The sequence below is a fragment of the Streptomyces sp. NPDC043812 genome, from assembly GCF_056436245.1.
Genome location: NZ_JBWKCY010000010.1, coordinates 175971 through 275226 on the forward strand (window position 1 = coordinate 175971; position 99256 = coordinate 275226).

At 70.5% G+C, this 99256-nt stretch carries 89 protein-coding genes, 4 pseudogenes and 1 riboswitch (1 of these 94 running past the window's edge); of the genes and pseudogenes, 60 read left to right on the plus strand and 33 right to left on the minus strand.

What is annotated here, in order from left to right:
* The 5 genes from AC067Z_RS17165 to sbnA all read left to right on the plus strand — a co-directional run.
* Positions 1–2504 carry the 3' portion of a Pls/PosA family non-ribosomal peptide synthetase gene (locus AC067Z_RS17165; RefSeq protein ID WP_478790335.1) on the plus strand. It extends 25 nt beyond the left edge of the window, so the window shows 2504 of its 2529 coding nt (coding positions 26–2529); its start codon lies off the left edge, out of view; its stop codon occupies positions 2502–2504.
* Positions 2504–5479: a non-ribosomal peptide synthetase gene (locus AC067Z_RS17170; protein ID WP_478790336.1), complete on the plus strand. Its 2976-nt coding sequence runs from the start codon at positions 2504–2506 to the stop codon at positions 5477–5479. The genes AC067Z_RS17165 and AC067Z_RS17170 overlap by 1 nt, the downstream gene beginning before the upstream one ends.
* 21 nt (positions 5480–5500) lie before the next feature.
* Positions 5501–6493, plus strand: coding sequence for a TauD/TfdA family dioxygenase (locus AC067Z_RS17175; protein ID WP_478790337.1), 993 nt, complete (start codon positions 5501–5503; stop codon positions 6491–6493).
* A complete protein-coding gene (sbnB, locus tag AC067Z_RS17180; RefSeq protein ID WP_478790338.1) occupies positions 6490–7560 on the plus strand; it encodes a 2,3-diaminopropionate biosynthesis protein SbnB in 1071 nt (356 codons plus the stop codon). The genes AC067Z_RS17175 and sbnB overlap by 4 nt, the downstream gene beginning before the upstream one ends.
* 61 nt (positions 7561–7621) lie before the next feature.
* Entirely contained in the window at positions 7622–8629 is a 1008-nt protein-coding gene (sbnA, locus tag AC067Z_RS17185; protein WP_478790339.1) for a 2,3-diaminopropionate biosynthesis protein SbnA, read from the plus strand.
* A gap of 106 nt (positions 8630–8735) precedes the next feature.
* On the opposite strand, the gene AC067Z_RS17190 is transcribed toward sbnA, so the two are convergent.
* Complete coding sequence (locus AC067Z_RS17190) at positions 8736–8996, minus strand: hypothetical protein (protein ID WP_478790340.1); 261 nt, start codon at positions 8994–8996, stop codon at positions 8736–8738.
* Between the two features lie 275 nt (positions 8997–9271).
* Positions 9272–9682 (minus strand): Fur family transcriptional regulator, encoded by a 411-nt coding sequence (locus AC067Z_RS17195; protein ID WP_478790341.1) that lies wholly within the window; start codon positions 9680–9682, stop codon positions 9272–9274.
* Between the two features lie 195 nt (positions 9683–9877).
* On the opposite strand from AC067Z_RS17195, the pseudogene AC067Z_RS17200 reads away from it, so the two are divergent.
* The 12 genes and pseudogenes from AC067Z_RS17200 to AC067Z_RS17255 all read left to right on the plus strand — a co-directional run bounded on the left by AC067Z_RS17200 (position 9878) and on the right by AC067Z_RS17255 (position 23852).
* Positions 9878–10126: pseudogene (locus tag AC067Z_RS17200) on the plus strand (hypothetical protein).
* A gap of 33 nt (positions 10127–10159) precedes the next feature.
* Complete coding sequence (katG, locus tag AC067Z_RS17205; RefSeq protein ID WP_478790342.1) at positions 10160–12391, plus strand: catalase/peroxidase HPI; 2232 nt, start codon at positions 10160–10162, stop codon at positions 12389–12391.
* 337 nt (positions 12392–12728) lie between these two features.
* Positions 12729–14174 (plus strand): glyceraldehyde-3-phosphate dehydrogenase, encoded by a 1446-nt coding sequence (locus AC067Z_RS17210; RefSeq protein WP_478790343.1) that lies wholly within the window; start codon positions 12729–12731, stop codon positions 14172–14174.
* Positions 14175–14355: 181 nt separating this feature from the next.
* Entirely contained in the window at positions 14356–14922 is a 567-nt protein-coding gene (locus AC067Z_RS17215) for a PadR family transcriptional regulator (protein ID WP_478790344.1), read from the plus strand.
* A gap of 68 nt (positions 14923–14990) precedes the next feature.
* Positions 14991–16709 carry an acyl-CoA dehydrogenase family protein gene (locus AC067Z_RS17220; protein ID WP_478790345.1) on the plus strand — a complete coding sequence of 573 codons (1719 nt, stop codon included), beginning with the start codon at positions 14991–14993 and terminating at the stop codon, positions 16707–16709.
* 262 nt (positions 16710–16971) lie between these two features.
* A complete protein-coding gene (gene ltnD / locus AC067Z_RS17225) occupies positions 16972–17889 on the plus strand; it encodes an L-threonate dehydrogenase (protein WP_478790346.1) in 918 nt (305 codons plus the stop codon).
* Position 17890: 1 nt separating this feature from the next.
* On the plus strand, positions 17891–19171 hold the full coding sequence (gene otnK / locus AC067Z_RS17230; RefSeq protein WP_478790347.1) for a 3-oxo-tetronate kinase: 1281 nt from the start codon (positions 17891–17893) through the stop codon (positions 19169–19171).
* Positions 19168–19842, plus strand: coding sequence for a class II aldolase/adducin family protein (locus AC067Z_RS17235; RefSeq protein WP_478790348.1), 675 nt, complete (start codon positions 19168–19170; stop codon positions 19840–19842). The genes otnK and AC067Z_RS17235 overlap by 4 nt, the downstream gene beginning before the upstream one ends.
* Positions 19843–19893: 51 nt before the next feature.
* A complete protein-coding gene (locus AC067Z_RS17240) occupies positions 19894–21201 on the plus strand; it encodes an MFS transporter (RefSeq protein ID WP_478790349.1) in 1308 nt (435 codons plus the stop codon).
* A 47-nt stretch (positions 21202–21248) separates the two neighbouring features.
* Positions 21249–22052 carry a 2-oxo-tetronate isomerase gene (gene otnI / locus AC067Z_RS17245; protein WP_478790350.1) on the plus strand — a complete coding sequence of 268 codons (804 nt, stop codon included), beginning with the start codon at positions 21249–21251 and terminating at the stop codon, positions 22050–22052.
* Positions 22049–23095 carry a D-erythronate dehydrogenase gene (denD, locus tag AC067Z_RS17250; protein WP_478790351.1) on the plus strand — a complete coding sequence of 349 codons (1047 nt, stop codon included), beginning with the start codon at positions 22049–22051 and terminating at the stop codon, positions 23093–23095. The genes otnI and denD overlap by 4 nt, the downstream gene beginning before the upstream one ends.
* Positions 23096–23105: 10 nt before the next feature.
* Entirely contained in the window at positions 23106–23852 is a 747-nt protein-coding gene (locus AC067Z_RS17255; RefSeq protein ID WP_478790352.1) for a FadR/GntR family transcriptional regulator, read from the plus strand.
* Positions 23853–23974: 122 nt separating this feature from the next.
* Here AC067Z_RS17255 and AC067Z_RS17260 read toward each other — a convergent pair whose 3' ends face one another.
* Positions 23975–24388 carry a DUF7144 family membrane protein gene (locus tag AC067Z_RS17260; RefSeq protein ID WP_478790353.1) on the minus strand — a complete coding sequence of 138 codons (414 nt, stop codon included), beginning with the start codon at positions 24386–24388 and terminating at the stop codon, positions 23975–23977.
* 299 nt (positions 24389–24687) lie between these two features.
* On the opposite strand from AC067Z_RS17260, the gene AC067Z_RS17265 reads away from it, so the two are divergent.
* Positions 24688–26043 (plus strand): diacylglycerol/lipid kinase family protein, encoded by a 1356-nt coding sequence (locus tag AC067Z_RS17265; protein ID WP_478790354.1) that lies wholly within the window; start codon positions 24688–24690, stop codon positions 26041–26043.
* A 169-nt stretch (positions 26044–26212) separates the two neighbouring features.
* Entirely contained in the window at positions 26213–27430 is a 1218-nt protein-coding gene (locus AC067Z_RS17270) for a DUF4032 domain-containing protein (RefSeq protein WP_478790355.1), read from the plus strand.
* Positions 27431–27480: 50 nt separating this feature from the next.
* On the opposite strand, the gene AC067Z_RS17275 is transcribed toward AC067Z_RS17270, so the two are convergent.
* Positions 27481–28398, minus strand: coding sequence for an NUDIX hydrolase (locus tag AC067Z_RS17275; protein WP_478790356.1), 918 nt, complete (start codon positions 28396–28398; stop codon positions 27481–27483).
* A 313-nt stretch (positions 28399–28711) separates the two neighbouring features.
* Between AC067Z_RS17275 and AC067Z_RS17280 the strand changes: the two genes are divergently transcribed.
* The 3 genes from AC067Z_RS17280 (at position 28712) to AC067Z_RS17290 (ending at position 32341) form a co-directional block, all read left to right on the plus strand.
* A complete protein-coding gene (locus AC067Z_RS17280) occupies positions 28712–29920 on the plus strand; it encodes a T4 RnlA family RNA ligase (protein ID WP_478790357.1) in 1209 nt (402 codons plus the stop codon).
* Positions 29921–29923: 3 nt separating this feature from the next.
* The gene (locus AC067Z_RS17285) at positions 29924–30847 is read left to right on the plus strand and encodes a phosphatase domain-containing protein (RefSeq protein ID WP_478790358.1); all 924 of its coding nucleotides are present in this window, start codon (positions 29924–29926) and stop codon (positions 30845–30847) included.
* A 162-nt stretch (positions 30848–31009) separates the two neighbouring features.
* Entirely contained in the window at positions 31010–32341 is a 1332-nt protein-coding gene (locus AC067Z_RS17290) for a S28 family serine protease (protein WP_478790359.1), read from the plus strand.
* On the opposite strand, the gene AC067Z_RS17295 is transcribed toward AC067Z_RS17290, so the two are convergent.
* From AC067Z_RS17295 to AC067Z_RS17325, 7 genes are all read right to left on the minus strand, one after another.
* A complete protein-coding gene (locus tag AC067Z_RS17295; protein WP_478790360.1) occupies positions 32319–32927 on the minus strand; it encodes a GNAT family N-acetyltransferase in 609 nt (202 codons plus the stop codon). The two genes, AC067Z_RS17290 and AC067Z_RS17295, sit on opposite strands and share 23 nt — an antisense overlap.
* Positions 32928–33043: 116 nt before the next feature.
* Positions 33044–34765: an L-arabinonate dehydratase gene (gene araD / locus AC067Z_RS17300; protein ID WP_478790361.1), complete on the minus strand. Its 1722-nt coding sequence runs from the start codon at positions 34763–34765 to the stop codon at positions 33044–33046.
* Positions 34758–35663: a dihydrodipicolinate synthase family protein gene (locus tag AC067Z_RS17305; RefSeq protein ID WP_478790362.1), complete on the minus strand. Its 906-nt coding sequence runs from the start codon at positions 35661–35663 to the stop codon at positions 34758–34760. Before AC067Z_RS17305 ends, araD begins: the two co-directional genes overlap by 8 nt.
* 28 nt (positions 35664–35691) lie before the next feature.
* Positions 35692–36339, minus strand: coding sequence for a GntR family transcriptional regulator (locus AC067Z_RS17310; RefSeq protein ID WP_478790363.1), 648 nt, complete (start codon positions 36337–36339; stop codon positions 35692–35694).
* A gap of 136 nt (positions 36340–36475) precedes the next feature.
* On the minus strand, positions 36476–37558 hold the full coding sequence (locus tag AC067Z_RS17315) for an acyl-CoA dehydrogenase family protein (RefSeq protein WP_478790364.1): 1083 nt from the start codon (positions 37556–37558) through the stop codon (positions 36476–36478).
* A 27-nt stretch (positions 37559–37585) separates the two neighbouring features.
* Positions 37586–38578 (minus strand): acyl-CoA dehydrogenase family protein, encoded by a 993-nt coding sequence (locus AC067Z_RS17320; RefSeq protein ID WP_478790365.1) that lies wholly within the window; start codon positions 38576–38578, stop codon positions 37586–37588.
* Entirely contained in the window at positions 38578–39747 is a 1170-nt protein-coding gene (locus AC067Z_RS17325; RefSeq protein ID WP_478790366.1) for an acyl-CoA dehydrogenase family protein, read from the minus strand. The genes AC067Z_RS17320 and AC067Z_RS17325 overlap by 1 nt, the downstream gene beginning before the upstream one ends.
* 162 nt (positions 39748–39909) lie before the next feature.
* On the opposite strand from AC067Z_RS17325, the gene AC067Z_RS17330 reads away from it, so the two are divergent.
* From AC067Z_RS17330 to AC067Z_RS17345, 4 genes are read left to right on the plus strand one after another with little or no spacing between them, the layout of a single operon-like run.
* Positions 39910–41070 (plus strand): acyl-CoA dehydrogenase family protein, encoded by a 1161-nt coding sequence (locus tag AC067Z_RS17330; RefSeq protein ID WP_478790367.1) that lies wholly within the window; start codon positions 39910–39912, stop codon positions 41068–41070.
* Positions 41067–41852, plus strand: coding sequence for an SDR family oxidoreductase (locus AC067Z_RS17335; RefSeq protein WP_478790368.1), 786 nt, complete (start codon positions 41067–41069; stop codon positions 41850–41852). The genes AC067Z_RS17330 and AC067Z_RS17335 overlap by 4 nt, the downstream gene beginning before the upstream one ends.
* A gap of 45 nt (positions 41853–41897) precedes the next feature.
* Entirely contained in the window at positions 41898–42485 is a 588-nt protein-coding gene (locus tag AC067Z_RS17340; protein ID WP_478790430.1) for a TetR/AcrR family transcriptional regulator, read from the plus strand.
* A 30-nt stretch (positions 42486–42515) separates the two neighbouring features.
* Positions 42516–43673, plus strand: a complete 1158-nt coding sequence (locus AC067Z_RS17345) for an acetyl-CoA C-acetyltransferase (RefSeq protein WP_478790369.1) — start codon at positions 42516–42518, stop codon at positions 43671–43673.
* A gap of 34 nt (positions 43674–43707) precedes the next feature.
* Here the strand turns inward: AC067Z_RS17345 and AC067Z_RS17350 are convergent, their stop codons facing one another.
* Genes AC067Z_RS17350 through AC067Z_RS17365 form a run of 4 tightly spaced genes read right to left on the minus strand, consistent with a single transcriptional unit; the run spans position 43708 to position 47214 of the window.
* Entirely contained in the window at positions 43708–44796 is a 1089-nt protein-coding gene (locus AC067Z_RS17350; RefSeq protein WP_478790370.1) for an NAD(P)H-dependent flavin oxidoreductase, read from the minus strand.
* Entirely contained in the window at positions 44793–45560 is a 768-nt protein-coding gene (locus tag AC067Z_RS17355; protein WP_478790371.1) for a CoA-transferase subunit beta, read from the minus strand. The genes AC067Z_RS17350 and AC067Z_RS17355 overlap by 4 nt, the downstream gene beginning before the upstream one ends.
* Complete coding sequence (locus AC067Z_RS17360; protein ID WP_478790372.1) at positions 45557–46426, minus strand: CoA transferase subunit A; 870 nt, start codon at positions 46424–46426, stop codon at positions 45557–45559. Before AC067Z_RS17360 ends, AC067Z_RS17355 begins: the two co-directional genes overlap by 4 nt.
* The gene (locus AC067Z_RS17365; protein WP_478790373.1) at positions 46423–47214 is read right to left on the minus strand and encodes an enoyl-CoA hydratase family protein; all 792 of its coding nucleotides are present in this window, start codon (positions 47212–47214) and stop codon (positions 46423–46425) included. Before AC067Z_RS17365 ends, AC067Z_RS17360 begins: the two co-directional genes overlap by 4 nt.
* A gap of 79 nt (positions 47215–47293) precedes the next feature.
* On the opposite strand from AC067Z_RS17365, the gene AC067Z_RS17370 reads away from it, so the two are divergent.
* The 3 genes from AC067Z_RS17370 (at position 47294) to AC067Z_RS17380 (ending at position 49924) form a co-directional block, all read left to right on the plus strand.
* Entirely contained in the window at positions 47294–48106 is an 813-nt protein-coding gene (locus AC067Z_RS17370) for an SDR family oxidoreductase (protein ID WP_478790374.1), read from the plus strand.
* The gene (locus AC067Z_RS17375; protein ID WP_478790375.1) at positions 48103–49014 is read left to right on the plus strand and encodes an SDR family oxidoreductase; all 912 of its coding nucleotides are present in this window, start codon (positions 48103–48105) and stop codon (positions 49012–49014) included. Before AC067Z_RS17370 ends, AC067Z_RS17375 begins: the two co-directional genes overlap by 4 nt.
* A gap of 187 nt (positions 49015–49201) precedes the next feature.
* A complete protein-coding gene (locus AC067Z_RS17380) occupies positions 49202–49924 on the plus strand; it encodes a hypothetical protein (protein ID WP_478790376.1) in 723 nt (240 codons plus the stop codon).
* Positions 49925–49946: 22 nt separating this feature from the next.
* Here AC067Z_RS17380 and pgm read toward each other — a convergent pair whose 3' ends face one another.
* Positions 49947–51587, minus strand: a complete 1641-nt coding sequence (gene pgm / locus AC067Z_RS17385) for a phosphoglucomutase (alpha-D-glucose-1,6-bisphosphate-dependent) (protein WP_478790377.1) — start codon at positions 51585–51587, stop codon at positions 49947–49949.
* Positions 51588–51753: 166 nt separating this feature from the next.
* Between pgm and AC067Z_RS17390 the strand changes: the two genes are divergently transcribed.
* On the plus strand, positions 51754–52305 hold the full coding sequence (locus tag AC067Z_RS17390; RefSeq protein WP_478790378.1) for a tellurite resistance TerB family protein: 552 nt from the start codon (positions 51754–51756) through the stop codon (positions 52303–52305).
* Here AC067Z_RS17390 and AC067Z_RS17395 read toward each other — a convergent pair.
* Positions 52295–52519, minus strand: a complete 225-nt coding sequence (locus AC067Z_RS17395; RefSeq protein ID WP_478790379.1) for a hypothetical protein — start codon at positions 52517–52519, stop codon at positions 52295–52297. The genes AC067Z_RS17390 and AC067Z_RS17395 overlap by 11 nt on opposite strands.
* A gap of 39 nt (positions 52520–52558) precedes the next feature.
* The gene (locus AC067Z_RS17400; protein ID WP_478790380.1) at positions 52559–53374 is read right to left on the minus strand and encodes a DUF899 domain-containing protein; all 816 of its coding nucleotides are present in this window, start codon (positions 53372–53374) and stop codon (positions 52559–52561) included.
* Between the two features lie 221 nt (positions 53375–53595).
* On the opposite strand from AC067Z_RS17400, the gene AC067Z_RS17405 reads away from it, so the two are divergent.
* On the plus strand, positions 53596–53826 hold the full coding sequence (locus AC067Z_RS17405; protein ID WP_478790381.1) for a DUF6296 family protein: 231 nt from the start codon (positions 53596–53598) through the stop codon (positions 53824–53826).
* 83 nt (positions 53827–53909) lie between these two features.
* On the opposite strand, the gene AC067Z_RS17410 is transcribed toward AC067Z_RS17405, so the two are convergent.
* Positions 53910–54731 (minus strand): transglutaminase-like domain-containing protein, encoded by an 822-nt coding sequence (locus tag AC067Z_RS17410; RefSeq protein ID WP_478790382.1) that lies wholly within the window; start codon positions 54729–54731, stop codon positions 53910–53912.
* Between the two features lie 159 nt (positions 54732–54890).
* Here AC067Z_RS17410 and AC067Z_RS17415 point away from each other — a divergent pair, with 159 nt between their 5' ends.
* The gene (locus AC067Z_RS17415; RefSeq protein ID WP_478790383.1) at positions 54891–55496 is read left to right on the plus strand and encodes a hypothetical protein; all 606 of its coding nucleotides are present in this window, start codon (positions 54891–54893) and stop codon (positions 55494–55496) included.
* Between the two features lies 1 nt (position 55497).
* On the opposite strand, the gene AC067Z_RS17420 is transcribed toward AC067Z_RS17415, so the two are convergent.
* The 5 genes from AC067Z_RS17420 to AC067Z_RS17440 form a co-directional block, all read right to left on the minus strand.
* Positions 55498–56652 carry an LLM class flavin-dependent oxidoreductase gene (locus tag AC067Z_RS17420; RefSeq protein WP_478790384.1) on the minus strand — a complete coding sequence of 385 codons (1155 nt, stop codon included), beginning with the start codon at positions 56650–56652 and terminating at the stop codon, positions 55498–55500.
* Positions 56653–56702: 50 nt separating this feature from the next.
* Positions 56703–57923 carry an SfnB family sulfur acquisition oxidoreductase gene (locus AC067Z_RS17425; protein WP_478790385.1) on the minus strand — a complete coding sequence of 407 codons (1221 nt, stop codon included), beginning with the start codon at positions 57921–57923 and terminating at the stop codon, positions 56703–56705.
* A gap of 17 nt (positions 57924–57940) precedes the next feature.
* A complete protein-coding gene (ssuE, locus tag AC067Z_RS17430) occupies positions 57941–58495 on the minus strand; it encodes an NADPH-dependent FMN reductase (RefSeq protein ID WP_478790386.1) in 555 nt (184 codons plus the stop codon).
* A 142-nt stretch (positions 58496–58637) separates the two neighbouring features.
* Positions 58638–59768: a dimethylsulfone monooxygenase SfnG gene (gene sfnG, locus AC067Z_RS17435; RefSeq protein WP_478790387.1), complete on the minus strand. Its 1131-nt coding sequence runs from the start codon at positions 59766–59768 to the stop codon at positions 58638–58640.
* 170 nt (positions 59769–59938) lie between these two features.
* Complete coding sequence (locus tag AC067Z_RS17440) at positions 59939–60028, minus strand: putative leader peptide (RefSeq protein WP_478790388.1); 90 nt, start codon at positions 60026–60028, stop codon at positions 59939–59941.
* Between the two features lie 214 nt (positions 60029–60242).
* On the opposite strand from AC067Z_RS17440, the pseudogene AC067Z_RS17445 reads away from it, so the two are divergent.
* Together AC067Z_RS17445 and AC067Z_RS17450 are read left to right on the plus strand one after the other, a co-directional pair.
* Positions 60243–61219, plus strand: a pseudogene (locus AC067Z_RS17445) (LysR family transcriptional regulator).
* Positions 61216–61512, plus strand: a complete 297-nt coding sequence (locus AC067Z_RS17450; RefSeq protein WP_478790389.1) for a DUF1876 domain-containing protein — start codon at positions 61216–61218, stop codon at positions 61510–61512. Before AC067Z_RS17445 ends, AC067Z_RS17450 begins: the two are co-directional and overlap by 4 nt.
* Before the next feature lie 75 nt (positions 61513–61587).
* Here AC067Z_RS17450 and AC067Z_RS17455 read toward each other — a convergent pair whose 3' ends face one another.
* Positions 61588–62466 (minus strand): universal stress protein, encoded by an 879-nt coding sequence (locus tag AC067Z_RS17455; protein ID WP_478790390.1) that lies wholly within the window; start codon positions 62464–62466, stop codon positions 61588–61590.
* A 227-nt stretch (positions 62467–62693) separates the two neighbouring features.
* Between AC067Z_RS17455 and AC067Z_RS17460 the strand changes: the two genes are divergently transcribed.
* The gene (locus AC067Z_RS17460; RefSeq protein ID WP_478790391.1) at positions 62694–63572 is read left to right on the plus strand and encodes an HAD family hydrolase; all 879 of its coding nucleotides are present in this window, start codon (positions 62694–62696) and stop codon (positions 63570–63572) included.
* Positions 63573–63574: 2 nt separating this feature from the next.
* Positions 63575–65974 (plus strand): glycoside hydrolase family 65 protein, encoded by a 2400-nt coding sequence (locus AC067Z_RS17465; RefSeq protein WP_478790392.1) that lies wholly within the window; start codon positions 63575–63577, stop codon positions 65972–65974.
* 51 nt (positions 65975–66025) lie between these two features.
* Here AC067Z_RS17465 and AC067Z_RS17470 read toward each other — a convergent pair whose 3' ends face one another.
* On the minus strand, positions 66026–66628 hold the full coding sequence (locus AC067Z_RS17470; protein WP_478790393.1) for a CBS domain-containing protein: 603 nt from the start codon (positions 66626–66628) through the stop codon (positions 66026–66028).
* A gap of 244 nt (positions 66629–66872) precedes the next feature.
* Here AC067Z_RS17470 and AC067Z_RS17475 point away from each other — a divergent pair, with 244 nt between their 5' ends.
* Positions 66873–67586, plus strand: coding sequence for a helix-turn-helix domain-containing protein (locus AC067Z_RS17475; protein WP_478790394.1), 714 nt, complete (start codon positions 66873–66875; stop codon positions 67584–67586).
* A gap of 390 nt (positions 67587–67976) precedes the next feature.
* Positions 67977–68127: riboswitch (cyclic di-AMP (ydaO/yuaA leader) on the plus strand.
* A 4-nt stretch (positions 68128–68131) separates the two neighbouring features.
* The gene (locus tag AC067Z_RS17480; RefSeq protein ID WP_478790395.1) at positions 68132–68920 is read left to right on the plus strand and encodes a transglycosylase SLT domain-containing protein; all 789 of its coding nucleotides are present in this window, start codon (positions 68132–68134) and stop codon (positions 68918–68920) included.
* Positions 68921–69040: 120 nt separating this feature from the next.
* On the opposite strand, the gene AC067Z_RS17485 is transcribed toward AC067Z_RS17480, so the two are convergent.
* The gene (locus AC067Z_RS17485) at positions 69041–69670 is read right to left on the minus strand and encodes a Rossmann-fold NAD(P)-binding domain-containing protein (RefSeq protein WP_478790396.1); all 630 of its coding nucleotides are present in this window, start codon (positions 69668–69670) and stop codon (positions 69041–69043) included.
* Between the two features lie 13 nt (positions 69671–69683).
* Between AC067Z_RS17485 and AC067Z_RS17490 the strand changes: the two genes are divergently transcribed.
* The 5 genes and pseudogenes from AC067Z_RS17490 (at position 69684) to AC067Z_RS17510 (ending at position 73395) form a co-directional block, all read left to right on the plus strand.
* A complete protein-coding gene (locus AC067Z_RS17490; protein ID WP_478790397.1) occupies positions 69684–69803 on the plus strand; it encodes a hypothetical protein in 120 nt (39 codons plus the stop codon).
* 57 nt (positions 69804–69860) lie between these two features.
* Positions 69861–70751: an ATP-grasp domain-containing protein gene (locus tag AC067Z_RS17495; RefSeq protein ID WP_478790398.1), complete on the plus strand. Its 891-nt coding sequence runs from the start codon at positions 69861–69863 to the stop codon at positions 70749–70751.
* A 335-nt stretch (positions 70752–71086) separates the two neighbouring features.
* Positions 71087–71764 carry an ABC transporter permease gene (locus AC067Z_RS17500; protein ID WP_478790399.1) on the plus strand — a complete coding sequence of 226 codons (678 nt, stop codon included), beginning with the start codon at positions 71087–71089 and terminating at the stop codon, positions 71762–71764.
* Entirely contained in the window at positions 71761–72435 is a 675-nt protein-coding gene (locus tag AC067Z_RS17505) for an ABC transporter permease (RefSeq protein ID WP_478790400.1), read from the plus strand. Before AC067Z_RS17500 ends, AC067Z_RS17505 begins: the two co-directional genes overlap by 4 nt.
* Positions 72432–73395, plus strand: a pseudogene (locus AC067Z_RS17510) (ABC transporter substrate-binding protein). Before AC067Z_RS17505 ends, AC067Z_RS17510 begins: the two are co-directional and overlap by 4 nt.
* Positions 73396–73419: 24 nt before the next feature.
* On the opposite strand, the gene AC067Z_RS17515 reads toward AC067Z_RS17510, so the two are convergent.
* From AC067Z_RS17515 to AC067Z_RS17525, 3 genes are all read right to left on the minus strand, one after another.
* Positions 73420–74145, minus strand: a complete 726-nt coding sequence (locus tag AC067Z_RS17515) for a cupin domain-containing protein (protein ID WP_478790401.1) — start codon at positions 74143–74145, stop codon at positions 73420–73422.
* 126 nt (positions 74146–74271) lie between these two features.
* Positions 74272–74673 carry an acetylxylan esterase gene (locus AC067Z_RS17520; RefSeq protein WP_478790402.1) on the minus strand — a complete coding sequence of 134 codons (402 nt, stop codon included), beginning with the start codon at positions 74671–74673 and terminating at the stop codon, positions 74272–74274.
* Between the two features lie 103 nt (positions 74674–74776).
* Entirely contained in the window at positions 74777–75943 is a 1167-nt protein-coding gene (locus AC067Z_RS17525; protein ID WP_478790403.1) for an ABC transporter ATP-binding protein, read from the minus strand.
* A 224-nt stretch (positions 75944–76167) separates the two neighbouring features.
* On the opposite strand from AC067Z_RS17525, the gene AC067Z_RS17530 reads away from it, so the two are divergent.
* From AC067Z_RS17530 to AC067Z_RS17570, 9 genes are all read left to right on the plus strand, one after another.
* Positions 76168–77640 carry a cellulase family glycosylhydrolase gene (locus tag AC067Z_RS17530; RefSeq protein ID WP_478790404.1) on the plus strand — a complete coding sequence of 491 codons (1473 nt, stop codon included), beginning with the start codon at positions 76168–76170 and terminating at the stop codon, positions 77638–77640.
* Between the two features lie 119 nt (positions 77641–77759).
* The gene (locus tag AC067Z_RS17535) at positions 77760–79058 is read left to right on the plus strand and encodes an alpha/beta fold hydrolase (protein ID WP_478790405.1); all 1299 of its coding nucleotides are present in this window, start codon (positions 77760–77762) and stop codon (positions 79056–79058) included.
* A gap of 45 nt (positions 79059–79103) precedes the next feature.
* A complete protein-coding gene (locus tag AC067Z_RS17540) occupies positions 79104–79850 on the plus strand; it encodes a PIG-L deacetylase family protein (RefSeq protein ID WP_478790406.1) in 747 nt (248 codons plus the stop codon).
* A gap of 144 nt (positions 79851–79994) precedes the next feature.
* A complete protein-coding gene (locus tag AC067Z_RS17545) occupies positions 79995–80588 on the plus strand; it encodes a helix-turn-helix domain-containing protein (protein WP_478790407.1) in 594 nt (197 codons plus the stop codon).
* A gap of 107 nt (positions 80589–80695) precedes the next feature.
* Positions 80696–81664: an NADPH:quinone oxidoreductase family protein gene (locus AC067Z_RS17550; RefSeq protein WP_478790408.1), complete on the plus strand. Its 969-nt coding sequence runs from the start codon at positions 80696–80698 to the stop codon at positions 81662–81664.
* Positions 81661–82842, plus strand: coding sequence for an acyl-CoA dehydrogenase family protein (locus AC067Z_RS17555; protein ID WP_478790409.1), 1182 nt, complete (start codon positions 81661–81663; stop codon positions 82840–82842). Before AC067Z_RS17550 ends, AC067Z_RS17555 begins: the two co-directional genes overlap by 4 nt.
* Entirely contained in the window at positions 82839–83918 is a 1080-nt protein-coding gene (locus AC067Z_RS17560; protein WP_478790410.1) for an acyl-CoA dehydrogenase family protein, read from the plus strand. The genes AC067Z_RS17555 and AC067Z_RS17560 overlap by 4 nt, the downstream gene beginning before the upstream one ends.
* Before the next feature lie 338 nt (positions 83919–84256).
* Positions 84257–85126 (plus strand): phosphatidylinositol-specific phospholipase C/glycerophosphodiester phosphodiesterase family protein, encoded by an 870-nt coding sequence (locus AC067Z_RS17565; protein ID WP_478790411.1) that lies wholly within the window; start codon positions 84257–84259, stop codon positions 85124–85126.
* 118 nt (positions 85127–85244) lie between these two features.
* Positions 85245–85439, plus strand: coding sequence for a hypothetical protein (locus AC067Z_RS17570; protein ID WP_478790412.1), 195 nt, complete (start codon positions 85245–85247; stop codon positions 85437–85439).
* On the opposite strand, the gene AC067Z_RS17575 is transcribed toward AC067Z_RS17570, so the two are convergent.
* Entirely contained in the window at positions 85429–85779 is a 351-nt protein-coding gene (locus tag AC067Z_RS17575) for a DUF779 domain-containing protein (protein ID WP_478790413.1), read from the minus strand. The two genes, AC067Z_RS17570 and AC067Z_RS17575, sit on opposite strands and share 11 nt — an antisense overlap.
* Before the next feature lie 156 nt (positions 85780–85935).
* Between AC067Z_RS17575 and AC067Z_RS17580 the strand changes: the two genes are divergently transcribed.
* From AC067Z_RS17580 to AC067Z_RS17610, 7 genes are all read left to right on the plus strand, one after another.
* The gene (locus AC067Z_RS17580; protein ID WP_478790414.1) at positions 85936–86715 is read left to right on the plus strand and encodes an alpha/beta fold hydrolase; all 780 of its coding nucleotides are present in this window, start codon (positions 85936–85938) and stop codon (positions 86713–86715) included.
* A gap of 623 nt (positions 86716–87338) precedes the next feature.
* Positions 87339–88751, plus strand: a complete 1413-nt coding sequence (locus tag AC067Z_RS17585) for a family 2B encapsulin nanocompartment shell protein (RefSeq protein ID WP_478790415.1) — start codon at positions 87339–87341, stop codon at positions 88749–88751.
* Positions 88752–89128: 377 nt separating this feature from the next.
* Positions 89129–90475, plus strand: coding sequence for a family 2 encapsulin nanocompartment cargo protein terpene cyclase (locus AC067Z_RS17590; RefSeq protein ID WP_478790416.1), 1347 nt, complete (start codon positions 89129–89131; stop codon positions 90473–90475).
* 15 nt (positions 90476–90490) lie between these two features.
* Entirely contained in the window at positions 90491–91372 is an 882-nt protein-coding gene (locus AC067Z_RS17595) for a geranyl diphosphate 2-C-methyltransferase (RefSeq protein ID WP_478790417.1), read from the plus strand.
* A gap of 173 nt (positions 91373–91545) precedes the next feature.
* A complete protein-coding gene (locus tag AC067Z_RS17600; RefSeq protein ID WP_478790418.1) occupies positions 91546–93948 on the plus strand; it encodes a glycosyltransferase in 2403 nt (800 codons plus the stop codon).
* 148 nt (positions 93949–94096) lie between these two features.
* Entirely contained in the window at positions 94097–94525 is a 429-nt protein-coding gene (locus AC067Z_RS17605; RefSeq protein WP_478790419.1) for a hypothetical protein, read from the plus strand.
* A 130-nt stretch (positions 94526–94655) separates the two neighbouring features.
* Positions 94656–95624, plus strand: a complete 969-nt coding sequence (locus tag AC067Z_RS17610; protein WP_478790420.1) for a glycosyltransferase family 2 protein — start codon at positions 94656–94658, stop codon at positions 95622–95624.
* Between the two features lie 791 nt (positions 95625–96415).
* Here AC067Z_RS17610 and AC067Z_RS17615 read toward each other — a convergent pair.
* Positions 96416–97465, minus strand: a complete 1050-nt coding sequence (locus AC067Z_RS17615) for an NAD(P)-dependent oxidoreductase (RefSeq protein WP_478790431.1) — start codon at positions 97463–97465, stop codon at positions 96416–96418.
* Between the two features lie 162 nt (positions 97466–97627).
* Positions 97628–98533 carry a LysR family transcriptional regulator gene (locus tag AC067Z_RS17620; protein ID WP_478790421.1) on the minus strand — a complete coding sequence of 302 codons (906 nt, stop codon included), beginning with the start codon at positions 98531–98533 and terminating at the stop codon, positions 97628–97630.
* A gap of 181 nt (positions 98534–98714) precedes the next feature.
* Between AC067Z_RS17620 and AC067Z_RS17625 the strand changes: the two are divergent.
* Positions 98715–99161, plus strand: a pseudogene (locus AC067Z_RS17625) (DUF6817 domain-containing protein); the annotation flags it as partial.
* Between the last annotated feature and the right edge of the window lie 95 nt (positions 99162–99256).

Below are 99256 nucleotides of genomic sequence, written 5' to 3' on the forward strand. Positions count from 1 at the left end.
GACCGAACACGGAGGCCGTAGGGCCTCGCGCAGCCGGCTCGCAGCCGGGGCTCGGCGCTCCGCCCGCAGGTGTCGAGGAGGTCTTCGCCGAGTTGCTGGCCGACGTCGCGTGCGTCGGTGAGGTATCGCCCGACAGTCACTTCTTCGATGAACTCGGTGCAGACTCGCTGGTCATGGCGCATTTCTGTGCGCGGGTGAGGAAGCGGTCCGATCTGCCGTCAGTGTCGATGAAGGACGTCTACCGGTACCCCACGATCAGAGCGTTGTCGACGGCACTCGCCGATTCTGCTCCCGCTGCTCCCGCCGAGCCCGAAATCCAGGAGCCGGCCGTCCGAACGGGCCGGCCTCGCTATGTTCTGTGCGGCGCATTGCAGCTCCTGTGCTTCGTCGGGTACGCCTACCTCCTTGCGGTCGTTGCTGCACAGGGTTACGAATGGATTACCGCCGGGACGGGCCTGCTCGACGCCTATCTGCGAACCGTGATGTTCGGTGCCGCGGCCTTCGTGGTCCTGTCCGGCGTGCCGATCCTCGCGAAGTGGGTGCTCGTCGGGCGGTGGAAGCCCGTTCAGATCGACGTCTGGAGTCTGGCGTATGTCCGATTCTGGCTCGTCAAGACACTGATCCGGTCGGACCCACTGGTTCTCTTCGCCGGTTCGCCGCTCTATTCGCTCTATCTCAAAGCCCTGGGCGCGAAAATAGGCCGAGGCGTCACGATCTTCGCCCGGAGCGCGCCGGTGTGCACCGATCTTCTGACGGTCGGTGACGGCACAGTCATCCGCAAGGACGCCTTCCTCAGCGGCTACCGGGCTCACCGCGGTCGGATTCAGACGGGTGCCGTCACTCTCGGCAAGAACGTCGTCATCAGCGAGGCGACCGTGCTCGACATCAACACCTCGCTGGGCGACGGCTCCCGCCTGGGCCACGCATCCTCGCTGCACAGCGGCCAAGCGGTGCCCAGCGGTGAGTACTGGCACGGCTCGCCGGCGCAGCCGGCCGAGGGGGATTTCCCGGCCGTTGCCCCCGCCGGCTGCGGCACCCTGAGAAGGGCTGCGTACGGCATCATGCAGCTGGCGACCGCGCTGCTCCTCTACGTGCCGCTCGTGTTCGGCGGTGTGGACATCCTGCTCGCCGAGGTGCCGCAGTTCGCCGCGGTGCTCGATGCCGGGACCGCGGCTCTCAGCAGCTGGGTGTTCTACGTCGACGTCCTGGCCATCTCCGCCGTGGTGTACTTCGGCGCCGTGCCGCTCGCCCTGCTGGTGGCAGTTGCGCCTCGGTTGCTCAGCCGTGCCGGGACGCCCGGCAGGGTGTATCCCCTGTACGGATTTCACTACGGGGTGCACCGGGCGACCGTCTTCATGACCAACAGGCGCTTTCTCATGCGTCTGTTCGGGGACAGCTCGAGCGTGGTCCACTATCTGCGCTGGATCGGCTACGACCTCTCACGCGTCGAGCAGACCGGGTCGAACTTCGGCACCCAGGTGAAGCACGAAAGCCCGTACCTGAGTTCCGTCGGCACCGGAACCATGGTCGCCGACGGGCTGTCCATGATGAACGCAGAGTATTCGAACACGTCCTTTCGCGTGTCCCGGACCTCGATCGGAGCGCAGAACTTCCTCGGGAACAGGATCGCGTACCCCCCGCGGGGAAGGACCGGTGACAACTGCCTGCTCGCGACGAAGGTCATGGTGCCGATCGACGGAAAGATCCGCGAGGGGGTCGGCCTTCTCGGCTCGCCGAGTTTCGAGATTCCCCGTTCGGTCCAGCGGGACAGCATGTTCGACGGTCTGAAGAGCGGGGAGGAGCTGCGCAGCCGCCTGAGGGCCAAGAACCGGCACAACGTCCTCACCATGGCGCTGTACCTGTCGGCGGGATGGATCTACCTGTTCTGCATCACCGTGCTCTACTCGGCCGCCGGAGACTTCTACGCGCACATCGGTGTGCCGGCGATCGCCTTGGCGAACGTTCTCCTGCTCCTGCTCACCTTTGTGTACTTCGTTCTCGTGGAGCGTGCCGTCACGGCGTTCCACCCGCTGGGGCCACTGTTCTGTTCGATCTACGACCGCCGTTTCTGGCGACGAGAGCGCTACTGGAAGGTGCCGACGGAAACACACATGCGGATCTTGGACGGGACGCCGTTCAAGAGCCTCGTCTGGCGACTGCTGGGCGTCCGCGTCGGCAGCATGCTCTTCGACGACGGCTGCAGTCTCACCGAACGGTCGATGGTTTCCATCGGCGACCACTGCACGCTCAACTTCGGAAGCGTCGTCCAGTGCCACTCCCAGGAGGACGGCACCTTCAAGTCCGACCGCAGCACGATCGGCTCCGACTGCACCCTCGCTGTCGGTGCCTTTGTCCACTACGGAGTGACGATCGGCGACGGCGCCCTGCTGGAGGCGGACTCCTTCCTCATGAAGGGCGAGGCCGTTCCGGCGGGCGCTCGGTGGGGCGGGAATCCGGCCCGACCGATCCGCCGGGACGGGGACCGAAGCGGAGGTAGGTTCTGATGGCCACGCCTTTCACCACACCCACGGAGTTCTGGCGTGGGGTGCTCGCCGGCGGTTTCACGCCGCTGCCCCGCATGGCAGGCGCTCCGGTGCCCGGCAGCGCCGTGTATGAGAGGGCGATCCCCGACGGCCTGGTGGCGGGCCTGCACCGGCTGGCCGACGACGTGGGTGTGTCGTTGAGTTCCGCGCTGCTGGCCGCGCACGCAAAGGTGCTCGCCGCGCTGTGCGGTGACAAGGTTGTCATCACCGGCTACACGGCCGGGGCGGACCGCCGGCCTCTGCCCTGTCGGCTGACGACCGGGTCCACCACATGGCGCGCCCTGCTGACCGACACCCATCGCAGCGCGTCGGCACTGCTCGCCCACAGGGACTCCCTCACGGCCGATCTCCTTCGCGAACTGGATGCGGCCGCAGGGCCGGAGACGGTGCTCGATCCGGCCGGTGACGGCCACGGTCCGGCCGAAGGCACCGTGCTGTGGGTGGAGTTCCCGGACAGGGACGGCAGGCGCAGCCTCCGGCTGCGGTACCGGACCGACGCCCTCGACAGCGACGCCGCCGCGAGAATCGCGGGCTATCACCTCACTGCGCTGGAACTGATCGCGGACGATCCGGACGCCGTCCACGCGCGCCAGAGCCTCGTGTCCGCCGAGGAGGTCCGCTTCCAGATCGACCGGCTCGCCGGGCCGTACCGCGAACTCCCCGACCGCCGCTTCCACGAACTCTTCGAGCAGCGGGTACGGGCGCACCCGGACGCCGTCGCCGCGGAACATGCCGGTCGGCGGTGGACGTACCAGGAGCTCAACGTGCGCGCCAACCACCTCGGCCGCGCCCTGCTGGCGGAGGGCTTGAAACCCGAGGACGTCGTCGCCGTCGTGACCGAACGCAACCTGGACTGGATGGCCGCCGTCCTCGCGGTCTTCAAGGCCGGGGGCGCCTATATGCCCGTCGAGCCGCACTTCCCGGCCGAGCGCATCGCCACCATGCTCTCCCGCGCCGGGTGCAACCTCGTCCTGACCGAGGAAGGCAGCACGGCCGAGCTGGACCGCGCTCTCGGCACACTGCCGTGGTCCCGCCGGCTTCTCATCGACGAGGCCGCCCGCCAGGGTTGGGCCGATGGCGACCTCGGCGTCCCTGTCGCCCCCGACCAACTGGCCTATGTCTACTTCACCTCCGGCTCCACCGGCACCCCCAAGGGCGCGATGTGCGAGCACGCGGGCATGCTCAATCACCTGTACGCCAAGATCGACGATCTGGGGATCGACGAGGGCCGGGTCGTCGCGCAGACGGCACCGCAGTGTTTCGACATCTCGCTGTGGCAGATGATGGCGCCGCTCCTCGTCGGCGGACGGACCCTGCTGGTGGAGCAGGAGGCGGTCCTCGATGTCCGGCGGTTCCTCGACACGATCGTCGACGGCCGGGTGTGCGTGCTCCAGGTGGTCCCCTCGTATCTGGACGTCGTGCTGTCCGACCTGGAGCGCCACCCTCGCGATCTGCCGGACCTGCGATGTGTGTCGGTCACCGGCGAGGCGCTGAAGAAGGAACTCGCTCAGCGTTGGTTCGCTGCCGAGCCCGGGATCCCTCTCGTCAACGCCTACGGACTGACCGAGACGTCGGACGACACCAATCACGAGGTGATGCACCGGGCGCCGGACACGGAACGGGTGCCACTCGGCCGCCCCGTCAACAATGTGCACGTCTACGTCGTCGACGACAGCCTGTCCCTGGTCCCGCTGGGCGCTCCCGGTGCGATCGTCTTCTCCGGGGTGTGTGTCGGTCGCGGATACGTCCACGACCCGGATCGCACCCGGCTGTCCTTCATGCCGGATCCGCACCGACCCGGACAACGGCTCTACCGGGGCGGGGACTTCGGACGGTGGCTGCCCGACGGGAAGCTGGAGTACCTCGGCCGCCAGGACGCCCAGGTCAAGATCCGCGGCTTCCGTATCGAGCTCGGCGAGATCGAGAACACTCTCCTGAAGGTGCCCGGTGTCGGCGACGGCGCAGTGGTGGTCGTCGAACGGGCGGGTCGCAAGGACCTGGTGGGGTTCTACTCGGCCCGGTCCCCGCTGAGGACCGATGCCATACGGGACCGGCTGGCCGAAGCCTTGCCCGCGTACATGGTCCCCACGACCTTCCACTGGCGGGACAGCCTGCCGCTGACGGCGAACGGGAAGATCGACAAGAAGGCACTGCGGGCACTTGCCGCGGAACCCGACGCGGCCGACGACAACCACGACGCGCCCGGCACGCCGACGGAACAGCGGGTGGCGGCAGCATGGGCCGTGGTCCTCGGCATTCCACGGGACCGGGTCGGGCGGGGGGACCACTTCTTCGACCGTGGAGGCACCTCACTGTCGGCGGTGAAGCTCGCGATCGCACTGGACCGTACGGTCTCCCTCGCCGACCTGAACAGCCACCCCGTCCTCGCCGACCTCGCCGCCCTGATCGACGGCCGGACGGAGCCGCGTCGCGCGCTGCTCCGGGCGCTGACGGAATCCGACGATGCCCGGCCCGATGCCCTGGTCTGCTTCCCCGGTGCCGACGGCGACGCGGCGGATTTCCAGCCGCTGGCCGACGCACTGCAGGTCCGCGGCCTCGCGGTCTATGCGGCCGCACCGTCCGTTCCCGGCGCCGCCGACGACGGAAGCGGATCGTTTGCGTCCATGCCACTCGTGGTCGAGCAGGTGGTCTCCGAGATCGTCCGGCTCGGTCACCCGAACGTTCTGCTGTGGGGTCAGGCCTCAGGCACGACATTCGCCCTGGAGACGGCCAAGAGGCTGCAGGACCACGGTGTGCACGTCCCGCGGGTGTTCGTCGGCAGACAGGTCCCGGGCGACGCCGTCAGTCGACGCACCGACCTCGAACACGTCGCACTGCACGAACTCCCCGACGGGGGCCACCACTTCCTTCGCGCGCGAGCGGAAGAGGCGGCAGAAGCCGTGCTTCACGCACTGACATCACCGGCTCTCTCCTGAGCTGCGACGAAAGGAAAAGTGATGCCGTCCGCACTCCTCCAGGTGGAGACACAACCCGGCGCACCCGCGGCCCTGCGGGCCGAAACCCCCTCCGACCCTGCGCGCTGGGCAGCCGAACAGCGGGACACACTGCGCGCTCTCGTCATCGAGCACGGCTCGCTCATGATCCACGGTCTGAATCTGCGCGATCCGAGCGAGGTCGCCACCGTTGTCCAGCAGCTCACCACCGGTCCTGTGACCGAGAAGGAGGCCTTCGCCACGCGACAGGCCTACTCGGAAGGCATCTACTCGTCGGTGAAATGGCCGCCGAACCAGCCGATGTGCATGCACCACGAACTGAGCTACACCACAGAGTTCCCCGGCCTGATGCTCTTCGCGTGCCTCGAACCGCCCACCGAGGGCGGGGCAACCGCAGTGGCCGACTCGGCCGCCGTGCTCGAAGCCCTGCCGACCGCGCTCACGGACCGATTCGAGAGGGAAGGCTGGCTCCTCACCCGCAGCTACAACGACGAGATCGGGGCCACTGTGGCCCAGGCATTCGGCACGGACGACCGGGGTGCGGTCGAAAGCTACTGCCGCACCCACGCGATCGACTTCGCCTGGCAAGCCGACGGCGGACTGCGCACCCGGCAGCGCCGCAGCGCCGTCGTGCACCACCCGCTCACCGGCGTGCGCTGCTGGTTCAACCAGATCGCGTTCCTCAACGAGTGGACGATGGCCCCCGAGGTCCGCGAATACCTGATCGACGAGTACGGCGCCGACGGTCTCCCCTTCAACACCTGCTACGGCAACGGCGATCCCCTTGCCGAGGACGTCGTCCACCTGCTCAACGACGTCTACGACGCGAACACCGCACGCCTTCCATGGCAGCGCGGCGATCTTCTGCTGGTCGACAACATCCGTACCGCGCACAGCAGGGAGCCCTTCCAGGGCCCGCGGAACATCGTCGTGGCGATGGCGGACCCCATCCATCCGGACGACTGCTCACCGACCTCCGGGAGGGCTGCCGCATGACCACTGTCCGATCCACCCCGACCAGCCCCGGCACGGACGACCCGCTCGCGGTGCCCCCGTTCGCGGTCATCTCGGGCGCCCAGGTCAAGAACGTGCTCGAGGGCCGCGCGAAGGAGGTCGTGGATCTGGTCGAGGCGACGTACCGGTTGCACGGCGCCGGACGATCCGTGAATCCGCCGTCGTCCTTCCTGCGATTCGCCGACAGGCCGTCGTCGCGCATCATCGCGCTCCCTGCCTCGTTGGGCGGAGACGCGCGCGTGGACGGCCTGAAGTGGATCTCCAGCTTCCCGAGGAACGTGGCATCCGGCATTCCCCGGGCGTCGGCCGTGCTCATCCTCAATGACCACGACACCGGCTACCCCTTCGCCTGCATGGAGAGTTCGATCATCAGCGCCGCCAGAACGGCCGCGTCCGCCGCGGCGGCAGCCGACTGGCTCAGCCGCGACCGGCCGCGCCCCACCCGCGTCGGATTCTTCGGCGCAGGCCTGATCGCCCGCTACGTGCACACGTACCTGGAGGGCACCGGCTGGTCGTTCGACGAGATCGGTGTGCACGACCTTTCCGTCGACAGTGCAGCCGGGTTCCGCCTCTACCTGGAGCAGTCGGGAACCACGGGGCGGGTCAGCGTGCACAGCAGCGCACAGGAACTGGTGCAACAGAGCGACATGGTCGTGTTCGCCACCGTTGCCCGTGAGCCGCACGTCGACGACCTCTCGTGGTTCGCCCACAACCCTGTGGTGCTGCATGTGTCACTGCGTGACCTCGCCCCCCAGATCCTGCTCTCGTCCACGAACATCGTCGACGACATCGATCACTGTCTGAGGGCAGGCACGTCACCGCATCTGACCGAGCAGCTCACGGGCAACCGGGACTTCGTGCACGGCACGTTGGACGACGTGATGGCCGGACGCGTATCCGTGCCGGCAGACCGGCCCGCAGTGTTCTCGCCCTTCGGCCTCGGAGTGCTCGACCTCGCCCTCGGCAAATACGTCTACGACGAAGTGGCCCGTGCGGGAGAACTGCAGATCATCGACGAATTCTTCGAAGAACTGCGCCGGTACGGATGAGAGGTCGCAGGACGCCCGGCGGCGACATGCGCGTACTTCTGCCGCAGACGAGGAGGACATCGTGCCAGTCATATCAGTCCCCCAAGCTTTCAATGAGGAGGAGCTCTACGTCGACCTCAAGCCGATCTTCGGGCACTCCCTGTTCCTGAAGTGCGAGGGATTCAACTTCGCCGGCTCCATCAAGCTGAAGGCCGCGACCGAGATGGTGGAGGCCGCCGAGCGGAGCGGGACTCTGAGGCCGGATTCGGTTCTGGTCGAGTCCTCGTCCGGGAACCTCGGCGTGGCGCTCAGCATGATCGCGGCAAGCAAGGGCTACCGATTCGTCTGCGTGACGGACTCTCGCTGCAATCTGGCGACCAGGCTCATGATGGAAGCACTGGGCAGTCAGGTGCACGTCGTCTCGTCGGAGGGCGCCGCCGGCGGACTCCTGGGTGCACGGCTGGCCTATGTGCGCACGCTCTGCGCCTCGGACGACCGATTCGTGTGGCTCAGCCAGTACACCAACGCGGACAACTGGAAGGCCCACTACTTCCGGACCGCCCCGGCGATCGCGCGATGCTTCCCGCAACTGGACGTGCTGTTCATCGGTGTCGGCACCACCGGGACCCTGATGGGCTGCGCGCGCTATTTCCGGACGTGGCACCGCCCCGTGCGGATCGTGGCCGTGGACAGCGTCGGTTCGGCCATCTTCGGCGGCACACCGGGTCGTAGGCTGATTCCCGGCCTGGGGATGAGCATCCGCCCACCGCTGCTCGACGAGTCGTACGTGGACGAGGCGGTGCACGTGGAGGAAGCCGACACCATCCGTGTCTGCCGTCGTATGGCCAGAAGGGGATTTCTCTTCGGTGGCTCCACCGGCACCGTGGTCAGCGGCGCCATGGGCTGGCTGGCGGGTCATGACACTCGCGGGCTCACGTCGGTAGCCATCGCCCCGGATCTCGGTGAGCGCTATCTCGACACCATCTACCAGGCGAACTGGGTGCAGGCTCTCTACGGCGACGATGCGCTCGACCTCGAAACGTCGGACAGCGCGGATGCGATAGCACGCGGCTCCCACACCTCACGCTGAGCCGCTACGAAGCTGCCTGAACGCTCGTCCCGCAATGACGTCCGAGCCCTGCCCCTGCTCACATCCACCAACGTGAGCCCCTGCCGCCGGATCGTCGGTCACATGGTCACCACCCCTGCGGGCAGGACCGGGAGTGCTCCCAATAGGCGCGTACCTGCTCGCTCTCTTCGTCGCCGCCGTCCGGCGCACCGCACGTGCACTGCCCCGCACGGGGGTCGATGAGGTTGGCGGCCTCGCGATGCCCGGCCTCCCGCAGCTGGACGGCCAGCTGGTGGGCGTAATCCTCGACGAGGCGTGCGGCATCCGAACCGGTGTGGCCTGCGCCGTCGCGACGCAGCTCCTGAATCAGCTTGGCACGCGCCATCATGCGGTCTGCTCCGTCCCGACTGCCCGGATGCGGATATGGCGGGGCGGCGTGTTCGGCTGGTTCGGCGACATGGGCGGACTGTATGCGGGTGCGGCTGCCTGCGTCACCTCTGGCCGCGGGCATCCCGGCCCTCGCACATTCGCACCTCGGTGAGACGGGACGGCGGGTGGTCTCGCCGAGCTGGTGCGATCACGGCCTGCGAGCGACGGTCGTCGTGGCGGTGGCAGGTCCCTGCCCAACCGCAACACCTGCAAAGATCAATTACAGGCCAACCCTCAGGCGCAGGACGGGCACAGTCCGCGGTAGGTGACCTCGACATCGGACACCGTGAAGCCGAACCTTTCCTCCGCCGGGAGGTCGTCCAGTGGACTGCCGGTCGGGTGGACGTCGCGGATGGTGCCGCAGCCCGCGCACACCAGGTGGTGGTGCGGGCGGTGCGCGTTGGGGTCGTAGCGCTTGGCACGGCCGTCCGTGGAGACCTCGATGACCTCACCGAGGGAGACCAGCTCGCCCAGGGCGTTGTAGACCGTCGCCCGGGAGATCTCGGGCAGCCGCTGCGCCGCGCGCGCGTGCACCTCGTCGGCCGTGAGATGCACGTGGTCACCGTCGAGGACCTCCGCAACGACACGCCGCTGGGAGGTCATCCGCCAGCCACGCCCTCGCAGTCGTTCCAGCAGGTCACTCATATTGGTTCACCCATTCAGGTTCGGTGGGACGCTGGAAGTTTACCGGTGGACATCCGGGTTCCGATTGAATACGGGCTTGGCGCACTTATTGACTTGGACACTGTCCATCGTAGGATCGGTTCCGGCGATAGCCAAGGGACAGGAAGACCCCAGCACGGCAGGAGAAAGAGACGCGACGGGACCACCGCCGAGGAGCTGCGCGGTCTTGGCCTGAGGACGAGGCCGCCCGCGTCGCGCTGCTCCAGACGGTCCGGGACGGCGACCACCTCGGCGTCGAGGCGATCGCCTCCGGGGTGTGCCGTCGTGCGGGCCTCGTCTCCGTTCACGTCGTACGTGAGGCCCGTCGTCCGAACGCGTCCGACCGCCACGGCTTCCCGATCGAGGAGGCCGAGGTCATCTCTTGGGGCGTCGTGCCCCGGCTGTTCCACCGCCCGCAGTTCCTGAGCACAGTGATCCGCCCAGCCCGGAAGGATTCCCATGTCCGAGAACCATGATGCAATCGTCACCGACGCGAAGACGGAGGGCGGAGGTGGCTGCCCGGTCGCGCACGGGCGCGCCCCGCACCCGACGCAGGGCGGCGGAAACCGTCAGTGGTGGCCGGAGCGGCTCAACCTGAAGATCCTTGCCAAGAACCCCGCCGTGGCCAACCCGCTCGGTGAGGAGTTCGACTACGCCGAGGCGTTCAAGACCCTCGATCTCCCGGCGGTGAAGCAGGACATCGCCGAGGTCCTGACGACCTCGCAGGACTGGTGGCCCGCCGACTTCGGCCACTACGGCCCGTTCATGATCCGGATGGCGTGGCACAGCGCGGGCACGTACCGGATCAGCGACGGCCGCGGCGGTGCCGGGGCCGGCCAGCAGCGCTTCGCCCCCCTCAACAGCTGGCCGGACAACGGCAACCTCGACAAGGCCCGCCGCCTGCTGTGGCCGGTCAAGAAGAAGTACGGCCAGAGCCTCTCGTGGGCCGACCTCATGGTCCTCACCGGCAACGTCGCCCTGGAGCAGATGGGCTTCGAGACCTTCGGCTTCGCCGGCGGCCGCGCGGACGTCTGGGAGCCCGACGAGGACGTCTACTGGGGTCCCGAGACCACCTGGCTCGACGACGAGCGCTACACCGGCGACCGTGAGCTGGAGAACCCCCTCGGCGCGGTCCAGATGGGCCTCATCTACGTCAACCCCGAGGGCCCGAACGGCAACCCGGACCCGATCGCCGCGGCCCGCGACATCCGTGAGACGTTCCGCCGGATGGCGATGAACGACGAGGAGACGGTCGCCCTGATCGCGGGCGGCCACACCTTCGGCAAGACCCACGGCGCGGGCCCGGCGGAGAGCGTGGGCGCCGACCCCGAGGCGGCCGCGATCGAGGAGCAGGGCCTCGGCTGGAAGAACGCCTTCGGCACCGGCAAGGGTGGCGACACGATCACCAGCGGTCTCGAGGGCATCTGGACGAACACGCCGATCACCTGGGACAACAGCTTCTTCGAGATCCTGTTCGGCTACGAGTGGGAGCTGTTCAAGAGCCCCGCCGGCGCGCACCAGTGGCGGCCGAAGGACGGCGCCGGAGCCGGCACCGTTCCCGACGCCCACGACGCGTCGAAGAGCCACGCCCCGACGATGCTGACGACCGACCTCTCGCTCCGGTTCGACCCGGCCTACGAGCAGATCTCGCGGCGCTTCCGGGACAACCCCGCCGAGTTCGCGGACGCCTTCGCCCGCGCGTGGTTCAAGCTGACCCACCGCGACATGGGCCCCATCGCGCGCTACCTCGGCCCGGAGGTCCCGAGCGAGACGCTGCTGTGGCAGGACCCCATCCCCGCGGTGACGCACGAACTCGTCGACGCCGAGGACATCGCCGCACTCAAGGGCCGGATCCTGGCCTCGGACCTGTCGGTGTCCCAGCTCGTGTCCACCGCGTGGGCTTCCGCCTCGTCCTTCCGGGGCAGCGACAAGCGCGGCGGCGCCAACGGTGCGCGTATCCGCCTCGAACCGCAGAGCGGCTGGGAGGTCAACGAGCCCGACGAGCTGGCGACGGTGCTGCGCACCCTGGAGGGGATCCAGCAGGCGTTCAACGCCGACCGGACGGGCGGCAAGCAGATCTCGCTCGCCGACCTGATCGTGCTCGCCGGCGCCGCGGGCGTCGAGCAGGCCGCCAAGGACGCCGGCTTCGACGTCGAGGTGCCCTTCACACCGGGCCGCGCGGACGCCTCGCAGGACCAGACGGACGTGGAGTCGTTCGCCGCGCTCGAGCCGACCGCCGACGGTTTCCGCAACTACCTCGGGAAGGGCAACCGGCTGCCGGCCGAGTACCTGCTGCTCGACCGGGCGAACCTGCTGACCCTGAGCGCTCCCGAGCTGACGGTCCTCGTCGGCGGCCTGCGGGTCCTGGGTGCGAACTACCAGCAGTCGTCGCTCGGCGCCTTCACCACGACGCCCGGTTCGCTGACCAACGACTTCTTCGTCAACCTGCTCGACCTCGGCACGACGTGGAAGGCGACGTCCGAAGACGCGAACACGTTCGAGGGTCGCGACGCCGCCACGGGCGAGGTCAAGTGGACCGGCAGCCGTGCCGACCTCGTCTTCGGGTCCAACTCCGAGCTGCGCGCGCTCGCCGAGGTCTACGCGAGCGATGACGCGAAGGGGAAGTTCGTGAACGACTTCGTCGCCGCATGGAACAAGGTGATGGACCTCGACCGGTACGACCTCGTCTGATGCATGACGTCCAGGTCGGCCCGAGGCGGCCGACCCGGACGTCTTCGGTGCAGACCCCGCGGCACGCGGCGCCCGGCGCCGCGTGCCGCTTGCGGTCCTGCGGTGCCGGGCGCGCTGTGGTGCACGACCTCCCCGCACTGTGGAGTGCCTCCGCGCGACGCGGGGGCCGGTTCGCAGCCGGTCGCGGGGAGCCGTCGCCCGCGCCGGCGAAATCCCTGCAACTGGCGGCCGTCCCGGTTGCCGTCACCGGGCTGGGCCGGGCCCGGAGGTACCGGGTGAGTGAACAAAATATGGAGGGGTTAGCATATGAGCGCCGCCTAGCTCGAAAGATAAACCTGTGACTGTCAATGACGACTCGTTCACCAACTGGAAGAACCGCGAGGAGATCGCGGAGTCGATGATCCCGATCATCGGGAAGCTGCACCGGGAGCGGGACGTGACCGTCCTCCTTCACAGCCGCTCCTTGGTGAACAAGTCGGTGGTCAGCCTCCTCAAGACCCACCGATTCGCCCGGCAGATCGCCGGTGAGGAACTCTCCGTCACCGAGACGCTGCCGTTCCTGCGGGCTCTCACCACGCTGGATCTCGGCCCTTCCCAGATCGACATCGGCATGCTCGCCGCGACATACAAGGCCGACGACCGCGGTCTCTCGGTGGAGCAGTTCACCGCCGAGGCCGTCGCCGGCGCCACGGGTGCCGACAAGATCGAGCGCCGTGAGCCGCGCGACGTCGTCCTCTACGGGTTCGGCCGGATCGGCCGCCTCGTCGCCCGCCTGCTCATCGAGAAGGCCGGCTCCGGCAACGGCCTGCGGCTGCGCGCCATCGTCGTCCGTCAGGGCGGCGAGCAGGACATCGTCAAGCGCGCCTCGCTGCTGCGCCGCGACTCCATCCACGGCCAGTTCCAGGGCACGATCACCGTCGACGAGGCGAACAGCACGATCGTCGCCAACGGCAACGAGATCAAGGTGATCTACGCCGGCGACCCGTCGGAGGTCGACTACACGGCGTACGGCATCAAGAACGCCATCCTCATCGACAACACCGGCAAGTGGCGCGACCGCGAGGGCCTGTCGAAGCACCTGCGCCCCGGCATCGACAAGGTCGTCCTGACCGCGCCGGGCAAGGGTGACGTCCCCAACATCGTGCACGGCGTCAACCACGACACGATCAAGCCCGACGAGCAGATCCTGTCCTGTGCGTCCTGCACCACCAACGCGATCGTTCCGCCGCTGAAGGCGATGGCGGACGAGTACGGCGTGCTGCGCGGCCACGTGGAGACCGTCCACTCGTTCACCAACGACCAGAACCTGCTGGACAACTACCACAGCTCCGACCGACGCGGCCGCTCGGCGCCGCTCAACATGGTCATCACCGAGACGGGCGCCGCCTCCGCCGTAGCCAAGGCGCTGCCCGACCTCAAGGCGCCGATCACCGGCAGTTCGATCCGCGTCCCGGTGCCGGACGTCTCGATCGCGATCCTCAGCCTGAGGCTCGGGCGCGAGACCACCCGTGAGGAGGTCCTCGACTACCTCCGCAACGTGTCGTTGACCTCCCCGCTCAAGCGCCAGATCGACTTCACTACCGCCCCCGACGCGGTCTCGAGCGACTTCATCGGCTCGCGCCACGCGTCGATCGTCGACGCCGGCCCCACCAAGGTCGAGGGCGACAACGCCATCCTCTACCTGTGGTACGACAACGAGTTCGGCTACTCCTGCCAGGTCATCCGCGTCGTCCAGCACGTCTCCGGGGTGGAGTACCCGACCTACCCGGCCCCGGTGGTCTGACCCATTCCTGTTCGGGCCGTTCCGCTGCCGGTGGCAGCGGGACGGCCCGACGGCTTTTCGGCGGTGCACCGCTGCCGTGGCCGGTGTGGTCCCTTGCCTCCGGTCGCGCCCACGGGTGAGCCGTGTCTCACCGGGCCGCCGCCCCTTGTCTATGCAACGAGTTGCATAGAACGATCTGCGTATGGCGCTCGAACACGCGATCCTCGTCTCTCTGCTGGAGCAGCCGGGCTCCGGCTATGAGCTGGCCCGGAGGTTCGACCGGTCCATCGGATACTTCTGGACCGCCACGCATCAGCAGATCTACCGCGTTCTCAAACGCATGGAGAGCGACGGCCTGCTCGATCTCCGCGAGGTGCCGCAACAGGGCCGGCCGGACAAGAAGGAGTACTCCGTCGTCGGCCCCGGCCGCGCTGCCCTCTCCCAGTGGCTGCACGAGCCGATCGAACCCGAGAGCATCCGCCACGACCTCGCCGTGAAGATCCGCGGCGCGGCCTTCGACGACCCCGCCGCGCTGGTCCGTGAGGTCGAGCGGCATCGCCAGGTGCACGGCGACCGCCTCGCGCACTATCTCGCCGGAGAACGGCGTGACTTCACCGGCCCGGATGCCCCCGCACAGCTCGACGCCGGTCAGGAACTCCAGCATGTCGTGCTGCGCGGCGGCATCGCGTACGAGCGGATGACGATCGCCTGGCTCGACGACGTGCTCGCCACCCTCCACCGGCTCGGCGCGCCCCGTCCGCCTGCCTGAACCGCCTGCTCCCGCCCCACCGCACCTTCGCAACCGTCACCCTCCCAACCCTCGGAAGGCGAACCTCCATGGCCGACTCGTTGCTGTTCAATCCGCGCACCTATGACCCGTCGCACTTCGACCCCGAGACGCGCAGGCTCCTGCGCGCCACCGTCGACTGGTTCGAGGAGCGCGGCAAGCGCAGGCTGATCGAGGACTACCGCTCCCGTGCCTGGCTGGCGGACTTCCTCGCGTTCTCCGCCAAGGAAGGGCTGTTCGCCACCTTCCTCACTCCGTCGTCGGCCGCCGAACAGGAGGACCGGCGCTGGGACACCGCCCGGATCGCGGCGCTCAACGAGATCTTCGGGTTCTACGGCCTGGACTACTGGTACGCGTGGCAGGTGACCATCCTCGGTCTCGGCCCGGTCTGGCAGAGCGACAACGCCGCTGCCCGCAGCCGCGCGGCCGAACTCCTCTCCCAGGGCGAGGTGTTCGCCTTCGGCCTGTCCGAGAAGACCCACGGCGCCGACATCTACTCCACGGACATGCTGCTGGAGCCGGACGGCAACGGCGGTTTCCGGGCCAGTGGTTCCAAGTACTACATCGGCAACGGCAACGCCGCCGGACTCGTCTCCGTGTTCGGCCGCCGCACCGACATCGACGGCCCGGACGGTTACGTCTTCTTCGCCGCCGACAGCCGCCACCCGGCGTACCACCTCGTGAAGAACGTCGTCGACTCCTCCAAGTATGTCAGCGAATTCCGCCTCGACGCCTACCCGGTGGCTCCCGACGACGTCCTGCACACCGGCCGCGCCGCCTTCGACGCCGCCCTCAACACCGTCAACGTCGGCAAGTTCAACCTCTGCACGGCCTCCATCGGCATCTGCGAGCACGCGATGTACGAGGCCGTCACCCATGCGCACAACCGCATCCTCTACGGCCGCCCCGTCACCGCCTTCCCGCATGTGCGCCGCGAGTTGGCCGATGCGTACGTGCGACTCGTCGGGATGAAGCTGTTCAGCGACCGTGCCGTCGACTACTTCCGTTCCGCCGGCCCCGACGACCGCCGCTACCTGCTGTTCAACCCGATGACGAAGATGAAGGTGACCACGGAGGGCGAGAAGGTCATCGACCTCATGTGGGACGTCATCGCGGCCAAGGGCTTCGAGAAGGACACCTACTTCGCCCAGGCCGCCGTCGAGATCCGGGGGCTGCCCAAGCTCGAGGGCACGGTCCACGTGAACCTCGCGCTGATCCTCAAGTTCATGCGCAACCACCTGCTGGACCCGGCCGAGTACGCGCCCGTGCCGACCCGCCTCGACGCGGCCGACGACGCGTTCCTCTTCCGGCAGGGACCGGCCCGCGGCCTGGGCTCCGTGCGCTTCCACGACTGGCGCCCCGCCTACGACGCGTACGCGGAAGTGCCCAATGTCGCCCGGTTCCGGGAACAGGCCGACGCTCTGTGCGACTTCGTCGCCACCGCCGCTCCCGACGAGGAGCAGAGCCGCGACCTCGACTTCCTTCTCTCCGTCGGCCAGTTGTTCGCGCTGGTGGTGCACGGTCAGTTGATCCTGGAGCAGGCCCGTCTGACCGGTCTGGACGAGGACGTGCTCGACGAGCTGTTCTCCGTCCTCGTACGCGACTTCTCGGCGTACGCGGTCGAGCTGCACGGCAAGGACTCCGCCACCGAGGAGCAGCAGCGCTGGGCACTCGACGCGGTCCGGCGCCCCGTGGTCGACGAAGCGCGTGCCGCGCGCGTCTGGGAGCGTGTCGAGGCGCTGTCCGGGGCGTACGAGATGGCGCCGTAACGACGCCGCCCCCGGCGCCGCCGACACGTCGGAAACGGCGGCCCAGGGGAGCGATCCCCAACTGCCCAAGGCCCACCGCGCGTTGGATGCGCGGTGGGCCTTGCTGTGTCCACGGGATCTTCTGCACGAGGCCGCCTCCTGGTGAATGTGACGAGCAACACAGTGGTCGGCGACCCATTCCTCAGGTCATCATATGACCCGACCGCCGCACGGATCATGAGCCGGGCCACGCCCCGGACGGCACAGCGAGACGAGGATGGGCATGAACGAGCAGGACACGCCGGCACGACCACGCGTGGGCGTGGTGGGACTCGGGGCCATGGGTCTCGGCATGGCCCGCAGCCTGCGGAACGCGGGCCACGACGTGGGCGTCCACGATCTGCGGCCGGAGGTGGCCACCGACTTCGCCCGCGACGGTGGGACGGCGTTCGCCTCTCTCGGCGACCTCGCGGCCTCGGTGGACGTCCTGGTCGGCGTGGTGGTCAACGCGGCGCAGGTCGAGTCCGTGCTCTTCGGCGCCGACGGGGCGGCCGGACGGCTGCGCCCGGGCGCGGTCTTCGTGATGTGCTCCACGGCCGACCCCGGCTGGTCCGCCGAACTGGAGACGCGCCTGGCCGCGAAGGGCGTGCTCTACCTGGACGCCCCCATCTCCGGCGGCGCCGCGCGTGCCGCTTCCGGGGAACTCACGATGATGACGTCGGGCTCCGCCGCTGCGTACGCGGTCGCCGACCCGGTGCTCGAAGCCATGAGCAGCACCGTCTACCGTCTGGGAGACCGTGCCGGACTCGGTTCCAAGGTCAAGATCGTGAACCAGCTGCTCGCGGGCGTGCACATCGCCGCGGCAGCCGAGGCGATGGCGCTCGGTATCAAGGCCGGCGTCCCGGCCGAGGCGCTCTACGAGGTCATCACACACAGCGCCGGCAACTCATGGATGTTCGAGAACCGCATGGCGCACGTCCTCGCCGGTGACTACACCCCGCTGTCGGCGGTCGACATCTTCGTCAAGGACCTGGGCCTCGTGCTCGACTCCGCCCGTCCGGAGAAGTTCCCGCTCCCGCTCGCCGCCACCGCACACCAGATGTTCCTGCATGCATCGGCGTCGGGCCTGGGAGCCGAGGACGACAGCGCGGTCATCAAGATCTTCCCGGGCGTCGACCTGCCCGGACAGGCGGAGGTCTGACATGGGAATCCGACTCGGATGCATCGCCGACGACTTCACCGGAGCCACGGACCTGGCCAACAACCTGGTGCGCGCGGGCATGCGCGTGGTCCAGCTGATCGACGTGCCGTCGGCCGGCACCGACCTGCCGGCCGACACGGACGCCGTGGTCATCGCGCTCAAGTCGCGGACCACCCCGGCGGCCGACGCCGTCGACGCGTCGCTGCGGGCACTCGCCTGGCTACGGTCCGCGGGCGCCGAGCAGATCTACTTCAAGTACTGCTCCACCTTCGACTCGACGCCGGCCGGCAACATCGGCCCGGTCACCGAGGCCCTGATGGACGCCCTCGGCACCGAATTCTCCATCGCGACGCCCGCGTTCCCCGACAACGGACGCACGGTCTTCAAAGGCCACCTCTTCGTCGGCGACGTCCTGCTCAGCAACAGCGGCATGCGCCACCACCCGCTCACACCCATGACCGACTCCGACCTGGTCTCCGTCCTCGGCGCGCAGACCACCCGCACGGTCGGGCTCATCGACCACACCGTCGTGGCCGACGGCGCCGAGGCGATCCGGGCCCGCATCGAGAACCTGCGCAAGGAAGGCATCGGCATTGCCATCGTCGACGCCGTCTCCAACGACGACCTCGTGCGCCTCGGCACCGCGGTCCAGGGACTGCCCCTGGTGACCGCCGGCTCGGGCCTGGCGATCGGCCTGCCCCCGAACTGGGGCTTCGAGCCGTCCCGCGCAGCCGCGCAGCTGCCGCCGTCCGGCGGTCACTCGGCCGTCGTCTCCGGATCGGTCTCCGTCGCCACGAACCGCCAGGTCCTGGAGTTCCTGCGCAGTGGCCGGCCCGCGTTCAGCGTGGACCCGTTGCGCATCGCGGCCGGCGAGGACGTGGCCGGCCATGCCCTGGCCTTCGCCGAGTCGCACCTGGCCGACGGACCGGTCCTCGTCTACTCCACGGAAGCACCCGACACGGTCCGGAGCGTCCAGGGACGACTCGGTGCCGCCGAAGCCGGTGAGCTCGTGGAACAGACTCTGGCCCGCGTCGCACAAGGACTCGTGGAGCGCGGTGTCCGACGGCTCGTCGTCGCCGGCGGCGAGACCTCGGGAGCGGTCGTCCAGGCACTCGGCGTCACCGGACTCCGGATCGGACCGCAGATCGACCCCGGTGTGCCGTGGTGCGCGGCACTCCTGCCCGGCGGGGACACGCTGCACATCACCCTCAAGTCCGGCAACTTCGGCGGCCCCGACTTCTTCACCACGGCGTTCGACCTGCTGGAACGGGAGGCGTCGTGACCCGGCCCGAGGCCAGTGCCGTGGACGGGGCACGGGGGGAGATCGTCCGGATGGGCACGAGCCTGTTCGCCCGCGGCTATGTCCACGCCAGCGCCGGCAACATCAGCGCCAGGGTCGGCGACGGCCATCTCATCACGCCCACCGACGCCGTCCTGGGCTTCCTCGAACCCCACCGCCTCGCGCTCGTCGACGCCGGTGGCGAGCAGATCGCCGGCGACCGCGCCAGCAAGACCCTGACGCTCCACCGACGCATCTACGAGGCCGACCCGACGGCCCGCTTCGTCGTCCACACCCACTCCACGCACCTGGTCGCGCTCACCCTGGCCGGAGTGTGGAGCCGGGACGACGTGCTCCCGCCCCTGACGCCCTACTACGTGATGAAGGTCGGGCACGTCCCGCTCATTCCCTACCACCGGCCCGGCGACCCGCGCGTGGCCGACCTGGTGACCACCCGGATCGCCGCCGGTGCAGCGAGCCGCACGCCGATCAGGGCCGTCCTGCTCGACCGGCTGGGCCCCGTGGTCTGGGGCCCCGACGCGGCCACCGCCCTCGCCGTCCTCGAAGAACTCGAGGAGACGGCACGTCTGTGGCTCCTGACCGAACGTCGCCCCGAGCCGCTCCCCGCCCATGCCGTCGACGAACTCGGGTCCGTGTTCGGCGCCGCTTGGTAATCGTCCCGTTCCCTGTCAGAGAATCCCCTGAGCCGCAAGAAGGATTCCCTCATGTCCCTCCCCGTATCAACGGCCGAGGCTCCCGACCTCGCCCGCGAGAACGCCGTCTTCCGCAAGGTCGTGCGACGCATCGTTCCCTTCCTCATCCTCTGTTACGTCTTCTCCTACCTGGACCGGGTCAACGTCGGCTTCGCGAAGCTGCAGATGTCCGACGATCTCGGGCTCAGCGAGGCGGCGTACGGCCTCGGTGCCGGCCTGTTCTTCATCGGCTACTTCCTCTTCGAGGTCCCCTCGAACCTGATGCTGCAACGCATCGGCGCCCGCACCTGGATCGCCCGGATCATGATCACCTGGGGACTGGTCTCGGCGTCGTTCATGTTCGTCACCAATGAGGCGACGTTCTATGTGCTCAGGTTCCTCCTGGGTGCCGCGGAGGCCGGGTTCTACCCGGGCGTGATCCTGTACTGCACCTACTGGTTCCCCTCGCACCGCCGTGCCCGGGTGATCGCGATGTTCATGTCGGCCATCCCGGTCGCCGGTATCTTCGGCAACCCGCTCTCCGGCTGGATCATGGACCGGTTCCAGGGCGTGAACGGCTGGCAGGGCTGGCAGTGGATGTTCCTGCTCGAGGCGATTCCCGCCCTCGCCATCGGTGTCGCCACGCTGTTCTACCTCGACAACGGCGTGCGCAGCGCGAAGTGGCTCACCGACGAGGAGAAGGCCGTCGTCGAACGGGCGATCGCCGAAGACGCTGCGCACCAGACGGTGCACGGCCGGGTCTGGGACGCCTTCCGCGACCCCAAGGTGTGGCTGATGTGCCTCATCTACTTCTGCTTCGTGATGGGCCAGTACGCGCTGACCTTCTGGATGCCCACGTTCGTCGAGTCCACCGGGATCGAGGGCAACCTCGCGATCGGCGTGCTCAGCGCCGTGCCGTTCCTGGTCGCACTGGTCGCGATGAACCTGTTCGGCCGCTCCGCCGACAAGCGCCGCGAGCGCCGCTGGCACCTGGTCGTCCCGAGCCTCATGGGCGCCGTCGGATTCTCGCTCGCCGCCGTCTCCACCGGGTCGACCGTGCTGTCCCTCGCTGCGCTGTCCTTCGCCGCGGCCGGTGTGCTGACCTGCGCACCGCTGTTCTGGTCGCTCCCCACTGCGTTCCTCGGCGGCGCCGCCGCCGCGGCCGGCCTCGCAGCGATCAACTCGATCGGCAACCTCGCCGGCTTCGTCAGCCCCTACATGATCGGCGCGCTCAAGGACGCCACCGGCTCTACGTCGATCCCGATGTACGTCCTGGCGCTCAGCCTGATCGTCGGCGCCGCCGCGGTGCTCACCACCAAGAAGCAGGTCGTCAACCGCTGACCGGACCCGGCACCGCCTCCGGTGCCGGTCCGCACACAGGAGCAAACATGCCGAGGTTCGCCGCGAACCTGTCCATGATGTACACCGAGCACGACTTCCTCGACCGCTTCGCCGCCGCGGCGGCGGACGGCTTCCAGGCCGTCGAGTACCTCTTCCCCTACGCGTACGACGCCACCGAGCTGCGCCGCCGGCTCGACGACCACGGCCTGCAGCAGGTGCTCTTCAACGCACCTCCCGGCGCGTGGGAGTCCGGCGAGCGCGGCATCGCCGCACTGCCCGGACGCGAGGCGGAGGTGCAGTCCGGCATCGGTCGGGCCCTCGAGTACGCCGCGGCGCTCGGCTGCCCCCGGGTGCATGTGATGGCCGGACTGGTGCCGCCGGACGCGACACCGGCAAAGACGGCCGAACACCGCGACACCTACCTGGCCAACCTCGCCCGGGCCGCGGAGCGAGCCGCCGCGATGGGCGTCGACATCCTGGTCGAGCCGATCAACGGCCGCGACATGCCGGGCTACTTCCTGCGCAGGCAGGCCGAGGCCCACGCCGTGGTGCAGGAAGTGGGCGCCGCGAATCTCAAGGTGCAGCTCGACCTCTACCACTGCCAGATCGTCGAGGGCGACCTCACCACGACCCTGCGCCGCGACCTGCCGACCGGCCGCGTCGGCCATCTGCAGATCGCGGGCGTGCCCGACCGCCACGAGCCCGACCGGGGCGAACTCGACACCCGCCACGTGTTCGACGTCATCGACGACCTGGGCTTCGAGGGATGGATCGGCTGCGAGTACCACCCCCGGGCCGGCACGAGCGAGGGTCTCGGCTGGCTCGACAACTACCGAGGAGACAACGCATGAGGATCGTCATCACGGGTGGCTTCGGCTTCCTGGGGCGGCAGGTGGCCGACACGCTGCTCACGACACGGACGTTCCGTGGCGCACCGATCGACCGGCTGGTCCTCGCCGACCGCTATGTGCAGGCCGATGCGAAGGCGGCGACCGACCCGCTGGTGGACATCGTGCAGGGCGACCTGGCCGACAGCCTCGACGAGGTGTTCGCGGAGCCGGTGGACGTGCTGATCCACCTCGCCTCCGCGGTCTCGGCCGAGTGCGAGGCCGACTTCGACCTCGGCATGAGCGCCAACGTGGACACGACCCGCGCGCTGCTCGAAGCGGCTCGGACGCAGTCGGCCGGCGGCGGGCCGACGCCGCGGGTGGTGTTCTCCAGCAGCGTCGCCGTCTACGGATCCGACCCCGCGCTGCCGCTGCCCCAGGTGGTCGCCGAGTCGACCCTGCCCACGCCGCGGTCGAGCTACGGAACCCAGAAGCTCGTCTGCGAACAGCTCGTCGCGGACTACACCCGCCGCGGCTTCGTCGACGGACGCGTCGCGCGCCTGATGACCGTGTCGGTGCGGCCGGGCAAGCCGAACGCCGCCGCCTCCGGCTTCCTGTCAGGCATCGTGCGCGAGCCGCTCGCCGGCCTCCCGGCAACTTGCCCGGTGCGTCCCGACCTGCGGGTGGCACTCGCCTCGCCGCGTCGCACGGTCGAGGGGATCCTCCGCATCGCCGAGGCAGAGCGCGGCGACGGGCCGGGCATGCTCGACGGCAGGCTGCCCGTCAACCTTCCGGCGCTCACGGTCACGGTCGCCGAGATGCTGGCCACGCTGCGCCAGGTGGCAGGCGATGCCGTGGCCGGCCTGGTGACGATCGCGCCCGACCCCGACGTCGAGGCCATCGTGGGCTCGTGGCCCGCGGTCTTCGACAACGCGCGCGCCACCGCCCTCGGACTGGAGCCCGACCCGAGCTTCGCCTCGGTCGTGCGGGACTACCTCGACGACCATCCCGAAGCAGTCGTGGACGGTGCGCTCCTCGCCCCCGGGGCGAGCGGGCCGCGCCGATAGACTGACGAGCATGTTTTCCAAGGTGAGCGGTCCTGTCCGGCTCGCGGATCAGGTCGCCGCGATCCTCGCGGAGGAGATCGAGTCCGGGCGGCTGGCCGAGGGCGACAAGCTGCCGACCGAAGTGGAGCTGGTCAAGCAGCTGGGCGTCAGTCGCACGGTCGTGCGCGAGGCCGTGTCGAGGCTCCGCAACGCGGGCCTGGTCGAACCGCGTCAGGGGCGTGGCGTGTTCGTCATGCCTCGGCGCACCCGGCCGCTCGACCTGGAGGCCGCCGACACCAGGGCCAAGGTCCTGCAGATCGTGGAGGTACGCCGCGCCATGGAGGGCGAGGCCGCTCACCTCGCAGCCGCCCGCGCCACACCGGCCGCCATCGACCGGATGCGTCAGGCCCTGGCCGCGATCGACTCGGCGGTCGCGGCCGGCGGTGACGGCACGGACGAGGATCTCGCCTTCCACCGGTCCATCGCGGAGTCGACCGGTAACTCGGTGATGGTCTCGACGGTGCGCTACCTCGGCGAGGTGCTGCGCAGCGGCATCCGTGTCACGCGTGCGAACGAGGCGCGGCGGGGCGACTTCTTCGAAGCGGTCCGGCAGGAGCACCACGCCATCCTGGCCGCCATCGAGGCCGGTGACGCCGAGGGGGCGCGCACTGCCGCGCGCCGCCATCTGAAGCACGCCGCCTCGCGCCTCCAGGACGCGGACGACGGGTTCTGGACCGAGGCCGAGGACCTCGAGGTGGATCTCGACGCCGCTCCCTGACACGCGGAGCCAGGGCGCACACAGGCCATGAGAGCCCCCGCAACGGCACCCGCGCGCGGGTGCCGTTGCGGGGGCTTCGCCTCGTGCCCCGACAGCCCGCCGCCTGCGGCGTGTCAGGTGCGTCAGGCGGTGGCTGAGGGACGGTCCGAGCACAGGGCCCAGATGATGAACACGTCGATGGCGATGGAGACCAACGCCCATACGGGCACGTACGGCAGCCACATGAAGTTGAGGATGAGGCTGAGCGCGGCCAGGCCCACGCCCAGCCCACGGGCCCAGCCCATTTCCTTGAGGATCCCTGCACCGGTGATCACGAGGATCACGCCGAGAACCAGCAGGATCCAGCCCCAGGCGGTCACATCGAACTTGAAGATGTAGTCCCCGACACGGGCGTAGACGTCGTCCTTCGCGATTCCCGAGATGCCCTTGAAGATGCTGATCACACCGTCGATGAGCAGCAGAATTCCGGCGAACATGGTGCCGCCCGCCGCCCATGGATTGCGGTGGGCGGTGGTGTGCGAGGTGGTCTGGGCCATCAGTGGCCTCCTTCGGCTTCGGAGGCTCCGTCGAGAGCATCCGTCGGACAGGGCGATCGTGCGCCGTTCGGGTGCGGGAGACCACGCGAGTGGGCCGATCGGGTGAATCGCGCTGTGTTGTCGTGCGGGCGCTCTTCGTGATGCCGTGGACCTGGCCGCAGCGCGGGCCCCGCTGCGACGTCGCCGTGGCGACGTGCGGCGAAGGGGTGTGGTCCGGGGCTGCCGGAAGGGGCGCTTCCAAGGCCGGGTGCCACGACGAGAGGACAATGGGCCTCGGGGGCGAACCTCCGGGAGGTGGCATGGCAGGGGACTCTCACGGTCGTTCCGCCGGCCGCAAGCGCTGGTACGCCCGGCTCGCCCTGCTGTCCGGCGCCGCCGCCCTGGTGCTGCTGGTCGTTTTCGCGGGCCTGAAGAGTCTTGTGCTGCTGGGGGTGGCCGCAGCCGGAATCGGCCTGGCGGCAGCGGCGCTCTGGTGGTTCCTCACCCGACGCGGTGTTCTGCGGATGCTCGCAGGCCTGCTGCTCGCAGCCGTGCCGGCGGTGGTCATCGCTGTCCTTCTGAGCGCGGGCCTGCTGTGGGTGGCGTTCACCTGCGTCGCACTGTGGGCAGTGGCCGGGAGCGCCGGGAAAGCGGCGCTCGCCGACGACACAGGAACCACCGAGCCCGAGAGCGTGGGCGCAGCGCCCGTACACCGCCCCTTCTTCGTCATGAATCCGCGATCCGGAGGCGGCAAGGTGGGGCGCTTCCGGCTCAAGGAGGAGGCGGAGGCCCTGGGCGCGGAGGTGCTCCTCCTCGACCCCGACCGACCCGTGGATGTGACGGAAGTGGCGCGGCAGGCCGTGATCGGCGGTGCCGATCTGCTGGGGGTCGCCGGAGGGGACGGCACGCAGGCCCTTGTCGCCGCGGTCGCCGCGCACCACGACGTGCCGTTCACGGTCATCCCGGCCGGTACCCGCAACCACTTCGCCCTCGACCTCGGCCTGGACCGTGACAACCCCGCCGCAGGTCTGGGGGCGCTTACGGACGGCGTGGAGCTGCGTGTCGATCTCGGCTTCGTCGGGGAGCGGGTGTTCGTCAACAACGCGTCGTTCGGGACCTACGCGACAGTGGTGCAGAGCCCCGCGTACAGGGACGACAAGATCCGCACCATCCTGGCCACACTGCCGGACCTGCTCACCCGTCACACCGGGCCTCGTCTGCTGGCACACGCCGGCGCCACCACGATCGACGGCCCGCAGGCACTGCTGGTCAGCAACAATCCCTACCGTACGGACGACCTGGCAGGCCTCGGTCGCCGGGATCGTCTCGACACCGGCCTGCTGGGCGTGCTGGGCATCAGTGTCGACAACGCCGCCCAGGCCGCGGCCCTGGTCGGCGGCAGCCGGGCGCAGGGTCTGACCTCTCTCGCCGCCCGCGACGTCGTCATCGACGCGGACACGCCCACCGTCGAGGTCGGCATCGACGGCGAGGCGCTGACGGTGCCCGTCCCCGTCCACTGCCGCGTCGCGCCGGGAGCGCTGCGCGTCCGGGTACCGCGCGACCGGCCGGGAACCGCGCCCGCCGAACGGCCGGTGGACTGGCGCAAGGTCCGGCAACTGGCGCTGACGATGGGCCGCACCGCCGCAGGGCGTCCTCCCACCCCCGCCTCACGGTGAGCGACCCGGGCCGGGACGATCCGGCTCCCCGACCTGGATCACGCGAGGGAGCGGGGGCTACGCTGGCCGCGGACGGACGGCGTACCACCGCACGCGTCACGAGCATGTGCGGCCGCACGTCGTCCGCGTCTTCCCGGACCCGTCGCGCGCCACAGGAGCCGGACCGCAAATGGCCTTGCAGATCAGCGCCACGAACCCGGAACACCCCGCCCTGCTCCTCGAACTGCCCTGGCACACCCCCGTGGAGGCGTGGCCCGACACCGTGCTCGTGCCCTTGCCACGCGGTATCTCCCGGCACGTCGTGCGCCACGCCCGCGCGGGCGACGAGGTCGTCGTCGTGAAGGAGATCGCCGAGCGGCCCGCGCTGCGCGAGTACGAACTGCTGCGCACACTCGACCGGGTGGGGATCCCCGCCGTCGATCCGCTCGCGGTCGTCACCGGCCGCACGGCGGCGAACGGCACACCGCTCGAACCCGTCCTCATCACCCGCCACCTGGACGGTTCACTTCCCTACCGGTCCATGTTCGAGACGACCGTCCGGCCGGGCACCGTGCACCGGCTGATGGACGCGCTCGCCGTGCTCCTCGTGCGACTTCACCTCGCGGGGTTCGCGTGGGGCGACTGTTCCCTGTCCAACACCCTGTTCCGGCGGGACGCGGGAGCGTACGCGGCCTATCTGGTGGATGCCGAGACCGGCGAACTGCACCCACGCCTGAGTGACGGGCAGCGGGCGTACGACATCGATCTCACGCGGGTCAACATCAGCGGCGAAATGCTCGACCTGGAGGCCGCCGGCGCGCTGCATCCGGCCATCGACCCGGTCGCGTTCGGCACCGAGATCGGACAGCGCTACGACACCCTGTGGTCGGAACTGACCCGCACCTCCGTCTACCCGGTCGGCAAATACCACTACATGGAGCGCCGCATCCGGCGCCTCAACGACCTCGGCTTCGACGTCGCGGAGATGCAGATCGAGCACGCGGACCACGGCGACACCGTCACGTTCGTCCCCAAGGTCGTCGACGCCGGCCACCACCAGCGCCAACTCCTGCGGCTGACCGGCCTGGACACCGAGGAGAACCAGGCGAGACGGCTCCTGAACGACCTGGAGAGCTGGATGGCCACGCAGGAGGACCACGCCCCCGGCGATCCGCTCGGCACCCGCACCGAGGTCCTTGCGCACCGCTGGGTCCGCGAGGTCTTCCGCCCGGCGGTGCGCGCGGTGCGCGACCGTGTGACACCGCGCATGGACCCGGCGGAGCTGTACCACGAACTCCTCGAACACCGCTGGTACTTGTCCGAGCGCGCCCAGCGCGAGATCGGCCTCGACGAGGCCGCGGACGACTACGTCACGAACATCGCCAACCGCTCCCGCACCGGCCCCTGACATCCGGCCGGGGACGGCGAACCCCGAGGGCGGGTGCGCGTGCGTGGAGCTCAGGTCCAGCCCAGCTCCGTGTACCGGCGCCCCTGCCTGATGCCGTCGATCGCGCTCCGGGTGTAGGGCACCATGCGCTCCGGGAGTTCGTCCACGCCCCACCATGCCCAGACGGTGCACTTGTCGGGCTCCAGCACCCGCGGTCGACCGGTCCACCGTGCGGCTTCGAAGAACAGCTGGATACGGGGGACGGCGCCGTCGGAGTCGAGCAGGTGCACGGTATGAACGAGCGCGAGATCCTCCTCGGCGATGACGAGACCGGCTCCCTCGCGGGCCTCGCGCACCACGCAGGCCCGCACCGATTCGCGTTCGACGTGTCCGGCGAGCGCATGCCACTCCTCGGCGGCGAACGAGACCCCGGGGCTGCGCAGGCCCAGGAGGGTCTTTCCGTCGCGCTCGAGGTAGAGATGGGCGCCGATCATGTTCCCGACCGCTCCCACCCCGCCGCGAGCGGGCCCGGACGGCTGGTCGGGGACGGGCGCCGTGCCTGTTCCGGCATGTTCGGCGTGGTGGGCGAGAATTGCCTCGTACGCCCATGGACACATGGTCAGGTGCTCCATCACGGCCACGGTGAACCAGCGGAACATGATCCCCTCGGTGACCGGCAGGCTGTCGGCGTCGCCGTCCCACCGTCCCGCGTAGACGCGGATGCTGCCTTCCGCTCCGTGCGGGCCGCTGGTGCGGGCGGTCATGCAGGGCGCGAGGCCGGGGACGACCAACCCTGTCTCCTCGAGTATCTCGCGCGCGATCGCCTCGTCGAGTGTCTCCTCGCCCTCGGGGCCGCCTCCCACCAGGGACCATGTGCCGGGGTCGCAGATGGGTTTGTTGGCGTCGCGCAGGTGCAGCAGATACTCGCCGCGGCTGTTGACGAGCAGGGCTGCCGTGCTGGTCGGCTCGGGGGAGTGGTGGGTGTTCACGGAGTCACCGCCTGGGTGAGAGGGGCCGGTTGGTGTCGCTGGGCATCTGCCACAGTGTGCGGAGAGCGCCGTGGTGAGCGGTACAGGTGACCGGAAGTCGTCCATCGTGTCCAGGCAGCACATGGAACGGCGGCGAGCGGTCTCCACCCGCACAGACGTGAGGCGGCGACATCGCCGCCGACATCGGGCGGCGTCCGGCGCTGCGAGCGGCTTCCCGCTGTGACCTGCGCCTCCTGCTGTCGGCGCCGTTCTTAATCGCTGTCGTTCGGGGTTTCCGGCGGGCGAGAATGCAGCATCTCGAACGGAGGAACCCATGAGCCGGGCCCACCTGACTCTTCATGAACTGCTGCCGCCCACGGAGCTGGCGACGGCCATCGAGGCCGGACACGTCACCCGCAAGGCGCACCCCGAACTTCCGCTGTCCCTCTACACGTACACACGGGCTTGCCAGTACGAGCGGATCTGGAACCGCGTCACGACGCGCTGCCGTGGTCTCGTTGCGGACGACGTCACCGGCGAGGTCGTCGCGTTGCCTCTGCCGAAGTTCTTCAACGTCGGTGAGCACGAGACGGGTCAGCCGTACGCCCCTGCCCTGCCGGACGAACCGTTCGAGGTGTACGACAAGGTCGACGGCAGCCTCGCGGTGGTCTTCCACTACGCCGGCCGGTGGCAGGTCGCGTCCAAGGGGTCGTTCACCAGCACGCAGGCCACCTGGGCGCAGCGCCGGCTCGACGGGAAGGACACCTCGGCCCTGACGTCTGGTGTGACCTACCTCGCGGAGATCCTCTACCCGCAGAACCGGATCGTCGTCGACTACGGCGACCGCCGGGACCTGGTGCTGCTCGCCGCCATCGCAAAGGACGGCACGGAGATACCGGTGGCCGACGCCGCTTCCGCGTGGGAGCCGGTCGGCTCCGTCGTCACGGTCCGGCCCGCCATGCCGCTCGCGGAACTGGTGGCCCTGACCGAGTCGAACAGGCTTCCCGGAGGCGGGAGCGCCACCGGGACCGACGCCGAGGGCTTCGTACTGCGTTTCGCGTCCGGGCTGCGGGCGAAGGCCAAACTGGCCGAGTACGTACGGCTGCACAAGGTACTGACGGGCGTCACCGAGCGGGACATCTGGCGCAGCCACGGCATCCAGCGCTTCGCGGGCCTGCCCGCCAAGCAGGTCGCCCAGGCGCTGGGCTGCTCGCCGGCGGACGTCACCGCGTCGGGCGGCAGGCCGCTGGACGCCCTGCTGGAGCAGGTGCCCGACGAGTTCGACACCTGGGTGCGCGAGGTGATCGCGCGGATCGAGCAGGAGGTCGCGGACCGGGAGCACGCCATCGACGAGGCGTTCCGCTCGCTCACCCATCTCGCCGACGACCGTGGGGCGTTCGCGCGCGCTGTCACAACCCTGCCCGACGCCGCCGTCCGCCCCGCGATGTTCCTGCGCCTGGACGGGCGTACCACGCGGTTCGCGACGTACCGGTCCGTGCGGCCGCAGGCGTCGGACCCGTTCAAGAACGACGAGGAGAACTGACCAGTGCCCGTAGTACATGTGATGACGGGGCTTCCCGCGTCGGGGAAGACGACCGCGGCGCGCAGACTGCAGGCGGAGTCCGACGGGCGGATGCGCCGGGTCAACCTCGACGACCTGCGCGTCATGCTCGACATCCCGGCGCCCGGGCGCGGCCGGTCGCACGCGCACGAGCAGACCGTGCTGGCGATCCAGGACGCGGCGGTACGGGCCGCCGTCGACGACGGCTTCGACGTCGTCGTCGACAACACCCACCTGACGCCCCACATCCCGCGGAGGCTGAAGGCGGCCGTGGCCGGCTCGGCCGCGTTCGTCGTGCACGACTTCACCGACGTTCCGGTGGAGGAGTGCATACGGCGTGACGGCGGACGGGAGAGGCAGGTCGGCGAGGAGATCATCCGGTTGCTGGCCGACAAGCACACGCAGGTCAGAAGGGGTGGCTGGCAGCTCACCGGCGAGTGGCTCAACGACAGGCCGGCCGAGATGCCCGTGGCTCCCTACGTCGCGGACCCGGCGCTGCCCTCGGCGGTGATGTGCGACATCGACGGCACCCTCGCCCTCAGAGGGGACCGGGGTCCGTACGACTTCACCCGCTGCGGCGAGGATCTGCTCAACGTCTCGGTGCGCCACGCGCTCGACTCGTTCCGGCGCGCGGACGACGACGTGATCGTGCTGCTGTCGGGACGGGGCGAGGAGCACCGGGTCAGGACCGAGGAATGGCTGCGGCGCCACGAGGTGCCGTACGACGAGCTCTGGATGCGGGCCGCCGGCGACGGCAGGCGGGACGATGTCGTGAAGGCCGAACTCTTCGACCGGCACGTCCGCCACCGCTTCGCGGTCCGGGTCTCCCTGGACGACCGCGACCGTGTCGTCGCCGTCTGGCGCCGCATGGGTCTGCCCACGTGGCAGGTCAACTACGGCGCCTTCTGAGCGGATTCGCGGGGGTGTGCGTCCACGGCCGCGAATTCGGGCGCACACCGAAGCGACGAACAGGCTTCGGCTGAAGAGTGGTTCGAGGTGATCACACGGGGACGGAAAGCGCATACCATGCCGCTGGCCATGTGACGCATCATCTCGACCAAGGGGTTCAGTGTGCGCAAAAACGTCCTGCCTTCCCTGCTCTGTGCCGGCCTCATAGCCACCGGTCTGCTGGCCGGTTCACCGGCGGCGGCCGCGGAGTCGCCCCGCGCGGACGACTCCGCGTCCGCGGCCGACATAGGCGAAAAGCTGGAGCGGATCCCCGGACTGACGATCGTCTCGGTGGCCGACAAGGGCGGATTCCCCTTCTACACCCTGACGCTGACCCAGCCCGTCGACCATCGCGACCCCGACCGCGGCACCTTCGAGCAGAGATTCACGCTCTGGCACAAGGCCGAGACCGCGCCGACGGTCCACTACACCGGTGGGTACGGGCTCTCCTCCAGTACTCGCGAGATCACCACCCTCCTCGGGGCCAACCAGGTCAGCGTGGAGCACCGTTACTTCAACACCTCCCGCCCCGACCGGGTCGACTGGGACGACCTGAACGTCTGGCAGCAGGCGAGCGACGAGCACGCGATCGTCGAGGCCCTCAAGACCGTCTACCGGGCCAAGTGGCTGGGGACCGGGGCCAGCAAGGGCGGAATGACGCAGGTCTACCACGAGCGCTACTACCCAGAGGACCTCGACGCCGTGGTGGCGTACGTCGCCCCGAACGACGCCGACAACCGGGACGACAGCGTCTACGAGCGGTTCTTCAGGACGGTCGGCACGGCCGAGTGCCGGGCCGCGCTGGACGCCGTGCAGCGCGAGATGCTGGTACGGCGAGACGCGATGCTGCCGCGCTTCGAGGCCACCTCCGAGGAACAGGGGCTCACGTTCGCCTACCTCGGCTCGACCGACCGGGCCTTCGAGTTCTCGGTGCTCGACCAGGTCTGGAACTTCTGGCAGAGCGGTACCTACACCGACTGCCCGGCCGTTCCCGACGCGAAGAAGGCCACGGACGACGAGCTGTACACGTGGTCGCTGGGACACGGTCTGAGCATCTACTCCGACCAGGGGCAGGGCGCGGAGGGCAGCGGACCGTACTACCGGCAGGCGGCGGCCCAACTGGGCTGGGCCGACCTGAAGTTCAAGCATCTGCGTGACGTCCGCAACCACCCGGACATCTACCAGCCCAACTCGGTGCTGCCTGCCGATATGCGCACCTCGTACAACGGCCGCACCATGAAGGACGTCGACCGCTGGGTGTCCACCCGGGGCGAGCAGATGATGTTCGTGTACGGGCAGAACGACCCGTGGAGTGCCGAGCGGTTCAAGCCGAGCAAGCGCGACTCTCACCTCTATGTGGCACCGAACACCAACCACGGCGCGCTCATCTCCAAGCTGACGCCCGAGGCGCGGGCGGAGGCCGAGGCCACGGTCAAGCGGTGGGCGGGCCAGTAGGACTCCCCGCTCCGGGTGCCGGACCGGTCCCCACCGGCCCGGCACCCGCCCTTTGCGCAGCCCGGACCCGGTCGGGCGGCCCGCTTCCGTCCCCGGCCTGCGGTTCGTCCAGGTTCCGCACGAACCGCAGGCCGGGGCGGCCGTCCAGCCGGATGTCGCCGGTGGGCGTGAATCCCGTACGGGCGAGCACCGTTCGCGAGCCGGTGTTGTCGAGTGTCGTGACCGCCCGCAGGGTGGTCAGGCCGTACTCGGTGCCGGCCAGGGCGCACGCCTCGCGAACGGCGGACGTGGCCAGTCCCCGGCCCGCGGCGTGCTCGGCGATCCGGTATCCGAGTTCGGCCGAACCGTTCGCGACATCCACCAGGTTGACCCGCCCGAGCACCTCGCCCTCGCCGTCCACCAGCAGATGGAAGAAGCACAGCCCCGCGGCCTGTTCGGCCAGCCGGTCGTGGTGGCGTGCGTCGAAGTGGGCGAAGTACTGGTCGCCGCGGTCGGGAATGGATGCGGCGAAATAGGCCCGGTTCTCCTGCTCGAACCGGAGAAGCGCCGGGGCGTGGTCGAGGCGCAGTCGTTGGAGACGGAGCATGCCGCGATGCTAGGGCTTTTCGTTGGATCGCGCCGGGCTCGCGTGCCCTGGTGCCGCGGCCGGGCGAGGCGGGATGTGTCGTCATGCTGTGCGGCGCGGCCCGCGGTATTGACCGGTCACCCCGCGTACGGTTCCGGCACCGCGCCGGGGCGGGCCAGGAACGCGAAGTCGCAGCCCGTGTCGGCCTGGGTGATCTGCTCGGTGTAGAGCGCGCCGTAGCCGCGTCCGTAGCGGGCGGGCGGCGGGGTCCACCGTGCCCGGCGGCGCGCCAGCTCCGCGTCGTCCACATGCAGCCGCAGCTCGCGGGCCGGTACGTCGAGGGTGATGAGGTCGCCGGTGCGTACCAGCGCGAGCGGACCGCCGACGTAGGACTCGGGTGCCACATGGAGCACGCAGGTGCCGTAACTCGTACCGCTCATCCGGGCGTCGGAGATCCGCACCATGTCGCGGACGCCCTGCTTCAGCAGACGGCCGGGTATCGGCAGCATGCCGTACTCGGGCATGCCGGGACCGCCCTTCGGGCCCGCGTTGCGCAGCACCAGCACATGGTCGGCGGTGACACCCAGCGCCGGGTCGTCGATGGTGGCCTGCATCTGCCGGTAGTCGTCGAAGACGACGGCGGGTCCGGTGTGCGTGAGCAGATGCGGTTCCGCGGCGATGTGCTTGATCACGGCGCCGTCCGGGCAGAGGTTGCCGCGCAGCACGGCGACGCCGCCTTCGGCCGCGAGCGGGTCGTCGAGGGGGCGGATGACGTCCGCGTCGTGGACCCGGGCGCCGGCCAGTTGCTCGCGCATCGTGTCGTGGGCGACCGTGGGCCGGTCCAGATGGAGAAGACCCGTCAACCGGGACAGGAACCCCGGGAGCCCGCCCGCGAAGTGGAAGTCCTCCATGAGGTACCGGCCGCCGGGGCGCAGATTGGCGAGTACCGGAACCGTCCGCGCGATCCGGTCGAAGTCGTCCAGGGTGAGCGTCACCCCGGCCCGGCCCGCCATCGCGATCAAATGGATCACGGCATTCGTCGACCCGCCGAGCGCCAGCACGGCGGCCACCGCGTCCTCGAAGGCGTCGCGCGTCAGGATCTGCGACAACGTCTTGTTCTGCCATACGAGTTCGACGACGCGCATCCCCGACTCGGCGGCCATCCGCTCGTGGCCGGAGTCGACGGCCGGTATCGAGGACGCTCCGGGCACGGTGACACCGAGCGTTTCGGCGGCGGCGGTCAGGGTGGAGGCCGTGCCCATGGTCATGCAGTGGCCGGGGGAGCGGGCCAGGCCGCTCTCCAGCTCCGACAACTCGCAGTCGCCGATCACCCCGGCGCGCCGCTCGTCCCAGTACTTCCACATGTCCGTGCCCGAGCCGAGGACCTCGTTGCGCCAGTGACCGGGCAACATCGGCCCCGCGGGAACGAACACGGCCGGCAGATCGGCGCTGGCGGCCCCCATCAGTAGCGCGGGCGTCGACTTGTCGCAGCCGCCGAGCAGGACCGCGCCGTCGACCGGGTAGGAGCGCAGCAGTTCCTCCGTCTCCATGGCGAGCAGGTTCCGGTACAGCATCGGCGTCGGCTTCTGGAACGTCTCGGACAGCGTGGAGACCGGGAACTCCAGCGGGAATCCGCCGGCCTGCCACACCCCGCGCTTCACCGCCTGCGCACGCTCGCGCAGATGGACATGGCAGGGGTTGATGTCGGACCACGTGTTGAGGATCGCGACGACCGGCTTGCCGAGATGTTCTTCGGGCAGATAGCCGAGCTGGCGGGTACGGGCGCGGTGGGAGAACGAGCGCAGCCCATCGGTCCCGTACCACTGATGACTGCGCAGCTCGTCGGGGCTTCTACGCAACGTCCCACTCCTTGACGAGGGAGGCGACCTCGGCGCGCTGTGCCACGGGCAGTGTCGTGCTCGGCGGGCGCACGTCGCGGCGGCACAGGCCCATTGATGCCAGCGCCTCCTTGACGACGCTCACGTTGTCCGCCGACCGGTCGGCTGCCCGCAGCTCCTCGAAGCGGCGGATCCGTTCCCACAGGGTCAGGGCCGCCGCCCGGTCGCCTGCCCGCAGCGCGGCAAGCATCCCGGTCGACACCGACGGGGCAACATTGACGAGCCCGGAGGTGAAACCGGTCGCCCCCATCGCCCAGTACGCCGGCGCGTGGAGCTCCGCCAGGCCGGCCACCCATACGAAGCGGTCGATGCCTGCCTCGTGGGCGAAGGCTCCGAAGTGCGCCGCGTCGGGAACGGCGTACTTCGCGCCGATGACGTTGGGGCAGTGGTCGGCGAGCTCGGCGATCAGGCTCCCGTCGAGGCGGGGGTCGCGGAGGTAGGGGACGACACCCAGCTCCGGGACCGCGTCGGCGATCGTGCGGTGGTAGGCCACCCAGCCGCCCCGGGAGACATAGGGGTGCACGGGCTGATGCACCATGATCATGTCGGCTCCAGCGTCCCTGGCGTGCTCGGCCGCCGCGACGGCGGCGGGCAGTTCGTGTCCCACGCCCACGACCACCCGGGCCCGCCCCTGCGCCTCGGCCACGGCCAACTCGGTGACTGCGCGCCGCTCTTCGGGTGTCAGCGTGTAGAACTCGCCGGTGTTGCCGTTGGGGGTGACGGTTCGTATTCCGTTGTCGAGCAGCCTGCGCAGCAGATTCCGGTACGCGTGGCGGTCGACGTCCCCGTCGGGGCCGAACGGGGTGACGGGGATCGCCACGACATCGGCGAGTGCGTCCCTCAGCGGTGCGAAGTCCATGCGGCCTGCCCTTCCTGTCGGTGCTTCTTCACTCCTGTCCGTCCTGGGCGGGGAAAGCCCGGCCGACGAACGCGGTGATGTGGTCGTGCAGCGCGCCGGCCGCGCCCGAGGCGTCGCCGGCCAGCGCCAGCCGGAGGATCTCCCGGTGCTCACCGGCCTCCCGCTCCCAGGAGGGGACCGCGGACCAAGCCACGGCGGACACCAGCGCCGCCTGGTCCCGGACGTCGTCGAGCATGCGGACCAGGAGCGGGTTGCCGCACGGCTGGTAGAGGGCGCGGTGGAAGTCCCGGTTGGCCAGGGACCGTTCGGCGGCGTCGTCGGCCGCATCCGCCCGCACCAGTGCCTCGGTCGCCTCCTGCAACGAGGCGCCCCGGCCGATGGTGCGCCGCAGCGCCTCGGGCTCCAGCAGTAGCCGTACGTCGTAGACCTCGTGGGCCATGCCGGCGTCGACGGTACGGACGGTGACGCCCTTGTACTGGTTCATCACGACGAGTCCGGTACCGGCGAGGGTTTTCAGCGCCTCGCGCACGGGCGTCTTGGACACCCCGAACTGCGCGGCCAGTTCGGTCTCGACCAGCGACTGGCCGGGCTGCAGCCGCCCGGTGAGGATCGCGTGCTTGACCGCTTCCAGGACGTACTGGGTGCGGGAGGGGAGGGAGGCCGGGGCAAAGGTCATGTGCGTGTCTCGTGTATCGCGTCTCATATATGACGTACGGAGTATGACGCCGTGACGGTAGGACCGGCCGGGGGTTCCCGTCAATGCCTCGGACGCATTGATCGATGGATCCGCCGCGCCCCGGCAGAGCCGTGTGTCAGCAGGCGCCGGGGGTCAGCCCCAACTCGGCTGCCAGGCGCGCCCGGTGCCAGGCGGGCGGGCCGAGCAGCATGCCCGCGCCGTGCGCGCGTTTGAAGTAGCGGTGGGCTTCGTGTTCCCAGGTGATGGCGATGCCGCCGTGCAGCTGGATCATCTCGCCGGCGACCGCCGAGAAAGCCTCGGAGCAGACGGACTTGGCGAGGGCCGCACAGCGGGACAGCCGTGCCGGGCGTCCCGCCACGGCGTCGGCCGCACCGAGCGCCGCCGAGCGGGCCGACTCGACCAGGACGTAGGCGTCCGCGAGACGATGCTTGACGGCCTGGAACGAGCCGATGGGGCGGCCGAACTGGACGCGGTCCTTGGCGAAGGCGACCGTCGCCTCCAGACAGTGCTCGGCTGCACCCGTCTGCTCGGCCGCGAGCGCCGCGCAGCCCACGTCCAGCACGTGCCACAGCACGCGACCGCCCGCGCCGTCGGCACCGACGAGCCGGGCCTGCGCGCCGGACAGCACGACACGGGCGAGCGCCCGTGTGCCGTCCATCGTGACGGTCGCCTCGCGGCGCACGCCGGTGGCGTCGGGTGCCACATGGAACAGCGAGACCCCTGCGTCCGTACGGGCAGCCACCACCAGCACATCGGCGTCGAAGCCGTCCAGCACATGCTCCTTGGTCCCGGTGATCCGCCATGTCCCGCCGGGCCCCGCCACGGCCAGGGCCCGCACCTTCCCCGGATCCCAGGAGCCGTCCTCCGCCCACGCCAGCGCGCCCACGGACCGCCCCTCGGCGAGCGCGGGCAGCAGCCGTGCGCAGGCCGCCGCGTCACCGGAGGCCAGAAGTGCCTGCACCGTCAGCACCGCGGACCCGAGGAAGGGCGCCGGGGACAGGGCGCGGCCCAGCTCCTCCATGACGACATGGACCTCCCGCGCCCCGCAGCCCGCACCGCCGTACTCCTCCGGTACGGCGAGCCCGGCGACACCGATCTGCGCGCTCAGCGGACCCCAGGCGGCGCCGCCGGTATGGCGGGCGAGCAACGACCTCACGGCGTCCCGCAGTTCTTCCTGTTCCTTCGTCGGCCGCACCATCCGTTCCCTTCGTCGCGGCGGAGCCGTTCAGGGGGCCAGCACCCGCGCCCGGCAGGCCGAGGGCGTGCCCCACGCATCGCGCAGCGGACGTGCCTTGCGGATCCACAGCGACAGGGCCGGCTCCTCGGTGTAGCCGGCGGCGCCGTGCACCTGCAGCGCCGTACGGGCTGCGGCGTACGCGGCCTCGCCCGCGGCGACCTTGGCGGCGGCGATCTCGCGGTCCGCCGCGTCCGCAGTGCCCGACGACAGGGCCAAAGCCGCGGCATGGAGCAGGGGCCCGGCGAACTCCAGGGCGAGCAAGGTGTCCGCCAAGCGGTGCTTGACCGCCTGGAACGAGCCGATCGCGGCGCCGAACTGAGTGCGCTGCCGCGCGTGGGCGACCGTGCCGTCCAGCAGGGCGCGGCCGAGCCCCAGGGCCTGCGCTGCGGTCGCCAGGGCCGCGAACCGGGCGGCGTGCGCGGCTGCTTCGGCGACGGCCGGGCCGCGCACCAGGACCGTACCGCCGAGGGGGCGGGACAGGCGGCGCGCCGGGTCCGCCGAGCGCTGGACCGGCCCGGCGCCCTCCGCGAGACGCACGGCGTCGTTCTCGACGACGAACACGGCGTCGGCGGTGTCCGCGTCCAGCGCGAACGGGCCGCAGACCGCCGGGATGCACAGCGAGGCCACGGCCTTGCCCGAGGCGATCCGCGGCAGCCACTCGTCCGCGGCACCGGTGTCGCCCAGCCGGTCCAGCAGCGCCGCCGCGGCGACCGACTCGACGAGCGGTCCGGGCACGGCGTGACGGCCCGACTCGACGAACGCGAGAGCCAGTTCGACCGGCCGCAGGCCCAGGCCCTCGTATCGCTCCGGTACGGCCAGTGCGAAGACCCCGGTCTCGGCGAGCCGCGTCCACAGAGCCCGGCCGGGCGCGCTGTTCCCGGCCGCCCAGGCCCGCACGACCGCGGGTGTCGCCGCCGCCGTCAGCATGCCGTCCAGCGCGCGGGTGAACTCCCGCTGCTCGTCGTCGGGGAGAAAGCGCATCACCGACGTCCTTTCGGCAGACCGAGCAGCCGCTCGGCGATGATGTCGCGCTGGATCTCGTTGGTTCCGGCATAGATGGGCCCCGCGAGCGAGAACGTGTGGCCCTCGGCCCAACTGCCGTGCGCAGGTGCCTCCCCGGCCTCGTCGGACAACTCGCCGTACGGGCCGAGCAGATCGAGCGCCGTCTCGTGGATGGCGATGTCCAGCTCGGACCAGAAGACCTTGTTGAGACTCGCGCCCGCCCCGACCGTGCCGCCGGCGGCGATCCGCGAGGCGGTCGCGTAGGCGTACAGCTGATGGGCGCGGGCGCCGATCACGGCGTCGGCGACCCGGTCGCGCAGGGCGGTGTCGCCGGGGTCGGCGTGCTCCCGCCACAGCCGGGTCAGCCGTCCGGCGGCGGCCACGAAGCGGCCGGGACTGCGCAGGGTCAGCCCGCGTTCGTTGCCCGCGGTGCTCATCGCGACCTGCCAGCCCCGGCCGGGCTCACCGATGACGTCCTCGTCGGGGACGAAGACGTCGTCCAGGAAGAGTTCGGCGAAGGCGGGCTTGCCGTCGAGACGGCCGATCGGCCGCACGGTCACCCCGGGAGCGTCGAGCGGGAACATCAGATAGGTCAGGCCCTGATGGGGCCTCGGGGTGTGCGGCTCGCTGCGGAACAGACCGAAGGCGCGGTCGGCGAAGGCCGCGCGGGACGACCAGGTCTTCTGACCGCTGATCAGCCATCCGCCGTCGGTCCGCACTGCCGTGGACCGCAGCGAGGCGAGGTCGGACCCGGCCTCCGGTTCGGACCACGCCTGGGCCCAGACCGTGTCGCCGCTCGCCATCGGCGGCAGGATGCGTGCGCGCTGCTCGTCGGTTCCGTGCTCGAAGAGGGTGGGGGCGAGCAGGCTGATGCCGTTCTGGCCGACCCGGCCGGGTGCTCCGGCGGCGTAGTACTCCTCCTCGAAGATCAGCCATTGCGTCAGCGAGGCGGCGCGCCCGCCGAACTCCTTCGGCCACGGGACCACCGACCAGCGGTCCGCCCAAAGCGTGCGCTCCCACTCCCGGTGGGCCGCGAACCCTTCGGCAGTCTCCAGCGAGGGCAGTGGAACGGCTGGGACGTGAGCGGCGAGCCAGTCGCGCGCCGCGGCGCGGAACGCGTCCTCGGCCGCGCTGAATTCGAGGTCCATCAGATGCCTGCCCCCGCGTCCGTGCGGGGGGCGAAGCCTGCGTCGCGTGCGGGTTCGTCATGGGCAGCGGGCATGCGGCCCTCCTTCCCTAACAAGTGTTTGGTAGGTTAACGTAGGCGCCCTCGGGCGTCGAGAGCCGCTGCCTTGGACCGGGAGCCGCCGATGAGCACCGTCGAGGAGTTCCGCGCCGAGTTCCGTGCCTGGCTGCGGGCCGCGCTCACCGGTGAGTTCGCCGCCCTGCGCGGCCGCGGAGGACCGGGCAGGGAACACGAGGCCTTCGCCGAACGGCTCGCCTGGGAACGGCACATGGCCGACGCCGGCTGGACCTGCGTCGGCTGGCCCGAGGAGCACGGCGGCCGGGGCGCGGACCTCGACCAACAGGTCGCGTTCCACGAGGAGTACGCACTCGCCGACGCGCCGGCCCGCGTCAACCACATCGGCGAACAGCTCCTCGGCCCCACGCTCATCGCCTTCGGAACGGCCCGCCAGCGCGCGCGCTTCCTCCCGGAGATCGTCGCCGTCCGCGAACTGTGGTGCCAGGGCTACAGCGAGCCGGACGCCGGATCGGACCTCGCGAGCATCCGGACCCGGGCGGAACGGGACGGCGACGGCTGGCTCGTCACCGGCCAGAAGACCTGGACCTCGCTCGCCCACCACGCCGACTGGTGCTTCGTGCTCGCCCGCACCGAACCCGGCTCCGAGCGGCACGCCGGACTGTCGTACCTGCTCGTCCCGCTGGACCGGCCCGGTGTGGAGATACGGCCCATCACCCAGCTCACCGGCACCTCCGAGTTCAACGAGGTGTTCTTCGACGGCGCCCGCTCCCAGGACGTCGTCGGCGCACCCGGCGACGGATGGAAGGTCGCCATGGCAACTCTCGGATTCGAGCGCGGCGTGTCCACCCTCGGCCAGCAGGTCGGATTCCGGCGCGAGCTGGAGGCCGTGATCGAACTGGCCAGGCGCAGCGGGGCCGTCGACGACCCGCTGATCCGCGACCGGCTCGTCCGGGCGTGGACCGGGCTCGAGACCATCCGCTTCAACGCGCTGCGCATGCTCGACGGCGTGGCCGCAGGAGCGCCCGGACCCGAGGCATCCATCGGCAAGATCTTCTGGGCCACCTGGCACCGCGAACTGGGCGAGCTCGCCATGGACGTCTGCGGCGCGGCCGGAATGCTCGCCGCGGGCGAGCCGTACGAACTCACCGACTGGCAGCGGCTGTTCCTCTTCTCCCGCGCCGACACTCTCTACGCGGGCTCCAACGAGATCCAGCGCAACATCATCGCCGAGCGCGTCCTCGGCCTGCCCAGGGAGGCCCGCCCATGAACCTCGATCCGGAGTACGTCCCCGGCCACGGGCTGCTCGCCGGACGCAGCGGGGTCATCACCGCCGCCGCCGGCGCGGGCATCGGCGGCGCGACTGCCCGCCGCCTGCTGGAAGAGGGTGCCACCGTTGTCGTCTCGGACGCCCATGCCCGCCGTCTGAAGGAGACCGAAGCGGCGCTCGCCGCCGAATTCGGAGCGGACCGCGTGGCGGCCGTGCCCTGCGACGTGACCGACCAGGCACAGGTCGACGCCCTCTTCGACACGGCACAGGAACGTCACGGGCGCCTCGACGTCGTCGTCAACAACGCGGGGCTCGGCGGCACCGCCGACCTCGTCGACATGAGCGACGAGCAATGGGACAGGGTTCTCGGCGTCACCCTCGACGGGACCTTCCGCTGCACCCGCGCCGCGCTGCGCCGGATGAAGGCCACGGGCCGCGGCGGAGTCGTCGTCAACAACGCCTCCGTGGTCGGCTGGCGCGCCCAGCGCGGCCAGGCGCACTATGCCGCCGCCAAGGCCGGCGTGATGGCGCTCACCCGCTGCGCCGCAGTGGAGGCGGCGGCATTCGGCGTACGCGTCAACGCCGTCTCGCCGAGCCTCGCCATGCATCCCCACCTGGCGAAGGTCACCACGCCGGAACTGCTGGCGGAACTCACCTCGCGCGAGGCGTTCGGCCGCCACGCCGAGCCGTGGGAGGTCGCCAACGTGATCGTCTTCCTGGCCAGCGGCTACTCCTCCTACCTGACCGGCGAGGTGCTGTCGGTCAGCAGCCAGCACGCGTGAGGCGAGAATGAGCGGGTGCAGAAGAGAACCGGGAAGAAGCCCACGATGACACCCTCGCCCGAGCGGCGTGAGGAACTCCTCGCGGTCGCCGCCGAGGTGTTCGCCGCCCAGGGCTACAACGCCACCACCGTCCGCAGGATCGCGGACGAGGCGGGGATGCTCGCGGGCAGCCTCTACTACCACTTCGACTCCAAGGAGTCGATGCTGGACGAGATCCTCTCCACGTTCCTGAACGAGCTGTGGGACCGCTACGACGCTGTTCTCGACGGCGGCCTCGGTCCCCGGGAGACCCTCGAGGCGCTCGTCACCGAGTCCTTCCGCGAGATCGGCCGTCACCGGGCCGCGGTCGCCATCTACCAGAAAGAGGCCCGCCACCTGCAGAACCAGCCGCGGTTCGGCTACCTCGCCGCCTCGCAGCAGAAGTTCGAGAAGGCGTGGCTGGGAACCCTGGAACGCGGCGTGGCCGCCGAGGTCTTCCGCGCCGACCTCGACGTACGACTCACCTACCGCTTCGTGCGCGACACCGTCTGGGTCGCCGCGTCCTGGTACCGCCCGGACGGACACCACAGCCCCGAGGAGATCGCCCGCCAGTACCTGTCGATCGTCCTGGAGGGCATCGCCCTGCGGGAATGACCCGCGAACGCGACAGAAGGAGCAGCAGCCATGGCCGAGGCATACATCGTCGAAGCAGTACGCACCCCGGTCGGCAGGCGGGGCGGCGGACTCGCCGCCGTACACCCCGCCGACCTCGGCGCTCATGTGCTCACCGCGCTGATGGAGCGGTCGGGAGTCGACCCGGCGGCCGTGGAGGACGTCGTCCTCGGCTGCCTGGACACGGTCGGCCCGCAGGCCGGTGACATAGCCCGCACCTCCTGGCTCGCCGCCGGGCTGCCCGAAGAGGTACCCGGGGTCACCGTCGACCGCCAGTGCGGATCCTCGCAGCAGGCCCTGCACTTCGCCGCCCAGGCCGTGCTTTCCGGGACACAGGACCTGGTGGTCGCCGGCGGCACGCAGAACATGTCGCAGATCCCGATCGCCTTCGCGAGCCGGCAGGCCGCCGTCCCCCTCGGGCTCACCGAGGGCCCGTTCGCCGGCTCCGCGGGATGGCGCGCCCGCTACGGCGACCGGCCCGTCAATCAGTTCCACGGCGCCGAACTGATCGCCCGCAAGTGGAACATCTCCCGTCAGGACATGGAGGAGTTCGCGCTGCGCTCACACCGGCGGGCCGTGCGCGCGATCGACGAGGGGCGTTTCGACCGCGAGATCGTCGCCTGCCGCGAGGTCACCCGCGACGAGGGACCGCGCCGCGACACCACCCTCGAGAAGATGGCGGGCCTGAAGCCGCTGGTCGAGGACGGCCGGCTGACCGCCGCGGTCTCCTCGCAGGTCTCCGACGGTGCGTCGGCGATGCTGATCGCCTCCGAACGCGCCGTACGCGAACACGGACTCACGCCCCGCGCGCGGGTCCACCACCTCTCCGTGCGGGGCGAGGACCCCATCAGAATGCTCTCCGCACCCATCCCCGCGACCGCGTACGCGCTGAAGAAGGCCGGAATGACGCTCGACGACATCGATCTGGTCGAGATCAACGAGGCGTTCGCATCCGTCGTACTGGCCTGGCTGAAGGAGACCGGCGCCGACCCGGAAAAGGTCAACGTCAACGGCGGCGCCATTGCCCTGGGCCATCCGCTCGGCGCCACCGGCACCAAGCTCATGACCACGCTGCTGCACGAGCTGGAACGCACCGGTGGCCGCTACGGCCTGCAGACGATGTGCGAGGGCGGCGGCCAGGCCAACGTCACCATCGTCGAACGGCTCTGAACGGGCCGCCGGCACGGGGAGCGGGCGAGCCCCCTCAGCCCGCCCCCTCAGCCGCCCCCTCAGTCCGCCCGCGCAGGCCGGTCAGGGTGGCCTGCGCCTCGGCCATGATGCGCTCGACGAGCTCGGCACAGGACGGCAGATCCTCGATCACCCCCGCGACCTGACCGGACGCCATCACCCCGAGATCGGTGCGGCCCTCGACCATCGCCGCCCGCAGCAGCATGGGGGTGTTGGCGGCCAGCATCACCTGACTCCAGCTCAGCTCCTTGCCGTGCCTCATCGCAAGACCGTCGCGGACCAGCTGCGGCCAGCCCATGCCCGACACCTTGCGGAACGCCGCCGCGTGCCGGACGGCACGCAGCAGCGACGACGCGCGCCCCGAATGCTCCAGGGCGTCGACCAGTTCGGAGCGCAGCATCCGGTGCGGCAGGCCGTCCACCTTCGTGGTGACGGTGATGTCCTTGACCGTCGCGGACAGGTACCTGGCCTTGACCGCGTCGGGCACCGTGCTCTCGGACGTGAGCAGAAACCGGGTCCCCATGGCCACCCCAGCCGCACCGTAGGCGAGGGCGGCGACGAGACCGCGGCCGTCGTGGAACCCGCCCGCGGCGATCACCGGGATGTCCACGGCGTCCACGACTTGGGGGAGCAGTACGCCGGTGCCGACGGCGCCGGTGTGGCCGCCGCCCTCCGCGCCCTGCACCAGGACGGCGTCGGCACCCCAGGCGGCCACCTTCTCGGCGTGCCGCCGGGCCCCGACCGTCGGGATGACCACCACACCGGCGTCCTTCAGCCGGGCGATCAGCTCGCGCGACGGGGCCAGCGCGAACGAGGCGACCTTCACCCCTTCGTCGACGATGATCCGTACCCGCTCCGCGGCGTCCCCCGCGTCGGCGCGCAGATTCACCCCGAACGGTGCGCCGGTACGTGACTTGACCTCGCGCACGGCCGATCTGAGGTGTTCCGCGGTCATGGTCGCCCCGGCCAGGATCCCGAGCGCGCCCGCCTCCGCCGTCGCGGACACCAGCCGGGGGCCCGCCACCCAACCCATGCCGGTCTGCACGACCGGATGGCGTACCCCCACCAGGTCGGTCAGCGGCGTGCGGATCGTGTGACCGCTCATGCGGGCACCTCGTGGTCGCGCAGCCGCCCGGGGTCGATCACCTCGCGGATCAGCCGCAGTTCGCCGGGAGTCGGCTCGCGCGTCACCGGTACGTGGTCGGGGACGGCGAGCGCGAAACCGGTCGCCCGGACGACGTCGTCGATCGTGACGCCCGGGTGGAGCGAGCGCAGCCGCATCGTCCGGTCGGGGGTCTCGAAGTCGAAGACGCCCAGATCGCTGATGACCTCGGGGATGCGGTGGAACCGGGTCGCGGAGGGCCCGGCCGCCGCGGCACGGTCGTACCCGACCCCCGACACCATGTCGACCCGCTCGACCAAGACCCGTGCCGAGTGTCGCGGGATCCAGTAACTCGTCGGATTGTTGAGGGTGTTGACGGGCGCTCCGCGCACACCGAGCAGCTGGCGGGTCGGCCGGGACCAGTCGCCGATGCAGGAGATGTTCTGGTTGCCGTGCCGGTCGAGCTGCGCGGCGCCCATCATCACGTGCCGTCGGCCGCCGGCGACGAGTGCGAGATGCTGGCGGTAGGGCAACCAGCCCTCGATCACTCCGGGCGCGGCTCCCACCGCCGGCACGTCCCCCATCAGCATCGCTTCACCGTCGGTGAGCAGCAGCTGCGGGGCGAACGTGAGCTTCGCCAGCCGGGCGCCGACCGTCGGCACCGTACCCATCGCCGTGGCCAGCACCTCGCCCGCACCCCGCCATGCCTCGGCGCACGCCACGGCGCAGATCTCGGCCCGGGTCACCTGCTCCGCGACGGTGCTCATGCTGCCTCCTTCTTGTGGAACGCCGTCACCGCTTCCTGGTACGCGTCCTCGTCCCCGGACAGGAAGCGTTCGGCGAACTCCTGCCAGGCCACGGGGTCCCGGGCCGCCCGCGCGTAGGCCCGCTGGAACACCTCGTCGCGTTCGTGGTCGGGGACACAGGAGGTGAAATGGGCGCCGTTCGGTGTCTCGACTACACCGGTCACGAACGCGCGCTTGACGAGCAGCGACTGGGGCCCGCCTGCCGTGAGCAGTTCCGTGGTGTCCACGATCCGCTCGCACGAGACGTAGGCCGCTTCGGCGGCTTCGCAGAACAGGTCGTCGAAGTACGGATCGGGGCCCAGATACTGGCCGTTGCCCCGCGCATCGGCCCGGTTGAGGTGCACCAGTGCCGCGTCCAGGCGCAGGGCGGGGACGGCGACGAGCTCCTCGCCGTCCTCGTAGGGGGACCGTACGGTGCGCAGTTCCGGATTGACGCGCATCACGTCCGAGCCCAGGCCGGCGCGCACCGGCATGAACGGCAACCGGTGTGCGGCCGCGGTCAGTCCCCACATGAACATGGCCTCGTCGAGTTCCGTCATCTCGAACGCGCCGCGCTGCCGGGCGGCGCCGACGTGCGGCTCCAGGGGAATCGAGTCGAGAGTGGCGAACGCCGCGACCAGTCTGCCGATCTTCCCCGCAGCGGCGAGCAGGCCGACGTCGGGTCCGCCGTACGACACCACGGTCAGATCGGTGACGTCCGAGCGCAGCAATGCGCGCACCAGCGCCATCGGTTTGCGCCGCGACCCCCAGCCGCCGATACCGATCGTCATTCCGCTCGCGAGGCGGCCGACCACCTCCTCGGCGGTCATCGTCTTGTCGTCGCTCATGCGTGCTGCTCCTTGTCCGTGGCTGATGTGGCGGACGTGGCAGAGGAGTTCGAAGTGCCGAAGGTGTCGCGGATGCGGTCGGCGATCCCGCTGAGGTTGGCCTCGAAGGTGAAGCCCTGCTCGAAGCGGTAGCTGCGGTGCACGTCGACCGGGTCGATGCCGTTGAGGGCGGACTTGGCGAGGCGGAGCAGCACACCGTCCTTGGCGGCGATCTCGCGTGCGAGTCCGACCGCCTCGGCCATCAGTCGCTCACGCGGGACGACCCGCCACACGGAGCCGTGCCCGTGCAACTCCCGTGCGGTGACCGTGCGCGAGGTGAAGTACAGCGTCCGCATCAGATGCTGGGGCACCAGCCGGGCGAGATGGGTCGCCGCGCCGAGCGCGCCGCGGTCCAGCTCGGGCAGCCCGAACGTGGCGTCGTCGGAGGCGACGACCGCGTCGGCGTTGCCGGCGAGACCGACGCCGCCGCCGAGACAGAAACCCTGCACGGCGGCGACCACCGGGACCTCGCAGTCGTAGACCGCGGCGAAAGCCTCGTAGCAGCCGTGGTTGGCGCCGATCAGCGCGTCATGACCGGGCGTGCGCTGCATCTCCTTGATGTCGACGCCCGCGTTGAATCCGCGGCCCTCGGCGGCGAGCACCACGCACCGGTTCCCGGCATCGGCCCCGGCCGCGCGCACGGCCGTCGCGAGGTCGTACCAGCCCTGCACGGGAAGGGCGTTGACGGGTGGGAAGTTCACGGTGACGACTGCGACGCCCTCGTACGGGGCGGAGGTGGAGACACCCATGGGCAGATCAGCTACCTTTCCACCAAACGTTTGTTAGGTGTGAAGGTAGCAGCGGCCGCCACCCAGCGGGAGGTGCCTCTTGGCAGCGATCATCGATCTGTCCGGCTCGGTCGCCGTGGTCACCGGCGGCACGCGGGGCGTGGGCGCGGGCATCACCCGCGCGCTGCTCACGGCCGGCGCCCACGTCGTGGCCTGTGCGCGCCGGCCCCCGGACGAGCCGCTGCGTGCCGCGGGGCGCAGTGCGCGCTTCCTCCCCGTCGACCTTCGTGAGGCGGGTGCTGCGGGCGAACTCCTGGCGCAGGTCCACAGCGAGTACGGCCGACTGGACACCCTCGTCAACAACGCCGGCGGTACCCCGTACCGCATGCTGGCCGACGACAGCGGCGGCGGTCACGGCCGGTACGCCGCCCGCGTCGTCGAGCTCAACCTCCTCGTACCCCTGAACGCCTCCCTCGCCGCCTACGACGTGATGTGCCGTCAGGAGCGGGGCGGCTCCATCGTGATGATCGGCAGCGTGAGCGGCACCCGCCCCTCCCCGGGCACCGCGGCCTACGGCGCCGCAAAGGCGGGTCTCGACAATCTCGCCCGCTCCATGGCCGTGGAATGGGCGCCCCGGGTACGGGTGAACACTCTCGTCCTCGGCATGGTGCGCACCGAACTCTCGTCCCTGCACTACGGGGACGAGGACGGGATCGCCGCCGTCGGCCGCACCGTCCCCCTCGGCCGGCTCGCCGAGCCGGCCGACGTCGGCGACGCGTGCGTCTTTCTCGCATCCGACCGCGCCGCGTACATCAGCGGAGCCTCACTGCACCTGCACGGAGGAGGGGAACGCCCCGCCTTCCTCGACGCCTCGAATGCCCATCGGACGCCGACGAAAGGGAACACACCATGACCGAACTGTGCGCGGGCCGGGTCGTTGCCGTCACCGGGGCCGGCCGCGGGCTCGGCCGGGCGCATGCACTCGCCTTCGCCGCCGAGGGGGCGAAGGTCGTCGTCAACGACCTCGGAGTCGCCCCCGACGGCACGGGCGGTGCCGCCGGGCCGGGCCGGCAGGTCGTCGACGAGATCCGTGCGCTCGGAGGGGAGGCGGTCGCGCACGACGCCGACATCGCCACCACCGAGGGCGCGGCCTCGCTCGTCGCCACCGCCGTCGAGGCGTTCGGCCGGCTCGACACCCTGGTCAACAACGCGGGATTCCTGCGGGACCGCATGCTCGTCAACCTCGACGAGGACGACTGGGACGCGGTCATGCGCGTCCATCTCAAGGGTCACTTCCTGCCCTTGCGGCACGCGGTCGCACACTGGCGGGCCGAGTCGAAGGCGGGCCGCACGCCCGACGCCCGGGTGATCAACACCAGTTCGGGAGCGGGGTTGCGGGGCAGCGTCGGCCAGGGCAACTACGCGGCGGCCAAGGCCGGCATCGTCGGACTCACGCTCGTCGCCGCCGCCGAGACGGCACGCTACGGAGTCCAGGTCAACGCCGTCGCCCCCGCCGCCCGCACCCGGATGACCGCGCAGACGTTCGCCACGGTCATGGCCGCACCCGAGGACGGCGGGTTCGACGCCATGGCGCCGGAGAACGTGTCGCCGCTCGTCGTCTGGCTCGGCTCGGCCGCCTCGGCCGGGGTGAGCGGCCGGGTCTTCGAGGCCGAGGGCGGACGCATCACCGTGATGGAGGGCTGGCGCGCCGGGCCCACGGCGGACAAGGGCGCGCGCTGGACCCCGGCCGAGGCGGGAGGCGCGGCGCGGGAACTGCTGGCACGGTCCGAACCGCCGGAGCCGGTCCACGGCGCGCGCTGACGCCCCCCCCGTTCGCCCCCTGCTCGGCACCGGCGCTCGGCACCCGCTCGACAGGCGAAGTGCACCGGTTTGGGCTAGATTTCTGGTCCAGTTGAGTGATCCCTTCGGGGACGCTCGTACTGAGGTGGGGCCCGTGATCCGCTGCGCTGTGTCACGCACCGGGCCCCGCAACAGGGGGTGGCAGCTGATGAAGAGCAGGCGGCAGGAACACGAAAGCGGCGGTCCGGGCGGCCGGGTGGACATGCACGGCGAGCCCGTCTTCGTCGACGCGAGCGGCCGGCGGGGCAGAAAGTTCCGCCGTCTCGGCTGGCTGCTGATCGCGCTCTGCGCGTGCTGCGCCCTGATGCCCCTCGCCGTCCTGGTGGGCGGCGACTCCCGTGCTCCCTGGCTGCCCGGTCTGGGCCGGTCCGACGACGAAGCGGGGGACCGGGTCGTGACACGGCCCGGTCCCGGCGAGGCGGAGCGCGGCGGTTCGGCGGGCAGGCCGTCCACCGAACCGGGCGCGCGGCCGCCGCTCGACCTCGTCGGAGCGGCGCGTCCGCTGCCGTCGGTGTCCGCCGGTCCGAGGGGCAGTGACGCACAGCCCCGGCTGTCCACGCCGGGCAGCGACCCGGCACGCCCGGACCCGAGCGCCGCGGCGCCGCATCCTCCCGCCGGGAGCCCACCCGTTCCGGCGGACGTCGGCCCGGAACGGACGCAGCCCCCGCAGCCCGAGACCACTCCCACAGAACCCGCGCCCGGCGCCACGGACCCCGGCGGCGGGCCGCCGGGGAGCACCGCTCCGCCCGATCCCGACGCGACGACGCCGCCCGCGACGGAGCCGACCGGCGAGGCGTCCGAACCGGCGTCACCCCAATCCGCCTGCCCCTCGCCCCTGGACGGGCTGTGCGCGGTCCTGCCCGGTCTCTGACCGGGGCCGGCCCGATTGCCGGTCAGCCGCCGAGTGCCGCCGACACCACGGACCGCGCCTCCTCCTGCACACGTGCCAGATGGCTCTCCCCGAGGAACGACTCCGCGTACACCTTGTAGACGTCCTCCGTCCCCGAAGGGCGCGCGGCGAACCAGGCGTTGGCGGTGGTCACCTTGATACCGCCGATCGCGGCCCCGTTGCCCGGGGCCTCGGTCAGGACGGAGGTGATCGGCTCCCCCGCGAGGGTGTCGGCCGTCACCTGTCCGGGAGACAGCCGGGCGAGGACGGCCTTCTCCTCCCGGGTCGCGGGTGCGTCCACCCGGGCATAGGCCGGTGCACCGAACCGGTCGGTGAGCGCCGCGTACTGCTCACTGGGGGTCAGGCCCGTCACCGCCAGCATCTCGGACGCGAGGAGGGCGAGGACGATGCCGTCCTTGTCCGTCGTCCAGACCGACCCGTCGCGCCGCAGGAAGGACGCGCCGGCGGACTCCTCGCCGCCGAAGCCGAGACTGCCGTCGGACAGCCCGTCCACGAACCACTTGAATCCGACGGGTACTTCGACCAGCCGGCGACCGGCGTCGGCGGCCACTCGGTCGATCATTCCCGACGACACCAGCGTCTTGCCGACACCGGCCTCCTCGGGCCACCGCTCGCGGTGGGTGAAGAGATAGCCGATCGCGGTGGCGAGATAGTGATTGGGATTCATCAGCCCGCCGTCCGGCGTGACGATGCCGTGCCGGTCGGCGTCCGCGTCGTTGCCGGTGGCGATCCGGAAACGGTCACGCCCCGCGATGAGCGAGGCCATCGCGTACGGCGACGAACAGTCCATGCGGATCCTGCCGTCCCAGTCCAGCGTCATGAACCGCCAGGTGGGGTCGGTGTACGGATTCACCACGGTGAGATCGAGCCGGTGCTCCTCGGCGATGCGGCCCCAGTACGCCACCGACGCCCCGCCCAGCGGGTCGGCGCCGATCCGTACGCCCGCGGCGCGCACCGCGTCCAGGTCCAGCACCGACGGCAGGTCGCGGACATAGGTGTCGAGGAAGTCGTACCGGCCGGTGGTCGGCGCCGCCAGCGCCCGGGAGTAGGGCACGCGCCGTACGTCCTTCAGCCCGGCGGCGATGATCTCGTTGGCACGCTCCTGGATCCACCCTGTCGCCTCGGAGCCGGCGGGCCCGCCGTTCGGCGGGTTGTACTTGAACCCGCCGTCCGCGGGCGGATTGTGGGAGGGGGTGACGACCACACCGTCCGCCCTGCCCGAGGAACGCCCGCGATTGTGGCCGAGGATGGCGTGCGACACCGCCGGGGTCGGTGTGTAGCCGTCGGCCGAGTCGATGAGCACGTCCACCTCGTTGGCGGCGAACACCTCGAGCGCTGTCACCCGTGCGGGCTCCGACAGGGCATGAGTGTCCGCGCCGAGGAACAGCGGCCCATCGGTGCCCTGACGTGCCCGGTACTCGCAGATCGCCTGGCTCGTCGCGGCGATGTGGTCGTCGTTGAACGCGGTGGCGAGGGAGGACCCACGATGTCCCGACGTGCCGAACGCGACGCGCTGCCCCGGATCGGAGGGGTCGGGATGCAGGGCGTAGTACGCCGTCACCAGCCGGGCCACATCGATCAGATCCTCCGGCCGTGCCGTCTGGCCCGCGCGCTCGTTGGGCATCCGTCCACTCCTCCGTGTCGCTCGGTGTGCTGACCGTTCCGTTGCACCGGGCGCCACGATACGGCCGGGCACGGAACTTCACGGGGGTGGACAGGCGTTGGCACAAGGAACGCGCCGAATGCGCGGACGACCGGAACAACCATGGGCAGAAGCCGAGGTGGCACGCGTGGCAATGTGGGATCGGATCAAGGACCAGGCCAAGAATCTGCAGCAGCAGTCCCAGGGGGCACGGGGCTCCGGCGGACGCGGACGGCCGGGTTCGGGGTCCTCGGGCGGCTCGAAGGCCCAGCTGGTCAGCGCACTGAAGACCCAGCTCACGTCGTTGAAGGCGGAGCTCAAGAGCGGCGCGTACCGGGACGCCAGCATGGCGATGTGCGCCCTCGTCGCGGCGGCCGACGGACACGTCGACCCGGCCGAGAGGCAGCACGTGGAGTCGTTGATCCTGCACAACGACGTCCTGCAGAACTTCCCGCCCGACCAGCTGCGTCAGCGGTTCAACAAGCACGTCGATCAGCTGGCGGTCAACTTCCAGCAGGGCAAGGCCGAGGCGATGCAGGAGATCGCGAAGGCGGCGAAGAAGCAGACGGAGGCGAGGGCGGTCGTGCAGACGGGCCTCGTCGTCGCCGGTGCGGACGGATACGTCGCGCCGGCCGAGGAGCAGGTCCTGCGCGAAGCGTGCTCGGCGCTGGGGCTGTCGCCGGCGGAGTTCAGCCTCTGAAAGAGAGCGTCTGTGAACCGGGCCAGCGGGTGAGGCGGTTGCTGAGCAGCCAGGTGGCGGTGGTCCAGATCATGGGTTCGTAGGCGGCTGGGAGGATCTCGTAGTCGCTTACGAGGCGGCGGAACGTGGCCAGCCGGGCGAGGGAGCGTTCCACGACCCAGCGGCGGTGCAGGACAAAGCCCTTGCCCTGGTCGGGGCGCTTGACGATCGCCACGGCCGGGTTCCGCCGGCGGTCGGGACGGTGTCGGCGGCGTCAGTGGTGGTGGCCGTGCCGGCCGAGGGTCTCCACGGGGGTCGCGCCGGGGCGGGTCCACTGCGGCACAGGTCGGCTGGTCGGGCCCCAGGTGGCGACGCCGTCGGCGTCCGAGCGCCAGTACCAGCAGGCCTGGCGGCCCTCGGACGGGTGCCCCTCGTGGACATCGCCGATCACGGGCCGGCCCTCGGGGTTGTCCTCCCACGCCTCGCCGCGGCCGTAGGGCGTCATGTCGAGCAGGCCGAGGGACCCGTTGACCGGCTCGTTGCCACGGCCCGTCGTGGAGTAGGTGAGGAACACGCGGTCACCGTCGCGCAGGAAACAGGCGATGTGCCCCATTTCTCCGCCGACCGGTGCCTCCACGCCCCGCACCGAGTACCAGGGCTGGGTGTAACCCATGAACTCGACGTAGGGAGCCACCTCGTCCCACGGGCCCGAGGTCAGCATCGCGAACGAGACGCCCCGGGCGTTGAGGTAGACGGCGTCCTTCATGTGCCAGGCCGTGGTGGTGCAGCCCTCGCACTGCCCCTGGTGCGGCGCGCCGTCGTACCACATGTGCTGGTAGACCACGAGCTCGTCGCGCCCTTGGAACAGGTCGAGGAACGGGACCGGTCCGTCAACGCCGGTGACCTCGACCGCGCCGTCGAGCTCGACCATCGGCAGGCGCCGCCGGGCCGCGGCGATCGCGTCGCCCTCATGGGTGTGCGCCTTTTCGCGGACCAGCAGCTCCTCGCGCGCCGCCTGCCAGGTGGCCAGGTCGACGACTGGCGGCTTGCCGGGGAGGTTGCTGCTCGCGTTGCCGGGCGTGGTCGTCATGGTGCGCTCCGTGGTGTCTCGTGCCGGGCAGCGTCGTACGACGTCCTACGACGCTCACAAGAACAGACTCGCGACCCGGCCGGAAATCATCGCGGCTGGGGCGTACCCAGTCACCCGTGGTGACCGGCCGTGGCCCCTGCGCGCTCAAGCGGCCGGTGCACACCTCCAGAGGAGGCGCCGCCCGTGCGCGGGGGCCACGATGGAAGGAGGTGGTGGGTCTCATGGACAGTCCCGAAAACTACGAGCTCGTGTTCCAGGCATCCGCCGTGGAGGACGACGTCGTCGTGGTCCGCCGTACCCTCGCTGTCGGGGCGGGCGGCTATCCGGTCTACGAGGACGACACGGGGATCGTGCGAGCGGAGATCAGCGAGCGGGGTGAGGTGCGGATGCTGGCCAGCGGCGGCCATCAGGCGCACCATTTCCCGGTGATCGCGCGAGCCCTTACTCCCTGAGGCAGGTGCGCGAGCCCGTACGCCCGGAAGGCGGCGCGGTCCCGGGCCCGGGCTCCAGGGCGCGCTGCGGGTCGTCGCCGCCGTTACGAGCCGGCGGCCCTGCGGCCCATGACCGGCTCGGCCACCAGCCGTGCCGTCGCGCACAGCGTCTGGCCGTGCAGAGCGAAGAGCTCGTCGCGCGAATCGAAGTGCCCCAGGTCCGCGACGACGTGTCCCGCCAGGTCGCACGACGCGCCGTCCGCCGGGCAGGCCGTCGCCCCGTCCCAGTCGATCGCCGTCCGCGACAGCGCTTCGAAGAGCGTCTCCGCTCCGGAGTTGGTGAAGCCCCCGCCGCGCTGCCCGCCCAAGTCCGCGAGGCTGCCGAAGAGCTCCGAGACGGGCAGCCAGGCGGCGGGAGCGCCCGGCACGCCGCCGACGGGCTCGGTCGTCCGGAATTCCGGCCAGGGCAGCAGCACCTGGTCGGGTACGAGGCGCCGCAACCGCGGAAAACGCGGGTACCACAGGGCTCCGTCCACGACCAGGCCCCTGACCCGGGTGGCCACTCCGATGGCCCGCGCGGCCGACTCCAGCACGGCCAGCCGCTGGCTGCACGATCCGCGCCCGCGGCGCAGCACTTCCGAGACGGGACGTTCGTCCTGCACCGAGTACACCGGCCGCACGGTCGCGGCGATCCGTCGGTGCGCCCGGCGCAGCAGCTCCAACTGCTGCTCGGCGGAGACCGTTCGATCCTCCGGTCCCTGGGGCAGGTCGTTGCCCGGCGTCGCGCCGACGCTCCTGACCAGTTCACCGACCCGCGGATGCTCCCAGTCCAGGATGCGCGTCGGCCGGGTGCTGCCCTCCGCGCGCCTCTCGTCGGGCGCGCCGGTACGGATCCGGCCCCGTGGCCGCAGCAGTGAGCTCGTCATGGCCGCCATTGTCCACTGCCGCCCGCGGCACTCGGCGGGCGCCCACCCTCAGTCGGCGGACGGTGGCTCGACGCGGGCCGGCCATGCCGTCAGCAGTGCTTCCAGCTGGGCCGCTTCGTTCGGTGCCAGCCGGTCGACCAGGCTCCGTTCATTGCGCATGTGGTCCGTGAACGCCCCCTCGAACAGCTCCCGCCCCGCGTCCGTGAGAGCGACCACCCGACCGCGTCCGGCGGCGTCGGCGCGGCGGCGGGTGACCAGGCCGCTCCCTTCAAGCCCGTCGACGCCCTCGGCGTGCTCGCCTCCGCCGCCGCGATGGTGATGTCGTCGCTCGGCTTCATCCTCGCCAAACGCTGGAGCGCCGGGACCGACGTCCTCGCGTCCATCTCCTGGCAGCTCACGGCCGGCGGCATTCTGCTGCTGCCCGTCGCCGCGGCCGTCGAGGGGCCGCCGCCCGCCCTCGACGACCGGGGCGCTTCTCGACTCCGGCCACCTCACCGTCGTGGCGACCGCGCTCGCTTCGTCGCCTCCTTCGCCGGCCTGCGCCAGCTGCCCGCGGCCACCGTCGGCCTGGTCGGACTGCTCAACCCCGTGACGGACGTCCTGCTCGGCACCTTCATCGCGGGGGAGGCACTCACCGGCCGCCGGCTCTGCGGCGTGCTCCTGGCGCTGACCGGAGTGCCCTTCGGCCACCCAGCAGCCGCACGGCGGCGCCGCACGACGGCTGGGGCAACAGGACCCGAGGCGGCTGACATGTCCCGCCGATGAATCAGCTGCTGCCCGCCGCGGCGAACGGCACCTGCGGCGCCACCACCTCGCGCGACGCCACCGGGTGCGTCCACAGCCCGCGGGCCCGCAGCCGCGGCAGCACCCCCTCGCCGAACCAGTACGCCTCCTCCAGATGCGGATAGCCCGACAGCACGAACTCCTCGATGCCCAGGGCCCGGTACTCCTCGATCCGGTCCGCCACCTCGTCGTGGCTGCCGACCAGCGCCGTACCCGCACCCCCTCGGACCAGCCCCACACCCGCCCAGAGGTTGGGATGGATCTCCAGCCCGTCCCGCCCACCGCCGTGCAGCGCAAGCATCCGCCGCTGCCCCTCTGACTCGCTGCGCGCCAGGCCGTCCTGGACCGCACGCACGGTCGCCGGGTCGAAGCCGGCCAGCAGGCGGTCGGCCTCGGCCCACGCCTGGGCCGACGTGTCGCGGGTGATGACGTGCAGACGGATGCCGAACTTGAGCGTACGGCCCTGCTGCGCGGCCAGTTGCCTGATCCAGGCGATTTTCTCCGCCACCGCGGCGGGCGGCTCGCCCCAGGTCAGATACACATCGGCGTGGCGCGCCGCGACCGCGCCCGCCGCCGGGGACGACCCGCCGAAGTACACCTGCGGGACCGGATCGGGAAGACGCGCGAGCTGCGCCTCGGCCACCCGCAGATGCTTGCCCTCCAGCGACACCGTCCTCCCGTCCCACAACTCCCGGACGATCTGCAGGAACTCGCCGGTGCGCGCATAGCGCGCGTCCTTGTCCAGGAAGTCGCCGTACGCACGCTGCTCGTGGCTCTCGCCCCCCGTGACGACATTGAGCAGCAGCCGGCCACCCGTCTGCCGCTGATAGGTGGCTGCCATCTGCGCCGCGAGCGTCGGCGACACGAAACCGGGCCGGAACGCGACCAGGAACTTCAGCCGTTCGGTCTCCCTGCTGACCATCGCGGTCGTCAGCCAGGCGTCCTCGCACCAGGCGCCGGTGGGCGTCAGCGCACCCGTGAAGCCGAGGTCCTCGGCCGCCCGGGCGATCTGCGAGAGGTAGCCGACAGTGGGCGGCCGGTCCCCGGCCGCCGCAGTGGCCGGGGTGCCGTGACCGCCGCCCACGACATGGCGGCTGTCACCGTTGGTGGGCAGGAACCAGTGGAAGGTGAGGGACAAGGGAGGTCTCCGTTCGATTCGGGGGGTGGCGTCGCGGAGGAGCGCGCAGGTCACAGCAGGCCGTGGCGCGGCGGGCGCACACCGCTGAGCACGTACCGGCCGATGTGCTGGACCTTCCAGCGGACCGGGTCGTGCAGGGTGTGGGTGCGCGCGTCGCGCCAATAGCGGTGCAGATTGAGCGAGTCCAGTGCCGACCGGGTCCCCGACACCTCGAACAGTGCGTCGGCCACCTCCACGGCGGTCCCGGCGGCGTGGGCCTTCGCCGCTGCCACCGCGATCGACGCCTCGGCCGTGCCGTCGTCGGTCGGTTCGTCCGCGGACGCGGCGAAGTCCACCGCGCGGGCCGCCGCCACGAGCAGCGCCTCGGCGGCGCGGACCCTGATGGCGAGCTCCCCGAAGCGTTGGATCAGCAGAGGGTCCTCCGCGGCCGTCCCGACTCCGCTCTCGAACCACGGCCGGCTCTTCGTCCGCACGAACGCGGCCGCCTCCGCCAGCGCACCCGCCGCGATCCCGGCATCGATCGCGGAGTGCAGCAACTGTGCGACCGCGCCGTGCAGTTGGGGCCCACGGAAGGTGAGATGGTGCGGGACCACATGGTTGTCCGGCACCGCCACGGCGTCGAGACGGACTGTTCCGCTCGCTGTGGTGCGCTGCCCCATACCGTCCCAGTCGTCCACCACCCGCATACCACGCGCCGTGCGCGGAACGTACGCGACATACAACTCACCGTCCCCTGTCGCACGGGCCAGCACGGGGATCCAGTCGGCGAACAAGGCGCCGGTCGAGTAGTGCTTCACACCGGTGAGCACATGTCCGCCGCCCGGCGCCGGCGCGAGAGCCGTTCGGATGTCCTGGACATGCCGGGTGCCCGCCTCGGACTGCGCGTTGCCGAACCGCCGCCCCGCAAGTACCTCGCGGAAGAAGAACTCCCGCTGCCCGGCCGTGCCTTGGCGGCGCAGCACATTGACGTACACGAAATGGCTCTGCGGGATCTGGGCGAGGCTCGGATCGGCGCTTGCCAGCAGCCGGAACACCTCGGCCAGGGTCTCGTGGGACACATCGGCGCCCCCGTACTCCCTGGGGACGGACACGGCCAGTAGCCCCGAGGCCGACAGCCGGTCCAGCTCCGTACGCGGCAGCCGCCGCTCTGCGTCGCGCTCCGCGGCGCCTTCGCGGAACTCCGCGGCCAGCCGCGCCGCGACGGCCAGTGCCTCCGCGTCGTCGGCCACGACGCGCGCGCCGTCCGGGACCGTCCGGTCGGGTGAGGTCATCGTCGTACGCCCCGGCCTCAGCCGGCAGCCGCGAGCACGGGCCGCGGTCCGAGCGCCGAGGTGAACTGGTCGACGACGTGCCCCAGCGCCTCCGCCGCCTCCTGGGCCACCGAGATACTGCCGTCGTCGCGGACGGTGATGTCCTTGTCCAGGGTGAACCAGCCCTGCACCACATGTGTCGCGCCCATCGAGGTGAGCACGGGCCGCAGCGCGTAGTCGATGGCCAGCACATGGGCGACGGTGCCCCCGGTGGCCAGCGGCAGCACGGTCTTGCCGGTGAGCGCGTACTGCGGCAGCAGATCCAGCAGGGCCTTCAGCACCCCGGAGTACGAGGCCTTGTAGACCGGGGTGCCGATGACGATCCCGTCGGCGCGCTCGACGAGACGGGTCGCCTCCACGATCGCCGGGTGTGCGAAGTCGGCACCCAGCAACGCCTCCGCGGGGATGGTGCGGACGTCGAGGGGAATCACCTCATGACCGTGGGCGATGAGCCGTGTGTCGAGATGACGCAGGAGACGGCCGGTGCGGGAACTGGCTGAGGGACTTCCGGAGACGGACAGAACGGTGGCCATGACATTCCTTCGAGGAGAGGTGGCGGGGAGAGTCGGGGAGAGGGGGAGAGGGCGCGAGAGGGTCTGGATGCCTCTCGGGCGCCGGACGTGGCGCCGAGCGGGTGTGACATGCCGGCGTGATGCGCGCCGTGGTGTGCGGGTGTCAGGAGGGAACCGCGACGGACGGCTCCGCCGCCCGCGGCTGCTCGGCCTCCAGTTCGCGCACCAGCGGCAGCACGCGGGAGCCGAAGTACTCGACCTCCTCCTGGTAGTGGAGGAAGCCGAGGAGGAGGAGATCGACGCCGAAGCACTTGTAGGCGACGATGCGCTCGGCGATCTGCTCGGGCGTGCCGATCAAGCCGGTGCGGAAGCCGTCGTTGTACTGCACGAGATCCTCGAAGGACGAGTCCTGCCACATGCCCTTGCCGTCGGACGTGGACCGGCCGGCCTGCTTCACGGCGGCACCGAAGCCGTGCACCGCCTCGGTGTCCGCCTTGGCCACGATCTCCCGCAGCGTCTCCCTCGCCTCGGCCTCCGTGTCGCGTGCGATGAGGAAGCCGTTGAGCCCGAAGCGGGGCGGTACCCGTCCGGCCTGGGCCGCCGACACCCGCACATCGCGGATCTGTTCGGTGACGCCGTCGAAGTCCCTGCCGTTGGAGAAGTACCAGTCGGAGACCCGGCCGGCCATCGCCCGGGCGGCGGTCGAGTTGCCGCCCTGGAAGATCTCGGGGTGCGCCCGGCCGGGCACCTCGACCGGCTTGGGCTTCAGGGTGAAATCGCGGATGCGGTAGAAATCGCCCGCCAGCTCCGCGTGGTCCTGCGTCCACACCGCACGCAGCGCGCGGATGAACTCCTCGGAACGCCGGTAGCGTTCGTCGTGCTCCAGCCACGGCTCGCCGAGCGCCGTGAACTCGCCCTTGAACCAGCCGCTGACCACGTTCACCGCGAACCGGCCGCCCGAGAGCTGGTCGGCGGTCGCACCCAGCTTGGCCAGCACACCGGGATGCCACAGACCCGGGTGGACGGCGGCGATGACGTTCAGCCGCTCGGTGGCGAGGAGCAGTGCCAGGCTGAAGGCAGTGGACTCGTGCTGGTACTCGGCGCCGTAGCTGGCCATGTAGCGGACCTGGCTGAGCGCGTAGTCGAATCCGTTGTTCTCCGCGAGGCGGGCCAGCTTCTTGTTGTACTCGTAGCCCCAGTCGGTGCGCTGTTCGATCCGGCTGGTGACAAGGCCACCGCTGACATTGGGTACCCAGTAGGCGAAACGTAGGGGATCGATGGATGCGATGGACATACGTGTCTCCTGTCGCACGAATGCGATGCTGCGGACGCCGAATTCGGGCAGCGCGGAATTCGGCTCGTGAAAAAGGGAGGAAAGAGGCACGAAATTGTTCACGCGCCTGCAACATTCGGTCCCGGGACCAGGCGCGCCGAGTGGCGCGGAGAAGAAGGGCCGAGGCCCCGCTACCGGGCTGTGGCGCAGCGACAGGAGGCACTGGAGACACGGGCGAGGTCGACATGGCGTCGCCGTGTGAGGTCCAGTCGCATCGTCATGTCACCGATTCCAGCAAGCGTGAGCGCGGTCAGTCAAGGGCTCCGTGATCGGTCTCGCATAACGGACCGGCGGTGATCGCGCGATCCGCCCGGCGGACTTTGTGGCGCCCCGCAGGCGAGAATAGCCGGATAGGGGGCCGCATGGTTATTCGTCATTTACGAGTGGCTGATAGGGTTTCCCTTTCACGCGGGCCGGTGGTCGAGGGGGATTTCCGTGCGCATCGAGCAGCTCGAATACATAGCGGCAGTCACCCGGCTCGGTTCGCTGCGCCGCGCGGCCGATGCGCTGCACGTCTCCCAGCCCGCGCTGAGCGAGACCGTGCGCAATCTCGAACGCGAACTGGGCGTCGACATCCTGGAGCGCAAACGCTCCGGTGCGACGATCAGCGCCGAGGGGCGGGAGCTGCTGCCGCACATCGTCGGCGTCCTCGACGCCGTCGACCGGTTGCGCGACGCGGCGGGCGAACAGCACCGCATCAGCCGCATGGTGCGTCTGGGCACCGTCAACGCAGCGACCGTCCCCCTGCTCATCCCGACGGTTCGCGCCTTCCGCGACACTCATCCCGCGACCCAGGTCGAAGTCGTCGCCGCCCAGCAGGCGGAGATCCATCGCGCGCTGCTGGAAGGGGGTTTCGACCTCGGCCTGGTCAACTATCTGGAAGGCGACGACACACCGCCCGAGTTCGAGTCCACCGAGCTGCTCCGGGGCGGCCCGTCGTCTGCGTCCATCCCGGCAGCCCGCTCGCCGCCCGGCAGGCCGTCACCGCCGCCGACCTCCTCGGCGAACCGATGATCGTCATGCGCTCCGGCTATGTGATGCACCGCTATGTGCACCGCCTCCTCGACGGCCGTGACCCTTCCTTCTCGTACTCCACGGACGGAGCGGAGATGGGGAAACTGATGGTCGCCGAGGGGCTCGGCGTCACGGTGCTGCCGGACTTCAGCGTCCTGGGCGACCCGCTCGAGAGGCAGGGCGCGATCCTGTGCCGACCGCTCGCCGAAGTGAGCCCGCAAGTGCTGCTGGTGATCCAGCGCCGCGTCTCGGGCGCGGTGCCGCGGGCCGCCCAGGACCTGCACGACGCCTTTGTGCGCCTGGCCGGCGAGGCCGCTGCCCGACCGCTGTCGCCGAAGCGGCGGCCCGGACGGATCCTTGAAGGAGCACCGTCGAGAGGCCGGGAGAGTACGCCATGACAACGACGCGGGAGTGGAAGGTCGGGCTTGTCCTCGAGGAGGAGGACGGCACGACGAAGGCCCGGGCGGTACTGGACACCGGCGCCACCACGATCACCGGGCACGGCACGGCCCACTGCAGCCCCCAGGACGTCGACGTACCGGAGATCGGCGACGAGCTCGCAGCGGCGCGGGCGATGCAGAGTCTGGCACGGCAGCTGATGAGGGCCGCCGACCACGACCTCGAAGCGGTGGGCGCCGGCGCGGGGAGCACGCCCGGCACCGGATACGGGTGGCCGTACACGACTCCGTGACGACGGGGCGGCCGCCGGGCAGCGGCTCTCCGGCTGCGCCGACCCGCCGAAGCGCCCGCCGAAGACGGCTGCCGGTCAGTCGTGCGCGACGACCGCGACCGGCGCCGTGCAGTGGTGCATCGCCGCGTGCGCCACATGCCCGATGTGCGGGGCCAGGGGAGCGCGCCGGACACGGCGGCCCACCACGACGAGCGCCGCACCGGCCGCTTCCTCCACCAGCACCCGCGCGGCCGCACCCATGACGGCCCGCTCCACCACGTCCACAAGAGGATGCCGCTGCTGCCACGGAAGCAACGCCGCACCGAGCGCCGCTGCCGCCTCCTGCGCGGCATGGTGCCGGTGGTCCGGGGAGTGGGCGAACAGCAGATGGGGCGGCTTCCAGGCGTGGACCGCCCGCAGGGCGCTGCCACGCCGGACCGCCTCGTCGAACGCGAACGACAGCATGCGGTCGGCACCCTCGTGGACGTCCACACCGACCACGACGTCCTCGCCCCCGTCACCGGCCCCCGCCGGGGCCGACCGGCCGTGCTGATCCGGCGCCCGGACGAGGACGACCGGTACCTCCGTGGCGCCGATGGTCGCCATGCCGACCGATCCCATGAGCGTGCCCATGACCGTGCCCAGGCCCCGCGACCCCAGCACCAGCAGCTCCGCGTCCGCCGACTCGACAGCCAGCGCGGCGGGAGGCCGGCCCGAGAGACGGCGGACCGAGACGTCGAGGCCGGGATGGTCCGCGCGCAGCTGCGCGGCGGCGTCGTCGAGCAGTTTGTCGGCCCAGCGACGGTGGTCGTCGCGGTCGACCGTGGGTGCGGCCACGGCCACCGGGAGGGGCCATTCCTCCACGTGCACGAGCAGCAGACCCGCGCCGCGCAGTGCCGCGTCCCGGGCCGCCCAGTGCGCGGCGGCGAGGCTCTCGGGGGAGCTGTCCAGACCGGCTGTCACATGACGGGTCATGATCCTCTCCTCCTTCGGACCGACGTTGCGGCCACCCTTCCAGCGTGCCGCGTCCACGCTCCCCGTGCGCCGCGCGGGGAGCGGCGGCCCCGTTCGGCGGGCGGGCCCCGGCGTGGGCGGCCATCCTGATCACGTGGGCTCCGCACGCGGCCGCCCGGTGGGCCGTGCGGGCGACGAGGACGGAGCCCGGGACGCAACGGCGTCCGAAGCGGGCAGGGAGGATCGCCATGACGGTGCGCGGAGGGCAGGCACCGGCGGACCGCGGGCGCGGCCGGCTGGCCTGGCGCCAGGCCTCCGCGGTGGTGTGCGACACCGACGGCGTCATCACCGACTCGGCAGGCGTGCACGCCGCGACATGGAAGAAGGCGTTCGACGCCTGCCTCGCGGACCACCCGCCCGAAGATCCCCGCGCCCGCCGCCCGTTCGACGTGCGGGACGACTACCTGCGCCATGTCGACGGCCGGTCCCGGCTGGACGGCGCCGCCGCGTTTCTCGCCTCGCGCGGCCTGGACCTGCCGCCCGGCGGCATCGACGACCCACCGGGCACGGACACGGTGGGCGCGGTCGCCGCGTACAAGGAGCAGTTGTACACGGCGCGCCTGCGCGAGCAGGGCATCGACGCCTACCCCGGCACCGTACGGCTGCTGAACGCGCTGCGCGCCCGGTCGGTTCCCCTTGCGGCCGTGTCCGCCTCACGTCACGCCCGTGAACTGCTCACCCGCTCCGGCACACTCCCGTACTTCGACGTACTCGTCGACGGGAGCGAGGCGGCCCGGCTCCGTCTGCCCGGGAAACCGGATCCCGCGCTCTTCCTGGAGGCGGCCCGAAGGCTCGGCGTGCCGCCGGCCCGTTCCGCGGTCGTCGAGGACGCGCTGGCCGGTGTGGAGGCCGGACGGCGCGGCGGGTTCGCCCTGGTGGTCGGCGTCGACCGCACCGCGGGCCCCGGCACCGCGCTGCTCGACCGCGGCGCCGACGTCGTCGTGCGGGACCTCGCCGAATTGCTCGCCGAGGAGCCGGACACCCACGGCGCGGACGCCGGGCCAAGGGAGGCGCACCGTCGCGCAGCCGGTGAAGCGCCCCGCGGCCCCCGTACCCCGGAGGACTGACGATGGCCGAGTGGATCTGGACGTACGAGGGGTACGAACCCGCCCGTGAGCGGCTCCGCGAAGCCCTGTGCACCCTCGGCAACGGCTATTTCGCCACCCGCGGTGCCGCCCCCGAATGCGTCGCCGACGACCTGCACTACCCCGGCACGTACGCCGCGGGCTGCTACAACCGGCTCACCTCCACGGTCTCCGGCCGCCAGGTCGAGAACGAGGACATGGTCAACCTGCCCAACTGGCTGCCCCTGCGCTTTCGCCTGCACAGCGCGGAAGGCGACGAACCCTGGTTCGGCCCGGACGGCCCCGCCCTGCTCGCACACCGCCAGCAGCTGGACCTGCGCGCGGGGACACTCGAGCGGACCGCGCGGTACGCCACCGACGACGGCCGCGTCCTCACCGTGCGTCAACTGCGCCTCGTCCACATGGGAGATCCGCATCTCGCGGCACTGCGCACCGAGTTCACCGCGGACGGCTGGTCCGGGGACATCGAGGTCGAGTCCGCGCTCGACGGTGCGGTGACCAACAGCGGCGTGGCACGCTACCGACAGCTCAACGGCAGCCATCTGGTCCACGTCAACGCCGGTGACGGGGAGACGGACATGATGTGGCTGCGCTGCCGCACCACCACGTCCGACATCCGGATCGGCATGGCGGCCCGCACCACCGCCGACGACCCCGCGGACCACGAACAGGCCCACACCGCCCACGAACCCCTTCGCGCCGTCCAGCTGCTGCGGCTGTCGTTGGTGGCCGGCCGCACCCGGACCATCGACAAGACGGTCGCGCTGCACACCTCCCGCGACTCGGCGATCAGCGACCCCCTGCACGCGGCCGTCGACCGCGTGACGCGCGCCCCGGGCTTCGACGAGGTGCTGCGCACCCACCGCACGGCATGGGTGCAACTGTGGCGCAGGGGCGAGCTGGACGTGCCGGGCGAGGCCGGGCGCATTCTGCAACTGCACCTGTTCCACGTCCTGCAGACCCTGTCGCCGCACACCGCGGACCTCGACGTCGGGGTGCCCGCCCGCGGCCTGCACGGCGAGGCGTACCGGGGCCATGTCTTCTGGGACGAACTGTTCGTCCTGCCCTATCTGAACCTGCACTTCCCCGAGGTCTCGCAGGCTCTGCTGACGTACCGCTACCGCCGCCTCGAACAGGCACGCAAGCTCGCCCGTGACGCAGGGCGGCGCGGGGCCATGTACCCGTGGCAGAGCGGCAGCGACGGGCGCGAGGAGACACAGGAGCTGCACCTCAACCCGCGCTCCGGTCGCTGGCTGCCCGACCACTCGCGCCTCCAGCACCATGTCGGCTCGGCCATCGCGTACAACGTGTGGCAGTACTGCGAGGCGACCGGCGACGCGGAGTTCCTGCACACCAAGGGCGCGGAAATGCTGACGCGGATCGCCCGCTTCTGGGCGGACTTCGCGGTGTACGACGAGGCCATGGGCCGCTACCGCATCCGCGGGGTGGTGGGTCCCGACGAGTACCACGAGGCGTACCCGGGCTCGGACAGGCCCGGCCTCGACGACAACGCCTACACCAACGTCACCGCGGCCTGGGTGCTCGCCCGTGCGATCGACGTCGTACGTGACCTGCCCGAACCGCGCCGCACGGAACTGCGCGAACGCACCGGACTCGACACCGCCGAACTGACGCGCTGGCAGGAGGTCTCGCAGCGGTTGTACGTGCCCTTCCATGACGACGTCATCAGCCAGTTCCACGGCTACGGCGATCTGGAGGAACTGGACTGGGACAGACTGCGAGACCGCCACGGCGACATCCGCCGCCTCGACCGCGTCCTGGAGGCCGAGGGCGACACCGTCAACCGCTACCGGGTGTCGAAGCAGGCCGATGTCCTGATGCTCGGCTATCTCTTCTCGCCCGCCGAACTGAGTGGCCTCTTCCGGCGCCTCGGCTACGAACTCGACGCCGAGACCTGGCACCGGACGGTGGACTACTACCTGAGACGCACCAGCCACGGATCGACTCTCAGCGGTCTGGTCCACGGCTGGGTGCTGGCCAGGGTGCGCCGCGAGGATGCCTGGTCGTACTGCCGCGAGGCGCTGGAGGGCGACATTGCCGATCTGCAGGGCGGCACCACCGAGGAGGGCGTGCACCTGGGCGCGATGGCGGGCACCCTCGACCTCTTCCAGCGCGGCCTGACCGGGCTGGAGACCCGTAACGGGGCGTTGTGGTTCGACCCCGTCCCCTCGCCCCAGCTGTCCGAGTACGGCTTCTCCGTCCGCTACCACGGGCACTGGGGTGTGCGGGTACGGATGCGGCCCGGGGAGCTGAGGATCGGCGTACCGGCCTCCGACGGGCCCCCCGTCGAGGTGCGGCTCTCCCACCACACGGTGTCCGTGGAGCCGGGCACGTCGTGCCTGCTCACCCTGCCGGAGGACTGAACGGTCGGCGTGCCCCGCCCCTGAGGGCTCCGTGTCGTCGTGCCCCGCCGCTCACGCCTTCGTGTCGTCGTGCTCGAAGGCGAGCCGGTCGACGACGTCCACCACGCCGTCGATGCTCTGGCACATACGCACCACGATGCGCACCTGACTTCTGTGCTCCAGCATCCCGCTGAGCGTCACTCTGCCGTCGTCGACCTCGACCGCCACCGCCGCGGGGGACACCCCGAGCGTCCGCGCGAGCACCTCCTCGACGATCTCCTCCTGGATGGCGCGGTCGCGGCGGAGGAACAGCTGGAGCAGATCGCTGCGGCTCACCACCCCGATGAGCCGGCCGGAGGCGTCCACCACCGGCAGCCGTTTGATGCGGCGTTCCTCCATCACCCGGGCAGCCTCCACGGCATTCCACTCGGGACGTGCCACCACGGCGGGGCTGGACATGAGCCCCTCGGCGGTGTCGGAGCCACTGCCGCTGGTGTATCTGCGCAGCAGGTCCGCCTCGGACACCACGCCGACCGGCCGGCCGTCCTCGTCGATCACCGGGACGGCCGTGATGCCGTACTCATCGAGCAGTCGCGCGATCTCCTTGAACGCGGTGCCGCGCTGTGCGACGACGGCCTGCGGCGTCATCAGGTCGGCCACGGAACGGTGCCTCATCGCCCGCCGGTCCTGAGCTTCATCGCGGCACCTCCACGCGCCTTCGTCCTGTTCCCCGATTCTCCGATCATGTCCAGTGTCGGCCACCCGCGCCGTATGCCCGGACCGCCCCGCCGGTCCGCCCGCCGCCGCCGGACCCCGCCGGTGGCCCCGCCCCGCCGCCGTGCGGCGCCTGCGTCCCGTGGCTACCGTGGGCGCGAGGCCCGCGTCGCGGCTGGAACACGGATTGGGGAAGGTGCCCACCATGCCCGAGCAGCCCACGACCGCAGCCGGTGTTCCGGGCAGGGGAGGGCCGAAGGAGGAGATCGGTCGCCGGGTCGCTGCCCGTCGGCGGCAGCTCGGGCTGTCCCGGGAGGACGTCGCCCTGCGGGCGGGCTCGGCACCGGGGTACATCGAGTATCTGGAGGACAAGTCGGCGACGCCCGGGATGGGCTTCCTGCTGCGTCTGGCCGATGCCCTGGAGACGACGGTCACCGCGCTGACCGGCGGAGAGGCCGATCTGCCGCCGGGGGTGGGCAGGGCCGCCTACCACCCCGAGCTGGTGGAGCTCGGTTCCGACGAGTGCTGGTCGCTGCTGGGGACGCACGGGGTGGGCCGCGTCGCGGTCACCACCCAGGAGGGGCCGGCCATTCTCCCGGTCAACTACCTTGTCGCCGAAGGGGAGGTGGCCTTCCTGACCACGCCCGACGTGCTGCCCGCCAGGGCCGCCGACGGCGAGATCGCCTTCGAAGTCGACCATATCGACGAGGCGTTCAGCCAGGGATGGAGTGTGCTGGTCGTGGGCACCGCCCGGACCGTCACCGACGAGGCCGCCGTACGGGAGCTGGAGCGGCAGGCGTACAGCGCGCCATGGGCCGGGGGAGAGCGGGAGCTGTGGATCGCGGTCGCGCCGGAGAGGGTCACGGGCCGCCGCATCCTGGTGCGCGCGGCGCCGGGACGCCCGCATCTCCACCGGTGAGGGCCTGACAGTCAGGGCCCGACCCCTCGGGGGATGAATCGGGCATTCAGCTTCATTAGCGAATGTTTCGGAATTCGCCGCATGACTGGTTCATTTCTGATTGCCCTCATGTCCGTTTAGCGGCATCTTGCATGTCTCGTCATTCTTTGTTCCAGCGGTCGTGACTTCGGTCACGACCGTGGGAACCCTGAGCGGAACCAAGTGCTCCACTTTCCTTGCGCGGAGCGAGAGTTGGGCCCTCCGTGATCAATGGATGATGAGATCATTTGTCCCTTTCTCTGCCTATCCATTGCGTTTGTGAATTCAGGGCTTGTTTCCTCCGGGCGCTCTCGCTTACGGTCACCGCATTCCGGATGGAACGCCGAATCCTGCCGCCGTCCGGTACCCGACCACACAAACTCGCGTAGGGCAGGAGCGGGGGACCCAGGTAAGCCGCCGGTCCGCACAGCGGAACGGCTAGGGGTGAAGTCGCTGCAATCCGGCGACCGGACATCTCCAGTCCGAACCCGACAGCTCACCTCGCAGGCGACGGAGAGGAATTCGTCATGCCTGCAAAGGGTAAGCACCGCCGTCCCAAGTCCCACCGCCTCACTCGCGGATTCGCCGTCGCAGGCACGGGTGGTGCGGCCCTCGCCCTGCCACTGATCGGCGCGACCACCGCCGGCGCGGCCCAGCCCGCCCAGCCGGCCACCGTCGAGAAGGTCGCCGTGTCGGCCCCTGCTCCCGCGAAGAAGGCGCCGAGCACCTACTCCGTCGTGGCCGGCGACTCCCTGTCGCGGATCGCCCACCAGCACTCCCTCAGTGGTGGCTGGAAGGAGCTGTACAACGACAACCGCCGGAACATCGGTGCCGACCCGGCGCTGATCCGTCCCGGCCTCGAGCTGACCATCGGCGCCAAGGCCAAGACGGCGGCGGACTCCGCGAAGCGTGCCACCGCCGACCGCGCGGACCGCTCCGAGCGCACGAGCGCCGCGCCCACCAAGGCCGCCCCCAAGGCGAAGCCCACCGCGTACGCCGACAACCTGGACGGCTGGATCCGCGAGTCGCTCGACGTGATGGGCAAGCACGGAATTCCCGGATCCTACGAGGGAATTCACCGCAACATCATGCGTGAGTCCTCGGGCAATCCGCTGGCGATCAACAACTGGGATTCCAACGCCGTTGCCGGAACGCCGTCCAAGGGTCTTCTTCAGGTGATCGACCCGACCTTCCGCGCCTACCATGTGCCCGGTACTTCCATGGACAGCTACGACCCGGTCGCGAACATCACCGCCGCGTGCAACTATGCCGCCGACAGGTACGGTTCGATCGACAATGTGAACGGTCCCTACTGACCGTCCCGTTGTCTTCGCGGTTCCGATTGCACATGAATTCACGGCCGAGGGGCGCGGGTCCTGACATCTCGTCAGCACCCGCGCCCCTCGGCCGTTCCCGGGCGGGCTCCGACGCGGGAGTCACTGCTCCGCGACGGCGGTTCCCGCGGCCCGGTCCTCAGCGGCAGCGGGCAGCGTGAACCCCGTGAGGCGTTCGGCCTCCGACCACAGCCGGGCGTTGACCGCGGGGTCCAGCGCCCGGCGGGTGATGCGCGCGGTGGTGGTGGGCCGCACGAGCCCGAGGCGGTGACCGGGTCCGTAGTACCCGCCGGACACTGCTGCCGGATCGGCTGCCGCGAACAGCAGGGGTTCGGAGCCCTGCTCGACACCCTGCTTGGGCAGGAAGTCCAGCGCCTTGCGCACCGCGTGCAGCCGGGGCGGCCTGACCCGGCCCAGGCTCGCTCCCGCTGTCTGCAGATTGGTGATCGTGTAGCCCGGGTGGGCGGCGGTGCTGACCAGGTTCCAGCCCCTGTCGGCGGCTGTCTCCGCGAGCCTGCCGGCCATGATCAGATCGGCCAGCTTGGACTGCGCGTACGCCAGGTTCGGGCGGTAGCGGCGCTCCCACTGGAGATCGTCGAACCGGATCCGGCCGAAGTTGGCCGTACCGCTGCTCATGGTCGCCACGCGCGGCGCGGGGGCGGCGAGCAGGGCGGGCAGCAGGCGCAGTGTCAGGGCGAACTGGTCTTCGGTGCCATCTGGACCTACGCCCATCCCCTCGGCCGCGATGCAGGCCGCCTACGCCGCCGACCCCGCGCTCGCCGCGTTGCGCCTCGACTTCACCGCGACCCTGCGGGAGACCCTCGAGGTCCTGTTGTCCGGGCCGCTCGCACGGGCAGGCCGCTGACGCGCACGCGTGGCCGCAGGCACCGGCCGGCCGCGCCAGGGGGCGCCCCGTGGCCGAATGAGGCCCTTGGATAGTTTTACGGTCAACCGATCTCAGGAGACGCCCGTGTCCGCCAGGCCCCGCTTGCTGCTCGTCACCGATCTCGCCTACCCGGCCAGGGGCCGCCGGTACTGCGACGAGGACATCTTCCTGTCCGCCCGGCTGCGCGAGGACTTCGACCTCGCCCTGTGCCACCCCGGGGACGCGGCCACCCTGATGTCCGGCTTCGACGCCGTCGTGGTCCGCAACAGCGGACCCGTACTCCACTACCAGGACGCCTACGACGACTTCCGCGACCGTGCCGCCCGCGACGGCGTCCGCGTCTACAACCCGCTGTCCGCCCGCGGCGACATGGCAGGCAAGCAGTACCTGCTGGACCTGACCGCGGCAGGGCTGCCAGTCATCCCCACGGTCGACCGGCTCGACGACCTCGGTCTGCTGCCTCCGGCCGAGCAGTACGTGGTCAAGCCCAAGGTGGGCGCGGACTCCATCGGGCTGCAGTTCGCCGGCCCGGACGCCCTGCCCGGACTGGTCCACGGTGACGTGCTCGTCCAGCCGCGCATCGACTTCCGCTACGAGGTCTCGTTCTACTTCGTCGACGACGCCTTCCAGTACGCCTTCTACGCCCCTGACCCCGACCGGCGATGGGCCCTGGAGCCGTACGAGCCCACTGCGGACGACCTCGCCTTCGCCCGCCTCTTCGTCGACTGGAACACCATCGACCACGGCATCCAGCGCGTCGACGCCTGCCGCACCGCGGACGGCGCACTGCTGCTCGTCGAGCTGGAGGACCTCAACCCGTATCTGTCCCTGGACCTCGTCGACGACGCGACCCGCGAAGGATTCGTCGCGGCCATGAAGGCATCGCTGCACCGCTTCCTGGCGGCGCCGGTTCCGGGTCTGTCCTAGGGCGTGTCCTCGGGGCGCCCCCGGTCAGGCCCTCGTCATCACCATCCGGCTCAGGACCGGTGACGTGTTCTCGGACCGCGAGCTGTGCGTCGTGCCCCGGGCAACGAGCTCTGTCCGGTCGCCGAGGAGGCGGCCGCGATCGTCCTGCTCGAACCCGAAGACGTCCTCAACACGGCTGACGCGGGCGGCCCGATGACCAAGGCAGCGGAGGCCCTGGACCGAACGGGACGGCCGGGGGCGGCCGGCTGCGTCGCACCCCGCCCCGGCCCGCCCGCGTCCGCCCGGACAGGCGAGCCCAGCGCGCACACACCGTCCTCGCGGGCTGCAATGGACAGATGACCGCGCCTCCCGACGACTGCCTCGCGCGAAACGACTGGATCTGCGGCGACTACCTCACCACCCGCAGCGAGATCATCACCGCCGCGGTGCTCCAGCATCTGCAGCTGACGTTCCTGGCGGTCTTCATCGGGCTCGTGCTCGCAGTCCCCCTCGCCGTGGCCGCCCGCCGCTGGGGGTGGGCCGCCGCGCCCGTGCTGGCCGTCACGACGATTCTCTACACGATCCCGTCGCTGGCGATGTTCTCCCTGCTGCTGCCCGTCTACGGCCTGTCCGCCACCATCGTGGTGGCCGGGCTCGTCCTGTACTCGCTCACCCTGCTCGTACGCAACATCCTCGCCGGTCTGCGCGCCGTCCCGGAGGACACCCGTCAGGCCGCACGCGGCATGGGATACGGGCCCCTGAGGATGCTGTGCGCCGTGGAACTCCCGCTCGCCCTGCCCGCCGCGATGGCCGGGCTGCGCATCGCCACCGTCTCCGCCGTCTCCCTCGTCACTATCGGTGCGATCGTCGGCTACGGCGGCCTCGGCAATCTCATCTACGCAGGTATGAACACCTACTTCAAGGCTCAGGTGCTCACCGCCTCCGTCCTGTGCGTGGTCATCGCCGTCGCCGCGGACCTGGCGCTGCTGCTCGTGCAGCGCGTGCTCACGCCGTGGACGAGGCGGACCTCATGAACACCCTTTCGTCCGCGTGGGACTGGCTCACCACCGCCGCCAACTGGTCCGGCGACGGCGGCATCTGGCAGCGGCTCGGCGAGCACCTCTTCCTCACCGCCGTCTGTCTCGTCCTCAGCTGCCTCATCGCCCTTCCCGTCGCCCTCGTCCTCGGACATCTCGGCAAGGGCGGCGCCCTCGCCGTCAACATCTCGAACGTGGGCCGCGCCGTCCCCACCTTCGCCGTGCTCGTCCTGCTGCTGCTCAGCCCGATCGGCTCGTACGGATCATGGCCGACGATCATCGCCCTGGTGCTGTTCGCCGTGCCGCCCCTGCTCACCAACGCCTACGTCGGCATGCGCGGCGTGGACCAGGACACCGTGCGGGCCGCGCGAGGCATGGGCATGACCGGTCCCCAACTGCTGTTCCGTGTCGAAGTGCCGCTCGCGCTGCCGCTGATCCTCACCGGGCTGCGGATCGCCGCCGTGCAGCTCGTCGCCACGGCGACGATCGCCGCGCTCGCGGGCGGTGGCGGCCTCGGACGGATCATCACCGCGGGCTTCAACCTCGCATCCACCCCGCAGGTGGTCGCGGGAGCGGTACTCGTCGCGGTGTTCGCGCTCATCGTCGAGGGACTGTTCGAACTGGTCCAGCGGCTGGCACCGGCCTGGGCCCGGGGGAGCGGTGCATGAGAACGCCCAGGACACGCGCCCCACTGGCTGCCGCGGCCGCGGCCCTGCTCACCGCCGGCTGCGCCACCGGACCGTCTCTGGAGACCCAGGGCGAGGTCACCGCGCCGCCCGGCGACAGCAAGCACCTGACGATCGGGTCGGCGGGCTTCACCGAGAGCGATCTGCTGGCCCGGATGTACGCGCTGCTGCTCACCGACGCCGGATACGGCACCGAGATCCTCTCCGTCACCAACCGCGAGCTGTACGAACCGGCGCTGGAGAGCGGCCAGATCGATGTCGTACCCGAGTACGCGGCGACGTTCGCCGACTGGCTGAACGCGAAGGTGAACGGGCCGAAAGCGGCAACCGTCGGATCGCCCGACCTCGCCGCAACCATGTCCGCCCTGCGGGCACTCGCGACGCCGCGAGGACTCACCATCCTCGACGCCGGCAGGGCCGTCGACCAGAACGCCTTCGCTGTCACCGAGTCGTTCGCGTCCGAGAACGGGCTGAAGACACTGAGCGACCTGGGCCGTTCCGGGCGCCCGGTGCGGCTCGCGGCCGGAGACGAGTGTGTGCAGCGCCCCTACTGTGCTCCTGGTTTGAAGAAGACCTATGGAATCGACATCACCGCTGTCGACCCGAAGGGTGTGGGCACCACACAGGCCAAACAGGCCGTCCAGAGCGGTCAGGACCAGATGGTGCTCACCACCACCACGGACGCGACACTCGACGACTTCGGTCTCGTCCTGCTCGCGGACGACAGGCGTCTGCAGAACGCCGACTACATCGTGCCCGTCGTCAACCGGGCCAGGGCGGGCGGCGAAGGCGTCACCCGTGCTCTGGGAAGGCTCAACACCGTGCTGACGACCGGCGATCTCGCCAGGCTCAACGAACAGGTCGACAGCTGGCGCCGGCTGCCCGAGGACGTGGCGCAACTACCTCGAATCGAAGGGACTCCTCGCCGCAGAGAAGGGCTGAGCGGGCACCGGCCGCCGGCGTCGCTCAGACGTTGTGCACGTCGTACACGTCCAGCCGGCCGCACATGCCGAACCGGCCGCGGGCCGCGGGCTGTTCGGACCGCACCCGTGCCTCCGCGAGATATCCGGCGTCGCCCGAGTCCAGCCGCGCGAGCTGGGCGCCTGTCGCCGCCGACGCCGCTGCCGCGCCGCGTTCCCAGCGCAGCCGCCAGTCGTCGGCGAGCGGGCGCACCAGTGCGGCGGCAGCCCGGTGGAAGGCGGCCAGCGGCTCGGGGTCCCCGGCCTCCGTCGCCCTGCGCAGTGCCGCGAAGCCCTCGACGGCGAGGTCGCGCCGGCGGCGCGCCGTCTGTTCGATCTCCTCCTCGGGCCCCTGTGACGGCAGCGCGACCGCCTCGCGGTAGACGCCGGGGTCCCGGAGGAACGGCGGGGGGAGCGTGAGGACGGCGTCGCCCGCCTCGGGAAGCCCGCAGTTCTGCATCAGGACGACGATGGTGAGTCCGCCGTGGTTGACCAGCCGGTGGATCGTGCCCGGGGTGAACCAGACCAGGGAGCCCGGCTCCAGCGGGGTCTGCCGGAAACCCGAGGCGGTGAGGGTCTGCACCGCCCCGTGGCCCCCGATGACGGAGTACCCCTCCGAACAGGTCAGATGAAGATGGGGAGTTCCCCCGCGCAGACCGTCCGCCGCGGGCCAGTCGTACACCTGCAGGCGTGACACGCCGATCCCGCCGGGCAGGCCTTCGTACGGTTCCACCAACGACCTCCTCCGGCCGGGTCCGGCCGGAGCCGGAGCGGCAAGCAGCGACGAACCGGTCGGCGGGATCGACCGGCGGGGCAAGCGCTTTCTATCCTGGGAACCTAGGCATCCCCGGCCGCCCGGTCAAGACAGCTGCTCCGGCAGCCACCACAGCTGGACCGCCTCCTGGAACGGACCGCCGCCTTCGTGGTCGTTGAAGTCGTAGATCTCGATCCGCTTGTCGTCGTGCCCGTACGCGTTGAACGCGGCGAACACCGTGGACGGCGGGCAGGTCTGGTCCTCCAGCGCCACCGAGAACAGCACGGGCGCCCGGGAGCGCGCCGCGAAGTGGACCCCGTCGAAGTACGCGAGGGTGCGCGTCGTCTGCTCGGTGCGGCCGCGGTGCGCCCTCAGGTGGAGGCCCACCTCCCGGTACGGCTCGCGGTCGGTGAGCGTCGTCGCCCAGAACGCGTCGAAGTCCCCGGGCTCGACGGACGTACTGCGATTCCTGCGCAGGTCGTCGACGGGCAGATCGAACAGGGCCATGGGGCAACCGCCTTCACCACGGGATGGACGTGCAGGTCACCACGGTCGGCGGCGGCCGGGCAAGCATGCCTCGTCGCCGGTCACCTGCTCGCCCCGCCACCGTTCATGCGTCGGCGACCGAGTCGAACTCCACCTCGTCGCGGGCCACTCCCTGTGCGTCCGCGTCCACCGACCGGCGAAGCGCCTCGTGCAGTTTCGCCGGCGTCAGCACCCCCAGGATCTGTTCGCCGTCCAGGACGGCCACCCAGCCCGCGTCGTGCTGCAGCATTTCGCTGAAAGCCTGCTTCAGCGGCGCGCCCACCGGGACCCAGGCGTCCATCCGGCGGGCGAGATCGCCGACCGTGCCCTGCTCGCCGGCGATCGCCAGAGCATCGGCCGACACCCAGCCGTGCAGCCCGCCGCCGCTGTCCAGGATCACGGCCCAGCGGGCGCCGCCCTCGTCGCGCAGCCGCGCGGCCGCCGACCGGGCCGTCTCGTCGAGACGGGCGACCGGCGGCTCCTCCAGATCGTCCGCCTCGACCGTGGTGACCGACAGCCGCTTCAGCCCACGGTCGGCGCCGACGAAGTGGGCGACGTACGGGGTGGCCGGCGTGCCGAGCACCGCGGCAGGGGTGTCGAACTGCTCGATGCGCCCCTGCCCGTACACCGCGATGCGATCGCCCATGCGCACCGCCTCCTCGATGTCGTGGGTCACCATGAGCACGGTCTTGCGCACCGTCGCCTGCAGGCCGAGGAATTCGTTCTGCAGCCGCTCGCGCACCACCGGATCGACGGCGCCGAACGGTTCGTCCATCAGCAGGACCGGGGGATCGGCGGCGAGGGCGCGGGCCACGCCCACCCGTTGACGCTGGCCGCCGGACAGCTGCGCCGGGTAGCGGGAGCCGTAGGTCTTCGGGTCGAGCCCCACCAGATCGAGCAGTTCGGCCGCGCGGGCACGGGCCTTCGCCTTCTTCCAGCCGAGGAGGGAGGGGACGGTGGCGGTGTTGTCGAGCACCGTGCGGTGCGGGAAGAGGCCGACCTGCTGGATGACGTAGCCGATGCGGCGGCGCAGTTGGACCGGGTCGACGCCGGCGATGTCCGAGCCGTCGACGAGGATCCGGCCGGCCGTCGGTTCGATCAGCCGGTTGACCATCATCATCGTCGTGGTCTTTCCGCAGCCGGACGGGCCGACAAGGGTGACGAGTTCGCCCTCGGCGACCTCGAAGGACAGATCGTCCACGGCCGTCGTGCCGTCCGGATAGACCTTGCTGACCTGCTCGAACCGGATCATCCCCCCACGCTAGGAGCGCGCGGACGGTCGCGCACACGGGCCGGACTGTCCGTGTCGTACCCGCCGGAGCAGCCGCAGCGGGACCTTTCCGTGTTCGGTCGGGACTCTTGCCGACCACCCGCGACCCCTGCTATTCCATTCGGTTAGGAAAGTTTCCTTCCAATCAATCGCTCCGATGCATCGGTTCTGTCCGGCCCCATCCGCCCAGCCAACGGAGACCCCCCATGAGACCGGCACGGTTCTGGAAACGCCCACTCGGCGGCATGGCCGTCCTCGGCGCTGCCCTGACCCTCGCGGTGACCGCCGCACCCACTGCACCCGCCGCACCCACGGCCCTCCCGGCGGTCCCCGCTGCCGCCGTCACCCACGAGGCCGAGAGCGCGAGCGTCTCGCGCGGTCTCGTCGAGTCCAACCACGCAGGTTTCACCGGCAGCGGCTTCGTCAACTACGACAACGTCGCCGGAAGTCACGTCCAGTGGACGGTCAACGCCGCCCAGGCGGGCCGGGCCACCCTGACCCTGCGCTACGCCAACGGCACCTCCGCCAACCGCCCCATGGACGTCGCCGTCAACGGCACGCTCGCCGCGGACGACCGCGCGTTCACCGGCACCGGTGCCTGGACCTCATGGTCGACGGCCACCGTCACCGCCGATCTCAAGGCGGGCGCCAACACCATCAGGGCCACCGCCACCACCGCCAACGGCGGCCCGAACGTCGACCACCTCGCCGTCGACACCGCCACCGATCCCGGCGACAGCACCCCCGCCGAGATCAACGGGCAGCTCAAGGTCTGCGGGACCAAGCTGTGCAACCAGTACGGCAAACCCATCCAGTTGCGCGGCATGAGCACCCACGGCACCCAGTGGTACAGCCAGTGCGTCACCAGCGGTTCGCTGAACGCCCTGGCCACCGACTGGAACGCCGACGTCCTGCGCGTCTCCACCTACGTCCAGGAGGGCGGTTACGAGACCGACCCGCGGCGCTTCACCGACCTGGCCCACTCCTTCATCGAGCAGGCCACCGCGCGGGGCATGTACGTGATCGTCGACTGGCACATGCTCAGCCCCGGCGACCCGCACCACAATCTCTCGCGTGCCAAGACCTTCTTCACCGAGATCGCCCAGCGGCACGGGAACAAGAAGAACCTGCTCTACGAGATCGCCAACGAGCCCAGCGGCGTGAGCTGGTCCCGGATCAAGAGCTATGCGGAGCAGCTCATCCCGGTCATCCGGCAGAACGACGCCGACACTCCGGTCCTCGTCGGCACCCGCGCCTGGTCCTCCCTCGGCCTCTCCGAGGACGGGAACGAGACCGAGGTCGTGAACAACCCGGTCAACGCCGCCAACATCATGTACACCTTCCACTTCTACGCGGCCTCCCACCGGGACGAGTACCTGAACGCGCTCTCCCGTGCCGCCGACAAGCTCCCGATGTTCGTCACCGAGTTCGGCACCCAGAACTTCGCCGGGGAGGACGCCAACGACTTCGCGATGTCCCAGCGGTACCTCGACCTCATGGCGAGCAAGAAGATCAGCTGGGTCAACTGGAACTACTCCGACGACGAGCGGTCCGGTGCCGTGTTCAAGAGCGGCACGTGCAACAACAACGGCCCCTGGACCGGCACGGCCTCGCTGAAGCCCGCCGGCGTCTGGGTCCGTGACCGGATCAGGACCCCGGACAACTTCCCCACCGGCTGACCCCTGCCACCGCCTCCCGGCGGTACGGCCCCCACCCTGCTGCGTCCCCGTCCGCCCGCTGTGATCCACTGGTCGGGCGGGGGCGCACACAGGAACAGGTCACGAAAGCAGGAGCAGCATTGGCCAGCTACCGGCAGCCCGGTGTCGTCCTCACCGATCACACCTTCACCGTCCCGCTCGACCACACCGCGCCGGACGGCGAACAGATCGAGCTCTACGGCCGCGAGGCAGTGGCGCCCGGCCGCACCGGTGACGATCTGCCCTGGCTGGTGTATCTGGAAGGCGGCCCGGGCAACGCGGCCCGGCGTTTCACCGGTGCGCAGGCATGGCTGGCGCGTGCCGTGAAGGAGTACCGCGTCCTCCTCCTGGACCAGCGCGGTACCGGCCGGTCCACCCCCCTGAACCGTCAGACCCTCCCGCTCCTCGGCGGCCCCGAGGAGCAGGCGGAACACCTCGGCCTCTTCCGCTCGGACGCCATCGTCCGCGACTGCGAGGCCATCCGGATGCGGCTCACAGGCGGCGCGCCCTGGACAGTGCTCGGCCAGAGCTTCGGCGGATTCTGCGCCACCCACTACCTGGCCACCGCCCCCGAAGGGCTGGACACCGTCCTGATCACCGGTGGCCTGCCCTCCCTCGACGCGCACGCCGACGACGTCTACCGGGCCGCCTACCCGCGCATCCGCCGCAAGGTCGAGAGCCACTACGCCCGCTACCCGCAGGACGTCGAACGGGCCCGCCGCATCGCCGTCCACCTCGCCGGTCGGCCCACCCGGCTGCCGACCGGCTACCTGCTCACCCCCGAGGCGTTCCAGTCGCTCGGCATCATGCTCGGCGGCGAGGACGGCAGTCACCGGTTGCACTACCTGCTGGAGAACGCCTTCGTCCGCACCGGGGCGGGGCTCGAGCTCTCCGACACCTTCCAGGAGGCCGTCGGCTCCGCCCTCTCGTTCGCCGGGCACCCCCTGTACGCCGTCCTGCACGAGGCGATCTACGCCCAGGGCGGTCGGCCGACCGCCTGGGCCGCCGAGCGTGTCCGCGCCGAGTTCCCCGAGTTCGACGCGGCAGCGGCCCTCGCCGGCGACGCCCCGCTGATGTTCACCGGCGAGACCATCCACCCCTGGCAGTTCGAGACCGACCCGGCCCTGCGCCCGCTGCGCGAGACCGCCGAACTGCTCGCCGCCCGCACCGACTGGCCGGCGTTGTACGACCCGGCCCGGCTTGCCGCCAACGAGGTGCCCGTCGCGGCCGCCGTCTACCACGACGACATGTACGTCGACACCGCCGATTCGCTGCGCACCGCGCGGACCGTCCGCGGGCTGCGTACCTGGGTCACCGACGAGTACGAGCACGACGGGGTGCGCGCGAGCGGCACCAGGGTCCTCGACCGACTGCTCGCCCTCGCCCGTGACGAGGTCTGACGGCCGATCAACTCCCGTACCGGTCACGGGCCGTATTCTGCGGTCATGACCGATCACGTGACGGAACAACTCGCCGAGATGCCCGGCGACTGGCAGCGTGCGCTGGCCGTCGTCGCCCACCCCGACGACCTGGAGTACGGCTGCGCCGCGGCCATCGCGGGGTGGACCGACGGCGGCCGCGACGTCGCCTACCTCCTCGCGACCCGCGGCGAGGCGGGCATCGACTCGATCGCCCCGGCCGAGTGCGCGCCGCTGCGCGAGCAGGAGCAGCGTGCGAGCGCCGCGGTCGTCGGCGTGTCCACCGTGGAGTTCCTCGACCACCAGGACGGGGTCATCGAGTACGGGACGCGGCTGCGCCGCGACATCGCAGCCGCCGTCCGCCGTCACCGCCCCGAGCTGGTCATCACGCTCAACCACCGCGACACCTGGGGCGGCACGAACTGGAACACCCCCGACCACCGGGCCGTCGGCCGGGCGACGCTGGACGCCGCAGGCGACGCCGGCAACCGCTGGATCTTCCCCGAGCTGATCTCGGAACAGGGCCTCGAACCGTGGGACGGCGTGCGCTGGGTCGCCGTCGCGGGATCGACGAGCCCGACCCACGCCGTCGAGGCGGGACCGGGCCTGGAGCGCGCGGTGCGTTCGCTCCTGGAGCACCGGATGTACATCGAGGGGCTGACCGACAAGGACCCCGAGGAGTACTGCCGCACCTTCCTGACGGGCATCGCCGAGGGGGCGGCGGCGCGCTTCGGGGGGCGCCCCGCGGTCACCTTCGAGATCTTCCCGCGCTGACCTGCCGCGGTGCTCGCCGCCGTGCGTGGCCGATGCCGCATGCCCGGCGGGCGGCACCCGGCCCGTCGGTGGGGCCGGGTCATCCCCGGTCCTGACGCGGTCCCAGTCACTGCGTGATTGACAAATGTCCTTGCTGTTTCTGCAATGGAACACATGGACGACGAGACGCGGCTGGACGCCGTACTGAACGAGGTGGGGCCCCGGCTCCGCCGGATCCGGCGTGAGCGCGGAGCGACGCTCGGCGCTCTGTCGGAGGCGACGGGCATCTCCGTGAGCACTCTGTCCCGGCTGGAGTCGGGCGGTCGCAGGCCGAGCCTGGAGCTGTTGCTGCCGATCGCCCGCGCCCACCAGGTCCCCCTCGACGAACTGGTGGGCGCCCCGCCGGTCGGCGACCCGCGGGTGCGCTCCAAGCCCATCGTCCGCGGCCACCGGACCATGTACCCGCTGACCAACAGGCCCGGCGGGCTGCAGGCGTACAAGGCGGTGTACCGGCCGGCCCCGGAGTCCCCCGAGCAGCGCACCCACGAGGGGTACGAGTGGCTCTATGTGCTCTCCGGCCGGCTGCGGCTGCTGCTCGGCGACCACGATGTGGTGCTCGGGCCGGGGGAGGCCGCGGAATTCGACACCCGCGTGGCGCACTGGTTCGGTGCGGCCGACGACAAGCCAGTGGAGTTCCTGAGTCTGTTCGGGCCGCAGGGGGAGCGGATGCATGTCCGGGCGAGGCCCGGGCGGGACTGAGGGCAGCGAGCGCAGGGACCGGGCCGGGTCTTCCCCGATGGGCAAGCGACCGCTTAGTATGCGGTCGCGAGCACAGTACTGCCCTACAGCTTGTGGGAGGCCCCGGAATGCAGGCATGGCGAGTGCACCAAAGCGGTGAGCCGAGCGAGGTGATGCGGCTCGAAGAGGTGGACCGGCCGACGCCCGGCGACGGACAGGTGCTGCTGAAGGTCCGCGCCGCGAACATCAACTTCCCCGATGCGCTGCTGTGCCGGGGTCAGTACCAGATCAAGCCGCCCCTGCCCTTCACCCCCGGCGTGGAGATCTGCGGCGAGACCGAGGACGGCCGACGGGTCATCGCCAATCCGGCCCTGCCGAACGGCGGCCTCGCCGAGTACGTCGTCGCCGACAAGGCCGCGCTGCTCCCCGCCCCCGACGCCCTCGACGACGCCGAGGCGGCCGCCATGCACATCGGCTACCAGACCGGCTGGTTCGGGCTGCACCGCCGGGCCGGTCTGAAGGAGGGCGAGACGCTGCTCGTCCACGCGGCGGCAGGCGGCGTCGGCAGCGCCGCCGTCCAGCTCGGCAAGGCCGCCGGCGCCACGGTCATCGGCGTCGTCGGCGGGGCCGAGAAGGCCGCCGTCGCACGGGAGCTGGGCTGCGATGTGGTGATCGACCGTCGCAGCGAGGACGTCGTCGCGGCGGTGAAGGAGGCGACCGGCGGTCGCGGCGCCGACGTGATCTACGACCCCGTCGGCGGCGACGCCTACACCAAGTCCGCCAAGTGCGTGGCGTTCGAGGGCCGGATCGTGATCGTCGGCTTCGCCAGCGGCGACATCCCCGCGCCCGCCCTCAACCACGCCCTGGTCAAGAACTACTCGATCGTGGGCCTCCACTGGGGCCTCTACGCGGTCAAGGACCCGGCCGCCATCCTGGCCTGTCACCGCACGCTCACCGAATACGCCGACAAGGGCCTCATCAAGCCCCTCGTCAGCGAGCGGGTCGCCTTCAAGGACGCGGCGGACGCAGTCCAGCGCGTCGCCGACGGCACCACCACGGGCCGCCTCGTGGTCGTACCGGAAGGAGCAGCACGATGACCGACGCAGCCGAACTGCGCTCCCGTACACAGGAGTTGCTCGCCGCACACCCGCCGGCCACCACCGAACGCGGTGACTTCCTCAAAGCCCGCTTCGACGCCGGACTCGCCTGGGTGCACTACCCGCAGGGACTCGGCGGCCTCGGCGCGCCGCGCTCCCTCCAGGCCGTCGTCGACGCCGAACTCACCGCCGCGGGCGCACCCGACAACGACCCGCGCCGCATCGGCATCGGTCTCGGCATGGCCGCACCGACGATCCTCGCCTACGGCTCCGACGAGGTGAAGCAGCGCTTCCTGAAGCCGCTGTGGGTCGGCGACGAGGTGTGGTGCCAGCTGTTCAGCGAGCCCGGAGCCGGCTCCGACCTCGCCGCGCTCGGCACGCGGGCGGTACGCGACGGTGACGACTGGGTCGTCAACGGGCAGAAGGTGTGGACCTCCAGCGCCCATCTGGCGCGCTGGGCGATCCTCATCGCCCGCACCGACCCCGATCTGCCCAAGCACCAGGGCATCACCTACTTCATCTGCGACATGACCGACCCCGGCGTCGAGGTGCGGCCGCTGCGCCAGATCACGGGCGAGGCCGAGTTCAACGAGGTCTTCCTCACCGACGTGCGCATCCCCGACGCCCACCGGCTCGGTGCGGTCGGCGAGGGCTGGAAGGTCGCGCAGACCACCCTGATGAACGAACGCGTCTCCATCGGCGGCATGCGTCTGCCGCGCGAGGGCGGCATGATCGGCCCGATCGCGCAGACCTGGCGCAAGCGCCCCGAGCTGCGCACCCACGACCTGCACCAGCGGCTGCTGACCCTCTGGGTCGAGGCCGAGGTCTCCCGCCTCGCCGGCGAACGTCTTCGCCAGCAGCTCGTCGCGGGCCAGCCCGGCCCCGAGGGCAGCGGCATGAAGCTCGCCTTCGCCCGACTCAACCAGGAGATCAGCGGGCTGGAGGTCGAACTCCGCGGCGAGGAGGGCCTGTTGTACGACGACTGGACCATGCGCCGCCCGGACATCGTCGACTTCACCGGACGTGGGGCCGGCTACCGCTATCTGCGCTCCAAGGGCAACTCCATCGAGGGCGGCACCAGTGAGGTGCTGCTGAACATCGTCGCCGAACGCGTACTCGGCCTGCCGGCCGAACCGCGCAGCGACAAGGACATCGCCTGGAAGGACCTCGCGCGATGACGGATCTGCTGTACTCCGAGGCCGAGACCGATCTGCGGTCCGCCGTCCGCTCCCTGCTCACGTCCCGCGCCGACCCGGCCGCTCTCACCGGCGGCGGCGCCGAGAGCGGCGACCCCTACCACCCCGGGCTGTGGAAGGCGCTCGCAGCCGAGGTCGGCGCCGCCGGCCTGCTCGTCCCCGAGAAGCTCGGCGGCCAGGGCGCGAGTCATCGCGAAGCGGCCGTCGTCCTCGAGGAACTGGGCCGGGGCGTCGTCCCGGCGCCGTTCCTGACCAGTTCCGTCATCGCGACCGAGACCCTGCTCACGCTCGGCACGGACTCCGAGGCCGTCGCCGCGCTGCTCGGTGATCTCGCGACCGGGCGCCGCACCGCGGTGCTCGCCGTGCCGCTGTCCGCCGCGGCGGACAGCCCGCTGCCCGGGGCCGCCACGCGGATCACCGGCGTCGCGGACGCAGTCGCGGCCGATGTCTTCCTCGTCCTCGGGGCCGACGGGCTGTACGCCGTGGACAGTTCGCAGGCCACGGTCGAGCCGCAGCGCGCGTTCGACCTGACCCGGCCGCTCGCAGCGGTCACCGTCGCGGCCGGCGCCGGGACACGGCTCGCCGACTCCGCGGCGAGCGAGAGCGCCGTACGGCGCGGCCTGCTGACCGGGGCCGGGCTGCTCGCCTCCGAACAACTGGGCGTCGCCGAATGGTGCCTGGAGGAGACCGTGCGCCACACCGGCGAACGTCACCAGTTCAACCGGCCCGTCGGCTCGTTCCAGGCGCTCAAGCACCGGATGGCGCAGCTGTGGCTCGAGGTCGTTTCCGCCCGCGCCGCCGCCCGTGCCGCGGCCGACGCCCTCGCCACCGGCAGCCCGGAGGCGGCGCTGTCGGTGGCCGTGGCCCAGGCCTACTGCGCCAAGGTCGCGGTCCATGCGGCCGAGGAGTGCGTCCAGCTGCACGGCGGCATCGGGATGACCTGGGAACACCCCGCGCACCTCTACCTCAAGCGCGCCAAGTCCGACGAGATCGCCCTCGGCACTCCGGGGCGGCACAAGGAGACGGTGGCAGCCCTGGTCGACCTCCCGGCCCCGTAACCACCCCGGTTCCGTAGCACCCCGCGCCGGCTCGCCGCGCCGACCGTCGGCGCGGCGACCTTGTTCCCGGCCGGCAGCGGGGCCAAGGACTCGGTGGTTGTCGGCACCGACCACCGGTGATCCTGGCCTGCGCTCCCGCCTTTGGGCGGGGGCGCAGGCCATCTCGAGACTGCTCTGTCCGACAGCACGCGCTGACCACCTGTCACTTCGCTTCCCGGCGTCGGCGCACTGCCGACGACGGGATGACGGAGGGCCGAACTCTTGTCTGCGGTCTGCCTCTTGGCGCTTCGACACCCGATACTCACCGGTGTCCCGATCCGCCGAGCCCGGAGGCCACCGTGCCGACCACCCGCCGCAGAGCTGTCATCACCCTCGCCGCCGCACTCGCAGGCGCGGCCGCCGTCCCCGCCCAGGCACGAACTGCCGAGGGCGGCAGCCGTCCCACCGGCCCGAGCCCGCTGCGCCGGGCCCACGCCCACAACGACTATCTGCACCAGCGGCCCCTGCACGACGCGCTCTCCCACGGATTCACCAGCGTGGAGGCCGACATCTTCCTCGTGGACGGCGAACTCCTCGTCGCCCACGAACCCGCCGATCTCGACCCCGCACGCACCCTGCGCTCCCTCTACCTCGACCCGCTGCTCGCACGGGTCCGGGAGGGCCACGGCAGTGTGTACCCGGGCCACCGCCGGCCGGTCCAGCTCCTGATCGACATCAAGACGGACGGTGTCGCCGCCTATCTCGAACTCGACCGCCAACTGCGCGACTACCGGGGGATGCTGAGCCGCTGCACCCACGGACGCGTACACCTCGGCGCCGTCACACCCGTCATCTCGGGGGACCGCGCTGCCCGTGTCCCGATGGAGGCGCAGCACCACCGGTACGCCTTCTACGACGGCCGCCTGGACGACCTCGCCGCCCCCGCACCGGCGCCCGCCTCGTTCATCCCGCTGATATCCAGCAACTGGACGCAGAGCTTCACCTGGCTGGGCACGGGCGAATTCCCCGCCGCGGAACGGCAGAAGCTGCACACCCTCGTTTCCACCGCACACAGGCGTGGGCAGCACGTCCGTTTCTGGGCCACCCCCGACACACCGGGCCCGGCGCGCGATGCGCTGTGGCGTGAACTGCTCGCCGCGGGCGTGGACCACATCAACACCGATGACCTGGCAGGTCTCGAAACCTTCCTGCGCCGGCACGACCGCTGATTCGACCGCTGAACCGACTCACCCGTACGGCGGACACGCCAGTCGGCCGTACGGGCCCTTCGCTGCGCCAGACTGGCCGCCCAGTGCCGCAAACCCGGCGCGGCGAAGGAGGTTGGCGATGGCCATTTCGATCTCGTTGGTGCTTCTGCTGCTCGTGCTCGCAGTGATCTTTCTGCGCAACGGCGGTCTGAAGATGTCCCATGCGGTGGTCTGCGCCCTGCTCGGATTCTTTCTCGCGGGCACCAGCATGGCCCCCACCATCCAGGAGGGCATCGCGGCGACGGCCAACGTCGTCGGCAGCCTCAGGCCATGAACGACCTGATCAGGAATCGCACACCCTCCGGCGCCTCCAGCGAGAAGCCGCTGCCCCGTCCCTCGACGACATCGACGACGAGCCGGGTGTGACTCCACACCTCGTACTGGCTCCGTGACATCCAGAAGGGGACCACCTCCTCGACGCCCTCCACCACGAGCTCCTCCAGCAGCAGGTCCGCAGCTCCGGTACTGAATTCTCCGGCCGGGTAGCACATGGGCGCACTGCCGTCGCAGCAGCCGCCGGACTGATGGAACATCAACGGACCGTGGGCGGCCCGCAACCGACGCACCAGCCCGGCGGCCGAAGCGGTCAGCTCCACGCGCGGGTTCTCGTCCATGAGGACAGGAGAGCAGCCGGGACGTTGCAAGGGCGTTGCATGGTGGGTCATTGCTCCGGCCGCTCCACCGAAGGCGTCGACGGGCAGCGGGCGGTGACGGTCGCCAGGGCGGGCGGTTACGGTACTCGCCAGTAACTGGACCGCAGGAGGCGACCCATGGCGCAGCTCGATGTCGACGGCGCAGCACTGACCTACGACGACGCGGGCCCTCACGACGGTGAGGGCGTGCCTTTGGTGTTCATCCACGGCTGGACGGCCGACCGGCACCGCTGGGACCACCAGATGGAGCACTTCGCGCAGAACCGGCGGGTGATACGCCTGGACCTGCGCGGTCACGGCGACAGCAGCGGTTCGGGAGCGCGGACGATCGAGGAGTTGGCGAGCGATGTCCTGGCACTTCTCGACCACTTGGAGGTCGACTCCTTCATCCCGGTCGGTCACTCCATGGGCGGGATGATCGCGCAGACTCTTGCCCTCGGCCATCCCGAGCGGGTCGAGCGCCTGGTGCTGGTGAACTCGATCAGCCGCATGACCTACAGCCGTTCGCGGGGCCTTCTGATGGCGGCATCCACGCTTGTGCCGTTCAAGCTGTTCGTCGCCGCCAACATCCAGCGGGCCTTCGCCCCCGGCTATCCGCGCGAGGAGATCCGTGCGTGCGTCCGGGCCTCCTCGGCCACGCCGCGGGAGGTGGTCATGACGTGCTACGCCGCCATGAGGGCCTTCGACGTCCTCGACCGGGTCGGGGAGATCAGCACGCCCACGCTGCTGGTGCACGGCTACCACGACGTGCAGCTGCCCGTCTCCCAGATGCTCCGGATGGCGAAGGCGTACCCCGATGCGGAGGTACGGATCGTGGACGCCGGCCACGAATTGCCGGTGGAGAAGCCGGCCGAACTCACCGCGGCACTCGACCGGTTCGTGACCGGCCGAGCCTGAGCCGGGGATCTGACGCCGCAGGCGCACGCCGGGAGGCGGGAGCGAGGTGACAGCGTGCCGCAGGCAGGCATCGTCAGGAGGAGGTGACTGCTTCGGCTGCGGATCCGCCGGGAGCGGCAGGTTGCGGGGGGCCGTGCAGGGCGGGGGTGAAGTCGCCCCTCACGTCGCGGTGCGCGGGAACGTTCCGCCCCGTCGACCGGCCGGTGCGCGTCGTCGGTGGACGGCCGCCTGATGCCCGAGGGACGGTGCCGACTTCGGAACCAATGGCGGTCCTCCCTTGCGGTGGCAGCGCGTTCGCCTCGCGGCACCGGATCATTTTCTGATGGGTCGTCAGGCGTGGTCATGGGTGCGGAAGAGAGCGTAGGGCGGGCGGCCCCCGCCGCGCACTGGGCTGCTTTCGGGCGGGTGGCTCGAATGTCGTCGTTCGTCCGGATAAACCCCGTGCGGAGCAAGATCACTTCATTGAGGTAATGCTCACGGTCTCATGGGGTGACCAGGGCATATCGGCCGTTACTGTTCACCGGAATCCGGACGGATTCCCTGGGATCGACCCTCTATTTCCTCTTTCACCGGTTGGCGTGCGCGTACGCCGATCACCAGCCTTGCGAAGGAGAGCTCTCCCGATGACCGTTGAGACCGGCCCGGAAGTACAGCAGGAGCCGCCAGGGCAGTCCAGCCTGAGCACCGCGGCTGCCCGCAACCTTGCCACCACGACCAAGTCCGCCCCGCAGATGCAGGAGATCACCTCCCGCTGGCTGCTGCGGATGCTCCCCTGGGTGGAGACCAAGGGCGGCGCCTACCGGGTGAACCGCCGGCTGAGCTACACCGTCGGCGACGGGCGCATCGACTTCGTCCAGGACGGCGCCGACGTCCGGGTGATCCCCCGCGAGCTGGGTGAACTGGCCCTGCTGCGCGGCTTCGAAGACGTGGAGGTGCTGACCGCGATCGCCGGCCGGTGCGTCCAGCGCGACTTTCGCGCCGGCGAGGTCTTGGCCGAGCGCGGTACCCCCGCCGAGCAGATCCACCTGATCGCCCACGGCCGGATCAACCAGACGTCCGTCGGCAAGTACGGCGACGAGGTCGCCGTCGCCGTACTCGCCGACGGCGACCGGTTCGGTGAGAACGCCCTTCTGGACGACGACGCCAGATGGGACCACACCGTCACTGCCGAGACCTCCGGCACCCTGCTCACCCTGTCCCGCGCCGACTTCGCCGCCGTGCTGTCCTCGGCGCCGAACCTCCAGGCCCACATCCGGCAGTTCAGCTCGCTTCCCCTGCAGCGGCAGAACCGCCACGGCGAGGCCGAGATCGCGATGTCGGCCGGCCACACCGGAGAAGTCGAACTGCCGGGCGCCTTCGTCGACTACGAGCTCAAGCCACGCGAGTACGAACTCTCCGTCGCGCAGACCGTTCTGCGGGTCCACACGAGGGTCTCCGATCTCTACAACGGGCCGATGAACCAGACCGAGGAGCAACTCAGGCTCACCATCGAGGCGCTGCGCGAGCGCCAGGAGCACGAGCTGATCAACAACCGGGAGTTCGGCCTGCTCCACAACGCCGACTTCAAGCAGCGGATCCAGCCCCACTCCGGCCCGCCCACCCCGGACGACCTCGACGAGCTGCTCTGCCGCCGGCGCGGCACCAAGCTCTTCCTCGCCCACCCCAGGACGATCGCGGCGATCGGGCGTGAGCTCAACGCCCGCGGGATCTATCCGGATCACGCCGACCTCGGCGGGCAGCAGGTCACGGCCTGGCGCGGGGTCCCGATCCTGCCCTGCGACAAGATCCCGATCAGTAAGGAGGGCACCAGCTCGATCCTCGCCATGCGAACCGGTGAGGACAACCAGGGCGTCATCGGTCTGCGTCAGACCGGCCTGCCGGAGGAGTACGAGCCGGGCCTGTCCGTGCGCTTCATGGGCATCAGCGAGCAGGCGATCATCTCGTACCTGGTCACCACCTACTACTCCGCCGCCATCCTCGTGCCCAACGCACTCGGCGTGCTGGAGAACGTGCAGATCACCCGCAGGCGCGACTAGGCCCTGTCCGGGCGGTCTTCTCGGGCCCGCGACGACAGCTACGGCGCCCCCCAGCCTTCGGCCGGTGGGGGTCCCCCCGGCGGAGCCAGGGGGAGTACCCCCACGCTGTGTTGTTGGAGTCGCCCAAGTACATCCAGTACGAGGACGATCTCCCCCAGCCTTCGGCCGGTGGTGCCCCCACCGCCTTGCGATGCGTCCCCTCGGCCCTGGCGGGCCGGGGGAGGCCCCATGCATCTGACACCGCGGGCTGATCCTCGAAGATCGCCCGGACAGGACCTGGGGCGTGTCCGACGGCCACGACAGCCCGGACGTTCCCGGGCCGGGCGAGCACGCCCGGGATCCGGGCCTTGCCCACCCACCTCACCAAGGAGCTACGGATGCCCGATCCTGGGCTTTCCCCTCTGCAATCGAGCCTGCCTGCCGCTGCGGCCCGCTTCGGGGCGCACGCCCTCACCCACGCCACCGACGTCGAAACAGTCGCCGACGCTCTGCCTTCCCTTCCCGCCCAGCCCTCCCTCGCCCTCCCTGCCGCAGGGGCCGTGCGCGTAGAGGTGCCGGTGACCGACGACAGCCCGGGTGGCGACCTGATCGCTCCCCACGTGCGGGAGGGCGCTGGCGCGGCGAGGCGACCGAGCCCGGCCCTGGACCGGATCCTGCGCGGCCCCTCCGGTCTCGGTACGTCGGGTCTGTACCTGGGCCTGCGCGAGGAGTTGCCGGCGCCTCCCCAGCCCGAGGCGCCCGTGGAGGGCGCACCCATCCCGGGCCTCTACCACCACCCGGTGCCGGAGCCCGACCCGGCGCGGGTGGAGGAGGTCAGTCGCAGGATCAAGGACTGGGCGGTGGACGAGGTCGACCTGTACCCCGAGGACTGGGAGGGCCAGTTCGACGGCTTCTCCGTCGGGCGCTACATGGTGGCCTGTCATCCGGACGCTCCGACCATCGACCACCTGATGATCGCCACGCGGCTGATGGTCGCCGAGAACGCGGTCGACGACTGCTACTGCGAGGACCACGGAGGCTCGCCCATCGGTCTCGGCGGACGCCTTCTGCTGGCGCACACCGCCCTCGACCCCCTGCACACGACGAAGGAATACCAACCGCAGTGGGCGGAGTCGCTCCACGCGGACGCCCCGCGGCGCGCCTACCGCTCCGCGATGGAGTACTTCGCCCAACAGGCCACGCCCTCCCAGGCCGACCGGTTCAGACACGACATGGCACGTCTGCACCTGGGCTACCTCGCCGAGGCCGCCTGGGCCCAGACGGACCACGTGCCCGAGGTGTGGGAGTACCTGGCGATGCGGCAGTTCAACAACTTCCGGCCCTGCCCCACCATCACCGACACCGTCGGCGGCTACGAACTGCCGACGGACCTGCATGCCCAGCCCGCCATGCAGCGGGTTCTCGCGCTCGCCGGGAACGCCAGCACCATCGTCAACGACCTGTACTCGTATACCAAGGAGCTCGCCGCCCCCGGCCGGCACCTGAACCTGCCCGTGGTGATCGCCGAACGTGAGGGCAACTCCGACCGGGATGCCTATCTGAAGGCGGTCGAGGTCCACAACGGCCTCATGCACGACTTCGAAGCCGAAGCCGCCGCTCTGGCCGCCGCCTGTCCCGTCCCGAGCGTGCTGCGTTTCCTGCGGGGAGTGGCCGTGTGGGTCGACGGCAACCACTACTGGCACCAGACCAACACCTATCGATACAGCCTGCCCGACTTCTGGTAAGAAATGGACTCATCTGTGACCAGCACCGAGCTCACCGTCAACGGCACCACCGCGTTCGTTCCCGCCCCGGCGTCGCCCTACCAGGGTGACATCGCCCGTTACTGGGACCATGAGGCCAGGCCCGTGAACCTGCGTCTCGGCGACGTGGACGGGCTCTACCACCACCACTACGGCATCGGCGACGTCGACCACGCCGCCCTCGGGGACGCCGAGAGCAGCGCATACGAGAAGAGGCTGATCGCCGAACTCCACCGTCTGGAGTCGGCGCAGGCCGACGTGCTCCTGGGCCACCTCGGCTCCATCGGGCGTGACGACACGCTCGTGGACGCCGGCTGCGGCCGGGGCGGTTCGATGGTCATGGCCCACCAGCGGTTCGGATGCAAGGTCGAGGGCGTCACCCTCTCGGCCAAGCAGGCCGACTTCGCGAACCAGCGCGCCCATGAACTCGGCATCGAGGACCATGTTCACGCCCGCGTGTGCAACATGCTCGACATGCCCTTCAAGACGGGGCACGCCGCGGCCTCGTGGAACAACGAGTCGAGTATGTACGTCGACCTGCACGACCTCTTCGCCGAGCACTCGCGCGTCCTCGCGGTCGGCGGCCGCTACGTGACCATCACCGGCTGCTGGAACCCGCGTTACGGACAGCCCTCGAAGTGGGTCTCCCAGATCAACGCGCACTTCGAGTGCAACATCCACTCCCGCCGGGAATACCTGCGCGCCATGGCGGACAACCGTCTCGTACCGCAGACCATCGTCGACCTGACTGCCGCGACCCTCCCCTACTGGGAGCTGCGGGCCACGTCCTCCCTGGTCACCGGTATCGAAGAGGCGTTCATCAACTCCTACAAGGACGGCTCCTTCCAGTACCTCCTGATCGCGGCAGACCGCATCTGACCGACCGCCGGCCGAAGGGACCGGGCCCGTCCGCCGACGGACCCGGTCCTTCGGGGCAGCGGCTCGCACTGCCCCCGTTCTCGCCGGTGTCTCGTCGACCGCCCGGGTGAATGTTCTGCCGACGGGTCTACCGGGAGCTCGGCTCGTCCCGGAGCGCCCGCCATACTGTGCAAATGTCCGCACAGGAGAAAATTCCCCCGCTGATCCACCAAACATGGAAAGACGCCGACATTCCACCGGAATGGCAGAAGTGGGCCGACTCCTGGCGTCTGCACCATCCCGACTGGGGGTATCGGTTGTGGACCGACGCGGACAATCGCGCATTCCTCCAGGAGCACTATCCGTGGTTCCTGCCGGTCTACGACGGCTATCCCGAAGCAATCATGCGGGCCGACGCGATTCGCTACTTTCTGCTCGACCACTTCGGCGGGCTGTACGTGGATCTGGACTTCGAGTGTCTGCGGCCCGTCTCCGGAATCCTTGACGGCCACGAGCTCGTCCTCGGCTGCGAGCCCGAGGTGCACACCCGGCTGCTGCTGGCCCGCCAGCGCGGATTCGGCCGCATCGTCGGCAACGCGTTCATCGCGTCGCGGCCGGGCCACCCCTTCTGGGCCCACGTGCACCGCCAACTGGTCAGTGCCCACAAGCTGTCCAGCACCTTGGACGCGACCGGCCCGTTCTTCCTCACCAGAGCGATCGACAGTGCCCCGGCGCCCGACTCGATCACGGTTCTCGGCCCGGAGGTCCTGTACCCGAAGGTGAGCCCGTACGCGACAGAGCTGTTCGGCCCGCAGGAAGCCGACTACGAACGCGCGTGCGCTGTGCACCACTGGTCGGACAGTTGGGCGTGCGATACCTCCGGGCCGCCGCGGATGTCGGCCGCCAAGCGGGTTCCGTTCCGCGCGAGCCAGGAACGGCAACCGCTCGCCGACGGTCTGCTCAGCCTTGACACCCAGCGCCGCCGCTGGGCTTCGGGCGCGCCCGCGCCGACGGTGTCATGCCTGATGGTCACCAAGGACCGCTCGGCGACGGCGCAACGGGCGATCACGTGTTTCCGCAACCAGACTTACCCGAACCTGGAACTGGTCGTGGTGGAGGACGGCACGGACGACGCCCTGGAGCAGCACATCCGCGACCTGGACGACCCTCGGATCCGCCATCACCGGCTCCCCCCGGAGGGGCGGTCGTTGGGCGAGCTGCGCAATGAGGCGGTGGACCGGGCCACCGGGCCCTACGTGTGCCAGTGGGACGACGACGACCTGTACGACCCGGAGCGGGTCGAGACGCAGATGGCGGCGATTCTCACGCTCGGCGCCGAGGCGTGCTTCCTCGCCCGGGAGCGGCTGTGGTGGCCTGCCCGCCGCAAGCTCGCGATCTCCTGCGCACGGGTCTGGGAAGGGTCGATGGTGTGCGCGAAGGACCGGCTCCCGCGCTACCCGGCGCAACGCCGGGGCGAGGACACCCCGGTGGCGGAAGAAGTGGTCCGGACCTGCCGGGTCGTATCGGTCGACGCACCCGAGCTGTACACATATGTGTGCCACGGGACCAACACGTTCAACGAGTCCCATTTCGCGGAGCACTTCGATGTGGCGACCGAGATCTGGGCCGAACCCGGTGCTTACGCCGAGCGGTTGCTTGCCATGGCGACCCGGCTGCCGATCGCGCCCGGGGACATCGCCCATGCGGAGGCCGGCACCACAACCGACCGGACCTCCGAGCGGAAACCGCGGCCGACTGCCGTGCCCGCGGCGGCCCCGGCGAGTGAGCGGCCCCTGGTGCTGGTACTCAGCCCGCTCAAGGACGCTGCGGCGTTCCTGCCCGGCTATCTGGACCGCCTTCGCACGCTGGACTACCCCCGCGAGGCGATCTCGTTGGGCCTGCTGGAGGGCGACAGCCGGGACGCGACACCGGAAATGCTCCAGCAGGTCCTGCCCCGGCTCGAGGCGGAGTACCGGCGGGTCACGCTTGTGCGCCGCGACTTCGGGCTCCAGTTGACCGGACCCCGTTGGGAACCCGGCATCCAGCGCCGGCGCCGGTCGGTGCTGGCCAAGGTGCGCAACCACCTGCTCTCCCGGGCCCTCGTCGACGAGGAGTGGGTTCTGTGGCTCGACGGCGATGTCACCGGCTACCCGGCCGACCTGGTCCAGCGTCTGCTCGGTGCGCGCAAGGACATCGTCGTTCCGCACTGTGCCACCGCGCCCGGTGGGCCTACGTACGATCTCAACACCTTCGTCCTTCACCCGAGGGCCGGCACGCTCAACTGGTCCCCGTGGCTACGTGACGGCATCCTTCAGCCCCCGAGGGGGTTCGGCCGGACGTACCTCGACGAGTTGCGCGGGCAAGGACTCCTCCGCGTCGACTCGGTCGGCGGCACCACATTGCTGGTGCGCGCCGACCTTCACCGTGACGGCCTGATCTTTCCGTCCTTCCCCTATCAGCAACTCATCGAGACCGAGGGTCTCGCCGCGATGGCCCGGGACATGGGTGTCGCCTGCTGGGCGATGCCCGATCTGGAAGTGCTGCATCCGCACCACGCCCAGACGCCTGCGCACGCCGAGGCCGTCCCGGTTTCCTGAAGCAGGGCCGCAAGGGGCCGGCCCAGCCCGCCCCTCACGGAAAGTAGTCCTTTTGACACGTTAGGTAGCCGATCTTACGGTGGCACTACTGCCCTGCCGTGGAGTTCACAGGCATCCCGGGGCAGATCCCCCACAGAAAGGCGCCACTGTGAAAGCCCGCGCCATCACTTCCCTGGCTCTTCCCGCCGTACTGGCCACCGCCGGACTGCTCGGCACCGCGGAGGCGGCCTACGCCTCCCTCGGTGCGGACCCGGCGGCCTCGGCGAAGAACGGACAGCACATACAGCCGATAGGCGACGTCACCTTCACGCCGGGGTCCGAATCCCACTGCCCCCCGTACGGCAACGTCACGGTCACGGACTACGGGTACTGCTGCACGCCCGTCGGCAACGTCACGGTCGCGGACTACGGGTACTGCTGTACACCCGTCGGCAACATCACGGTCGCGGACTACGGGTACTGCTGCACGCCCGTCGGCAACATGACGATCCCGGACTACGGGTACTGCCGCGACGACGATGACCACGACCACTGGTCCCACTGGCCCGACTACGCGTCGCTCGAACGCCGCAGCTAGCACGCGGTTCAGCAGGTCGGCTCCGGCGCGGCCCCGGAACGGGGGCGGCGTCGCCCGACCTGCCACCCGCGACCACACGTCCCCAGGATCCTCCCCCTCCCGTTTCCGTTTCCGAAGCGAAGGACGGCGCATGCCCCACAGTTCCCACCCCGTGGTCTCGGTGGTCATCCCGTGCCATGACTACGGTCGCTATCTGCCCGAGACGGTGTCCAGCGTCATTTCCCAGACGTTCCGCGACTGGGAGATCGTCATTGTCGACGACGGCAGTACCGACAACAGCGTCGAGGTGGCCGAGGCCCTGATCGCCCGCCATCCCGACCGGCGCATCAGGCTGCTCCAGCAGGCCAATGCCGGGGTCTCCGCCGCGCGCAACACCGGGATCGAGGCCAGCGCCGGCCGGTACATCCTTCCGCTGGACGCCGACGATGTGATCGCAGCAACGATGCTGGAGAAGACCGTCGCGGTACTGGACAACGACCCCGGCATTGCCATCGCCTCGACCGATGTGTTCGCCTTCACCGACGACGATCTGCCTCCGCAGGCGATGCCCTTCCCCGCCTACAGCAGGGAACTGCTGCTTCAGCGGCTCATCATGTTCTACTGCTCGCTTTTCCGGCGTGAGGCATGGGAGACCGTCGGCGGGTACAACGAGAGCATGCGGGCCGGAGAGGACTGGGATTTCTGGGTCGGCTGCGTGGAGCACGGTTTCGATGCTCACCACATCCATGAGCCGCTGTTCGGGGCGCGCAACAAGGACACCGGACTGCACGTGGAAGCCGTCGAGAACGACCTGGCGATCCGAGCGCGGATCGTGGCCAACCACCCGGGTCTGTTCAAGCCGATCACCCGCAACTGGGCGCAGGCCGTGCTCGGCCAGGACGCGGAAGCCTGGCTGCGGGACGAGAACGTGCCCGACGACATCCTCACCCGGGCAGCCGAGATGGACCAGTTCCTGACTGCGGTCATGGCCCTGCAGCGCACGACGCGGGTGCAGTACTACCACATCAAGCGCCTGGAGAAGGCACTGGCCGCTCACACCGGCACCGTCGGTCCGCCCATCCAGGAGAAGGACGCGATCGCGACGGCTCCCGCCGTTTGACGGGCTGACCGGAACACACCTCGCGGACCCAGGCCAGTCGATGCGGGAGCGGAGCCGACGCAGCACGGACGCCGACACTGCGGACTGAACCCGCACCGTAACGCAGCGGGCGGACAGGCCAGCAGGCCAACCAAGGGCCATGGATCAGTGCGATAGAAGTTTCCCTACTTCGTCAAGGCGTCTCGCTCCGCTTGCCGCGCGCGCTCCCCGGCGTCACCGCCGGGGACGACGCTCCTGTCTCCGCCCCGCTCCGTCCCCGGCTACGCCGGTCGCGCGGCTAGAGCGAGCACACCTGATGCCGTGGACGGTAGCCCGCGGTGGCTGAGGCGGTCGGCTCCACGGCTTCAGGCAGCCGCCATGGGGCGAGCCTCGAAGATCGCCCTGGAGCGCGGAACCCTCACCTCGACCTGATCTGGTTCGTCCGCGAGTGGCACCCCCACTACATAGCCAACGACCTCTGTTGGGCTGAGGGCGACGGCATGAGCACGCTCGAGCGCACGGTCTCACAAGGGGAGGACGGACTCTGGGCGGCAGTGGCGCGGTTCGGCGGCGTCGCAGCGTTCGACTATCCCTGGCGAACTGACTACCCCGGCTGAACGTCTTGCCGCGTGCCCTATCCGTGCCCGACGAAACGGAGGCAAGCGGGGAACCACGGGGAACTTCTCTGTCAAGTTCAGCGTGTTGAAAACGGCCACCGCGCGTCCGCTGTTCCGGCCTGGCTTGGGAGCGTCCACGGCAACGGGTCGGCCACCACAGGGGGATGCGCGGCCATTATCCGCCGACCACAGACGTTACGGTGCCACCACGGGGACGCCGTCCGGGCGGCCAGCGAGCAGCGCTGCGATGTTGTCGGCGCAGCGGAGGGCGGCCTCAGCCATCGCGCGCCGGGTCATCCCGGCGACGTGTGGAGTGAACAGGGCGTTGGGCAGGCCGAACAACGGGGAGGTGAATGCGGCGTGCTCGTGGGCGAAGGTGTCGACGGCCGCGGCCGCCAGGGGGTGTGCCGGGTTGCGTAGTGCATCTGCCAGGGCTTGCTCGTCGACGATTCCGCCCCGGGAGGTGTTCAGCAGGATCGAGCCAGGTCGCATCAGCGCCAGTTCCGCCCGGCCGATCAATCCCCGGGTCTGCGGGGTAAGCGGAAGGTGCAGGGAGACCACGTCGCTGCCGGCCAGAAGGGTGCCGAGGGACTCGGCACGGAGCGCCGCCGCCCCCGCCGGGTGACGGGAGAGGCTCTGGACGGTCATGCCGAGGGCAGCCGCCCGCTCGGCCAGCGCCTGGCCGATCCGGCCGAGCCCGAGAACGCCCAGGGTCAGCTCCGACAGCTCGACCGCGGGGGCAGCCGGTCCGCTCCAACGCCCGTGGTGCGCGGCCTCGTTGTGCTCTGACAGGTTCCGGGTCAGGGCAAGCAGCTGGGCCAAGGCGAACTCCGCGACCGCGGTCGCATTGGAGCCCGGGGTGTGGGTGACGGTGACGCCGTGGCGGGCGGCAGCGGCCAGGTCGACGTGGTCGGTGCCTGCCCCGGCCCGGCCGATCACCCGGAGCCGGTTGGTCAGTGCTGGATCGGTCGCCGCTGCCAGGAACGTAGCGCGCAACGGGACGCCGGCCCGTGACTTCACCGCGTGATAACCGATCCCACCGCGGAAGATCTCGGCTATCAGTGCCGACTCCTCGAAAGCATCGAAGTCGGTGAAGTCCACCCGGCCCGTCCACGCAACCCGCGCGCTCGCAGCGTCGGCTATGCGCCGGAGGTTCAGCGTGACGGTCAGCCCGTGCCCAAGCAGGCACTCCAGCTCACGATCGAGCAGCTTCCCAGGAGCCGCATCCAACAGCAGAACTCGCATTCGGGCCACGAATCCCCTTCCGTGAATGCGGACCTTATGTGATCCAGAAGTCGGCGGTGAAACACCCCGGTGCTGCCCCTCCGACCCCGCGCCTACTGGCGAAGGCCCCAGGAGCGACTGCTGTGTGGTGAGCTTGAGACAGTCCGAGCTCGGTCTTCGTGCTCACGCCATGACGCGCGACTTCGTACAACTTGCAGCGACCGCGTCGGCGAAGCTCCGAGCGAGCGGGGAGAGGGCGTCCCAGCGGCGTACGGCCCAGCCGACCGACAGCGGCGGCAGCGCCGGAATGGGGATGAGACGCAGGGGGCTGCCGTCACCAGGTGTCGGGAGACCGGGTACGGCGGGGACGACGGCGTGGCCCAGGCCGAGTTCGGCAAGGAGCAGGGCTGTGTCCCAGTCGGCGACGCTTGTGTCCGAGCCGGTCCGGATCCCCAGTTCGGCGAAGACGGTGTCCAAATGGGCGCCGGAGGTGGAGTTCGGCGGTAGTCGGATGAGGCGGATGCCCGTGAGGTCGGGGGCGTCGATGCGCGGCCGGGCCGCGAGCGGATCGTCGGACCGCATGGCGAGCACCCAGGGCAGATCGGCGACGGGGCGTTGCTCGATGCCGCGCACTGGGCCGCCGACGGTGATCCAGGCAAGGTCGAGGTTGCCGGCCAGCAGGGCGTCGAAACATCCGCGGCTGGAGGTCTCGGTCTGGAACTCCAGGCTCACCTTCGGGTAGCGCCGGCGGAAGGAGACGATCGCTTCGGCCATGAAGTGCCGGACGGTCGTTCCGCCGGTCGTGATCCGCACGGAACCGCATTCGCCGTTCACGAGGTCTCCCAGGCGGCGCAGTGCAAGATCGAGCCCGGCGATCCCGTCGGCGGCGGCATCGCACAGGATGCGCCCCGCCGTTGTGGGAACAACCCCGCGCGGCTGGCGTTCCAACAGGCTCATGCCCGCTTCCCGCTCCAGGCGCTTGACGTGCTGGCTCACTGCGGACTGGGTACAGGACAGGTCACGGGCCACCGCGCTGAGGCTTCCTGCCCGACACACGGCTACGAACACGCGCAGGTCATCCAGAGTCATAGCACCCAAGCTATACCTGGGGTGAGTGGAGTAATCCCCAGGATTGACTGGGGTGCTGGGGGTGTCAGAAGATCGTTGCAGGGCCCAGGCGGCAACCCGCCCGGTGCCTTCGTACGGATCCGGACCGGCGAAGGCGCTGTGCGGGTGCCGACCAACCCATTACCGAAGGGACACGGACACTGTGCCTGCTCTCCCTGCCACGACTGACCGGGCTGTCACCCTCCTGCTTGAGTTCGGTGCCGAAAGCATTGCCCACCCCGGCGGCACTCTCCTTACCCACCTCCAGCGTGTACAGTCGCGGCTGGCGACGTGGAAGGCCCGTCCGGCCCTCCAACTCGCCGGTCTGTGTCACGCGTTCTACGGCACGGACGGCTTCCCCACAGCACTGCTGCCACTGGACCGTCGCAATGACCTTGCAGCGGTGATTGGCGCCGAGGCCGAGGCCATCGTGTACCTGTACGCCTCATGCGACCGGAAGGCAACGTACCCGGCTCTCAACCAGGCCGATGCTGCCTTCCACGACAGGTTCACCGGCCGCTCCCACGTTCCAGGGCCACAGTTGCGCCGGGACTTCACCGAACTGTCGGCGGCCAACGAACTCGATCTCGCAATCGTCGATTGCGCCTTCTGAACCGTTCCGGGTTCGGTAGAGACTCTATTCCGTGAAAGGATTGAGTCATGGCACGCCCCTCCTCCTACCCTTCTGAGCTGCGCAAACGAGCG

Excerpts from the sequence above, each read along its gene's own strand:
- AC067Z_RS17560 (WP_478790410.1), top strand. The coding sequence starts at position 82,839 with ATGACGGATCTGCTGTACTCCGAGGCCGAGACCGATCTGCGGTCCGCC.
- AC067Z_RS17540 (WP_478790406.1), top strand. The coding sequence starts at position 79,104 with ATGACCGATCACGTGACGGAACAACTCGCCGAGATGCCCGGCGACTGG.
- AC067Z_RS17280 (WP_478790357.1), top strand. The coding sequence starts at position 28,712 with ATGAGCCGGGCCCACCTGACTCTTCATGAACTGCTGCCGCCCACGGAG.
- AC067Z_RS17575 (WP_478790413.1), bottom strand. The coding sequence starts at position 85,779 with ATGGACGAGAACCCGCGCGTGGAGCTGACCGCTTCGGCCGCCGGGCTG.
- denD (WP_478790351.1), top strand. The coding sequence starts at position 22,049 with ATGAGGATCGTCATCACGGGTGGCTTCGGCTTCCTGGGGCGGCAGGTG.
- AC067Z_RS17520 (WP_478790402.1), bottom strand. The coding sequence starts at position 74,673 with ATGGCCCTGTTCGATCTGCCCGTCGACGACCTGCGCAGGAATCGCAGT.
- ltnD (WP_478790346.1), top strand. The coding sequence starts at position 16,972 with ATGAACGAGCAGGACACGCCGGCACGACCACGCGTGGGCGTGGTGGGA.
- AC067Z_RS17215 (WP_478790344.1), top strand. The coding sequence starts at position 14,356 with ATGGCGCTCGAACACGCGATCCTCGTCTCTCTGCTGGAGCAGCCGGGC.
- AC067Z_RS17480 (WP_478790395.1), top strand. The coding sequence starts at position 68,132 with ATGCCTGCAAAGGGTAAGCACCGCCGTCCCAAGTCCCACCGCCTCACT.
- AC067Z_RS17240 (WP_478790349.1), top strand. The coding sequence starts at position 19,894 with ATGTCCCTCCCCGTATCAACGGCCGAGGCTCCCGACCTCGCCCGCGAG.
- AC067Z_RS17260 (WP_478790353.1), bottom strand. The coding sequence starts at position 24,388 with ATGGCCCAGACCACCTCGCACACCACCGCCCACCGCAATCCATGGGCG.
- AC067Z_RS17380 (WP_478790376.1), top strand. The coding sequence starts at position 49,202 with ATGAAGAGCAGGCGGCAGGAACACGAAAGCGGCGGTCCGGGCGGCCGG.
- AC067Z_RS17555 (WP_478790409.1), top strand. The coding sequence starts at position 81,661 with ATGACCGACGCAGCCGAACTGCGCTCCCGTACACAGGAGTTGCTCGCC.
- AC067Z_RS17490 (WP_478790397.1), top strand. The coding sequence starts at position 69,684 with ATGCAGGCCGCCTACGCCGCCGACCCCGCGCTCGCCGCGTTGCGCCTC.
- AC067Z_RS17530 (WP_478790404.1), top strand. The coding sequence starts at position 76,168 with ATGAGACCGGCACGGTTCTGGAAACGCCCACTCGGCGGCATGGCCGTC.
- AC067Z_RS17610 (WP_478790420.1), top strand. The coding sequence starts at position 94,656 with ATGCCCCACAGTTCCCACCCCGTGGTCTCGGTGGTCATCCCGTGCCAT.
- AC067Z_RS17325 (WP_478790366.1), bottom strand. The coding sequence starts at position 39,747 with ATGGACCTCGAATTCAGCGCGGCCGAGGACGCGTTCCGCGCCGCGGCG.
- AC067Z_RS17220 (WP_478790345.1), top strand. The coding sequence starts at position 14,991 with ATGGCCGACTCGTTGCTGTTCAATCCGCGCACCTATGACCCGTCGCAC.
- AC067Z_RS17465 (WP_478790392.1), top strand. The coding sequence starts at position 63,575 with ATGGCCGAGTGGATCTGGACGTACGAGGGGTACGAACCCGCCCGTGAG.
- AC067Z_RS17170 (WP_478790336.1), top strand. The coding sequence starts at position 2,504 with ATGGCCACGCCTTTCACCACACCCACGGAGTTCTGGCGTGGGGTGCTC.
- AC067Z_RS17175 (WP_478790337.1), top strand. The coding sequence starts at position 5,501 with ATGCCGTCCGCACTCCTCCAGGTGGAGACACAACCCGGCGCACCCGCG.
- otnK (WP_478790347.1), top strand. The coding sequence starts at position 17,891 with ATGGGAATCCGACTCGGATGCATCGCCGACGACTTCACCGGAGCCACG.
- AC067Z_RS17365 (WP_478790373.1), bottom strand. The coding sequence starts at position 47,214 with ATGGGTGTCTCCACCTCCGCCCCGTACGAGGGCGTCGCAGTCGTCACC.
- sfnG (WP_478790387.1), bottom strand. The coding sequence starts at position 59,768 with ATGTCCATCGCATCCATCGATCCCCTACGTTTCGCCTACTGGGTACCC.
- AC067Z_RS17310 (WP_478790363.1), bottom strand. The coding sequence starts at position 36,339 with ATGACCTTTGCCCCGGCCTCCCTCCCCTCCCGCACCCAGTACGTCCTG.
- pgm (WP_478790377.1), bottom strand. The coding sequence starts at position 51,587 with ATGCCCAACGAGCGCGCGGGCCAGACGGCACGGCCGGAGGATCTGATC.
- AC067Z_RS17570 (WP_478790412.1), top strand. The coding sequence starts at position 85,245 with ATGGCCATTTCGATCTCGTTGGTGCTTCTGCTGCTCGTGCTCGCAGTG.
- AC067Z_RS17350 (WP_478790370.1), bottom strand. The coding sequence starts at position 44,796 with ATGAGCGGTCACACGATCCGCACGCCGCTGACCGACCTGGTGGGGGTA.
- AC067Z_RS17330 (WP_478790367.1), top strand. The coding sequence starts at position 39,910 with ATGAGCACCGTCGAGGAGTTCCGCGCCGAGTTCCGTGCCTGGCTGCGG.
- AC067Z_RS17375 (WP_478790375.1), top strand. The coding sequence starts at position 48,103 with ATGACCGAACTGTGCGCGGGCCGGGTCGTTGCCGTCACCGGGGCCGGC.
- AC067Z_RS17340 (WP_478790430.1), top strand. The coding sequence starts at position 41,898 with ATGACACCCTCGCCCGAGCGGCGTGAGGAACTCCTCGCGGTCGCCGCC.
- AC067Z_RS17195 (WP_478790341.1), bottom strand. The coding sequence starts at position 9,682 with ATGAGTGACCTGCTGGAACGACTGCGAGGGCGTGGCTGGCGGATGACC.
- AC067Z_RS17485 (WP_478790396.1), bottom strand. The coding sequence starts at position 69,670 with ATGGGCGTAGGTCCAGATGGCACCGAAGACCAGTTCGCCCTGACACTG.
- AC067Z_RS17320 (WP_478790365.1), bottom strand. The coding sequence starts at position 38,578 with ATGCGCTTTCTCCCCGACGACGAGCAGCGGGAGTTCACCCGCGCGCTG.
- AC067Z_RS17525 (WP_478790403.1), bottom strand. The coding sequence starts at position 75,943 with ATGATCCGGTTCGAGCAGGTCAGCAAGGTCTATCCGGACGGCACGACG.
- ssuE (WP_478790386.1), bottom strand. The coding sequence starts at position 58,495 with ATGGCCACCGTTCTGTCCGTCTCCGGAAGTCCCTCAGCCAGTTCCCGC.
- AC067Z_RS17295 (WP_478790360.1), bottom strand. The coding sequence starts at position 32,927 with ATGCTCCGTCTCCAACGACTGCGCCTCGACCACGCCCCGGCGCTTCTC.
- AC067Z_RS17440 (WP_478790388.1), bottom strand. The coding sequence starts at position 60,028 with ATGACGATGCGACTGGACCTCACACGGCGACGCCATGTCGACCTCGCC.
- AC067Z_RS17305 (WP_478790362.1), bottom strand. The coding sequence starts at position 35,663 with ATGGACTTCGCACCGCTGAGGGACGCACTCGCCGATGTCGTGGCGATC.
- katG (WP_478790342.1), top strand. The coding sequence starts at position 10,160 with ATGTCCGAGAACCATGATGCAATCGTCACCGACGCGAAGACGGAGGGC.
- sbnB (WP_478790338.1), top strand. The coding sequence starts at position 6,490 with ATGACCACTGTCCGATCCACCCCGACCAGCCCCGGCACGGACGACCCG.
- otnI (WP_478790350.1), top strand. The coding sequence starts at position 21,249 with ATGCCGAGGTTCGCCGCGAACCTGTCCATGATGTACACCGAGCACGAC.
- AC067Z_RS17405 (WP_478790381.1), top strand. The coding sequence starts at position 53,596 with ATGGACAGTCCCGAAAACTACGAGCTCGTGTTCCAGGCATCCGCCGTG.
- AC067Z_RS17455 (WP_478790390.1), bottom strand. The coding sequence starts at position 62,466 with ATGACCCGTCATGTGACAGCCGGTCTGGACAGCTCCCCCGAGAGCCTC.
- AC067Z_RS17360 (WP_478790372.1), bottom strand. The coding sequence starts at position 46,426 with ATGAGCGACGACAAGACGATGACCGCCGAGGAGGTGGTCGGCCGCCTC.
- AC067Z_RS17255 (WP_478790352.1), top strand. The coding sequence starts at position 23,106 with ATGTTTTCCAAGGTGAGCGGTCCTGTCCGGCTCGCGGATCAGGTCGCC.
- AC067Z_RS17500 (WP_478790399.1), top strand. The coding sequence starts at position 71,087 with ATGACCGCGCCTCCCGACGACTGCCTCGCGCGAAACGACTGGATCTGC.
- AC067Z_RS17475 (WP_478790394.1), top strand. The coding sequence starts at position 66,873 with ATGCCCGAGCAGCCCACGACCGCAGCCGGTGTTCCGGGCAGGGGAGGG.
- AC067Z_RS17495 (WP_478790398.1), top strand. The coding sequence starts at position 69,861 with ATGAGGCCCTTGGATAGTTTTACGGTCAACCGATCTCAGGAGACGCCC.
- AC067Z_RS17335 (WP_478790368.1), top strand. The coding sequence starts at position 41,067 with ATGAACCTCGATCCGGAGTACGTCCCCGGCCACGGGCTGCTCGCCGGA.
- AC067Z_RS17585 (WP_478790415.1), top strand. The coding sequence starts at position 87,339 with ATGACCGTTGAGACCGGCCCGGAAGTACAGCAGGAGCCGCCAGGGCAG.
- AC067Z_RS17580 (WP_478790414.1), top strand. The coding sequence starts at position 85,936 with ATGGCGCAGCTCGATGTCGACGGCGCAGCACTGACCTACGACGACGCG.
- AC067Z_RS17600 (WP_478790418.1), top strand. The coding sequence starts at position 91,546 with ATGTCCGCACAGGAGAAAATTCCCCCGCTGATCCACCAAACATGGAAA.
- AC067Z_RS17265 (WP_478790354.1), top strand. The coding sequence starts at position 24,688 with ATGGCAGGGGACTCTCACGGTCGTTCCGCCGGCCGCAAGCGCTGGTAC.
- AC067Z_RS17470 (WP_478790393.1), bottom strand. The coding sequence starts at position 66,628 with ATGAGGCACCGTTCCGTGGCCGACCTGATGACGCCGCAGGCCGTCGTC.
- AC067Z_RS17505 (WP_478790400.1), top strand. The coding sequence starts at position 71,761 with ATGAACACCCTTTCGTCCGCGTGGGACTGGCTCACCACCGCCGCCAAC.
- AC067Z_RS17545 (WP_478790407.1), top strand. The coding sequence starts at position 79,995 with ATGGAACACATGGACGACGAGACGCGGCTGGACGCCGTACTGAACGAG.
- AC067Z_RS17355 (WP_478790371.1), bottom strand. The coding sequence starts at position 45,560 with ATGAGCACCGTCGCGGAGCAGGTGACCCGGGCCGAGATCTGCGCCGTG.
- AC067Z_RS17425 (WP_478790385.1), bottom strand. The coding sequence starts at position 57,923 with ATGACCTCACCCGACCGGACGGTCCCGGACGGCGCGCGCGTCGTGGCC.
- AC067Z_RS17460 (WP_478790391.1), top strand. The coding sequence starts at position 62,694 with ATGACGGTGCGCGGAGGGCAGGCACCGGCGGACCGCGGGCGCGGCCGG.
- AC067Z_RS17410 (WP_478790382.1), bottom strand. The coding sequence starts at position 54,731 with ATGACGAGCTCACTGCTGCGGCCACGGGGCCGGATCCGTACCGGCGCG.
- AC067Z_RS17400 (WP_478790380.1), bottom strand. The coding sequence starts at position 53,374 with ATGACGACCACGCCCGGCAACGCGAGCAGCAACCTCCCCGGCAAGCCG.
- AC067Z_RS17345 (WP_478790369.1), top strand. The coding sequence starts at position 42,516 with ATGGCCGAGGCATACATCGTCGAAGCAGTACGCACCCCGGTCGGCAGG.
- AC067Z_RS17450 (WP_478790389.1), top strand. The coding sequence starts at position 61,216 with ATGACAACGACGCGGGAGTGGAAGGTCGGGCTTGTCCTCGAGGAGGAG.
- AC067Z_RS17590 (WP_478790416.1), top strand. The coding sequence starts at position 89,129 with ATGCCCGATCCTGGGCTTTCCCCTCTGCAATCGAGCCTGCCTGCCGCT.
- AC067Z_RS17550 (WP_478790408.1), top strand. The coding sequence starts at position 80,696 with ATGCAGGCATGGCGAGTGCACCAAAGCGGTGAGCCGAGCGAGGTGATG.
- AC067Z_RS17270 (WP_478790355.1), top strand. The coding sequence starts at position 26,213 with ATGGCCTTGCAGATCAGCGCCACGAACCCGGAACACCCCGCCCTGCTC.
- AC067Z_RS17315 (WP_478790364.1), bottom strand. The coding sequence starts at position 37,558 with ATGGTGCGGCCGACGAAGGAACAGGAAGAACTGCGGGACGCCGTGAGG.
- AC067Z_RS17615 (WP_478790431.1), bottom strand. The coding sequence starts at position 97,465 with ATGCGAGTTCTGCTGTTGGATGCGGCTCCTGGGAAGCTGCTCGATCGT.
- AC067Z_RS17620 (WP_478790421.1), bottom strand. The coding sequence starts at position 98,533 with ATGACTCTGGATGACCTGCGCGTGTTCGTAGCCGTGTGTCGGGCAGGA.
- AC067Z_RS17190 (WP_478790340.1), bottom strand. The coding sequence starts at position 8,996 with ATGATGGCGCGTGCCAAGCTGATTCAGGAGCTGCGTCGCGACGGCGCA.